This is a genomic window from Clostridia bacterium (assembly GCA_035561135.1).
In the GTDB taxonomy this organism is placed as follows: domain Bacteria; phylum Acidobacteriota; class Terriglobia; order Terriglobales; family Acidobacteriaceae; genus DATMYA01.
Genome location: DATMYA010000008.1, coordinates 230,686 through 346,028 on the forward strand (window position 1 = coordinate 230,686; position 115,343 = coordinate 346,028).

Consider the following 115,343-nt stretch of genomic DNA (forward strand, 5'->3'; position numbering starts at 1 on the left):
GACGTTATTTCCCGAGCGAACCACAGCGAAACATCATGAACCGCTCAGGCTTGCCTTCCCGGGCGAAGTCGAGGGATTTCTTTACAGCACCACCTGAATGCGCTCCGTTTTACTTCAGCTTCGACCCCACGGGCACATCCTCCAGGAAGCTTGCCAGCACCGGCTGGCCTTCTTCTCCGAAGCTTGCGGCGACGATCATGCCCTGCGATTCCAGTCCTCGCAGCTTGCGTGGCTGAAGGTTTGCAACGATGACAACCTTCCGCCCGATCAGCTTCTCAGGGTCGTAGGCTTTCGCGATGCCTGCGACGACCTGCCGCGTTTCGTAGCCGAGATCCACTTCAATCCGCAGTAACTTGTCCGCACCCTTTACCTTCTCCGCAAACTTCACCTGGCCGACGCGCAGATCGACTTTCAGGAAGTCATCAATCGTGATCATCGGGCTCTGCGGAGCCGCGGCTGTCGTCGGCTGGGGTGCCGATGTCTCGGCGGCAACACCGGCCGGATTCGCCGCTGCTGCCTGCGTCGCCGATTGTCCTGCCTGCGCGCCTGTTCCCGCCGGCTGCTGTGCCGATTCCGTCTTCGCTTCCGGGTTCGTCCCGTTCGCCGCTGCTGCTGCCGCGGCGGTCCTGTCCTGCTCCATCTGCTGCATCCTTTCGATACTGGCCTTATCAGCTCGGGGAAAAACTGCTTCCACCTTGCCCAGCTTCGTTCCCACCGAAAGCTGTCCCCATTTGAGTTCGTTCAGTTTGAACTTCGTGATGTCGCCTAGTCCCATCTGCGCCCAGATCTTCGCCGTGGAATCCGGCAGCACCGCATGGCTCAACGCGGTCACAATTCGAAGCGCTTCGGCCGACGTGTACAGGATCGTTGCCAGCCGCGAACGGCTGTCCTCATCCTGCTTCTCCGCAACAGCCCATGGCTGGTTCTCGACGATGTACTTATCCACTGCACCCACCAGTGCCCACGCCGTTTCCAACGCGCGAGAGAACTGGAACTCGTTCCACTGCACATTGAATTGCGCGATCGTTTCGGTCGCGAGCTTCGCGATCGCCTCGTCCGACGCAGCGCGAGCTGCCGTCGCCGACGGATACGGAACCTCGCCCTTGAAGTATCGGGTGATCATCGACAGCGTACGGCTCGCAAGATTCCCGAGGCCATTCGCCAGGTCGCTGTTGAAGCGCTGCACCAGCGCATCGAACGAGAACGATCCGTCCTGCCCGAAGACGATCTCTCTCATCAGGAAATAGCGCAGCGCGTCGGCCCCGAGCACTTCAAGAATCGTCTCGCTCCGCACGATGTTCCCGCGCGACTTCGACATCTTGTTCTCTTCAAAAAGCAGCCAGCCGTGTGCAACGATCTGCTTCGGAAGCGGCAACTCCGCCGCGAGCAGGAAAGCCGGCCAGTACACGCAATGAAAGCGCACGATCTCCTTGCCGATCATGTGCACATCTGCCGGCCAGTAGCGCTCGAATTGTGCCTGGCCGTTTTTGTCCGGCGACCCGAAACCGAGTGCCGTGGTGTAATTACAAAGCGCATCCAGCCAGACGTAAATCACGTGCTCCGGATCATCCGGCACCGGGATTCCCCATTTGAATGTCGTGCGCGAGATCGACAGATCGCGCAATCCGCCGCGCACGAATGCGATCACTTCATTGCGCCGCGTCTCTGGCAGGATGAACTGAGGGTTTTCCGTGTACAGCTTTAGCAGGCGGTCTTCCATGGCCGACAGCTTGAAGAAATAGTTCTCCTCCGTCACCGTTTCGGTCGGACGCCCGCAGTCCGGGCACGGCGCACCCGGCGTATTCACGTCCACATAAAGCTCGTCGTAAACGCAGTACTGTCCGCTGTAGCTCGCCTTGTAGATGTAGCCTTTGTCGCGCAGCAGGCGGAACATCTCCTGTACGCCGCGCTTGTGCTCGGGGCTCGTCGTACGAATGAACTTGTCGTACTTGATGCCCATGCGGTCCCACAGTGCCTTGAATTCTGCCGAGACCTCATCCGTGAACTGCTGCGGCGACTTGCCAGCCGCATTTGCCGAGCGCTCGATCTTCTGGCCGTGCTCGTCCGTTCCCGTCAGAAAGAACGTGTCTGCGCCAAGCATCCTTTGCCGTCGTGCGATCGCATCGCACACGATGGTCGTGTACGTATGCCCGATGTGCGGGCGCGCATTCACGTAGTAGATGGGCGTCGTGATGTAAAACTTGTTGTGACTTTTATCATCCATAAGTTTTCCAAGCTTGGTGCGCACGGCATCAGTCTGCAATTCGGCGTTCAGCCATGCGAAATGAGACATTAGTCCCCCGAGGCTAACTTCTCGGTATAAAGCCTCATCGCTTCCTGCATCACCGTTTTCAGTGGTATGCCATGCTCCACCGCAATCTTTTTACAATCCTCGAACTCCGGTGCCACGTTGCTCACAGCGCCATTCCGTTCTGCAACCTTCACGCGAATTTCGCCCCACGGCGTCTGTACCGAAACATGGCGACGATCCAGCGTCTGGCGGATTTCGCGACGCATCCTGATGCCGATGGTCGTAGTCTCGGCGAAGATCAGGGCGGCAATTCGCTGCGCATCTTCAACCCGCGTCAGTGCCGTCAAGACAAATCCCGGACGGCTCTTCTTCATCTGCACCGGCGTCCCAAACGCATCCAGCGCTCCTGCGTCCAGCAATCGCTCGATCACGTATCCAAACACCTGCGGGGTCATGTCATCCAGGTTCGCCTCGATGACCATCACGGCATCTGCTTCCGGCGATGCCCCATCTTGCCCCGCCTGCGAGGCTGAGCGAACCTCGGCTAGGTCTCGAGTTGGCGCGTCGGGAATCACGGCTTCGCCAACTGTCAGGCGAACCACATTCGCCGCGCCTTTAAAGTTCCTCGCGCCGGCGCCATACCCCATTGCCGAGACGCGCACTGCGGGAAAGCCTGCGAACTCCTTAACCAGCGTACGCACGATTGCCGCGCCTGTCGGCGTCACTAGTTCCTTCTTGATCTCCGAGGAATACACTGGCGCATTTTTCAGAAGTTCCAGTGTCGCCGGAGCGGGAACGGGAAGCGTACCGTGCGCGCACTGCACCACTCCGCCACCCACGTTCAGCGCCGAGCAGTGCCAATCATCCACACCCAACGCCTCGGCGCCTACGGCGGCGCAGACGATGTCGACGATCGCATCCACCGACCCAACTTCGTGAAAGTGGATTGTCTCGACATCCTTATTGTGAATCTTAGCCTCAGCCTCGCCAAGGTTCTGGAAGATGCGCAGCGCCGTCTGCATGGCCGTGCCGGAGATCGCCGCCTTGCCAATAATCTCCCGAATCTCTTTTAACCCGCGATGCTCATGCGGGCCTTCGTGCCGATGCTTATGTTCCTTGTCATCATGACTATGGGAGTGCTGGGGTGCATGGTCGTGGGGATGCGAGTGCGTCGAGCCCTCTCCGTGCGAATGCTCGTGCTGATGTTCATGCGAATGTCCCGCTACGCCTTCCCGCCGCGCTTCCCAGTATTCCTCGCGTGGCATGTCCTTTACGCCACCGACGACCACGTCCACCTTAGTTGCCGTGATGCCGTTCCGGTCTACACGAGACACTTCCAGTTCAGCGCCAACGTTCAGCGAGCGAACGGTCTCCAGCAACAGTTCCGCCGGGACGCCAGCATCGACCAGCGCGCCCAGGAACATGTCACCACTGATTCCGGAAAAACAATCCAGGTATGCGATCCGCATTTGACCTTTATCGAATAGGAATTCGTACAGCAGGAACTCGTACGCTCAACCACGAGAGACGACACTAAGGTTATCAGGTTTGCCTCACAACCTAGCAGCTGCTGAAAAACTCAGTCCTTGAAAAGGACACACTTCCGGGTGTGCCGAAAGTGCCAACGAGTGAACGTTGGCCTTAACCAAAGATTTTTCCGCAGCCTGTTTAGCCGCAGAGGGTCAATGTCGTAAACCGAGTTCGCGATGACTCGCGCGACTTATTGTTATAATCGCCTGTCTCTTCAGTAACTTAAACTTTTAGACACGTCGAGTGGCGCGCGGAAGTTGCGCAACCGCGTGGGTTCCGAACCTTCCCCGATCACTTCTGGGTCCAGCAGTTCGGGCCATCAGCCGAAGGAACAAACGTGTATCGACAGCTCCAGCGCCGTCTTGTGCAACACGTCCGCGACTTTCTGCGCGACAAATACCAAGTCGAACTCTCCAATATTGTCGTCGAGCAGCCTCCGAAGATTGAGATGGGCGAGTACGCTCTCCCGCTATCGTTCGAGTTGGCCAAACGCCTGCGCAAAGCTCCGCGCAAGATCGCCGAAGAGTTCATCGCGACCATACCGCCCATCGATGGGTTCCTGCCTTTCGAGGTCGCGGGCGCTGGATACATTAACGCTCGCGTCGACCGTGCCGCGCTTGCCTCGCAGGTGGTTCGCGACGCCGAGCAGCAGCTCACCGCCCAGGAAGCCGCCGTCGTCCGCGACGAGAAGATCCTGGTCGAGCACACGTCCATCAATCCCAACAAGGCCGCGCACATCGGACACCTGCGCAACTCGATTCTTGGCGATACGTTCGTGCGCCTGCTCCGCGCTGCCGGCAGGCAAGTCGATGTACAGAACTACATCGACAACACAGGCGTTCAGGTAGCCGACGTCGTCGTCGGCTTTGTGTACATCGACCACAAGTCCAAGGCGGAGATCGAGCAGCTCATCGAGTCCACTCCCAAGTTTGACTACTACTGCTGGGATCTCTACGCCAAGGTGTCGCAGTGGTACGCGGAAGACAAAGCAAACCTTCAAGTAAGACTTGATACATTGCACGCTATCGAGCAGGGCGGAAACGAACTTTCGGAGATAGCGGAGCTCATCTCCACGGCCGTGCTGCATCGCCATCTGGAGACGATGGAGCGTCTCCAGATCGAGTACGACTTCCTGCCGCGCGAGAGCGAAATCCTCCGCCTGCACTTCTGGAACACCGCGTTCGAGCAACTCAAAGCCAAGGGTGTTCTTCGCCGTGTGACTACAGGCAAGAACAAGGGCTGTTGGGTCATGACCCGCCCGGGTGCGGTCGGTTGGTCCGCCGGGATAATTGAAACAGAGATGCCCAAAGCTGCGGACAGCGGCGAAGGCACTGATGACCTTCAAAATCCGGATGATGATGCAAAGGTCATAGTTCGCTCGAACGGTACTGTCGGGTACGTCGGAAAAGACATCGCGTATCATCTCTGGAAATTTGGGTTACTCGGTGTTGATGTTTCAGGTCCGCATCGAATCCAAGCTCGCGGTATTGTTGATTTCGGCTATAAAAAGTTTTTCCAGTACACAGATGGGCACTGGGCATGGATCTCTACCGATCCCACCGGCGGCGAGCCTGACCATCCGCACTTCGGAGGCGTGTCGGAAATTTATAACGTAATCGACGCCCGCCAGAGCGAACCTCAGGAGACGGTCAAGGAGGCCATCCGCCTGCTCGGCTACGGCGACAAGGCCGATCACTACACGCACTTCAGCTACGAGATGGTCGCATTGACGCCTCGCTGCGCCATGGAGCTCGGCTACACGGTCAGCGAAGAGGATCAGCAGCGTTCGTATATCGAAGTCAGCGGACGCAAAGGCTTCGGCGTAAAGGCCGACGACCTGCTCGACAAGCTCATTGTGGCCGCAAAGGCCGAGGTCGATTCACGGCATCCTGACCTGACCGACGACGAGCGCCTCGACATCGCCACGCAGATCGCAATAGGTGCGTTGCGCTACTTCATGCTCAAGTTCACGAAGCAATCGGTCATTGCCTTCGACTTCCGCGAGGCGCTGTCCTTCGAGGGCGAGACCGGTCCTTACGCGCAATACGCCATCGTGCGCGCCGCCAACATCTTCCGCAAAGGCGGTACAACTGCCGAAGAAGTTCTGGCCAAGGCGGGTGGAGCACCGATAGCGGGTGGAGTACAGGCGGGTGGAGCAGGGCTTCAGCCCTGCATTCAGGCAGACACCACTCAAGGGGCTTCAACCCCTGGGGTATCCTTTGCACCGTATTTTGAGGGTGAGACGGGAACGGAAATCTGGCAGCTCTGGGTGCTGGCCTCGCAAACTTCCCACATCATCGAACAGGCGATTGCCGCGACCGAACCTGCTTACCTGGCAAAACACGCTTTCCAGTTGGCGCAGCAGTTCAGCAACTTCTACCATCGCCACCACATCCTCACCGAGTCTGACGAGGGTCGAAAGCAATTTCTGATGACGACGGCGGCCGTGGTCCAGCGGGAACTAATTCGAGTGCTGGCCATTATGGGCGTCAGCGCGCCAACGGTGATGTAGATTTGTCGCGTGGCTGGCCTGGAGAAAGTATCAGCAGGAGAGCGAAGAATGAAAGACAACGACTAAGGTGCCAACAGGCAGCTTCACCCGCAGGCAGCCCGAGAGCGTCACTACCTGTGTGTGCGTTGTCTCCTAACTCGCGACTTCCTGTGAGCCGGCGGCAACAACCTGGCGAAAGTAGTCGAGCGAGAGTCGCAAGCCTGAGTCCAAATTGATTCTTGGTTCCCAGCCCAATCGAACTTTCGCTTTTGCTATGTCTGGACAGCGTTGCCTGGGGTCGTCTTCGGGCAGCGATTCGAATGTGATCTTGCTTGAGGAGTCCGTTACTTTTAGGACGAGCCTGGCGCACTCAAGTATGGTGAACTCATCAGGATTGCCGATGTTGGTGGGAAGGTGTTCGTCCGACAGGGCGAGACGGAGGATACCTTCGATCTCGTCGGAGACGTAACAGAAACTGCGCGTCTGCAGGCCATCGCCATATACCGTGAGGTCTTCGCCGCGAAGAGCCTGCTTCATGAAGTTCGCGATGACGCGTCCATCATTGAGTTGAAGCCGCGGGCCGTAGGTATTGAAGATGCGCGCAATGCGCGTGTCCAGGCCGAAGTATCGGTGATACGCCATCGTTGTGGCTTCGGAGAAACGCTTGGCTTCGTCGTACACGGAACGGGGGCCAATCGGGTTCACATGACCCCAATATGTCTCCGGTTGAGGATGCACGTGCGGATCGCCGTAGCACTCGGAGGTGGAGGCGAGAAGAAACTTCGCACCGTACGTGCGCGCCAAATCGAGCGCGTTGAAGGTGCCCAGCGAACCGGCGGTAAGCGTAGAAATACCATGAATCATGTAGTCCACGGGGCTGGCTGGGCTGGCGAAGTGGAACACGTAATCGATGGGGCCAACGTCGAATTGCTCGCAGACATCGTGCTGCACAAATTCGAAGCGGGGCTCATTCGCCAACTGGCGGAGATTGTCCAAGCGCCCCGTCAGCAGATTGTCGACGGCGACGACATAATGTCCTTCCGCGATAAGAGCGTCGCAAAGATGCGATCCGAGAAATCCACCGCCTCCCGTGACGATCGTCCTCACCGGCATACCTCCAAACGAACCTTGTCAGCGCACCAGAGATGAGATGCAGAATGTAGCGGAAGCGTTGAGAGTATCCGTTTCGTACAGAAAATCGCACCAGCGTGCGAACGAAGCGCAGTTCCGTTTGCGACCGAGTTTTTTGCGCTACGCTAGTGGGCGCAGTCAGGAATGTTCATCGAAGTGGGGCGAGCTTTCGCGAGGGAGAAGCGCTCCTGCATCATGTCAACGATAGCGCGACCGATGACGAGCGAAGCCGTTGCCGCAGGCGAGGGCACGTTGCAGACATGCACCATGCCCTCGGTGTGGATGAATCGGAAGTCGTCAACAAGCTTGCCCTTCCGGTCGATTGCCTGGGCGCGTACACCTGCCCCGCCGCGCCGGATGTCTGCGGCGGTAAGCTCGGGGAGCAGTTTTTGCAACGCACGGACGAAGGCGTGTTTCGAAAGCGAACGGTAGTACTCGCCAAAGCCGCTCTTCCAATGCCTGGCTGCCATGAGCCAGAATCCTGGAAACAATGCTGTATCGAGCATTTCGGAAAGCTTGAAGGATGACTTCTCGTATCCTTCGCGGGCAAAGGCGAGAACGGCGTTGGGACCGGCCTCAACGCCTCCGTGAACGCGACGCGTGAAGTGGACACCGAGAAACGGGAGCCTGGGATCGGTTACAGGATAAATGAGACCATGAACGAGATCGTGCTTACCGGGGACGATCTCGTAGTATTCACCGCGAAATGGCACGATGCATAGATCGAGTTCGGCACCGGCCATGCGGCTGATGTAATCACTTTGCAGGCCCGCACAGTTAACCACATAGCGACCGGTGAGCTCGCCAATCGGCGTATGCACGACGGTTTCGTTTGCACTTCGAACCAGGCCGGTGACCTGCGCGCCGGTTTTGACTTCGCTGCCGCGGCTCGAGATGAGTTCGGCGTATTTGGCGGCGACCATGCTGTAGTCCGTTATGCCTGTCCCGGGGACGAAGATGCCGCGAACGCCGGCTGCGTGCGGCTCGACTTCTCGAATCTGTTCGGCCGAGAGGATACGCAGGCCTGCAACGCCGTTGGCAAGACCGCGTCGGTAGAGTTCGTCGAGGGCGGGTAATTCGGCGCGGCTCGTGGCGACGATGAGTTTGCCGCAGATGTCGTGTGGGATGCCATGCTCGCGACAGAAGGCGATCATCTCGGCAGCGCCGTGGACGCACATCTTTGCCTTTAGCGAACCTGGTTTGTAGTAGAGGCCGGAATGAATAACGCCGCTGTTGCGCCCCGTCTGGTGCGCGGCCAAACGATCTTCTTTTTCCAGAACTATAAGACGAATGCCGGGAAAGCGCTGCGTTAACTCGAGCGCCGTGCCAAGGCCGACGATACCTGCACCGATGATAATCACATCATAGGGGCGAGACATGCATTGCCGTGAGGAACGCCGAGGGATTCGGCTGATGATCACGCCTCCGTACTCATAATCGTACTCGCCGGGAAGCTAAATGCCATGGGTTCTTCAGTCCGTTTTCACTTTTTGAAGATGCTGGCGAGACAACCTGGAGGTGTACGCGGGAAGCAGGTCCAACAGGCAACGTCACTTCGCCATTGCTATCGACCACGATGTCGAAGATTCAATCAGCGCGCTGGGGGCCGGTCGCCCTCAGTGAGAGGCTGGCCGGAATAGGCGAAATGCTCTTGCTCTGAGGCCTGCAGATGACCATCCTGAGGGTCACCCGCTTGCAGCGGATAAAGCTGATAGCGTCGGCGAGCGTAAGGGGCCCAGAGCGCAAGGAAGCGGTAATCACAGCTCTCGCACACAAAGGGTACGCGCGCGAGGAAAAGCATGAGAAATCGCGTTAAGGCGGTTGCCGGACGCGAACTCCTTGAGCGGCGCACATCGGTGCTCCCACAGCACGGGCACGCTCGTTCGAAAACACTGACTCGGATCCGCAGTTTGAGCATGTACCTTCTTCGCCGTAGTGCTAAGTTTACGGCAGAACTCCGACGGCTGCGCAGTCGAAAGTTCTTTGCATCGCAGCCGCCTAAACCCGGCGCGACTTACGGTACGCCACCAAGCGCGTCCAAGAGTGCCACAACGCAACCGGGAACCATAATGCTATCGTTGTAGGCTTCGTTGACATTTACAGGGATCATCCATGCATGACTCAGCATTAAGGGTATCTTCGTTCGCTCGCATTATTTGCAACGTGTTGTTGGTTTTTGTTGTATTTGCGTGCCCGTTGCTTACGACAGCACAGGCCGATGAAACGGCGGGGAGCCCGCCTGCTGTGTCTGCGCCAACCATGCCTTCGCTCTCGACCTCCGGCGCTATCCCGGGACTCGCGAGCAGCAGGCTCTCGGCTGGCGATGGCGTCGATATCGTGGTTTATGGAGTGCCGGAGTTGTCGCAGAAAGCGCGACTGAACAGCTCAGGCAATGTGTATCTGCCGTTATTGAACGACGTTGCCCTGGCAGGATTAAGTTTGGAAGAGGCGCAAGCGAAAGTTGAGAAGTTGCTGATGGACGGTGGCTTCCTGAAGAATCCTCATGTCTCAATCAGCGTTGTGGAATATGCTCATGGCATCAGCCTGCTTGGCGAAGTGAATCGTCCGGGCGTATACCCGGTGAGTGGCGAGCGTCGTTTGTTCGACATCTTCGCAGCGGCAGGCGGCCTGTTGCCAACGGCAGGATCTATCGTCACGATCACGCACCGCAGCAAGCCCGAAACACCAGAGACGGTTGTAATCTCTCGTGACCCGGCGCGGTCGATGGACGGCAACATCCTGGTTTCTCCCGGAGACACGGTGGTCGTGGGCAAGGCCGGAATGGTTTACGTTGTCGGCGAAGTGACGGCCCCGAGCGGCGTGATGATGGACAACATGAAAGGCTTCACGGTACTGAAGGCGATTGCCATGGCGCATGGCACAACACGCGGTGCAGCACTGGATGGTACCAGGGTGATTCGCAAGACGGAAACAGGACTCGTCGAAATCCCTGTGCCGCTCTCGAAGATCATGAAGGCCAAGGCGCAGGACATTGAACTCCAACAGGACGACATTGTCTTTGTGCCAAACAGCGCGGCCAAGGGTGTGATGCGTAGATCGTTGGAGACTGCGTTGGGAATGGTCAGCGCTGTGACCGTAATAAGGACATCGCGCTAACGGCGGGCAACGAGGTCAGCCTGTTAGAAGAAAATCGGTGTCGCGGCTTGCGGAATTCATTCCGGACGAAAAAACTTCCCCGCCCTAGCAAAGCTAGGACCGGGCACCCTCCTAACGCTAGGGTGGCCCACCCGCCCATGCATTGGTTTTGAGCTTTCGCTGCACTCCCGAAGAACGATAACGAGAAACTCAGAATTACGAGTATTGCTCTCATTTGTTTTCTCCGTTTGCGGTATTTACCGCGTGCTTTAAATGTGCACAGTTGGCGCTTGCGTAGCTCCGGAGCACTCGTAGGCTGCTGTCGAACCGGTCGCGCAGGTCGACGGAAAGAGGGTTGCGCCCTTTAGCTGCCGGCAGAAGACGATCTTCCGCAATGGAGAACACTCCGACCGTACCGAGTGTCAGTTTGCCGAAAGCACGGTCTGCAAATGATCGAGGGCCAAGGAAAGAAAGAAAGAGCAGATACTGCTTGCCATCTTCGAAGAAGGGCAGACCGGTGACTAGTTCCTCGACTCTGACTCCATCCACGTCCAGCACACCGCCAGGCAAGATGGCGAGCACTTCGCCAGGACGAACAGGTAAAAGGGAGGACGGAACGTCCTCTGGAACTACTCCACCAGGAACCGGCCTGCACAAAGACTCCAAGACGGTGAACTTGTACCAGGAATAAATCGACTCGCCCAATCGGTCCACCTTTGCGACGTGTCCAATCGGAGTCACAATCACCGCCACATGCTCTTGGAGCGCTTGATCGATTCCGAGAACCATGGCCGCTCCTTGACCTGATGCCGCTAACACCACCTTGTTGTGTTTCTTTTCCTTCGCCTCACGCACGCTCTTCTGGATGCGCGGGTCATCCCTTTCTTTCTCTCTCTTTATGTTGTGTGGTTGCGAGTACGCAACAAGGGCGGTGGCGAGAATACCGATGGCGACTAGTAGTACTTTTGTCTTCATAAAAGCTTCTCTGGTGTGCTGTTAGCAAGGGCTTGATCGAAGCTGGTGATTACGTCGTATTCTCCCATAGACAATGGGAGGCCACTCGTGTGCTTGCCTTCTGCCTTGGCTTTGCGAACGGCTTTACGGATTTCGCTATCCGGCTTATCGTTCGTATTGGACGGGGTTTCCTGAGCCACCGATATCCACGGCGTAACCAGCACAAGCAGCAGGATGCCGGTCACAAGTTGTGCTCTGTTCCTTATGTGCATGAATCTTCTCGTTGGTGGTTTTGACACCAGAAGACAGGGCCATGACTTCATAATTTTTTCGATCTGCTTGCAACAGTTGCGCTAAACACATCGAGTGCGAATGCGCGAATGACGGAAGGTATGCGCTCCGGAGCTTACGGAGCTACTGATGGACCTCGCTCAGCCTGCCCGTCTTCACATCGAATACGAAGCCGCGGATGATCAACCTCTCGCGAATCCAACTGTGCGCTTCGAGCTTCGACATCTGCTCTCGAACGTTGTTCTCAACATCGCTGAAAGCATAGAAACACACGGGGCTGTTTGGCGGCAGTCCGGCCTCACGCTCTACGGCTTCGTGCATGTCCTCCTCGCTGGCCTTCATAAGTCCGCAATCGGTGTGGTTGATGACCATTACTTCCTTTGTCCCCAGGAAGTAATGCGAGACCAGCAGAGAGCGCAGGGCATCGTCGGTGACAATGCCTCCTGCGTTCCGTATGAAGTGCGCGTCCTGCGGCTTCAGCCTTAGCGCCGCGAGCGTGATGCGCGTGTCCATACACGCGAGCACCGCCAGCTTCAGGCGCGGCTGCGGCGAGATTGATTCCGGATCATAGTTCAGCGCGAATTCGGCATTGCGCTGCAAGACTTTATCGATTGCGCTCACAATGATGTACCGCCGATCCTGAACGTGGGTTCTGATTCTCTTACCCGAGAGGGTTTTTGTCTAACTATTCAGTGCGTACGTTTTCGATCTAGCCCGGGAATGGAGCAGCAAGCACCGAGCCGACTTGCTCATCCGGTGATGATGCCGGCAATGCGTTCCGAGGCTTGTCCATCCCATAGCGGCGGTACCTGGTGCGGCTTGCGGTGACCATCGAGGATGCGCTCAAGCTCTCCGCGCAAAAGGGCGAAGTCGCGGCCTACGAGCGTGTTGGTACCCATCGTGATGGTAATGGGACGCTCAGTATTCTCGCGCACGGTGAGGCAGGGGACGCCGAGATATGTCGTCTCTTCCTGAATGCCGCCGGAGTCCGTGATGACGGCAGTGGCGCGACGCTGCAGGTTGAGGAAGTCGAGATACGGCTTGGGTTCAAAGAGCAGAATTCCGCGGTGCTCGCCGGCTTTGAACCCCAGGTCGTCAATGCGCTGACGCGTTCGCGGATGCACCGGGAAGATGATCGGGACCCGATTGCCGATGGCAACCAGTGCCTCCAACAGTTCACGCAAAGTCGAAGCGTCGTCCACGTTGGACGGGCGATGCAAGGTGAGCAGAATGTAATGCCGAGGCACGCCGTTCGCGGGCAGGCGCTCGGCTTGCGGCAGCAGGTTGATCAGGGTGTCGATCATCACGTTGCCGACGAAGTGGATCTTCCCGGATGCGATGCCCTCGCGTTCCAGGTTGGCGTTTGCGTCAGCCGATGGCGTGAATAGTAAGTCGGAAAGCTGGTCGGTGACGACGCGATTGATCTCCTCAGGCATCGTTCGGTCAAACGCGCGAAGGCCGGCCTCGACGTGTGCCACGCGTATCTGGAGCTTGGAACAGACGAGCGCGGCGGCAACGGTCGAGTTGACGTCGCCGTAGACGAGCACGAGATCGGGGCGGCACCCGACGACAACTTTCTCGAAGCTGGCCATGATCTCCGCCGTCTGCTGCGCATGAGAGCCAGAGCCAACGCCGAGATTCACGTCGGGCGCAGGAATCGAAAGCTGCTGAAAGAAGACGCCGGACATGTTGACGTCGTAGTGCTGGCCGGTGTGTACGAGCACCTGCTCGACGCCGTTGCGCGTCGAGAGCGCACGCCACACGGGCGAAACTTTCATGAAGTTCGGACGTGCTCCAACCACATGGAGAAGTCGCATATATTTTCCTGTTAAGACGACTGCGCGAATCAGCCTAACAGACGATCCGAACAGGCTCAGTGCTTGATGTCTTGCTTGCGCAAGACCTTGAAAAAGGTCATCGCCAGAATTTTGATATCGAACCAGAACGAGCAGTGCTCGAGATAATAACGGTCCAGCGTTACCTTGTCCGGAATGGAGATGGTGTCACGCCCGTTGATTTGCGCCCATCCGGTGAGTCCGGGAATAACTTCATGGACGCCGCACTCTGTTCGGAGCGACACAAGGTCATCCTGATTGAACAGAGCGGGACGCGGCCCTACGAAGCTGAGGTCTCCCCGAAGAATGGAAACAAGTTGAGGCAGTTCGTCGAGGCTGGAACGACGCAGCACTCCGCCGATTGGGGTGAGGTACGCATCGGGGTCCGTCAACAGGTGAGTCGCTAGTTGCGGAGCATCGACACGCATAGACCGGAACTTGGGCATTCGGAAGATAAGGTTACGGACGCCGACACGATCTGACCAATAGAGCGCCGGTCCGCTGCTTGTCAGGCGAATAGCAACTGCAATCAACAGCAGCGGGACGCCGAGTAGAATCAACAGAACAAGCGCGCACGCGACGTCAAAGACACGCTTCGCGATCCGGTATCCGCGACCCGGGCGGCGTGCGACGGTGGTGCGGGTGCTCGTAACTGCTGTTGCCATCTCTCCGGAGAACATAAGTCTAGGACTTCCCTGCCAAGTAGGCCTCTACCATCTGCTGGCGCGCGCGCTCGCCGGAATCCGGCCAGCGGAAACCGGTGGCCGCCAGCTTGCCTGTGCTGAGCGAGAAAGGCGCGGTGAGCTTCTTCAATGAATCGAAACTGATGGGACCTTCGCGTCCGACGAGTTTGAGAATGCTGAAGGCGGCTGCACCCGACCATACGAGCGGATACGGAACGTGCACGGGTAGGCGGCGATTCATGCGCATGGCGAGGTCGTTGACGAAATTTCCCAGCAACATGGGATCGCGATCGGCGATGTTGTAAGCCTCGCCGGAAACGCCCTTTTCAGCCAGGTGCAGGAAGGCGCTGGCAGCATTGTGAACGGAGCAGAAGCTGCGAATGACTTCGCGTAAGCCGACATGAAAGTAGAAACCATGGTCGATGGCGCGCATAAGCTTGTGCAGGTTAAAGCGGACGTTCGCCCCGTAGGTGAGCGAGGGGCGTCCGATCACAATCTCAAGTCCTGTCGATTTAGCAGCGCCGATCACAGCCGCGACCGCTCGGGCGCGCGGGACAGAGTTTGCGAGCCGTTCAAGTTCGATCTTGGTTTCAGCATAGAGATTCTCGGCGGCCAGAGTTGCGTTCTCGTTTATGCCGACGCCGCACTGACCCTTGTAAACGTTGGCGCTGGAAGCGAGTACGACACGACGCACGCCAAGCCGCGCGGCGGCATTGAGCAGGTTGCGTGAGCCGCCGACATTGACGGCGCGTGCGCTGTCGCGATCTTCCTCAGTTACGAGACGCGTATGTGCAACTCCAGCCAGGTGAATGACGACGTCCGCGCCAGAGACGAATCGCTCGACAGAGATGATATCCGTGACGTCGCCCTGAACGAATTCAACGCCTTCGACGTTGGACAACGCAGCCGCACGCTCGTCAGGAGCGTTCCTATGCATAAGGGCTTTGACGCGATATCCGCGTTCGAGAGCAAGCGTGAGAAGGTCGCGTCCGATGAAGCCGCTAGCTCCGGTGATGGCCAGTGTGGTCATGGCTCCACCCCGCTAACGGTCGCAGTGCGGAGGCGAATCCGTCCGTCACTCTTGACCTTTCGAAGGACTTCAGCAAAAGTACGCGCCGTGGACTCACGCGACATATTGTCAAGAATGTAGCGGCGGCCACTCTCGCCGCAGCGGGCCCGCTGTTCGGGATTCGCGTACATGGTCTTGATAGCGTTGGCTATGGCGACGGGGTTCTCAGGCTCGACGGCGATGCCGCCCCCAGTCGCCTCGAGAATCTGGCGCGCTTGTCCTTCGACGGCGAGAACAACCGGACGCGCACAGGACAAGAATTCGAGCATCTTTGTGGGGATAACGGTTTTGAATACTTCGGAGTTCTTGAGCAGCACGAGACAAACGTCGGATGTGCGAATGATCGAAGAAATCCTTTCGCGACGCTGCTGGCCGACGAAGCGCAGGTTTGTGAGATTGAGTTCGCGCGCTTTCTCGATCAGGTTCTGGCGATACGTACCTTCGCCGACCAGGAGAAGAACAACGTCGGGCACGGTCTTCTGCAAAAGCCGTGCAGCATCGAGAACGGTCTCGAGGCCGTGGGCCATGCCCATCGTGCCGATGTAAGAGGCGACAAACTTCCCTTCCAACTGGAACTCCCGGCGAATTTCGTCCGATGGATCGCCGGGGCTGAAGACGTCGGTCTCAACGCCGTTAACGACGATCGACATCTTTTCGCGAGGCACGCCCCAACGCTCGGCGAGGTATTCCTTGAACGCGGGCGTGACGACGACGATGTGGTCGCTGTGCTTGTAGAGGAAGCGCACAATGGAAGCGACGGAGCGGTAAACGACAGAGCGCTCCGCCCCAAGGCCCACCCCCTCCAGCGATTCCGGCCAGAGGTCGCGTACTTCGAAGATAAACGGAACGCGCTGCACGCGCGCAATGGCGTATCCGGCCATGGCGATCGGGAGCGGCGGCGAGGTGCCGATCACGACGTCAGGACGTTCGAGAAAGCTGCCACGCACGGCAGCCGAAGCGCAGAACGAACCGTAGTTGAGCACCCGCTCCATGGGTTTGCGATTCGGGAATGGCAGCAACCAGGTTCGTACCACGTCTACGCCGTGGACCTGTTCGCGATAGAAGAGGCGTCGGAACTTATCGCGATATTCCGGCTCGATCACGCCCGTAGGGTGATTGGGGAAACCAGTCAACACAGACGCCTGGTGACCGGACGCTGCCCAGTGCTGGCTTAGTTCGGCTGCACGGCCGGCAAGCGCACCCATCTCGGGAGGGTAATGTTGCGATACATACAGAATCTTCATTCAGTAATAAGAGAGCTTAAAAATTGTCTTGTGAATTAGAGCGTGTCCGCGACGGAAGCGGCTGCGCTGGTACTGTCGCCAGCGATCGGCATAGGTGGCGAAGAACACGTCTCCGGTAAGCCGGTGCATCACGTCTAACTGAACGATGTGCAACTGGTGATAGAACGGGCTGGCGATCATTCTGAGCGGCGTGCCGGACTGCTCGTAAAGCGACCAGTAGCCGTTGTCATAGTCGTGCAGGTTAGCCTTGATGGTCGCGAGCGAATCGGCCCAGACCTTGCGCGCATCTTTGTCGCCGGTGAGCAACATGAAATCGTACACACCCCACAGCGCCCACATGAAACCGTTGAGGATGTGCGTCGGCGGATCGACGATGTACTCCTCTATCCAGCGATTGCCTTCTGCATCCTGGTGAATCACGCCGCCGTTTTCGGCTAGCGCGAGCAGACACTGGAAGGCGCGGCGAGCAGCATCTAAATAGCGGTCATCGTGAGTCTCGCTGTAGGCGCGAACGAGCACCGAGATTCCCTGCCCCTGGGCCAGTCCGGAATACCACGGAGCGCGCAGCGGCGTGCGGTACTCGAAATCGAAGTGATGGTTCCAAACCCAGAAGCCGCCTTCGTTCTGTTCGAGGTGATCAACGAGCCAATCAGCAGTGCTTAGAAACTTGGTTCGGCGAGATCCATCGCCCGTTGCGACGAACACGTTGTAATTCCCAAGAGCGTACTGCGCGATGGCGATGGGATTGTGCTGCCGGCCGATTACGCCGAGGTAGTCGAGGAGGGGAACGCCGGACCTGTCGAATGGGCCAGCGTAGTCTGCCTTCGACGTGAACGTCATGTAGTACGAGCCGAGTTCGCCGGGAGTGAAGCGGTTCATCTCCGGCTGCTCATGCCAGAAAGTTAACTGGCTGTTGCGCGACGTGAGGTACGCGCCGAAGATGCGGCGATAGTAGTTGAGCCGCGTTCGCAGTGACTTAAGCATTGCTTGTTCTGTGGCAAGCGCTCTCGCCGTCTGCCTGCCTCGCGGGGAAAGATGTAATCAGCTCGTTGTAGAGATGATGCATTGTCTCTGCATTGTTACGCCAAGTCAATCGGCGGTGTGCGTATTCGCGTCCGCGAAAAGCCGCGTCGCGTGCGGCTTCTGGATTGCTGATCGCCCACGCAAGGGCGTCGGCGACTGACTCGGGACTTTGCGGTTCGAGCAGGTAACCGGTATCGCGGTGCGTGATGAAATCCGAAGGCCCCTGGCCCCGGCATCCGATGACGAGTTTGCCCAGAGCCATGGCTTCGGCATACATGATGCCGAAGGCCTCGCGCCAACTCGGGAGACAGAAGATGTCGCCAGCCATGACTTCGGACTCGGCTTCGGGATGTGCCAGGGCTCCGGTGAAATGTACTCGGTCGGCCAGGTTAAGTTCGCGAGCAAGGAGTTCGAGCATCGGGCGCTCAGGTCCCTCGCCGACGAGAACGGCCTCGACGGAAGGATAGCCGCGAGCGCGGAGCAGCGCGAGGCCGCGGATGAGAACGTCGAAACCCTTTTCCGGAAAAAGATGGCTGACGGCAACAACGCGCGTCTGTTCAACCCGCGGAATGAGCGCGGACGGCTGAAGGCCGGGATAGATGCGGAAACCGTTTCCGACAACGATGAAGTTCTTCGTATTGGAAACAAACTGGCTGTAGTACTCCGTTAGCGGCGAACCCACGAGGACGACGCGTCCGACGGCGGCGAGCATGCTTCCGATTTGGCGACGCTTGGCTGCCGTGCTGGTGATGCGCGGAGTGGTGTCGATACCGTGCATGGTGACAATGCTGGGGATGCCGAGCTCGGAGGAGGCCTCGATGGCGACATGGCCGAGCGTGATGCCATGCGCGTGAATGAGTTGCGTGCGCTGGGCGCTGCAGATGGAGCGAACGGAGGGCATGACGCCCGAGCAGGTGAAGCGCGCTGCCTTGGTGCCGAGCGCGTATCGCGGCAAACTGAAGTAGTTTGCGGTTTTGACCTGGAATTTACTCCCGGCATAAACAGCGGGATCGACGTCGCGCTTCAGCGGATTGGCGAGCAGGCCAAGCGCTCTGGGCAGGCGAGGCTTGCAGACAAGCACTGTGACGCGCGCGTCCATCGCGGCGAGCTCGCACACCTGGTCGTGGATAAAGTTTCCGTCCTTGTCGCCAGGGCGATGCGGAAACATTGTTGTCAGGACGAGAATATTGAGAGCGTCGCTCATAAGCAGTTGGCGCCGCCCTTCACAGACTTGCAGCCAAAAAGCTGTCCACGTTGACCGCTACGGGAGCGTTCTCGCGCAGACTGTCGTTGATCGCAAATGTGGCGAGCGTGCCCGCCACGATGTCGCGGAATGCGATCGGCGACACGCCACCTTTGCAGGCGGAAGCGAAAGCCTGCCATTCTCCCTGATGTCCTTTGTCTTGCCGGAGTCGTGATTTGATCGACTTGCTGCGCCCGTCGCGAACGAGTTCGAGTTGGCGGAAGTCGTCGAGCACGGCGACGCGGTTACGACCCATGACTTCGACGCGCTCCTTGCTGAACACCCTGTCACCTGTGGAAACGTAGTTCACGGTGCCGAGCGAGCCGTTGGCAAACCGGATGGTAACCGCAACATTGTCAGGCGGTGTTCCGGTTGTCGGCAATGCACTGGCGAAGACCGAGACTGGCTCCGAACCGGTGACGAACATCAGGAAGTCTACAAAATGGCAGACCTCGCCGATGATGCGCCCGCCTCCGTGCACGGGATCGTGAACCCAATGCGTTGCCGGAATGGCTCCGGCGTTTACGCGATAGTGTGCAACGATGGGCTCGCGACCGTCGGAGAAGAAGCGCTTCAGTTCAACAGCCATAGGGGCGAAACGCCTGTTGTATCCGACCATGAGCAGCGAACCGTTCGCCTCCGCAGCGGTGTGCGCGATGGACACAAGCTGGTCTCGATCGAGACAGAGCGGTTTTTCGCAGAATACGTGTTTGCCGGCGCGCAGCGCTGCTTGAACCTGCTGCGCGTGCAGACCGTGCCGTGTGGCAATGACCATGAGATCGACCTTGGGATCGGCAAGAAGTTCCGCCTCGTCGGTGGCGCAGTAGCGGAAGCCGAAACGCGAGGCGACGTGATGGCCAGTGCCCCCAGTTGCCGTGCAGACACCTGCGAACTCTACGCCAGCCACCTTCTTCATGGCCGGAAGGAGAATCTGTGTGGCGAAAAGGCCAGCGCCGAGCATCCCTACGCGCACAGCCCCGGACTTCCCTGCCATCGCGGCGACAGCGATTGGCAAGTCCTGGCGGCGCGAGATCGCAACATTGCCGGGGTAGCTGATGAGCACACCCATGAAGCGCTCTGGAAGTTTGCCGGTGATGAGGTCGTAGGCTGTGGTGGCCTGGTCGATGCCGTAGCGGTGAGTGATGAGCGAATCCACTCTGACTCTGCCAGCCGCGACAAGCGCGAGGAAGGCCTGCATGTTACGCGACTCGGTCCAGCGCACGTAAGAGATTGGGTAGTCGTGCCCCTTCTCTTCGTACTCGGCATCGTAGCGGCCCGGCCCGTATGAGCGCGAAATGCGGAAATCGAGTTCCTTCTCGTAGTAAGTCTTGCGGGGCAGGTGCGTGCCGATGGCGCCGACGGCAACCACGATTGCACGTGAGCGCGCGATGTCACCCGCTAGTTCGACAGGTCCGTTGCTGGAACTCGCTGCGGTGATAATTACTGAGTCCGCGCCTACTCCACGGGTGCGCTCCGAGACGAGCGCCTCAAACTGCGATGCGCTTGTGGCGGTTGCATCCGCGCCGCACTGTTTGGCAAGGTCGCAGCGTTCAGCATCGAGGTCAATGCCGACAACATCGCATCCGGCGGCCTTCAACATCTGGACGGTAAGGAGTCCGATGAGTCCCAGGCCGATGACAGCTACGGTTTCGCCGAGGTTGACTTCCGCCAAACGGATGCCGTGCATCGCGATCGCGCCGATAGTGGTGAAGGCTGCCGCTTCGAAGCTGACGTTTCCATCGGGTATGGGAGTGACGAGCAGGCGCGGCACGGAGAGAATTTCCGCGTGACTGGCGTGGTCCATGCCTGAGCAGGCGACGCGATCTCCCACTCTGATGTCGCTGAGGCCTTCGCCGACGGCGATCACGGTTCCGGCGCTGCTGTATCCAAGGCTGATCGGTTTGTCGAGGCGGCTGCGCACGGCATCCAGCGTGGTAAGCAGACCGTCGCGCCGAGCTTTGTCGAGCACCTGTCGAACGAGGTCGGGGCGAGCCTTTGCTTTCTGGAGCAGATTCATTTCGGCGAACTCGATAACAATGCGCTCTGTTCCCGCCGAGACTAGCGAAGCCGCATTGGCGACGAGGACGTGTCCGGGAACGAGAGCGGGGGCCGGGACTTCAACGATGGTGCTCTGCCCTGTCCGGGCCGATTGGAACATCTGCTTCATAACGAGTCACGCCTTGCAGCAAGTAAGTTGCTGCACCATCTTAAGGTTCGAGCCTCGTCAATGAAAGCCTGCATTCGTAATTCGCACACGATGGAATCGAACGAGCGTGTCAATGGGAGCGCACGGAACCGGCGTTCGCAGTTGCCGGCGCAGATTCTCTAATCGCTTCGTGCTGCACCGGGCGAAGTTTATCCAGATGCTGCGCTTCCCAGCACTTGATGACTTTGAAGTATTCGAAGATGCCGTGCATGGCGCAGAAGACAAAGCCCATCCTTCCATCAAGAAAGCCGAGGCAGAAGAAGTACATGTACACAAAATAGAGGAGGCCGCGGCCGGGCAGATGACGCCACACGTTCTCCTTGAGATAGCGGCGGCGTTCGGGCTGGCTGCCGAACAACCGTGGCCGTATGCGCGACTCGCTACTTTCTCCGCGCTCGATCTGCTCATACGCGATTGCATTGAGCGAAGCGTAATGATTGTGCTTCGCGATCCACCACGTCATGTCATGCAGGTCACGGTGGATCATCTCCGCTTGGCAGAAGCCGGTTCGACCGTTCAGAAGGATATGTTCATCCACCGGGCGGCTTTCGTAACGCCCCAGAGCGTGCCGGAATAGGCGCAGGTTCCAACTCGGATACCACCCACAGTGTTTGATCCACTTGTCATAGAAGATGAAGCGCCGGTTGATGTAGAAGCCATCGCACCCGTTGCCGTCCTGTGCGATGAGTGAGGCGATCTCGTCGCGAAGCTCGGGCGTGACGTACTCATCAGCGTCGAGGATGAGCAGCCATTCGTTCCTGAACGGCAGAGTGTCCATGGCCCAGTTCTTCTGATCGGCGTAGCCGTCGAACTTGTGCTCGACGACGGTCGCGCCCATCGCGCGGGCGATCTCAACAGTGCGATCAGTGCTGAATGAATCAACGACGAAAACCTGGTCGGCCCAGCCCATGATGCTGCCGAGGCACTGTGACAAGTTGACCTCTTCATTAAAGGTCGGCACCAGTACGGTTAGGCGGGCAGTCATCGGCCCACCTTTGCGGCGTGTGCTGCATTCGACGGTGTCGACGGCGAGGTCCGGACCAAAGCACGTTCGAACAAACCGATGTTCGCCTGCAGGGTGGCGCTGCTGGTCATGACCGTGCGTCCGAACTCGGCTGCACGCGCAGACAGTCGCTGATAGTCGCCAACGTCCATGTCGATACAGTATTGCAAAACTGTTCTCCACTGATCAGGGTCATCGAGCGGAATATCCCATCCGAAGCCTTGCTGCGCGAGGTGTCGCCATTGAGTGCGGTCACTGATGATGACCGGGCATCCGGCGGAAGCGCCGTCGATGATGACATGTCCGTAGTTCTCGCCCAATGTCGGCAAGATGAAGAACTCACGCGCGGCAAGTTCGGCGAGAACCTGTTGAGGCTCCATGCTGCCGTGGTATCGGACGACGATGTTGGGTGGCAACTCGCGGATTTTCTGCTCACACTCCGCCCAGAGAACCTTGTCTTCAAGCGGGCCGAAGATGTCGAAGGTGACCTGGCCGCGAAGATCCTTCAATCGGTCAAGCGTGAATGGCAGATTTTTCATTCGCGCGATGCGCGATACCGTAACGAATGACGCATGGCCACTGCGCTTGCGGCGCTCACCGGCAATAGCCTGGTATCCGCACGCAAGATCGGGCGCTACGTGAATTGCCGAGTCCGCGACGCCGTTCTGTGAAATCAGGCGCTGCGTGTCAGCCTCTTCGCGGGACGACGATGCCTGCCACAGCAGACGATTGTAGAGACCGAGTTTGCTGGCAACTGCGATGTAAGTACGCTTCTTCAAACTCTTCAGTCCGAGTGCACCGGGCGCGAGATCGCCTCGGGTGGCGAGCACAACCGGTACACGACCGAGCAAACCGAAGCGGCGCAGCAGCAGGGCTTTCATGGAGGACGCAGAAAAGTATCCGTTCAGATAGACGACGTCAGGCTTGACGTTGGCAACGGCCTGGCGCAGCGCGCTTAAGCTGATGGTCGAAACATAGAATACCTTCGCTTTTCCAACCTGGTTCCACTGATCTGTGATGACTGTGGAGTAGGGCTTTAAATTGCCGGAGTCGCTGTTCAGTGTGACGATAAAGAAATCGTAATGCGGTGCGAGCAATTCGACCATCGACGAAATGGTTCGAACGGGCCCGCCGGATTTAAAGCCTGGCAGATAGCGTCCGAGAAACACGAGTAGCCGGGGCTTCATCGCTGATGTCTCGGGTTGATGTTCCCGGTCGAGGGCTGAAACGTTTCGCCCGCTCATAGCAGCCGAAACCCCATCGGCGGACGCTCGATGAGAGTGCCGCCGAGCTTCTTCTTGAATTTGTAAACGCCGGGATTGTTCTTCTGGTCAGCGCCTTCCAGATCGTAGAAGCGCACGCCGGAGGCGCGCATTCGCTTCATGATCTCCCATTGCATCGCTTCGCCAGCCCCAAGGTTCCGCAACTCATAATCGAATGCGGCCCACATGTAATGCGCCGTACAACCAACGCGCAACACCAATGAGCTTCCCGCAACTTTGCCGTGCACATCGGCCTGGAAACAGTGAGCGGCGACATCCGCTTGCTCCGGCGTGCGAAACGTCTTCCACACAGATCGAATGAGTGCAGCTCCGCCATACGGCCGAAACTGTTTACGCTGCGCGAGCGCTGCGTACAAATCGATCAGCGGCTCCACAGCATCGTCACTGGAGTCCTCTACGATGACACCTGCTTCCCGATTGAACCTGTTCATTCCCTTGTTGCGCAGCAATCGCTCGGTCGCATCAAGCGATGCATCGAGATCGACGACAAACGTGAAGTCCCGCTGAGCAGGAATACGGCGCAGCAGACTGGGCCTGTTTGCCAACTCAAGCGAATAGGGTTGCACCACGATCGCACGGCAGGCTCGAAGCCTGAATTCCCTACCAAGTATTTTGATGGCCTTAGCTGCCAAATACTTGTCTTCATAGATAGGTCCGCGGGGCACCCACGCGATATTGATTGGCAGCCATGCTCTCGACTTCAAGAATGTCTGGGCCAAAAGGATGGGAGCGTCGCAGGCCATGACGCACCAGCGCTCCACGCGTTCACCAACAATTTGTTTTGCCTCTCCCCACTGCCACGTTTGCATGGGATGAGGAGTGCTGAATGCACGGAGGAGTTCATTCCAATGTGCTTCGTCGAGCACCTGAATCGCCCGAAGTGACTGTGTCTGGGCGATGGCCCTGGCTGAAGACATTTGACGTGAGTATGTAAAAAGCATTTCAGTGTGCCATGCAATTGCTGCATGGCGCTAGCTTTTCCTCCAGCGGCGGATGCGTTGAATGTATCCAAGGTAATCGAAATCGCCGGTCACGACGGAGATGAAATCCTGCAACTCGTATTCGGGCGAAACGCCTGCGCGAGGTATCTCCAGCGGGTTGCTGTTGGTGCCGGCCAGAATTCGATCGTGGATGGCGATGACGGCGCTGCGGTATCCGGCTCGGCGCACGGCGCTCGTGGCAGCTTGATTGTATCTACCCCAAGGGTAGGCGAAGCTGGTGCATTCGGTCCCCAACCGCTGCTCGATTTCGAGCTTCGACTTTCGTAGCTCATCGTCGGCCTCGGTGCGAGATAGAGACGTGAGATCTCTGTGTGCGGTGAGGTGAGAACCAACGGCAATGCCATTGGCGATCATCTCTTTAACTTGATCCCAGGTGAGCATGCTGTCGTCAGGATAAAGACCGGCGAAAGAGTCGAGCGACAGCGACGAAGTTGCTCCAATTGCGGCGGTAGTGAGATACACCGTGGCGGAGAAACGATGCTCGCGAAGTACCGGGTACGCGCCCTTGTAGACTCCGGCGTAGCCATCGTCAAAGGTGATGGCGCAGGAGATGCCCGAGGGAGATGCAGGCCAGTCGCCGGCGATCAGGCGCTCAAGATCAATGACGGCAACATTCGCATGCAGCCATGCCATCTGTTCCCGGAACTTTGCCGCGGGAAGAGCGCGCGGAGTGGTTCCGACCGTGTGATAGAGCAGGACGATGCCATAACGGGCACTACCTTGAAACGAGCGCAGCGCGTGCACCAAGCGCCCCAGTTGACGCTTGCGCGGAAGCGAATTCGACATTTCTTCTCTCGACGTATTGATTCAGAGCGCCGCAACTCATTCCCACAACGGCCCAGAAAACGACTGTGTCCGGACCGGAAGACAAAATCCACGCCTCGAACATGGAGTTGAACAGAGCCCCAGCGAAGAATCCGAGTGATAACAGGTAGACGAACAAGTGTTCTCCCTGGGCATTTCTACCGTATGTTCGGATATATCCGAAGGCAGTGCCGAGAAGAAGAATGTAGAGAACGCCGCCGATGAGTCCGGTCTCTTCCACCACCGCCAGCACAGAGTTGCCCTTCTCGCGTGAGTAGTTCGAGAAGTTTTCAAGGTGCCAGTACTGGGAAGCTCCTATGCTGACTCCGAAGCCTGCTCCAAGTACGCCACCCTCCTTTGCTTTCTCGTACGAAGTCTTCATCTGTCCGGCGCGTGAGTTCATTGCGCTTTCAGATCGCTTCAACACGATGTCGCCATAAAACGTTTGTAGTAGAACACCCGGCTTAACGACATAGACGCCGAGTAGCAGGGCAAGGAAAACATAGATCGCCACGGCTTTGCGGCCCAGGTTAAGCGCTTGCAAGCTTGAGCAGCTTATGATGACGAGGGCTGCAAGCGACGCCCTGCTGCGGCTTTCGACGATGATGACCATCGCTGCCAATGACATCATCAGAAACGCCGTACGCCGCGCAAGAATCCGCCAGCAGGACCTCAGCTCGAATACGAGCCAAGGAAATGTGAACGCGATCACGGCCCCCAAGGTGTTGGAGTTCCCGGAGTAGCCACGGAAGAAGCCGCCGGAGTATCCATCTCCACGACCCAGCGAGACCACGGACGACAACACCACCGGAACCAGAATGAAGCCGAGCAGGTGAAACGGATTTCTGTCGATGCGGCCGACGAGGAAGCCGCCGACAAACACTGCCATCCAGAGCGTCATGACGACAGCCCACTTCAGGACGGTGAGCTCCGTATTCTCCGACCAGAACGAAGTCACGAACGCCCATGTAGCAAAAATGTACATGGCCGCCAGAACGCTTCGTGGTACGGAAGTTCGCAGCCTGACCGTCATCACAATCGTGGCCGGGACGAGTATCGCCTGCGCCGCGAACCTGCAATACGTCGCCGCCCTGCCCAATATGGGGAAGTTGGCCAGAGAAAATGCAATCAACGCCGCGAGGAAGACCCAGCGATAAGTTCTCATTGCGCACCCGACATCTGTACCAACGCCGAGCGAATCGCTTCTGCCTCTCGCTCCATTGTCCAGGGTTCTATGATTCTGGCCGACTCGGCACCCATGCGGCGTCGAAGTTCGCCATCTTCGGCCAAGCTTGTCAGCGCGAACGCCAGGCGGGCGGAGTCGCCCGCGGGAAAGATGAAACCGTTTTTTCCATGGTGCACCAGGTCGTCAACGCAACCAACGCGGTCCGATGCGACGATCGGCAGGCCGCAGAGCATGGCTTCATTCACGACCAGGCCCCATTGTTCAGAAAGTGAAGGCAGCACGAGAATGTCACTTGCGCGCATCCACTGTATGACTTCCGAGGTACTCAGTCTGCCAAGGTATCGCGCCTGCTCCGGCAAACGCGCGCAGAGCGCCTGTACTTCCTGCTGCAATTCTCCGGCACCGGCAAACACCAGATTGGCGTGGCGGCACGCTCTGGTCAACACATCCGAAACATCCGCTAGCAGCCGAATTCCTTTCTGCGGAACAAATCGTCCGACGTACAGGAATACCACCGCTTCCGGTGACAGCCCTTGCTCAGCTCTGAACACATCTCGTTGTTTGCCAGGGATGGACCGAAGTTTCTGCGTGTCGACCGTCATATGAGCTACATGAATTCGGTTTTCGGGCACACCGTAATGCCGGAAAAACTTTGCCTGCCGTGAGCCGCCCGGAAGGACAGCAGAGGGCCAGTTCAGCAGGATGGGATACAGAATCTCCTTCACTCGTTCCTTGTAGCCGGATCGAGTGGGCTGTAGTTGCGTATCCGACTCAACGGCGAACAGCACTCCGCGCAACTTCAGCGCAAGGATGGCACAGAGCGTGACCCAATGCCCCCAACCGGCCACATGCGCTACGGTGTAGCGTCCGGCGAGGATGTGCCTCAGAAGTCGCAACACGCGTGCGAACTGGCGCAACCGAAATACCGAGGAGTCGAGCAGCACGGTTATGTCCTGGACATCGGCGTCCTGTCCCCAAGGTTGTGATCCGTTGCGAAATGTGAAAACGACTTCCGCGTTGAGATCTGCGGCGCGTTGAAGATAGATCGCACGCGGCAGGACGTACGGAGTCGGTTCCAGCAGTAACACCAATGTCAGCGTGCCCGGCTGTGCCGTGGGCCGCTCTTCCGGTTGTGTCTGAGCCGCAGCGATCATCGACGCTATGCCGCCTCGGCTGCGGGAGCAGGCTGCAACTTTTTCCAAAGCGAACGCGCGGCAGCAAAGCCACCGCCGTAAACGAGACCACCGAGAGCGACCAGGAACAGCACGTTTAATTGCACATTGTGCCGTATCAGTTGAATTGTGAATCCCATGGCAGTAGCCGCTGCAAGCGAGATGCAGATGGGCTGCAGCAGCCTGGGTCGTTCGAGATCGCGGGTAAAGTAGAACGCCATTGCGGCAACTGCGAACTGGCTGACGATGGTCGTCCACACGGCGGCCAACGCTCCGAAGCGCGGCAGCAAGATGAGGTTGAGCAGAACGTTCGTGACTCCACCGGCGGCGACGGCGGCGAGATACTTTCGCTCGCGGTTGTGCGGGACCAGCCGCGAGCCGAACAGAACAGCCAAAGATGCCGAGATAAGGTTCAACATGAGCCAGCGCAAAAGGCGTTCGGAGCCGGCAAACTTAGCGCCGAGAATAAATGCTGCGATGGGCTCTGCCAGCAGGCATCCGCCGATGGCCATGGGAATTGCGAGAGAAACGGTGGCGTTCGCCATCCATTGCACGTAACGGCGCTCGCGCTCCGCGTCGCGTCCGGCGGCGCCGGAGAGCAACGGATAAAACACCTGCGCTACCACTGGCAGAAACGACATGGAAATGCTCATGACGCGATAGCTCGCGGCATAAAGGCCAACCTCAGCCTCGGTTCGCATGTAGCGCAGCATCACCGTATCGATCTGGTCGTAGAGCATGGACATCATGCTGGCCAGGCCGAGTGTAAAGCAGACGGGCAGAAATCTTCCCCACAATTCGGGAACGAAGCGCGGCAGGCCGACATGGAACTCGCGGCGAGCGCGTTGGAGCAGCAGCAGTGCGACGACGATTCCGGAAGAGATGCTGCCGAGCGGAAGCAACCAGGCATCCGATGGCTTACGCACGAAACCGAGCACAACGGCGGTGTATAGGCATTGCCCGGTAATACCCGCGACGGAGGTTCGCCACATACGCGAGTTCCCCAGAAAGAGCCACTGCAGGTCAACGGTGGCGATAAGGAAGTTAACTCCCGTGAGCAACAGCAGAGTGCGGGTGAGGCGATCTGGCGGCGCGAGTGTAAACGTAAACACGACGAGCAGCAGGTACGAACAGCACGTCAGCATCATGCGCGCGCCCATCAACTTCTGCGCTACGGCGCGCGCGGGATCTTCCGAGCGAGCGATCTCGCGCTGTCCGAAGGCGTTGAAGCCCGGCGCTGCGAGAAGGCCGAAAAAACCGGTGACAGCCAGAGCAAAACCAACCTTGCCGTAGCTCTCGGGGCCGAGCGCGCGCACTACCCATGGAAATGTCACGAGTGGCAACAGCTTGCTCACAAGATCCATTACAAGCAGGGCTACGGAGTTGTTGATGATGCGCTTTGAATCCATATAGAGGAAGTGAGGTTCGTGAGTGTCAGCTCTTGGCTCGCGCGGCGGTGGATCGACTTATGCGAGCCGGGACACCCATGGCAACCACAGCGTCAGGAATATCTTCCGTGACCGTAGCGCCGGCACCGATAATGCAGCGCAAGCCGATTTTAGTGGACGGCTTGACGCTCGCCCCAGTGCCCAGCAGCGAAAGCGCACCGAGAGCTGCGCCGCCGGCCAGGGTTGAATGGGGCGCGACATGAGCGAAGTCGCCGACAACGGCATCATGCTCAACGACAGCGCCGGTGTTGATGATGGCTCCTCTGCCAATGCTTGCGCCAGGGTTGACGATGGCGCCGGCCAGGATAGACGCTCCCTCACCAACGGTCGCCCAGCGCGAAACGACGGCGTTCGGGTGTATGACGGTTCTCAGCTGAAATCCGGCTGATGTGTAGGCCGACGCCAAACGCTGGCGCACCTCGTTGTCGCCGATGCCAAGCGCAATGGCGAAACTGGTTCGACTCTGCGAGGCTAGCCAGCCGTCGTCCCCGAGGATTGGGAAGTCGAGGACGCGAAGGCCCGCAAGGCTGGGTCCCGCCTCGATGAACCCGAGCATCTCGGCTCCCGCGCAAAACAACGCATCAGCGATGACTTTGCCGTGACCACCGGCACCGGAAATAACGACACGAAGGCCCATCATCTATGAAATCTGTTCCAAAGAATCAAACTATTTGAAATTCAGAGCGCAACGATAACACACTGGTGATGAGTGCTCTGGCTTCTCCGACGATGACATTGAAGTTGCGTACGAGGGTTGACGGCGGCGCACGAAGCACGCCTTCCCTTCGCTATTCGAGATCGGACAAACTGATTAGCGCGTCGGCGTCAATGCTCCGTGCAGCTTTACGGCCAACTACGGACTCTAGCTCTTTCGGCGCCAGACCGGTCCCCGGCCGCTTGATCTCCAGCATGGAGCGCTCCAGCCGGGTACCGGCGGCGATAGCCTGGCGCGCAACGATGCTCCGGCGCGCGACGTCGCGTACGCCGCACTCAGAGGGCGTCGGACGCTTGATGCCGTCACCCAGCGACGCTTCGACCGTACGGATGGCCTGGACCATTTGCGCAAGTTCCTGCGGATCGAGCGACATGCGATGGTCCGGGCCGGGTAGTTCCCTGTTGATCGTGAAATGCTTCTCGATGATCGCCGCGCTGCGCGCGACGGCGGCAACAGCCAACTCGATTCCGCGCGTGTGATCAGAAAAACCCACAGGTACGCCGAAGGCGGAGCGCAAGGTATCGAGCGCGCGCAGGTTGACCGCCGCGGGATCGGCGGGATAACCGGAGACACAGTGCAGCAGCGCAAGCTCCGGGCAGCCGCCGTCGTTCAGCGTTCGCACGGCGACTTCGACTTCGCTGAGATAGGCCATCCCCGTCGAGAGAATGACGGGACGGTGCGTCGCACCTATACATTCAAGCAGAGGCAAGTTGGTCAGTTCGCCGGACCCGACTTTAAATGCCGGCACACCTAGTTGATGGAGCAGCGCAACGCTCTCCTCGTCAAATGGAGTGGAAAGGAAAAGTATTCGGGCTGAGTCGGCGTAGTCGCGCAACTCGCCGGTCTGCTCAGGCGAGAGTGCGAGCCGCCGCAACATCTCGAGCTGCGACTCTGCCTGGCCCGTGGTCTCCCGCTGATAATCCGCCTTCGGCGCTTGCGACGAAACGAGGCGCTCCGGAGTGAAGGTCTGAAACTTCACGCAATCCGCGCCTGCGAGTCGAGCGGCGTCGATGAGTTTGCGCGCAAGGCCAAGGTCAGCGTTGTGATTAACGCCTGCCTCGGCGATTACAAAGGTGGGCTGCCCCTCCCCGATGATACGTCCAACGATCGATACATTCTTCATGTTTATGAGTGCGAGCTCTATGCAAGCGTGTGCAGCCTCAGTTGCAATTGGACTCTCGCTATCGTACTCGCGCGACACGGCGTTTTGCACCACGCGGTTTCTGTCGCGGCGATTCTTGCGGCAGTGTTACGACAGCAATGAGATGACCTGCTCTTCCCAGCGCGGCGCAACCTGGTCCCAGTCCCATTCCCGAGCCATGCTGGCTCCGTGGCTACCGAGTTCTCTGCTCCGCTCGGGATTCGAGATGACTTCACCGACCCGCGCGCACATCTGCTCGTCATCCCACACCACGTAGCCGTTGACACCATCGACAACGGATGGCGCTTCGTAGAATCCGAAGGCGACGATCGGAAGTCCACAGGCCGCCGCTTCCTGCATCACCTTGGGGACACCTTCCGCGAATGAGGTCATGGCGAAAAGATCCGCGCGACGGAACTCGTCGGCAAGTTGCGCAGGGGTTCGCAGCCCAGCGAAAGTCACATTCACGATGCCGCGTTCGGCGGCGTGCGCTCGACATAGCTCAACGTCAGGGCCGCTGCCGAACCAGACAAAATCAGCTTGCGGAAACTGCGCGGCAAGTTCAATAAACGCGAGTGGCCGTTTTCTCGACTTGATCGTACCCGCAGAGACGATTCGACGCCGCTCACCCGACTTACGCCCACGCGAATGAAAGATGGTGCCGTCGATGCCCAGAGGAACAGTTACGAACTTGTCGCCATATAACAAGGTCCCCATCTTCTGCAGGAACGGGCTTATGGCAACGATGAGGTCGGCGCGCGCAAGGATACGCTGGATTCGCTCGACCACGGGACGCGGGTGTCTCTCACAAATGACTACGTGACCAACAGCCTTGGTCAATTCGCGCTCACGCTGCTCATCGCCCACCAGACCTTCCAGTGTCGCGATGACAGGGACGCGACGCGAACAGAAGGAACGAAGTGCCAGTCCGGCGGCGTCGAACCATTCAGGGCCCGGATAGAAAATCGCATCTGCATCGCGCTTGTAGAAGCGGGCGAGGTCGAACCGCCATAAGCGCCGGTGCCAGAGTTTGTGCAGAGAGACGTTCGGTGACCGCTCGACCGCCGAATCGGGTGCGCCATAGTGAACGGCAGACCATCGCAGGCCGGGGCAGGAGAAACGTGAAAGCATCGCCTTGGCATTCAGGTTCTGCGCATTGACGTTCGCGGAATCCATGAAGCGCGGCACCAGAACCGTTCGCTCGCGATTCACTTGGCCTCCGTGACCGGAGACCGTTGCAACAGGCTGCGAACCTTGGCGGCGATTTCATCGCCTGACGTATTCCACAAGAAAAGCTCCAAGTCCTCCGCTTTGTAGGGCAACTGGCCTGCCGCGCCCTGCTCAACGAGTTCGGACAGGTGCGCGAGATCGTCAGCGAAATTGAAGATGCGTTCCTCTTTGTAGTGCGCCTTATATGGGAACTCGTGCCAATCGAAGCTGACGATGGGGACGCCAAGACGCAGGCAGTCGAGAAAGACGGTCGAGAAGAATAGTACGGCGACGGCGGAGGACTTGAGCGCGTCGTCCAGGCCAGGGCCCTGCGAATAGATCACTTCCGGCGCAACCCCAAGTTCCGAGCACAGCTCTCCAACGAGCTTGCGATACGAGCCGACGCTCTCCATCGGGTGCACGCGGACGACGAAGCATCTATGCAGGCGCGCAGAGATGGCGAGCAACGTGCCAATGATCTCGCGAAGTTCGCCTTCGTGGTAAAGCGGCAGTACGTGGAGCGGAGCAGAAATAAAGATGATGTCGCGACCGGTGCTTCTGGGAGGCGGCACCGAGACAGAAGCAGGGATGTTGAGCACGACAGAACGTTCTTTCAAAGATGGGTTCAGCAGTTGCTGGAAGAACTGCCCACGAACGAACGAAGTATCAACCGGTTGGTCGGCAAAGCGTAGATCGAACGCCATGACGCCATGCTGCAATAACACGGTGGGTATACGGCGCTCGCGCGCTTGCAGCAGCAGCGGTCGTTGCCATGCGGGGTTGCCGACAAAAAGAATTTCAGGACGGGTGGCCTCGAGCATCCGACGCGCAGCACGAGTGTCCATCATGTACAACGGAAGTAGTCGCCGGAGGAAATAGGCGTACGCAGGCGAACGCAGAAGGATGTCTCGCGCCTGCAATTCCATGCCACTCAGCGGCAGCGTGCCCAACGCTCGCGTGATCTCCGCAGCATGAGTCTTCACCTGCGATGCATTGGGCAGATCCCAAAAACGCAGAAATGAGTGAATGCTAATGCCGGGCTTGCCTGCTTCTCTGAGCTTGCGGCCAGCGGTAGTCGGATCATTGAAAACGTATTGTAGCGGCATGCCGAGGTGGCCATCGTAGGCGATGCCGATACCTGTGTCGTTGTATGACGTGTTATAGAACCAGGCCCCTCCCGGACGGAAAGAGTTGAGCAACTTCCCGGGCAAGGCTTCCACGAATCGGGAGGAACACGGCATCATGCGGCGCGCGGCAAGACGCATGAGGCGAGGAATGGCGCGAAAGCCATCGCTCGAAAACTGTTTCTGCACTTTGGCATGCAGACTGGAGTGCGAGATATGCTCGCGCTCAATACTGTATGTACTACCGGTGACAGCCTGAGTGGCGGCAAGCCGTTCGTGCGAGCCGCCCATTAAACGGCATACCTGATAGCCGCCATTGGTGATCCAGGCATCAAGGCGCACGTTCTGGAAGATGGCGATGAGTTGCAGCAGTAGCCCTTCTTCCCAGATGTTTAGTTGTGGAACACCCTCGAACGCGGGTGCCACAGACAAGAGCCTGCGGGACAGGCCAAAGGCGAAGTTTTCCGCATCTGTCTGCGAGCCGAGGACTTCACCCACTGAGAACACTTGCGAGAAGGGGCGGCAGAGCCAACTGTCGGGCGCATTCAAACAGCAGCGCAACGTCGCCGTCCGCCGGACGGAGTTCGCTTTCTCGCGAGTAGATTGAAACGGTGGCTGACGACATCTAGCGATCCGATTTCTTCTGACAAACTGAGATCGCCACCGGATCCCCGATTAAACTCCGCACGATGTACACGGTCATCGGGGTTCATCCCGCTGCAACCATGGAAGGCGGAGCTTGCCTTGCGCAATGAGAAACTCGCCCCACAGTAGGTCGTGCGGAGTGTCGATATCGACGGCGCATTCCGGCGGGACACTGAGCATCTTATGAGGGGCTGCGTCCCAGTTCGAGTTCACGCTGAAAACGAAATCGCGCCGCCACAAATACAGCACGCCGTTGATGCGGAAAACTTTGGGCGCATCCTGGCGTCGGGCATACGTTTGTCCGTCGGGGAATGCCTTGTGCATGTAGCCGGCACGCTCCTCCACACACACTGAACGTGGATTGAACGGCGGTTCAGAAACGGCAATAACGCCCATTGCGTTCCGGTTCGCGGCAAGGATTTCGAGCGCTTTCGCAACGTCGGAGATTTCTCTAGCAGGGTTCGTCGGCTGGAGCAGAAGTACGGAACCGTAGGTTACTCCGCTCCGTTGCTCCATTTCGCGAAGCGCGTGCTGGAGCACAGGCCATATCGGCGTCTCATCCCGTGCCAGGTCGGCAGGGCGCATGAACGGAACTTTGCCGCCGGCCCGGCGAGCTACCTCCGCAATCTCTTCGCTATCGGTTGTGACGATGCACTCGTCAACTTCGGGTGTCATCTGCGCCATTCGGATGCTGTGAGCAATGAGCGGCAGACCCGCGAACGGGTGTGTGTTCTTTCCCGGAAATCCTGTTGATCCTCCGCGCGCCGGAATTATAGCCAGCAGAGGTCTCAGACAAACGGTGTTCTCCAATCCTGAATCTCCCGGGAGAAGTAGGTACAGCATCCGCAGCATGGCGACAGTCGCGTTTGTGTTGCCGTGCTGTTGGCGAACATTGTATCGGACGAGCAGATGTCCGATGCCGACGTTAGTGAGAGCAGATCGGCGGGAAAGCACTCAGTGTAGAATTTCGCAGACACTGAATCATTACAACCCTTCGCCAGATGACGCGCGTGCTCGCGTTGCAAAGCGTGCTGTGTCAGACAGGCGGGGAGCCTTAGGGCAGAGATGCGAAAGATCGCGGTCGTCACTGTCGGGCGTTCGGATTACGGGATTTACAGGCCCGTGCTACGGCGCATGGCTGCCATGACGGGCCTCGATCTGCGGATACTGGTATCCGGGGCGCACCTGCTGCCGGAATACGGTGACACCTGGCGCGACATCGAGCGCGACGGCTTCACCATCGGCCGCAAGATTCCCATGCTTGAGAGCGGTAAGGACGACCCGAAGAGCGTCGCGAAGGCAATGTCGGCGGGGCTGGCTGGTTTTGCCGAGGCCTACGAGAGCGAGCGACCCGATCTCGTTTTGCTGTTGGGCGATCGTTACGAGATGTTTTCCGCCGCAGCCGCGGCGCTTCCCTTCAAGCTCCCACTGGCGCATATACATGGTGGCGAGGTGACGGAGGGGGCAATCGACGAGGCGATGCGCCACTCGATCAGCAAGATGAGCCATCTGCACTTCGTGGCCGCCGAGGTCTTTTGCGAGCGACTGATGCGCATGGGCGAAGAACCGTGGCGGATTACGGTTAGCGGCGCGCCGGGACTGGACAATCTGCATGAGCTGCGCCTGTTGTCATCCGAGGAGTTGAAGAGCAGGTTCGGAGTCAATGCCGACGCCCCTTTCCTTCTCATCACCTTCCATCCGGTCACGTTGGAGCACGAACACGCAGGTACGCAGTTCGCGGAATTGCTGGCGGCGCTCGAAGAGCAAACGTGCAACCTGGTGTTCACGTACCCGAATGCGGACACAGATAATCGCGCCATCATTGCCGCCATTCAACAGTTCATCGCGACTCACAGGAACGGCAAGGCGGTTCAGAACCTTGGCACGGCGGGTTACTTCAGCATGATGTCCCGCGCGCTCGCTATGGTGGGCAACTCGTCCAGCGGAATTCTGGAAGCTACGTCATTCAAGTTGCCGGTTGTGAACGTTGGCAACCGTCAGCGAGAAAGGCTACAGGCGCGCAATGTCGTGAACTGCGGCACCGTTCGCGGCGAGATCGCACAGGCCATACGGATGGCGACGTCGGAGGAGTTCAGGAGAGGACTCGCGGGGCTTGTGAATCCGTATGGCACCGGCAATGCGACAGAAAAGATTGTCGGTGTACTGAGCGAAGTGCCGCTCGACCAGAGGCTGATATTGAAAAGGTTCATTGACACCGGCGCCGAGTGCAGCCATGGATGACGTCTCGAGATGTTGCGTTTCGCAGTCGGCCACGTTGCGACAGGTACTGGAGTGCATCGACCGCAATACCAAGGGCATAGCCCTCGTCGTGGATGACGCGAGACGCCTCTTGGCAACTGTCACCGACGGCGACATGAGACGCGCCGTGCTCGGCGGACGCAACCTGGACAGCGTCGTAGGCGACCTGGTGGCGGAACTTGCGCAGCAGGGCAAGGTGCATCCGGTGGTTGCCAAGACCGGCATCGAGCTTACCGAACTGATTCGCCTCATGCGTTCGCACCGCATACGGCAAGTTCCGCTGCTCGATGACGCGGGACACGTGGTCAGCCTCGCGGTGCTGGATTCCCTGCTGCACGAAGCAGAACTGCCGCCGCAGGCCGTGGTGATGGCAGGTGGTTATGGAAACCGGTTGATGCCGCTGACGAGCGAACTCCCGAAACCGCTATTGCCGGTGGGGGACAAGCCCCTGCTCGAGCGCGTGATTGAGCAGCTTCGGCAGGCGGGGATTCGCAAGGTGAACGTCAGCACGCATTATCAGTCGGAGAAAATCGCCGAGCACTTCGGCAACGGCGAGGCGTTCGGAGTTGACTTACAGTACGTGACCGAAGATCGTCCGCTGGGTACGGCCGGTGGACTGTCGCTGCTGCAAGGCGACGATCCACTTCTCGTTGTGAATGGCGACATTTTGACGAAACTCGATTTCCGGTCGCTGGTCAGCTTTCACCATGAGCAGCACGCCGATATGACGGTGGCTGTCCGCGAGTTTTCATTTGACGTGCCCTATGGGGTGGTTGAGTGCGACAGCGCACGCATCACCCGCGTATCGGAAAAGCCGAAGGTGAAGCTCTTTATTAACGCCGGTATCTATTTACTTTCGCCGCAAGTGCGCAAGTACATCCCCAACGGCGAGCGCTTCGACATGACGCAACTCATCCAGAAACTGCTCGATGCCGGAAGGTCGGTTGTGAGCTTCCCCGTGTGGGAGTATTGGCTGGACATCGGCCGCCACGAAGATTACGAGCAGGCACAGCAGGACGCAAAAGCAATGGGAGCCGCAAGGTGAACTGGAACAACAAGAGCGTGCTGATAACAGGCGCCGGTGGATTCATCGGCAGTCATCTGACCGAGAAGTTGGTGGAAGCCGGAGCACGCACGCGTGCACTGGTGCACTACAACAGCACGGACAGATGGGGCTGGCTGGACGAGTCAGCCTGCACGAACGACGTTGAGGTGGTTGCGGGTGACATCCGCGAGTTCGATAGCGTATCGAAGGCCATGCGCGGTGTGGAAGTCGTATTCCACCTGGCGGCGCTGATCGCTATCCCGTACTCCTATGAATCGCCCTCGTCCTACGTTCATGCAAACATTGAAGGCACGCTGAATGTGCTGCAAGCCGCTCTTCAAGGAAACGTCGAGCGCATGGTGCACACCTCCACCAGTGAAGTGTATGGCACTGCGCGCGAAGTGCCGATTCCGGAAACTCACGCGCTGCAAGCCCAGTCTCCCTACTCGGCTACTAAGATCGGCGCTGACAAACTGGTCGAGTCCTTCAATCTCTCGTTTGGATTGCCCCTGAGCACGGTGCGTCCATTCAATACCTATGGTCCTCGCCAGTCGGCGCGCGCGGTGATTCCAACCATCATGACGCAAGCGCTGGCGGGCCAACCGATTCGCATCGGCAACATAAGTCCAACGCGCGACTTCAACTACGTCGCCGACACCGTGAACGGTTTTCTCGCCAATGCCGCATCGCCCTCGACGGTTGGCAGGGTCGTCAATCTCGGCACGGGGAAGGAGATTTCAATTGGCGACCTGGCAAAGTTGATCTGCTCAGTTGTGGGCAGCGAGTCTGAGATCGTCGAGGACAAAACTCGCGTGCGACCCGGCAACAGCGAGGTGGAGCGCCTCTGCGCAGACAATCGCCTTGCTCGCGAACTGATGGGATGGGAGCCACAAGTCCCCTTGCGCGAAGGACTGACACGCACACTGGAGTGGCTGCGCGGAAACATGGATTGCTACCGGATTGGCAGTTATGCAGTGTAGTCCCCGGAGCCATGCGGCAAAGATGAGCACAATGAATAATAAGAGCGAATCCGGGTACATCCCTCTCAGCGTTCCCGAGATCGGCGGCAACGAGTGGAAGTACATCAAGGATTGCCTCGACACCGGCTGGGTTTCGTCGGTTGGTTCCTATGTGATCCGCTTTGAGAGCGAATTGGCTACCTATGTCGGCGCGCCCCACGCGGTGGCCACCTGCAATGGAACCTCTGCCTTGCACATTGCGTTGCTGGTGGCGGGCGTTCAACCGGATGACGAAGTTGTGATGCCGTCGCTGACCTTCATCGCTCCGGCAAATGCGGTGCGGTACGCAGGGGCATGGCCCGCGTTCGTGGATTCAGAGCGCAGTTATTGGCAGATGGATGCCGAGGGATTCGCAGACTTTCTAGCCAATGCGTGCGAAGTCACGGACGGCGTGCTGCGCAACCGCCACACTGGACGACGCGTGAGCGCCGTGATGCCGGTGCACATCCTGGGGCATCCCGCTGATCTTGATGCCATCATGGAGTTGGCGCAGCGGTACGGCCTCAAGGTGATTGAAGACGCTACGGAATGCCTGGGCGCAAATTACCGCGGACGTCCAGTAGGTACGCATGGTGACGTCGGGTGCTACAGCTTCAACGGCAACAAAATCGTCACTACCGGTGGCGGTGGAATGCTGGTGACCGCCAACGCGGAGTGGGCCGCGCGCGCCAGGTATCTGACGACACAAGCTAAAGATGACGCGGTTGAATTCGTACACAATGCGGTCGGATACAACTACCGCCTCACCAACGTGCAAGCCGCGATGGGCTGCGCGCAACTCGAACTGTTACAAGCTTACATTGAGAAGAAGCGCACAATCGCGCGTCGCTACCACGATGAGTTGGGACGCGTGCCGGGCGTTACGCTCATGCCGCGAGCGAGTTGGGCGGAGCCGAACTGGTGGCTCTACACTGTGCTGATCGATCCAGTCGAGTACGGGATGAGCAGTCGCGAACTGATGCGTCTGCTGCAAGCCGAAGAGATCGAAAGCCGTCCGCTATGGCAGCCCATGCACCTGAGCCCCGCACATTCACAGTCGTACGCACATGGATGCGGGACCGCCGAGTGGTTGAATGAACGCGCCCTGAGCCTGCCCTGCTCCGTCGGACTGACCGACGAGGCGCAAGAACGAGTGATCCGCACCATCAGCGCAGCACGAAGATAATCAACACCGGCTTTGCTCAGCAAAACAGAGCACAAAGCAGATCGTTCGCGTTGCTCGGGACGAGACCTCGCTGCTGGAAAAAAGGCGACGAGCGCGAGGGGGTGGCTGCTATTTCCCTACCTTTGCTTCCCTCTTCGCCTTGTGCTCGCAGGCGGCGCTGTTGATGCATTCATCGCTCAACATGAGTCGTGCGACCGGGCAGCCGCCGACGATGTGCGACTCGACAATCTCGTTCACGTCCTCGGTCGTGACTTTGCCGTACCAGACGGCTTCCGGATACACGACGACCGTCGGCCCATGTTCGCACTGATCCAGGCAGCCGGATTTGTTCGCACGCACCGTCGCCTTCAGCCCGCGCTGCGCGACCGCCGCTTTGAATTTCCGGTGCAGATCGCCCGTGTTCCCTGGATCGCAGCTACCACGCGGATGATCGGCTGAGCGCTGGTTGGTACACACGAAGATGTGCTTCTCGAATTTCGGCATGATCTCGGTTTCCAATAAAGTCTCGTTTTGATGATAGCTGCCGAAGTTGTTCCCGGATGAATGCCGGGGCAACAGCTCGGAGCACGGTCGAGCCTACATGTAGCTGAGCCACCAGTCGCGCCGTCGTTGCTTGACGTCCGCGAACCACTTGCAGGGGAAGTACAGCGCGAAGACGATCAATATCCATGCGGCGTAGATGAAGGGCAGGCTGTGTCCATAGCCGCTGGGCATTGGGTTTAGAAGGAACCCGCCCCATAGAAGCCACTTTACGGGCTGATGATAAGCAAGCGCTGCCACGATGGCGAAGAGGTGAATCGCGAAGAGGTGCAGTACATAAAAGAAGAACGGCACACGGCCGAAGACAAGGAGTTTCTCTCCGAACCTCCCGGCCAGCGACTTGAAGTTGAAACGATCGAACCACGCAAGCGCCATGATCGCGGGACCGAGCGTCATCAGCAGAAACTGAAGCGAGGGCGGGTACTTGGTAACGTTGAAAAACGAAATCAATGTTGCTTCCAAGGTGGCCTGAGGATGGAACGGTCCGGCTGCCCATGGAATAAATGTAGTCTCCGCCGGTGGGTTGCCGTACCAGTTCGCCAGACGCAACACAACGAACAGCATAGTCATGGTGCCGCCCATCAGCAGCAGCAACCGGCGGCGCTGCTCGGTTGGCTTTCTCAACACGGCGCCAAATGCGTAGCCGGCAGCCATGACGCCTACCCACGGCACGAGCACATACATGGAGAAGAAGCCGACGGGCTGACCTTTATACTCGGCGACCTGAATCATGCCTGGCTGATGAACAAGGTGCCAGATCCAACCCAGCTTCCCAAACGCCGCCGGAGTCAGCGTGTCCAGCGTATTATGCAGCGCGACTGTGGCTATGCCGAAGATGGCGATCCATGGTAGCGGCAGACGGACGATGGCGGCCATGCATACCATGCAAAGTCCAAGCTGCCAAATCACCAGTCCGAGCGGCAGCACGGGGACAAAGGACCATGCAAATGCAATCAGCGTAACTTCCAGCAGCATGAACCAGAGGCCGCGTTTCCAAAGAAATGTCGATAACCCGGAGATTGGTTTGCCGCGCGAGGCCGAAAGAAACGCGCCCGTCCCCGCAAGAAAAAAGAACGTTGGCGCGCAGAAGTGAGTAATCCAGCGCGTAAAGAACAGCACTCCATATGTCTGGGAAGTGTCTTCAGGAGGAAATCGAAGATAGGTGAGGAAGTCGCGCGTGTGATCGAGAGCCATGATTACCATCACGATTCCACGCAGAAGATCGACGGAGTCTATGCGCTTCGTGACGCGAAATGACCCACCCTGGACTTCGGCAAGATCTAACTCTCCTGCGGTTCCGCTGGCAGGGTTGTGAACGGTAAGCATGGAAGCGCTCCTGTGGCTGTGGCACACGACTTCGAGGGGCCTGTGAGCCACGACCCACGCGTGGCCTCCAATGGACGATACCTTAGCACAAGTCTGGTTGCACTACATCGATACAAGCGCCAATCTGCACGACAACCTTCGCCGCGTCAGCATCCCCGGGCGACGTAGATGCTGAACGTATCCGTCGTGATAGCGCGCCGGAGTGAGCGGGCAGTGTTGAGGACGAAGCCACATTCTGGAGTGTTGTAGATGACAAACACTGGACGCGGATGCTGCCGTATGGAGCGGTCGATAATTTCCGTTACGGTGCGAATAACGTATTCAGGGAATGGGTTGAAGAGGTATATGACCAGCGGCTCGTCCGGCAAGGTGAAATCGCGCGCATCGGCCGCATAGGACTGAATGTCGTGACACTGCTGCGTCGGAGAGTGGTAGGCGCGAATATTCTGCTCGGCTATGTCGTGCAGCTCAGGTTGGAGTTCTACGCCGATGATGCGGCGAAACGGATACTCGGATGCCAACAGCAGCGCGCGTCCTTTGCCCGAGCCCAGGTCGATGAAGGTGAAGTCGCGGAAATCGATCTCCATGCGTTCCATCATCAATTGGAATTCGTAAGGGACCGTGGGCTGGTACTGGCGCTCGCTGAGAATCTCGCGCAGACGGACTTTGAACGGCAGACGCGCCCAGGTAGTGTCCACGCGGAAGTCGCAGTCGAAATCGATGTCGCCGAAACGCATACGCCGCCGCTCGGGGAGACTATCAACAACCATCTCTCGAAGCTGCGACACTAGGTAAGCGGTCGTCTTACGAAGACCGCGATAGTGCACGGACTCGCGCATCCATTGCAGGAATGCTGCCCCCAGACTTGCTTGCGACGACGTTGGCATGTGTTTCCAGTCTAACCTCTCGAAGAAGAAAGACGGGCCGTCTTCATGCGGAGGACGGCCCAAGGGGCAGGAATGCACGTTCTAGTGTGACGCGCTGGAGAGAGGTTGCGTGAGGTGCTGAACGAGCCCGCTTGCTGGAACTTGTCCCACCATTCCATTCAGGAGAGGACCACACCGTTCGACAAAAGCTGCCGCGAAGTACTTTGGAATCAGAGTTCCTAAATCTGCGTTGTGTTCACTCCTCAGTGCACGTCAGGCCGCGTTCTGGGCGTACTGTTCTGGACTCGTTTCGAAAACCTCCTTGCACTCCTCCGAGCAGAAGTGGAATGTCCTGTTGTTGTAATCAGACGTTATGGTCGAATTTTCTTCCTCGACTCTCATGCCACAAACCGGATCAATCGCCATCTCCAATCCTCCCGTCGATTGGGCGGTTCCCGTTTCCGGGATTTATGATGCGGGCAGATGGCCTCGGCGCTGCAATTGTGACTGCACATTCGCGTTAGCCGCGGATCAGAGTTCTATGGCAGATTAGATCGCTACAATGCCGACTAGTACTGTTGTTGCTTCAGGATCGCGGGCAGTCTTCGCGCATCGCGACTTCCGGCTTTTTCAGATGGCGCGTCTGCTGACGATCGTCGGCATGGAGATGCAGTCCGTCGCGTCGCCGTTGTGCCGGCAAGTCTATGAAATCATCAAACGACAAGCGTGAGTCCAGTCGGAATCTAGTTCGATTGTCTTGCTCTGAATGCAGCTCTCGAATTTCTTTGCAAAGCAAAATCTCACGCACGATACTGAAATCAATGCAAAGGACCATCATCACCATAACCGGCAGCATCATCGCGTTGACGCTGTTAGTACTGCTGGTTCACCCGGCAACTCTGGTGCCTAATGCTCCCGTTGCCGAAAGAGCTCTGCACCTGGTCCTGCATTCCCTCGTTCTATTCGTCAGTGCGCCACTGCCGCTCCTGGCAAGCCTCGCCACAGCCCACGTCCTCGCACAGACGGAAAACTCGGCGACAGAACCTGGCGACCGCCTCGCTCTGATTTGCGCAAGACTCTGCTGATCACATCCTCCTGCAACCGATGTCGTGCCGCACTAGCCGCGACACGCGTATTGATCACCTGCAACCTGACAGGAGGAACCACATGTCCACTACGGCGGCCCGGCGCACAGCGCTGGCGCCCATGATCCGATACGACGATTTCCACACGCATGAATGGATGCGAACCAAAGCTCCTTGCCGATGGCACGGAAAAGTTGAGCTGCGCTTCGAACCCGTCCCATTCTCATCACTCGAACACGCCGGCAGCTACGTCCGTCCCGACGTATACGAGCGCTGGGTTGCGCGATTGCGCATGGGCCGAAAAATTCCGCCACCAATCGCGTGCGAAACGGAGCGTGGCTCGCTGTACCTGCACGACGGCAATCACCGCCACCGCGCGCTCCAGGAGTTCCTTGGTGAGCGGACGAGTACGTTGGTACGCACGGCACTGCTCGTTCCGCGTGAGGGATACCAGTTCCGCTATCGATGGTTTGGCTGGTATGGAACGTACGTGCTTGAGCGCAGATCTCAGTGCGAAGTGATCCTGCCGAGCCGAACTCTACCGCTTACGGTCGCGGTTCGCGGGCCGAACTCGTTCGGCGAACTTGCGCGGCCCATGAATACCTGGCGGATTCCAATCGGAACTTAAGACAGCGGATGCGGCTAGGGCACGTTGAAGGCACGCCCTTCAATTTTCATCAGCAGCAGCCTGGGCATGGCGCTGGACGCATTCTCCTGCAATGACCGACGCTCAACCTCTATAGACCAGCTTTAGCACTGAGCAATCATCGTTAAGCGGCGTACATCCTCGAAACCGATCTACGGCGCCAAAGACGGCTTCCAGCGAACATCCCTGAGCTACCGCCTGCTCCAGGCGCTCGTCTCCGAAGAATTCCCCGGCGGCGTCTTCGGCCTCGATGATGCCATCGCTGATGACAAGAAGTTCATCGCCTTTGTGCAGCTTCACTACTTCGCCCTCGAATGTTGCCGGCAGTACCAGACCTACTGGTAGATTCGAATTCGACGGCCGGGTGACGGTATCGCCGGAGACCAGCACGGGCCTGATGTGTCCGCAATTGATGTACTCCAGCGTACCGAAGGGATCGAGTTTCGCAAGTACCAGGGTGGCGTATTTCTGCCCGAAGACCTTTTCGTAGATGAACCGGTTTGCGATCTCGGCGATCTTGACGAGCGGAATTCCCTGCACAAGTTGTGGATACACCATGCCCTGAATGATGGACGCCAGCAGCGCGGCCGACATGCCTTTTCCTGAGACGTCGGCGAGCACCAGCGCCAGCGAATCGGCGAGCCGGATAACGTCGAAGAAATCTCCTCCGACCTCCTTGCAGGAGATATTGCGTGCTTCGATGGATGCGAACGGAACGTGCGGCAGGTTCACGACCATGAGCCGCTGTTGGATTGTGGACGCAATCGCCAACTCCCGTTCGTATGCCAGCGCGTCCTGCTCGGCCTTCACCAGTTGCGCGTTCTCCACCAGCGAGGCGGCCTCCGTCGCCAGCATCCGTAACAGGTCGTGGCTGACGGACGACAGCTTGCCTGCGATCAAATGGCTGTCCAGGTAGAGCACGCCATTTATGCTTCCATGAGTTTCGAGATGCTGGTTTTCACCTTTGCGAAATTGCGATCTGCGCAGCGGGATGCAGACTATGGTGCGGAGATCGTGCGCCACAATGCTCTGCCTTCCAGCGAGCTTTGCTTCATCTTCCGTGCCGGTTACGAGGAACTCCGATGCTGTGCTTGTCGCTTCCCGTAACACCGAGCGCGAAATGCCCTTCGCTTCTGTTAACACCAGTCCGCGATTGTCGCGCCCTTGCGCCAGTTCCAGTTCGCCGCGCCGGTCGCATAGAAACACGAAGCCGCGTTCGGCGCGGGTAAGGCGCAGAGCACTGTCTATCAAGGTCACGAGCACGTCCGTCAGCACGCCCGAGGTATTCAGCGCATGCGCCGCCTCAAGAAACATGCGCAGCGTCTCAAGTTCGCTGGCGCCCGCGGTCGGCCTCGCGGCAACCTGGGTAAGGAACTGTCGTGCCCTGCTCTTTTCTTCGGCCGGCTGCTCACAGTGGAAAAGCACACAGCACTCGCCGGGAGCACCGAACTCTATGCGGTCGCCGGGCTTGAGCAACCTGCGCTCAACGCGCTCACCGTTGACGAACGTGCCATGCGTACTCTGCTGATCGACAACGTAGTATCCGCCGCCTCCGAACTCAATCCTGGCGTGCTCACGCGAGACATGCGCGTCAGGAAAAACGATGTCTCGCCCGGCGCGGCGGCCTATGGTCAGCGTGGCGCCTTTCAGTTCGATTCTTTGCTGGCCCGATCCGCGAACAACGAGAAGGTACCGCGACTCCTGCTCTGGTGTGACCTTCGGAAGCGGCGTTCCAGACGCCATCATTCTTGCCTTTCTTGCGGAATCCCCCACGAACGTCCGCGATGGTTCGATGAGTGTAGCCGAGGTGCAGATGCATCACAACCAGTTGTGAGATACGCTGGCCGGATTTGCATTCTCGTACTAGCGCCGTAAGCCTTCGGCACTCACGACGTGCTCGTAGTTCAGTGACGTAAGATAAAGAGCGACGATGAAACGCTCCGGAATTGCGGACCTGCCATTGCATGGCGGTCGTGTGCCTGCATGGCTGGCCGAGCGCATGACTACGCTCGGGACTGCGATCGTGGAGAGCGTCGTCCACCACTACGGGACTTCCGCGCTGCTCTCACGGCTCAGCGATCCGCTCTGGTTCCAGGCGCTTGGCTCCGTGATGGGGATGGACTGGCACTCGTCGGGAATCACGACGTCAGTTTTGGGCGCGCTCAAGCGCGGAGTCAATCCTCGTTCACAGGAACTGGGAATCTACATTTGTGGCGGACGCGGCAATCAGTCGCGTAAAACTCCCGAGGAGCTGCGCGACGTTGCCGAGCGAACAAGTCTGGACGCTGACGCGCTTGTCAGAACCAGCCGGCTCACTGCGAAGATCGACAACAACGCGATCGCCGACGGCTTCCAGCTCTATCTTCATAGCTTCATTCTCACAAATTCGGGTGAGTGGACGATCGTTCAGCAAGGGATGGACGATGGCAGCGGGTTGGCACGTCGCTACCATTGGCACTCGGCGTCAGTACGGGATTTCACGTCCGAGCCACACTCCGGCATCGTCGGAGAACATCAGGGTACGATCATGAACCTGGTGGACAGCCACGCGAAACCGGCTCAGCAAGCGATGCTGGCAGTTGTGCGTGAGCATCCGGAAGCTACGCTTCGCGGCATTCGCACGCTCGTCATGCCCAGGCATCACGATGTTCGCGCCGAGAACATCGACGTGAAGCGTCTCGGCGCCGTTCTGGCTGTTGCTTATGAACGTGAGTTTCGCGACTTCGCGTCCTTAGTGCTGCTGGAGAACCTTGGCCCGCGAACGCTACAGTCGCTCGCGCTGATTGCTGAGGTCGTACACGGAGCACCGAGCCGTTTCTCTGACCCTGCGCGATTTTCATTCGCGCTCGGCGGCAAGGACCGCCATCCCTTCCCCGTGCCGCTGAAGACCTACGACAAATCGCTTTCCGTGCTCCGCAGTGCGCTCGACGGCGCAAAGTTGGGTGACACGGACAAGATAGATGGCTTCAGCCGTCTTGATCGTTTTGTGCGCGCAATTGAGCGGAGCGGCGCGCCAGAGGCAGACTTTGCTGCCACAGTGGCGCATGAGCGCCGCATCTCGCCATCACTCGATGGACGTAGCGTCTTCGACAAGCCTGCCGGGAAACATCCCGCGAACAAGACAATCTCGACTGCGGCGAAGCGCGAGTCGAAGGCCGGCGCGAAGCAGTTGCCGCTATTTAGGCCTGGGGCCGAATAGAAAACTGGCATCGCCAGTATTGAAGTCGTACTGACTACTTTGAACAACTACAGGAGTCATCCTGAGCGAAGCGAAGGATCTGCTTTGTGCCGCTGCTGGAACAAAACAGTTCCTTCGGCCGCGCCAAAACGGGCGCAGCCTCAGGATGAGACACGCCTCTAGAAAAGAAAAAGCCTCGCGATGTCGCCATCGCGAGGCTTGTAACTTTTCCGCGTGATCTCTTACGCGGGATGTCTCTGAAGCACTTCGCCGGGTAAGCGAATTCCTCTCGATCGCGAACTGGATGCAGACCTGGAACCGCTTGCGGGCCTCGCGTTCCGCGAAGGCGCTGGACGAGGGCCCCTGCTGTATTCACTGTTGTCACGCGAACTCGCTCGCTCTGTTTCGATGCGACCGCCAACGAGAACCTTGCGTTCCATGCGCATTCCCAACGTGCGTTCCAACCGGCGCAATTCCTGCGCATCTTCTCTGGAGTACAACGTGGATGCCAAACCGGAGCCGCCGGCGCGCGCCGTTCTGCCGACCCGATGCACGAAGTCTTCCGCAACTTGCGGAAGGTCATAGTTGATGACGTGTGCGATGTCCTGCACGTGAATGCCGCGGGAAGCAACGTCGGTGGCGACCAGTACCTGATAGCGTCCTTGCTGGAAGCCGGCGAGCGCCGCAGTCCGTTGCATCTGCGAGCGGTCTCCGTGGATCATTGCGGCCGCGAAGCCGTCGTTGATCAGGCCTTTCGCGAGTCGCTCCGTCCCGCGCTTGGTGCGCGCGAAGACAAGACAGCGGCCGGATTCGGCAGCGAGGATCTGGTGCAAAGCTTCTTTCTTCTTATCGGCGTGCACTTCGAAGGCCTGCACGCGAACATTTTCCGCCGGCTTCAACGTAGAACCCAGCGCGACGCGAACAGGATTGCGCATGCAACCGTTGATCAGGTTCACCACGGACGCCTCAAGCGTCGCGGAGAAGCACATCGTCTGGCGCTCTTTTGGCAGGACAGCAACAATGCGGCGAATCGCCTGCACGAATCCCATGTCGAGCATGCGATCCGCTTCATCGAGGATGAGGATGCGAAGCATGGCGAGATTGATCAGGCGGCGGCCGATAAAGTCTTCCAATCGTCCGGGAGTGGCAACGACCAGCCTTGCGGTGCGGAGGCTTTTAAGCTGCGGCCGTTCATTCAGGCCGCCAACAACGACTACCGCGGGCGGCAGCTTGGGTCCGCGCAAAGCGTTATACGCGTCTACAACCTGCATAGCCAATTCGCGCGTGGGGACAAGCACCAGCCCTGCGATTCCCTTGCTGCCTTGGTTCAGCGCCTGCTCCATCATGGGCAGCAGGTAGGCAAGTGTTTTGCCTGTACCTGTTGCGGCGGTAGCCAGAACATCTTTGCCGTTGAGAGCTTCGGGAATGGAGGCGGCTTGAACCGGAGTCGCGGTAACAAATTGAGCGGCCGCTAACCGTCCCTGTAAATAGGACGAGATGGGCAGCTCTGTAAACTTAATCATGATGCTACTTTCTGCCTGGCGGACAAACGCCTCGCAGATACACAGGAATTTCCCTGAGCACCATGACGTGCATCGCCAGTTCACTTGAATCTGGATGTACGCTCGAAAGACAACGGGTACTAAAGGCGGGATATTCTCAGATCAGTACTGCACCGTAAGAACCGCACCACACACAACCGTGGTATTAAGCGTGGAGCTAGTGTAGCACACCCGATGTCACGGGACGGCTCGCACAGTCCTTGGAATCAGCAGGATAGTGCAAACAGTATGCTGCGCCACATGATCCTCAAGCCGATCGCAAGGAAACAGCGGTTGCAATCAGAGCTTTTTCGTCACCGCCGCCGAGATCTTCATAACCAAATTTCGGGGCGCTAAACGTTCGGATTGAATCATCAGCTTGTTCTGCCAGCCTGGAATGATCAGCCGCTTACCCCGCATCAGCCCCTCAAAGCCAGCGCGAGCTACAGTCGGCGCGTCCATAGTGAACGGCCCCTTGAACAACGCCGATTCAGACATCTGCGCACGGCGCTGGAACTCCGTCAGTGTCGGGCCCGGACATAGGGTCGAGACCCTCACACCAGCACCACGCATCTCTTCCGCAATCGCCTCGGAGAAAGACAGTACGAAAGCCTTGCTTGCGTAATAAACCGCCATGTTCGGCCCCGGTTGAAACGCAGCCGTCGAGGCCACGTTCAGCACGCGTCCCTTGCGCGCGACGATCTGCTGCAAGAACAGCTTCGTTAGGTGCACGAGCGACGTCACGTTCAACTGAATGAGCGCGAGCTGCTCTTTCATCTCGAGCGAAGCGAATGGACCACTTGTTCCGAAACCTGCGTTGTTGACCAGGCAATCGAGTTTGAGTCCGAGTTGGCGCACCTGGTTCCAGGCCTCATGCGGCCCGTGAGCCTCTGATAAGTCAATTGAGAGCGCATGAGTTCTAACGCCAAACTCGCTCGCGAGGCGATCCGCCACGTCCTTCATCCTGGGAGCGCGACGCGCAAGGAGTACGAGTTCCCAATCCTGCCGCTTGTCGGCAGCGAATAGCCGAGCCAGTTCATACCCGATTCCGGTGGAGGCTCCGGTGATCAGGACCGTGCGTGCGGAAGATGCGTTCGTCATGGCACACAGTTATAGCGCGAAGGTGCTGCCAAGCACGAACGCAAATGGAAGGCGCGCAAACTTCGTTGCGCAACCTTTTTCTAAACCTTGGGTTTTGAGGTGCAGGAATCAGAAAACAAGGTTCGAAGGTTCGGCGGAGGAAATCGATGAAACGGATTTGGATCACGCTCGGCTTTCTGTTAGCGACAGCACTTAGTATCGCGTCGGTCGCTATGGCACAAACGACAGTATCCGCCCCAACCGGCAGCGATCTTCAGGACCTGCGGCAGGACAGACGCGAACTTCGAGGCGACCGGCGTGACGTTCGTTCCGACAGGCGCGAGTTGCGAGGCGACCGCCGCGAACTTCGTCGGGACCAGCGCGAACTCCGCCATGAAATCCGGAGCGGCGATGCGTTCGGCGCAGCGCGCGAGAGACGCGAAATCGCAGGCGACCGTCGCGAAATCCGCTCCGACAGGAGAGACTTTCGGAAAGACGTGCGTGACGTTCGCGCCGACCGTCGTGACATGAGACACGACCGCAGAGACCTCCGCGGCAACCGCCGTGAAGTTCGCCACGATCTCCGCGAACTTCACCGTGATCGCCAGCGCATCCGCAGCGCACAGTAAGGTGCAACACAGTTGTTGCATGTGGGACCAGGAGCGCGGCACGGTTGCTGCGCTCCTGCTGCGTTTGGCCCGAACTGGCACTTCTTCGACCGGGTAAAGAGGTGGCCGCAGCTTCTCGGCCGTTTGCACTTGCGTCGTTTACACTTGGATTGATGGAGATTCAAGAGCAGGTCGCACTCGGACCACTGACGACGCTCGGCGTTGGCGGACCAGCCCGCTACTTTGCCGCTGCCCGCACAGAAAGCGACATTCACTCGGCTCTGGAGTTCGCGCGCGAAGAAGGCCCGCCCCTGTTCGTGCTCGGAGGCGGCAGCAACCTGGTGGTCGGCGATGAAGGCTGGCCCGGGCTCGTACTCAAGATTGAGATCGCCGGTATCAATGTCCGAACGGAAGACGGTCGAACACTGTTTGAGGCCGGAGCCGGCGAAGACTGGGACACTCTCGTCGCCCTCGCCGTCGCTGAGAATTGCGCAGGAATTGAATGTCTGAGCGGAATCCCTGGAACGGTTGGCGGCACTCCGGTGCAGAACGTCGGTGCCTATGGGCAGGACGTTTCCGAGACGATCATCCGAGTACGCGCCATTGAAGCGCGCGATGGCAGCGTACACGAGTTCACCAACTCGGAGTGTGGCTTCGCTTATCGCACGAGCCGATTCAATACCGTCGACCGGGGACGCTTCATTATCACGCGGGTGACATTCTCGCTCGCCGAGAACGGCCGCCCGAAGGTCGAGTATGCCGATCTCAAGAAACATTTTGCGGGACAAGAGCGACCAACGCTTGCTGAAACACGCGAAGCGGTCCGCGCCATCCGGTATCAGAAGGCGATGCTGGTCGTCGAAGGCGACGATGACGCGCGCAGCGCTGGCTCATTCTTCAAAAATCCTGTTATTGACGTGTCGCACTACGAGCGAATCGCGGCAGAAGCGAAGCGCCGCGGATTGACCGTTCCGAAGTATTCTGCGGGCGATATGCATGTGAAAGTTCCAGCCGCATGGCTGGTCGAGCAGTCAGGAATACAAAAAGGATTTACTCTCGGACGCGTCGGCATCTCGCGCAGGCACACGTTGGCGATCGTGAACCGTGGCGGAGCGAATGCCGCCGACGTGCTCGCCCTCAAGGAACTGGTGCAGCAGAGGGTGCGCGAGAAATTCGGCATCGAACTGCAACCGGAGCCAGTTTTCGTGGGAGTGCAACCAGAACGGCAGCCCCTGACCTTGGCCACGAGTGACTGAGTATCGCTCTAGAAGCGTGCTCCCGAATACCCCTAATTGCTTTGCTGCTGACCGATCTGCTTTGCTTCGGCAGCGACCAAAGCAGATCCTTCGCTTCGCTCAAGGATGACGGGTTCGTAGTGGTCGCCTGGCGGCGCTCGGCTGCTGACCTGCTCAGCCGCTCAGCGACTTAGCAGCTCAGCAGCCTCCTTGTGGCTTCTTTAGCAACGTCGCCCTATAGAATTGTTGCCCTCCTGCCCGCTACTTGCGTCCGCCGAAAATTGCTAGTGGATGCTCGAAGCTCAGGTACAAAATGATTCCGGTATCGCCCGCGCTTGGGCCGGCACCGATGGGAACGGCGAGGCCCGGAACGATCTGAAGGCCACTTCTGAAGTTATGTGCCCAACGCACGCCGGGACTGATGAGCAGGTCGTGTGCGCGCTGCGTCTTGTCGCTTGCAACCACAGACTCGCTCCCTGTCCACACAGTCTCGAGCATGACATTGAAGTTCTGGCGTGCCAGCCAGATGAACGACTGGCCAAGGTTGTAGCCGTTGACAGAGGCAGTCTCGCGCAGTTCGTTGCGCGCACGCGGCACCCAGGTTGCGCCAGCATTGAGGTGCGTCACAAGCTTGCGGTTCAACGCAATGCTGACCGGAAGGTTGACCTGCACTCCGGCTCCGCCGTAGCCGCGGCCAAGGCGCACGTCGCCACTCGGCAGCAGTGCGCTGACACGCGGAGAAATGGCGACGCGCGTGTCTCCGCTCCCTAGGAGTTGATAGCGATAGTTAATGGCCGTGTCGCCGATTCCGGCGCCCGCACCGGCAAAGCCAGTGCGTGTGGCGGAAAGAGTAAAACTGAACTGGTGCTTCTGCCCGGTAACGGGCCACTCTTCCGTGAAATTGTAGACCCACTCCTTGGTATCAAAGCTGCGGGTAAAGAAGCTGATGTGCTGTATGACACCGGGCTCCTGGTTGTAAGCCTCCTCAATCAGGAAGCTGTTGTCCTGAATGGGAGCGGGGTCGGCCGGTTCGGATTGCTGGCCGGCTAATTGCCCTACTGCCAGGGATAGCGCGAACGCGGCGAAAAGGAATCGGGCGACGGATCTCATGAATGGCCTCGTGCCGGGGGTTTTATGAACATGAAAATCATTTTCAGGACGGCTCAATCCTAGGCGGACTCGCAAACCCGAGTCCGTGACACTGGTCACATGATGCGCGTTCACAACAACTTCGGATCCGCGCCTTTGCGGCGAGTTGTTCACGTCTGCACGTATCGGCAACAGAGGGCGATACACATCAATCGATGCGGGCTCGGTTGGGAGATTTGCTCGCCATACTGGGAGCACGGCGTGTGCTCCGGTTATTGCGCTTTCACTTGCGTAGCAGGTGGCAGGAATGCGTTTTTATTACAAGCCACACGGGAGTACCCGGCTCGAGGTGAAGTGAGTTGACGGCAGCGGGCGTGAGATGCACGTCGAAGACGACGGCGGGATCGGCGGCGCAGGCGATGGTGGCCGTTATGACGAAGTCTCGGCGAGTCAGAGTACGGACATCTCCAGCCAGGAGGTTGCGAGCGCTGATGGATTCAGGCTTGCGAGTAGCGAGCAGGATGTCTCCGGCGCGTACGCCGACGCGAAGGCGTTGGCCGGCTTCTGAGCGCACGAGTGGGACCTCCAGAAGCACAGGAGCAGAGGTGCCCTCGGGTGCAAAGACCGTTGCCAGCGCCGATGCCGCATCGCCGAGGTGCGGCAGCAGCCTGCACGTCATGCTTCCCTGTTCGTCGTTGAGCCCCTGCACGATGCAATCGAAGACGTTTTCGAAGCCGACGAGTTGCGCGATAGTTTCGTGAACCGGCGCTTCGAGAACTTCGTGCGCAACTCCCTCGGAGAGAACGCGGCCCTGGTCGAGCACGATCACGCGCTCGGCGAGGGAATAGACCTCCTGCCGATCGTGCGTTACATACAGGATTGGAATGCGGTGGTCGCGGTTCCATCGGCGCAGGTCGTCGATGATGGAGTTCTTGGTCGGGGCATCGAGCCCGCTAAGCGGTTCGTCCAACAGCAAGTAGCGAGGGTCCGTTACCAGCGCTCGCGCGAGTGCGACGCGCTGGCGCTCGCCGCCGGAAATCTGCGCCGGACGACGCGAGGCGCAATGCCCTATCCTGAAGGATTGCAGGATTCCGCTGGTTCGGTGTTGACGCTCGTCTCGCGGGAGGCCGGCGAGTCCGTACGCGATGTTCTCGGCGGCAGTCAAATGCGGAAACAACGCTAGGGACTGGAACAGGTAACCGACAAGGCGATGCTCTGGACGCACGTCGACGTGCGCGCGGGTACGGGTTTCGCGATCAAACAGCACGCGATCGTTGACGGTGATGCGCCCCGCGTCGGGAGTGCAGAGTCCGGCGAGGCTGTCGAGAATTGTCGTCTTACCAGAGCCGGACGCACCAAACAGAACCGTGATGCCGGGGCGCAGGATGAACTCGGCACCGACTGAGAATCCGCTGTCGAACCGTTTGTCGATGCAGGCGTAGAGCGTGTTCGCCGGTGACGGCTCCGCAGCGCCTGGGGCGAGCATGGTTCGACGGTCAAGTTGGTTGCGCGCGATCATCGTCTGGCGAAAGGCCATGCCGCCCAGGCACGCCGGTTGAATCCGTACACAAAGCAAAGAAGCACGAATGAGATAGCGAGCAGCAGCAGCGCCATCTGATTTGCGCCCACGTAGTCGAGCGCCTGCACTCGATCGTAAATGGCGATGGAAACGGTCTGCGTGGCTCCAGGTATGTTACCGCCAATCATGAGCACGACGCCGAACTCGCCAAGAGTATGCGCAAAGCTGAGTGCAAAGCCTGTGAGCAGTCCCGGCAGCGACAACGGAAGCACAATGCGCCAGAAGGTACGCAGGCGCGACGCTCCGAGCGTAGCCGAGGCGGCGAGCAGCTTGCGATCGACACCGGCAAATGAAGCCGCAATCGGTTGAACCGCGAATGGCAAGCTGTAGCAGATGGAACCTATGACGAGTCCCCGGAAAGTGAAAACCAGGGTGTGACCTGTCCAGTCTTGATAAAGGCGACCTAAGGGGCTGTTCGGGCCGAGTGCAACCAGGAGGTAGAACCCGAGCACAGTTGGCGGAAGCACGATTGGCAACGCGACAACGGCTTCGATCAGAAACTTCCACCGTCGCCGGGTGAACGCGATCCAATATGCGATGGGCACTCCGAGCGCAAGCAGCACCGCAGAGACAATGGTCGCCAGTCGCAACGTGAGCCACAATGGCTGGAAGTCCATGGCAAGAGAGTAGCGCAAGATTGGGGCTTCGGCATATGCAGTTGTCGAGGGATGGGAGTTGTTGGTGGGAAACGCTGGTGCTGCACGGCCACGCAGCAGCATTGGCCCAGTGCTCAGTGACCTAGTGGCTGAGCAGCTCAGAAGCTCGGCGAATAAACCCGTGGCGGGCGAAAATGGCGCGAGCTTCCTCTGTGCTCAGGAACTGAAGAAAGGCGCGAGCGACTTGCTGGTGCGGTGCGTTCTTGAGAACGACACCGACTTGATCAAACTGCGGGTAGGAGTTGGCCGGAAGTGGCGACCAGTGTCCGTCGGCCTTTCGAGAACTGAAAAGCAACGACGCCGCAATAAGACCAGCCTGAGCGCTGCCGGAATCCACGAATTGTGCCGCTTGCGACACGTTTTCTCCGTACACGAGCTTGGGCGCGACTTGGTCATAAATGCCGAGCTTCCGGAGAGCCGCGACGGCTGCACGCCCATAAGGCGCGTGCTGCGGGTTGGCAACCGCGATTTTACGTATGCTGGGAGAGAGCAGCAGTCGAGCGTCCAGCGGGCTCCGCTTGGAAGGAATCCAGAGTACGAGGACGCCGCGAGCATAAGTAATCTTTGTTGGAGCGTCGGCCAGCCCGCTAGAGATAAGCCGGCTCGGGAAATCGGCGTCGGCTGACAGGAACACGTCGTAGGGAGCGCCATTCGATATCTGTGCAAAAAGACTGCCGGAAGACCCAAGTGAAGGCTTAACGGTATGTCCGGTTTTCGCCTGGAAAACGGCCGAGAGATCCTTTAGCGCGTAAGTAAGGTCGCTGGCCGCGGCCACAGTGAGTTGATCGGCAACTGCGGCGGGGCTGTGGCACAACAGAGCGGCTGCGAGCACGACGGCAGCAACAGTCCTGGAGAATCGACATTCTCGCAGAAGTCTTGCCGGACGCGGAATTCGCGCCAGAAGGGACGCACAGCCCCAGCCGGAACACGTTGCGCGAAAAACTGTAAGTCTTTGCTTACCTTGGCTTGAGACGTGAGTCCAATCAGTTGGTCGAAAATCCATTTCACGGCCGTCGCACGTCATGAATTCATTGTATTTCGGAACAAGCTCTAATTGTTCGTGTTTAAGCAGTTAGTAGCTATGCAAGAATACATACTGGGGTGGGTTGCGAAAATTGTTCAACTCCGTGCAAAGGCGGAAAACCTGCGTGGGGCGCCGAACCGGAAAAGATTCCTGGATCTGAAAGTTTGCAAGGCGAAGGGGCAGCGGATTGAAAGTTCTTACACACAAGTGGTTTATCCTGATTGTTTTGGTACTGGTCGTGGCCGGAGTAGCGGCTTTCACGCTGCGCGGCAAAGAGAAAACGCAATACTTCACGGGCAAAGCCGAGCGCGGCGACTTGCGCGCAGTAGTAGAAGCTACGGGTACGATCAATGCCGTGACGACCGTACAGGTCGGCTCACAGGTTTCGGGCAATGTTTCGAAGCTATTTGCCGATTTTAATTCGCGCGTGAAAAAAGGGCAGGTCATTGCCCGCATCGATCCCTCTATCTTTGAAGGCAATCTGAACCAGGCCCAGGCCGACATGGAAAACGCAAAGGCTAATCTGGCCGTTGCGCGTGCCAACCTGGAAAAATCGAAAGCCACGGCGCTCCAGGCGAAACAGGACTTGGAACGCACGGAGCGGCTGACCAAAGAAGGCGTCATGAGCCAACAGCAGCTCGACCTGGCGCAGTCGAACTACGATGCCGCGGCAGCGCAGGTGAATGCCTCGCAGGCCCAGGTAACACAGGCCTCGGCCCAAATCAAGCAGCGCGGGGCGGCAGTGCAGGTGGCCCAAACCAACGTGAACAACACGATCATCACCGCTCCCATTGACGGCACGGTGGTGAACCGCAATGTGGACGTTGGCCAGACGGTTGCCGCCTCCATGCAGGCACCCACTCTTTTCACGATCGCGCAGGACCTTACGAAGATGCAGGTCTATGCCAAAACGGACGAGAGTGACGTTGGCATGATCCGCCCGGGGCAGAAGGTAACTTTTAAGGTCGATGCTTTCCCTAAAGACGTTTTCACGGGTGAAGTGGTGCAGGTACGCATGAACGCGACAACCGTGCAGAACGTCGTGACCTATGACACGGTTGTGGAATTTGCCAATCCCGAGATGAAGCTGTTTCCGGGTATGACAGCCTATGTGACCATCCCGGTATCAGAAGCGGAGGACGCGCTGAAGATTCCGAATGGCGCTTTGCGCTATCGTCCCGACATGAGTCCAGATGAACTCAAGGCTGTGATGGCGAAGTACGGCATGGACCAGGGCGGACGTGGGCAGCGCAACGGAGCTACGAGTGCATCGGCCGGCAACGGTACGCGCCCGGGCGGTACTGCAACGGGAGAGAATGGCGCCACGGCGCAGTTTGGCGCGAGGAAACGCGCGGCAGCCGAGAACGCCGACCAGGCAGACGCCACAACTCCTGAAGTACAAGGGCCGCGACAGGTAAAGCCGGAAATGGCGCTGGTTTGGAAACTGCGGCAGGATAAATCGCTTGAACCGGTTCAGGTGCGGGTCGGCATTACGGACCACACCATGACGGAAGTGGCCGAGGTACTGAAGGGCGACCTGAAAGAAGGCGACGAACTGGTGATTGGCGCAGCTTCGGCAAACCGTGCGGTCGGCGGCGGCGCAACTCCGCGGCCTGGCATGGGTGGCGGCGCAGGCGGGCCGCGCATGAGGTAAGCGAGGCGGAAGCCGGTTGCATCGAGCGTCCGAGCCCTCCCCGGGAATCAGGGAGACAGGGTTCGGACGCAGCAACATTTCATCACAGCATTAGCAATTACAGCACCAGCCGGGACTTCAATGGATCTGCTCACAAGAGAACGACAGGAAGACTCACTTAGCACGGCGTCGAAGCCGGTACTACAGGTTCTGGACGTGCACAAGTACTACGAACTAGGGGAAACGCGTGTTCATGCGCTTCGCGGAGTGACGGTCGATATCAACCGAGGCGAGTTCGTCGCAATCATGGGCGCGAGCGGCAGCGGAAAATCGACTTTCATGAATATTCTTGGCTGCCTGGACAAGCCAACCAGCGGACAATATTTCCTCGAAGACACGGATGTCTCAGGACTGACGAAGAAAGACCTCGCACTGATACGGAACCGCAAAATTGGGTTCGTGTTCCAAGGCTTCAACCTCCTTTCGCGCACGACCGCGCTGGAAAACGTCGAACTGCCGACGCTGTACGCGCGCATCGACAAGGCTGAACGCGACAAGCGTGGAAAACAAGCGCTTGAACTGGTAGGCCTGGGAGAGCGAGTGGATCACTTCCCTTCCCAACTTTCCGGCGGACAGCAACAGCGAGTGGCCATCGCGCGGGCGCTGGTGAACAGACCCGCCATACTGCTGGCCGATGAGCCGACTGGGAACCTGGACAGCCGAACGTCTGTGGAGATTATGGATATCTTCCAGACGCTCAACGCCGAGGGATTGACGATCGTACTGGTGACGCACGAGCATGACATCGCACAGTTTGCGAAGCGGAACATTTTCTTCCGAGACGGCAAGATCAAGCGCGACGAGTTTGTGAAGGATCGTCCACTGGCCAGCGAAGTATTGCGAACGATGCCCACTGTTGACGAAGACTGAAGAGAATCATTCCTACACGCGCATGGCCCATATTCGCGACACGCGATCGGCACAGGGAACTGACAACTTACTATGGACTTAATTTCGATTTTACGGATTGCGCTACGGGCGCTGGCTCGCAATAAGATGCGCTCCAGCCTGACGATGCTGGGCATCATCATTGGCGTCGGCGCGGTGATTGCCATGGTTGGCGTGGGCCAGGGGGCGCGCCAACAAGTACAGGACCAGATTGCGGCCATGGGCTCGAACATTTTGTTCGTCGGCTCCGGTTCGGTGAACCGCAGCGGACAAAGAACCGGATTTGGCGGCACCAAGACTCTGGTACAGGGCGACCTGGACGCGATTATGCGCGAAGTCCCCACGATCAAGGCTGCGGCTCCGAGCAGCGGTACAAGCGTGCAGATCGTGTTCGAAAACCAGAACTGGTCGACGCGTGTCACAGGAACCACGCCTGCCTATTTCGAAGTGCGCTCGTGGCCTATACAAAAAGGCTCCGTTTTCACCACAGGCGATGTGGAAACCGCGGCGAACGTCATCATCATCGGCGATACGGTACGCAAGAATTTGTTTGGCGACACGGACCCGATCGGCAAGACGATCCGGGTGCGCAGCTTGCCATTCAAGGTGGTGGGCGTGCTGAGCGTGAGGGGCTACTCGGCAGGCGGCATGGGTGGCGATCAGGACGATACGGCAATTCTCCCGATCACGACCCTGCAAAAGAAACTAACGGGTGACACCTGGCTACAGGGCATCATGCTCTCGGCAATATCTCGTGAGGCAAGCTATGCGGCGCAGTCGCAGGTTGAGGCGCTGCTGAGGGATCGCCATCGTATTCGTCCCGCTCAGGACGACGATTTTTTTGTTCGCAATATGGCTGACTTTGCTGAGTTGCAGGACCAATCGAGCGCCGTGTTCACCTACCTGCTGGGTTCGATCGCAAGCGTGTCGCTGCTCGTGGGCGGGATCGGCATCATGAATATCATGCTGGTGAGCGTGACGGAGCGTACGCGCGAAATCGGTATTCGGATGGCGATTGGCGCGACCGAGGCGGACGTGCAGCGGCAGTTCCTGATTGAGGCCGTGGTGCTGAGTTTGATGGGAGGCGCGATCGGTATCTTGCTTGGAGTCGGAACCTCGTTTGCCATTACGAACCTGCTCGGTTGGGCAGTGCAGGTTTCGCCAATCGCGATCGGCACGGCGGTCGTGTTCTCAATGGCCGTAGGCGTTTTCTTCGGCTTCTATCCCGCCAGGAAAGCTGCGCGCCTGGACCCGATCGAGGCGCTTCGCTACGAGTAACAGTTGCAAATTCCCAAGAGCGGCGGCGATGATGCCGCCGTTTTTTCTTGCCAGATAATTGCTGTGACGCTCAGGGCTTGCACTTCGCGGCCATTCCAGCTACCTTATGCCACTTGGAAATGTTTGCACTGTTTCCGATGCTCATCCCAGGAGGTGAGCCATGAAAATATCGAAGGTCACTACGTTCCTGCTTGCTCTCTCCCTCTTCGCCGTTCTGATTGCATCCGCCTCCATTACCCCAGCGCAAGCCGAATCGAAACAGGGCAAGGAGCCTATGGGATTCAGCCAGGAGAAGGCGACGCATCACTTCTACCTGCTTAAGAATGGCGGGGCCGTGGAAATCTCCGCCAAGGACCCGAATGACGCTGCGACCGTGAAAGCGATCCAGCAACATCTCGAGATGCAAGCGAAGGCATTCGAGAAAGGCAACTTCGATACGCCCATCCAGGTTCACGGAAAAGTTCCAGATGGCGTGCCGATACTGAAGAAGCTGAGAAAAGAAATCACGTTTGAATCTCGCCAGACCGACACAGGCGCCGTGTTGCGCATGTTTTCCATCAACGCCCAGGCGAAGCAGGCCATTCACGACTTCATGAAGTTTCAGATCACCGAGCACAATACGGGCGATTCGATGGTCGTGGAATAGGTCTCAAACACGATAGAAGGCTGGCCGCCAGGCCAGCCAGTAGGCTCATTCGTGAACGAGCGCGCTATCCCCGCCCTACTTGTCGCAGAACGCACGATTTTTTCACTCCGCGATTCTTTCACTGACAGTAGTTATCGATTGTCTAGTTCACGCGCTTCTTCACGCACATGTGCGAAGCGGCGTCCGAGGTAGAGCAGATATGCGATGTGAATGACCCAGGTCACGACGTAAGCGGAATAGAGAAAATTCATTTCGTATGTGCCTCCGGGTCAAGCAATGCACGCTCTGCGTGCGCTTCTTCCACCTGCTGTTCCATTATCTGAAGGCGATATCGAACCCAAATCAGCATGATCGCAAGCGCCGAGAATGCGGCGAAGTTCCATAGCAATGCACTGAGCATGGCTGGGTGAATGCCGGAACCCTCTCCACCGCCGATCACAGGCTGCGGATGCTGCGTGCGGAAGTAGCGAATGGAGAGATACACGATCGGCACGTCAACAAAACCAAAGATCGCGAGCGCCGCTGCGAGTACCTGCGTCTGGGCTCCGGCGGCAAAACGGCGAAGCACGAGATAGCTGACGTAGATAAGCCAGAGCACGAGCGTGCTTGTAAGGCGCGCGTCCCACGTCCACCAGATGCCCCACACAGGCTTCGCCCACAGGGGACCTGTGATGAGGACCACCGTGCAGAAAACGACACCAACTTCCGCTGTCGAGAGAGCAACAGCGTCTGCGCGTTGACTGCGCTGAACCAGATACCAAATAGACGCGAGGAAGTTCGCGAAAAAGCAAAGGAACGCCACCCACGCCGATGGCACGTGATAGTAGAAGATCCTCTGCACATTGCCCATGGTCTGCTCCGTCGGCGCGCCGACCATTCCGGCGTAGAGACCGTACGAGAGCAAGCCAAACGTCACGAGAGCGAAGATCAGAAATCCAGGTTTCATGAGTTTCTCAAGTCCAGCGTGAAGGTTGCACGTAGGTGCAGCATCACTCGGCGTTCAGTACGGTTTCAAAGAGAAAAATACATACCGTCGTAAAAACCACATCGTAAACAGCTAGCAACTGTATCCAGAACTGCGGTGACGCTTCGCCCGTAAGGATCATGCGCGTGCCATCGACCATGGCGATGAGCGCGGGAATCGAAACAGGAAACAAGATCAGCGGAAGCATGATCTCGCGGCTGCGAGTCCGAATCGAAATCGCGGCGAAAAACGTTCCATTGACCACGAGCGCCCACGTGCCGAGGAGACCGATGACGGCCAACTGGTAGATAGGCCCGATGGCGCGAAGGTCGTAGAAGACGACGAAGAGCGGCGTCATCACCGCCTCGAGCACGCAGACGAAGATGAAATTCGCAATTGCCTTGGAAAGGAATAGTGAAACCGGCGGAGCGGGCGAGACGCGGTAGGCGTCCAGCACCTGGTTGCGTAGCTCACGTGCCCACGTCTGGTTAAGCGCGACGACCGCGGCGAAGAGGAACGATACCCAGATGAGCCCGCCAGCGACGCGACGCGATTCCTCCGCCGTGGGTTCGAAGGCAAAGCTGAAAATAACGACGACAAGCAACGCGAAAAACAGCATTGAGTTGATGGCGTCTTTCGAGCGCCACTCAAGGCGAAGGTCTTTGACGAGCGAGTTGCGCAGAACGCGGAATAGTCCGGGGCTGGCGATCGTGGGCCCGGCAATGGCGGCGGTGCGGCTCATCGTTGCACCTGGTTTTGCATCTGCCCGTACGGAGTAAGCAGGTGTGCCGGGATTCCGTGAAGGCGCTCGACAATGCGACCGCCGGCCATGAGCACAGCTTCGTCGGCGACGGGCTCCATTAGCGCCGCCTGATGCGTGACGACGAGGATAGTCTTTCCGCAATCGCGCATGGAGCCGAGCAAGGCAGCCATGGCGCGCGCGGAATTCACATCCACGTTGGAGAAAGGCTCGTCGAGCAGAAGCAATTCCGGATCGTGGATAACAGCGCGAGCGAGCGAGACACGCTGGCGCATGCCTTGGGAATACTGTCCGACGCGGCGCTTCAGCGTAGGATCGAGTCCGACGCGACTGATTGCCTCGGCACAACGCGCGTCATCGTCAAGGCCATACAGTCCGGCAAAGTAGCGCAAATTCTCGAGGGCGTCCAGTTCGTCATAGACGAGCGGAGCGTGGCCCATATAGCCGAATCGTGGAGCGATGGATTGCAGGTCGGTAGTGCCGAGCACGCGAACCGTGCCACGCGTGGGCTTGAGTAAACCTGTCAGGGTGCGCAGGAGCGTACTCTTGCCAGCCCCGTTATCTCCCAGGATTACGTAGAGGCGGCCGGGGGCGAAGTCTGCGGTGATGCCGCGCAACGCTGCGAACCGTCCGAAGTGCCGCACGAGATCTGAAATAGAGACAGCCGGTTGAGTACCGGCGGTTACGGATTCCGGGATTTGCGTTGATATCACTTTCCGAGTGCAGCTGCCGGTGCGGCCTGCGCCTTTTCGCTGGCAGGCGCGCCGGGTTGCGACTGCTGTTGCGGAGCATACTTCGAGGCGCACTTGGCCTGAAGCTTCTTGGCATGGAAGACGCCATCACGCCCGTAAGTACCCTCGGCCAACGCCTGCGATTCGTCTTTGAAAGTGTCAGGCGGAGCTTCGGTTCCGTTATAGATGACTGAAAGCAGTCGCCCTTCTTCGTTCAACGAGAACTCAACGCGCGTGCCCTGGCGTTTTATGGAGCCAGGCTGCACATTTCCGGCGACGCGCAAGCGTTTGCTGTACACGCTGCCGTCCATGCCCTGGAGTTCTTTGATCGTGACGTAATAACTTTTGCTCTCCTGCGCGCCGGTGAAAGCGAGATAGCCAAGAGAGAGGACGACGATGCCGATAGCGACGCCGAACTGCACGTACTTTTTCCTCTGCGCAGACATACAAGAAAGAAGATGCTCTCTAATGCGTTCAGGACGCACGATTTTAGATTTGAAACCACCCCGTTGGGCTCAGACTACGCCGACCGCGGGCGAAGGGTCAAGCGCGGAACCCAGAAATGGCGGGTACACCGAGGGGTATAATTGTCGTTTCCAACGTACCCGAGAGGTCGCAAATAGCTATGACTGGAAGTAACGGAACGAACGGGAAGGACAGCGCCGTGCCACAGCCACGGGCAGAGTGGATCGCACGTCGACGTGAGGAAGCCGCGCGCACCGGCGACACCAATATGTCGCAGATGCACTTTGCGCGAAAAGGCCTGGTCACAGAGGAGATGTTGTACATCGCCGAGCGCGAGCAGATCACGCCCGAGCTGGTACGCAGTGAAGTCGCTGCCGGCCGCATGATTATTCCCGCAAACGTGAACCATCCCGAACTGGAGCCGATGTGCATCGGCGTGGCCTCGCTTTGCAAGATCAACGCAAATATCGGCAACTCTGCCGTCAGCTCGAATGTTGACGAAGAACTGAAGAAGCTGCATACGTCCGTCCACTACGGTGCGGACACGGTCATGGACCTCTCGACTGGCGGCGACATTCACTCCATCCGCGAAGAAATCCTGCACCACTCCCCGGTTCCGATTGGCACCGTCCCTATCTACGAAGCGGTTTCGAGAGTGAAGCGCATCGAAGACCTGACGGCCGACATCATGCTCGAAGTCGTGGAGGAGCAGGCGGCACAGGGCGTAGATTACATGACCATCCACGCGGGGTTGCTGGTCCAGCACCTGCCGTTGGTGGCGCGGCGCATAACAGGCATCGTGAGCCGTGGCGGCGCAATCCTGGCGCAGTGGATGGCACACCATCACAAGCAGAACTTCCTCTACGATCGCTTTGACGACTTCACGAAGATCATGGCGAAGTACGACGTCTCGTACTCGCTCGGCGACGGCTTGCGTCCAGGCTGCATAGCCGACGCTAGTGATGAAGCGCAGTATGCCGAGTTGAAGACGCTGGGCGAGTTGACAAAGAGCGCGTGGAAGCGCGACGTGCAGGTGATGATCGAAGGTCCGGGCCACGTTCCAATCGATAAGATCAAGGAACAAGTGGACAAGGAAGTGGAATGGTGCGATGGCGCGCCGTTCTACACACTTGGACCGCTGGTCACGGATATCGCTCCGGGGTATGACCACATTACATCGGCCATAGGCGCGGCCATGATTGGCTGGTACGGCGCAGCGATGCTCTGCTACGTGACACCGAAGGAGCACCTCGGCCTTCCGAACGACAAGGACGTAAAGGACGGCATCATCGCGTACAAGATTGCCGCACACGCGGCGGACCTGGCGCGGCATCGTCCCGGCGTGCAGGAGCGCGACAACGCCATCAGCCACGCACGTTACGTTTTCGACTGGGAGAAGCAGTTCGAGCTGTCGCTTGATCCCGAAACGGCGCGCTCGATGCACGATGAAACGCTGCCCGATAAGTTTTATAAGGAAGCTGCGTTCTGCTCGATGTGCGGCCCGAAATTCTGCTCGATGAATTACTCCTCCAAGGTCGATGAGTACAACAAGCAGGTACACGGGCTTGAGAAGACGGACTACTCGGGCCTGGTAGAGAAGGTAGAAAAGTTGGTTCACCTCAAGTAAGCCGAACGTTCGTCTTCAAGAACGTTGGCAAAAATCCGCAACGAAAAGAGCCGCGCCTCGTGTGCGGCTGTTTTGTTATCACCAGTTGTATCAATCGAGATCTGAGGCGATCCTGACACCATCGCGTGTCTGCGGTTTGCGAGTTGATTGTGAGCGACGCAACTGGCGGGTCCTAACCTGACCACTCGCCTTCCGCTTGGCGCTCTTTCGCGTGGCCGGTTTGCGAATAGTGCTGCGGGTTGAGTTCGCTTGCGCAGTTCCGGATGGGGACGAAGTCAGATTTGGAGCAGGAATCTTCACTGGCCCGAACGGCTTGTCCTGTTGCATAGAAGAAGTGGCACGGAGTTTCTTCACATCGAGCGGGTTGGCGGGGCGGCGGTTTGCTAACGCAGCGAGCAGGAGTATAAGGGCGATCGTGATCACCGCGGCAGCAACGGCTGCTTGCTTATACGCACGCTGCCTCAGCCCCTGGCGCGATACGGAATGCGTCACGGCGCCGGTCGCCGGAATGTGCGGCGGACGAATTCCTGGCGTAAACCGTGGCGGATTCAAGCCCGCAACTTCGCTCGCCCTCGATACGGCCGGCGGCACGGGAGAGTGTGTCGGCGTCGACTGCGAGGCCTCCTGTTGGGAATCCTTTTTCTGCGATTGCTGCTCCTCGCGGTTGCGGTCGTTGGTCGCGGTTGGCTCAACTGGAGGTTCTACGTAAGACTCACGCTGGCGTTGCTCTTCACGCTGCGGCTGAACATGCGAGGCTTGCTCCGGTGCACTTCGCGCTGTTTCCGCATGGGCGCGCCGCGCAGCTTCTTCCCTGGCGAGAACTTTGTCACGCGCCATTTCCGACTCTCGGCGCTCCTGGCCGACAACTTCGGCGCGCACAGGCGGCGGTTCTTTGATGGACTGACTCGCGATGCGCTCGCGTTGTAAGCGTTCCCGCAGTTCGCGATCTGAACGCTCACGTTCGAGTTGCGCGGTACGCAACTGTGCTGCCACACGTGCGCGTTCCTGCTCCTGTGCTTCAATTTCCGCATCTCGCAAGGCACGACGTTCGGCCTGGCGATGGCTATGGGCGACAAGGGCCGCACGCAGTCGCTCGCTTCCCTGTTGCAGGCACTCAGCGGCTTTTGCTCGGACAACGCTCAGCAGCCCCCCAAACTTGGAGATAAATCCAGGAACGCCCCGCTCAGCATCGCGACGGAGACGCAGGGATTCCGCGTATGGCGAATAGAGGGAAAGGTCGTCCCGGCGGAGAGGTTGCGAATCCGGCTGTGTGGCGAACGCCGTATTGCGACCAAGCACTCCGGGAGCGACGTAGATAGGAAGACCTGCCATGTTGAGTTCGGAGGCGCGCGTCATCGCGTCGTCCGTCGCCAGGCGCTCGACGCGAACTTCCAGGTCTGCTTCGGTCGCACACTTCTGAAGCGGATGCACGTACTCGAGTTCAAAACCGGCGGCACACAGTTCCGCGACGAGCTGCGAAACAGCCTGGGGGTCATCCGTTCGGATGCGTGCCAGTGGCATCAAAACACCTGTTCAATAAAGTTCGATGTAGCGGCATGCAGAAGCAGCAGGTATTTAGACGCAGATTCGGAGCATAAGGTGGCCAGAGGAAAGCAGCAGTTGGTGCGATCCACGCCCTTTAAGGACTACGAGTAACGATCTCAGTGCAAGTTGGCGAAGTCCATGCCCTCGGCGTATTGCAACCCGGCGATCTGCGTTGCCCGGAACTGTACTTCGAGATACGCCTGCATGATCTCTATGTGGAGGAGTTCACGCTCATGCGGAGTGCGGCACTCCGTACGGACACGGTCGAGCGCAAGGTAGCGATCGTGGGCTTCAATGAAGCGATGCATGGCGGGGTACATAGGGCAGGAATACTCCTGCTCGAGTCGAATGAAAATACGAGCAACGCCTTAAGCGCTCTTAAGGAAATAACGCTGGCCGCGCATAAGGGACTGAGCCGATGAAGTCGGTCAGAGATGACGGTACAAATTACGCCACATATTCTGATGGGCGCACCCATCTACTTCGCGCCTTCAAGCGCGGCCGCAGCCCGATTGAGCGCCGCCTTTAGCGTAGCTAACTGCTTGTTCATGCGTTCCGCATCGTTCTTGTCGATTGCTTCGTTCACCCCTGGGATAACAACCGCGGCGTATCCGGTGTATTCGCCAGGAGCGTAGATGGCGTGCCGAAACCACGGCCTGTTGGGAAGCCCTTCGGTAAGCAGTGCGCGCTCGGCGGCGCGCAAAGCAGAGTTCAGGGCCGGCAGATTTGCGGTGCGATTCCGCTGCAAATCCCAAGTCGATTTGCCAGCGGCCTGAAATCTTCGCGCAGCTTCCAAAGGTTCAGCGAAGGCGGTTAATGGAAGACTGCTCTCTTCGGCGCGCTTGCGAGCCGCCTCTATGTAGCTGATGATTTCCTTTCCGTACTGCGCGTAATCGTAGGGCAAGACATCGGCCTCGGCCATGCGAAGCACTTCAAGGCCAAGGATGCGCGCCATCTGCTGTTCGTAGGCAAACGTTGGGTCGCCGAACTTCTTGAACCACGCGAAGTTGTCGAAGACAGAGTGATAGACGCCGTATGGGCCACCGGAGCCCACGTCGGTGGACGGCACGCCGAAGTGTTGCAAAAAGGCGGTGTAGTCGGAGCCACTGCCGAGATCGCCAATATGAACGTCTTCGGTGGTCTCGGCGGCAGGCGCACGGCGCGGCAGCCCGCTTACGTCGGGATTTTGCTGTGAAGGCTTGCGCCCTCGTTCAACCGTGGTTCGCCACACCTCGTACACGTTCGCGCCCCTCGGGCTTGGCACGGCACGCGTGATGTCGCGAATGAACTGCTTCAGGCTGGGAACGGCGGAGGCTCCGAAGTTAGGGCCGGCCACCGCAACGTCGGTATTGAAGTATGCCACCGCATCCCTGAGCTGAGCGGCGTATTGCTCGGCAAATTCAGTGGAGCCCATCAAACCCTGTTCTTCGGCATCCCAGCTTCCAAAAACAATCGTGCGCTTGGGCCGCCAACCAGCCTTGATTAGCGTTCCGAGGCCGTGAACCGCCTCCAGCATTGCAGCTGTTCCGCTGACCGGATCGACTGCGCCGTACACCCATGCGTCGCGATGATTACCGGCGACAACCCACTCATCCGGGTAGGTGCTGCCGCGAAGCGTGCCAACTACGTTCCAGATGGTGCGGTACTTGTAATCCTGCTTGAGGTGCATGCGCACGCGGACGGGACCGGGGCCGACGTGGTAAGTGAACGGAAGCGCGCCCTGCCATTCGCGGGGCGACTCCGGCCCAGCGAGATTCGCCAGGAGTGGCTGCGCGTCGGCATACGAAAGTGGCGTGGTTGGGATCTTTGGCAGGTTCGCCGCCTTCTCGGGCGGAGTGCGGCGCGAGTCAGGCAGCGTTGGAACAGAGGCAATGCCCGGCGTCGTTGGGTCGCCGGGATACTGAAACATGTACTCGATCGATCCGCGCTGCACGCCCGTTTCCGGACGATACGGTCCACGAGGATACATATCGCCACGGAAAAAACCGTCATCAGCGGGATCGGAGTAGATGATGACCCCGGCTGCGCCGGCCTGTTCGGCGACGAACGACTTCACGCCACGGAAATTCTGGCCATAGCGAACAAGGATGATCTTGCCGCGAACATCTATGTTGAAATCCTTCAACTTCTTGAGGTCTTCCGGACGCCCGTAGTTGGCGTATACGACTTCGGCTTCCACATCGCAGGAAGGCGAACCGCCGTTGAAGGCGATCACAATGCGCGGGTCGTTCTGGAACGGGTCATCGGCGACGCGCTCCGGTGTTGGCCCTCGCATCTTCAGCGTGGGCGGAGCCGAAGTCTCCACAGTAACCTCGACGGGATAATTCATCCAAACCTTGTACTCTTCGATGCGCGTCTCCAGGCCTGCTTCACGGAAGCGCTGGGCAACGTACTCCGCCGTCTTGAAATCCTCGATCGTACCGGACATGTGCGGCGCGGCGCTGAGCGTTTGCATGTGCTGCTCCGCCATTTTGGGATCGGGCACGGCCATGAAGCGCTCTTCCAGTTGCCGCTGCACGGCAGCGTTGCGAAATCCAGTGATGGCAGAAGCTGCAAACCTGGTGTCCGACTGCTGCGCGGGAGCGGCGGGTGCGAGAAGTGCAAGGATGAGAACAGCGGCAAATAGGCGCTTCATAGCGCTCCTGGCTAACGGAGACTTTTGGTCACACGCGTGAACGCAAAAAGAACGCTACAGCTTACACTAGGAAAGGCGCGGTACAAACGCGAAGGGACCTCGACTTGGACGAAAGCAGACGCGGCGACACAAAAGAAGAGCAATCCTACTTACCGGGCGAAGACGTAAGCTCCGGCGCTACGGACGACCGCGCCTTGCAATCCATTGCATCGGACGAGACCGTTGCTCCGCAGATTGCGCCAGGCTCAGTGACCATGCCGCACGTCGTAAGGGCGCTGCGGCATCGCGATTTTCGCCTCTTCTGGGGCGGCAATTTCCTATCGAACATTGGGACGTGGATGCAGAGCGTCGCGCAGGGCTGGCTGGTGCTGCAACTCGCACCAAATAACTCGGCCTTCTGGCTCGGGGTGATAGGCTTTGCCGCTTCAGCGCCTATGTTGGTGTTCACCATGATCGGCGGCGTGATTGCCGACCGCCTCGATAAGCGCAAGCTGATGATGTGGACACAGTCCGCGATGATGCTGACGGCTTTTGCGATGTGGGGAATCACATTTACGCACGTCGTGAACATTCCCTTGATCGTACTTCTCGCGTTCATCAACGGACTGGCGATGTCGCTGAATTCTCCGAGCTACCAGGCGCTAGTGCCGGAACTTGTACCGCGTGAAGACCTGGCGAACGCCATCGCGATGAACTCTGCGCAATTCAATATGTCGAGGGTGCTAGGGCCAACGCTGGGAGGATTTGCCATGGCCTGGCTCGGCATTTCCGGAAACTTTTTCCTGAATGCGTTGAGCTTTGTAGCCGTGCTGATCGCACTGGCTCAGATCACTTATCCGCCGGTGTATCCCGCGAACGGCAGTACGACACTCTGGGAAACGCTGGGAGAAGGCTTCCGGTACATCTTCGATCACAAGGAGATGCTGCTACTGCTTGTGCTTGTAATGCTGGCAAGCGTCTTCGGTATCCCATTCGTGATCTTTGTACCTCTGTTTGCGAAAGAACTGCTGCACCTCGGGGAGCGTGGCTTTGGGTTGCTGCTGGCCTCGCAAGGAGTTGGCGCGTTCCTTGGCGCGGCCACCATCGCCTATATCAGAAGCATCCCGTGTCGTGGACGATTCGTAGTTCGCGCGGCAGTCTCGTTCTATGTCTTCATCATCCTGTTCACGTTCTCGCGAAATTTCATACTTTCCTCGATACTGCTGGCGGGGATCGGTTATTGCATGGTGCTGATGGTCGCAACGGTGAATACGCTGCTCCAGCATCTTTCTGCCGACGAAATGCGTGGCCGGGTGATGAGCATGTACGCGACTGCTTTCCTGGGCTTTGCTCCCATAGGCAGTTTGCTTGCCGGTTCTCTGGCGGAAACGCTTACCGCGCCCGTCGCAATCGCAGCACTATCCTCGATCGCACTTGTGGCGACGATTGCGATCTACTACACGCGTACTGAGTTGAGGTGCGTGGACTAGCGCGGCAGCACGCACCGCGCACAGGCATCTGCGGGCTGATTGTTTGCAGCCGCTTTCGGCAACGCACGAGCCGCCAGAGCGCCCGCAACGAACATGCCAGCGGCGCACACGGCCGAAATCCACGTGCCAGTACGCCCGGACTCCAATTCGTGCGTCTGCATGCCGATATTCGTGTAGTGGTACACCAGGTTCCATCCCCAGTGCATCCCCACCGTGAGCCAAACGGAACGCGTAACGTAGAGTGGCCACGCAAATGCGATTCCGAGCACGAAGAGGAACGTCCACAATGCGATTCCACGATCGAGCACGTAGATGTGATTGAGGACGAAGATCAGCGCCGAGACAACGACGAACACGGCGCCGGTACGCCAATTGCCGTTTCGGAGCACATAGGATCGGGTCAGCACATCTTCCGAAGCCGAAGCGAAGAATGAGCCGACGGCAATGCCCAGCATGGGCAGCAACAGCGCCCGCAGCGGGACGAAAGCATCCACGGCATAAAGACCGGCCCTGTTGCCGATAAGCTGGGCGAAGGCGGAGAACGCGATGCCAATCGCCAATCCTACGATCAGGTTGAACCACCAACCACGGTGAAGAAGAAAGTAGTATCCACGCAGGCCATCGGTCCCCATTGCGCAACTGACGAAATAGGCGACCAGAAAGAACACCGCGCTGACGGCCAGCCAGACCAGGCGATTTGGCAGCAAGTAGTCGTAGATGCCCTGCGGGGCCTGGTAACAGATGAATAGAACGGTGAACCCGCCGAGAATCTGCAGTGATCTGGCTTTCTTCATTGATGGAAGAGCGCTCCTGCTTCCGAATATAGAGCGCGATTACTTTCGCTTCACGACTTTTTTTGCGGCTTCGACGATGTAAGGAGCGGCAAGCCCGTATTTCTCCATTAACTGCTCGGGCGTGGCGCTCTCGGAGTAGGTGTTGTTGATGCCGACGAATTCGATGGGCACGGGACGTGACATAGCTGCGGAACGTGCGACCCGCGAACCGAGACCGCCATCGAGCAAGTGCTCTTCTGCGGTAACGATGGCACCGCACTCGCTGGCGGCCAGCGCAATCGCTTCGTGGTCCAGCGGCTTGAGCGTGTGCATATCGAGAACGCGGGCGGCGATTCCCTCTTCCTGCAACTGCGCCTGCGCTTGGAGCGCGTACCCAACTTCGAAACCACACGCAACGATGGCAACGTCGCGTCCAATGCCATGTAACTTGGCTCTGCCGATCTGGAAAGTATCAGCTGCGGAATAGATGATCGGCGCCTTGGCGCGGCCGGTTCTCATGTAGCACGGGCCGACCAGCTCCGCCATCTGTTTGACGAGCGCACGCGTAGAAAACTCGTCAGCTGGACACAGTACGGTAAAACCGGGAAGCGCGCAGGCAAGAGCGAAGTCCTCGACCGACTGCTGGCTCGGACCGTCTTCGCCGATGGAAATGCCGCCATGCGATCCGACGAACTTGGCATTAACGTGTGGATACGCCGCGCACATCCGTAACTGGTCGTAGCCCTTATCACAGAGGAACACAGCGAAAGACGAGGCAAATGGCAGTTTGCCGGCCAGCGCGAGTCCGCCTGCGATTCCGACCATATTGGCTTCTGCAATACCAACGCTGAAGAAGCGGTCGGGAAACTCCTTAGCGAAGGTGGCGCTGAAGGTGGACTTTGCAAGGTCGGCATCGAGTACGATGAGGCTCGGATTCGTGCGGCCAAGCTCGGCCAGCGCTTGTCCATAAGCTTCGCGAGTCGCGACACCCATCTTCATTTCGAATTTGGTGCTAATAGTTGTCATGTTCACGCTTCCGTGTTCACGCTGGCCGTTGATTGTGCGTTTGTGATTTACGCGAACTTCGCTTCGAGTTCTTTCACTGCGGCTTCCACTTCTTCGGGCTTGGGAGCTACGCCGTGCCACTTCACGTTGTTTTCCATGAATGACACGCCCTTGCCTTTGACGGTGCTGGCGATGATTGCCGTTGGCCTCTCGCTCATGTTGGCGCGAGCCTGCTCGAGTGCGGGGATGACCTGCGCGAAGTTATGACCGTCGATGTCGACAGCATTCCAGCCGAAGGCGCGAAACTTTTCCGACAGGGGTTCTACGCGAACAATTTTCTCGGTCCAGTCATCAAGCTGTTGCTTATTGTTGTCCAGAATGACAGTCAGGTTGTTCAGCTTGTGGGCGGACGCAAACATGGCGGCCTCCCAGTTCTGGCCTTCCTGGATTTCTCCGTCACCTACCATGACGAAAGTGTGAAAGTCCTTGTTGTCGAGCTTTGCCGCAAGCGCCATTCCTATGCCGATGGAAATTCCCTGCCCGAGCGAGCCGGTTGAAGCCTCAAGAATGGGCAACATGCGTCGATCCGGATGTCCCTGCAAAGGCGAGTCTAGCTTGCGCAGTGTCGGCAGCAATGCCGCATCGATGTATCCGGCCGCCGCGAGTACGGCATAAAGCGCGGGGACGCCATGGCCCTTAGAAAGGATGAAGCGGTCGCGGTCAGGCCAGTCCGGGCGAGCGGGATCATGATGCAGCACGCGAAAATAGAGAGCGGCGAGCAACTCCACTTCCGACAAGGAACCGCCCGGATGCCCGCTGCCGGCGGCACCAATCATCCTGACGATGTCAATCCGCAACCGGTTCGACAGACGCTTGAGTTCATCGATGGATTCGATCCGTTGAGCTGTCATGAAAGTCGACTCTCCTGGCTTCTGCTGGCGGGCAGATGGAAGGGCGCAATCTATTGATGCGCACTGGCCCACACAGGCGAACAGTCTGATCATGGGTCCGACGGTGTCAACATCACAGGGGTGTTGTGAGTTACGCCGCTGGCGCGGGAACGCTCCCGGCCTTGGTACCGCGTGCGAGTTGCGGAAGCGCCTGCGGCGGCTCTTCCATCCACTTGCGTATTCCGGGCAGCGCCTGTCTCATACATTCCTCACCGACGCTGATCAGCTCGCCAGAGCGGTCAAACGCGTCATAGGAAAATCCGTCTACATTGGGTTCGAGCACGAGGTCGGCATACGCCTTCCAGTACCCTGTCATTCGTGCCTGTGCGATTGAGAAGCACTGGCCGATAACATCGAACAGGTGACGAGGCCCGCGTAGCTGAACCCAATGCGCGCTGAGATAAACGCCAATGACGCGGTCTGCGCCCATGTCGCGCAAAGGTAACGTGGGCACGGCGTGCGCGAGCATGCCGTCCACCAGCATTCGGCCATCGAGTTCCACCGGGAGGAACATCCCGGGATAGGCGCAACTGGCGCGAGCAGGTCCGAGAAGCGGGCCCGAGCGGAAGACAACGCCTTCGCCGGTAATGAAATCGGTGGCGGCGATGGCGAGTGGAGTCTTGAGTTCCTCAAAGGTCTTTGCCCGCACGATGCGGCTGAGGAAGGTTTCCATGCGATCGTTGTTGCAGAAGCCGTAGCGCGAGAGTGTCCAGCGCGCAAAGTCGCGGAAGCGCACCAGCGAAGAAATCTCCTCCAACTGACGGGCAGAAACTCCGCTGCAATAAGCAGCACCGATGATCGCACCAACACTCGTTCCGGCGACGAAATCCACCGGAATGCCTTCTTCTTCCAATACCTTGAGAACGCCAATGTGGGCGATACCGCGCGCGAATCCGCCACCTAACGCCAGTCCGAGCTTGGGACGCTGGTAGGGCGCGGGAAGCGACGGCGCAGGGCGGCGATTAAGTTCTGTGGTGAAAGCGCGGAAGGACCTGGCGAACTTCGAAAACGGATTCACGGTTGGCTGCGGCTCAGTGTGGCCTCGCTACTTAGGATGCAGAGCCCTTGCGCTGCGATGCACTACATGGCCGCACCCTTGATGCTACCTAAGCTGCTGGCTGCCTTCGGCGTATAGCTTGTGGGCAATCCGAAGAGTATTGGCGTGCGCCTCGGCCGTCCGCTCGATCGGGTCGCCATAGCCGCCGCCGAGAGTCACTACAACAGGCACGTGCGCAGCACGGCAGGCCTGCAACACGAGGCGATCACGGTGGCGAAGTCCGTCTGTGGTGACGGCGAGCCTGCCGAGCAGGTCGCAATCGAGCGGATCGACACCGGACTGGTAGAAGATGACCTTCGGCACGAACTCGAATACGCGCGGCAACACGTTCTCCACGGCAGCAAGGTATTCCTCGTCGGCTACGGCATCTTCCAGTTCGACATCGATCTTGCTGCGCTGCTTGCGGAACAGAAAATTCTTGCGTCCGTGAACAGACAACGTAAGCACATTCGGGTCGTGCTCGAAGATGAGCGCGGTGCCATCGCCCTGGTGAACGTCGAGGTCGATAACGGCGGCACGATGCAAGCCGTGCTGCTTTCTCAGCCAGTGAACAGCAACGGCAATGTCATTGAATACGCAAAACCCGGCACCTTGATTGCGGAACGCGTGATGCGTGCCGCCGGCGAGATTGCCTCCGAAGCCAAATGCGATGGCTCGGGCGGCTGCGGCGAGCGTTCCGCCCACGCTGGCCAGTGTGCGACTTACCAGCTGCTCTGACCATGGAAAACCTATTCGCCTCTGCACTTGTGCCGGCAAGGCGCCGGCGAGGAACTGGTCGACGTACTCCGAATCGTGCGCGAGCTTGAGAGTCTCGACTGGAGCAAACGGCGCGGCAACGAACGAAAACTGGCCGTCCCCCATGAGCAGTTCACGGAGCAGACGATACTTGCGGACGGGGAACCTGTGCCCTTCCGGAAGCGGGATTTCGTGATGATCGCAGTAGTAGAGTGTGCTAGTCATTCAACTTCGAGTGGTAGCCGGCCACCGACAAGCCGTCCGTCATTGTAAACATAATGTGGATGCGTGAAAGCCTTGCCACGAGAGCGTCTCGGCTGTTTTGAAGCCGGTCGGGGGCTGCCGCAGAGATGCTTGTCAGGCAGGCGTCGCGTCTGTAACACTAGCCTGCTTCGCATTTCCAAGGAGAGGCCGGTTCTGACGACCGTTCGCGAAATTTCGGCTGGAGGTATCGTGCTGCGCTTCTTAGGAGGCGCTTGGCATGTGGCCGTTATCGAACCAGAAACACGAAACAGCGACGACGCGGCCAAGCCTGGCGCGAAACAGAAGACCATCTTCGCGTTGCCAAAAGGCGCGGTCGATCCAGGCGAGCGTCCCGAGCAGGCCGCGGCTCGCGAGGTCTTCGAAGAAACAGGCGTGCGCGTCCGGCGCATTGCAAAACTTACGGACATCAAGTACTTCTACCAACGCACATGGGGCGGTCGCGAGCGCGTATTCAAAGTCGTAAGCTTTTACCTGTTCATCTATCGCTCGGGAAAACTCGGCGAGATTGCGCCAGAGATGCGCATAGAGGTTCGCCAGGCGGATTGGCTGCCGCTGGAGGATGCTCCTCGCAAGCTTAGCTACAAAGGCGAACGCGAGGTTGCAAAGCTGGCACTGGAATACGTGCGCAACAACCCTGACCTGCACGAGCGTGCGCTGGTTCCACCCGCGCAGGGGCGTAGCGGAGACGTCGCGCATTCGGGGAATCCCGGTCATCGGGGAAAGCCCGGGCGTCCAGCAGGCCAAAAGATTCGACCCAAGAACGATACGAAGCGCGGCTGAGTCCGCGGAGGGAATTCTTGCCACAAACGTTGCACATAGAGAAGCACTTCACGTCGAGCGCTACCGTGCGCGATGTCGTAATCGGAATGGCCGACGGGCTGACCGTACCTTTCGCCCTTGCCGCCGGACTGACCGGCGCGATCGATGTGAGTCGAATCGTGGTAGTGGCCGGCTTGGCGGAAATAGCCGCGGGATCGATTGCAATGGGATTGGGCGGCTACATGGCTGCCCGCAGCGACGCCGAACACTACGTCAGCGAGCGCGAACGCGAGGTGCGCGAGGTCAGCGAGAAACCGCAAGAAGAAGCCGACGAAGTCACGGAGGTGTTCCAGACATATGGACTTTCTCCCGACGAAAGTGGGCCGGCGGTGGCGGCGCTCTGCCGGCGCCCGAAAGATTGGGTGGACTTCATGATGCGCTTCGAACTCGGGTTGGAAGCGCCAGATCCAAAGCGGGCCTACCGGAGCGCGGTAACAATCGCCGGATCGTACATTGCCGGAGGCCTCATTCCACTCTCACCTTACATGCTGACCCACTCTGCGAGTTCGGCGTTGGGGTTTTCTGTTTTTGTCACTTTGGTGGCGCTTGGCGTCTTCGGCTTTATCAAGGGGCGATTTACCGGGATGAACCCTCTCCGCAGTGCGTCACAAACGGTTGTGATCGGTGGCACAGCCGCGGCCGCAGCCTTTCTGATTGCGCGCTGGATCTCGTAAGTCACACATTCTTAGAAATTTGCTTGACTGAATGAGCGCTCATTCAGTATGTTTATATCAACTTAATACGGCGCGCATCGTTGCCATCCTCACCCCACATTTTCGATGCGCGCCCCTCCTATTTTCAGGGCTTTTTTCTTTATAGAACATTTCTTCGGGGCCTTATCGCGCTGGGGATTTCACAATGCTTTGCAACGGCAGAACCTTGCTCGCGAAGAATTGCCATGCCCCACGTGTGCCGCATCCAATCCTAAGTAGTTCGCCAGCGCGCAGGTATGCGCGCCAGTTTCCCTGCCCTAACGGACAATGCCATTCGCGAGCGCTTCTCACGGCCACACTGCCGTCCAGCTCCCTTTGCGAATGCTTCGGAGACGCACGCTGATGCAGAAGAGGATTGAAAGAGTCGTCGTCCTTGGCGCCGGGACCATGGGCTCCCGAATCGCCGCTCACCTCGCCAACGCCGGAATCCCCTGCTATCTGCTCGACATCGTGCCACCTGGCGCTGAGGCGAAGGCGCGCAACAGCTTCGCTGAGATGGGACTGGAGGGCGCCAAAAAATCGAAGCTGGCGGCGTTCTTCGAACCGAACCTTGCGAGGCTGGTAACGGTTGGCAACTTCGATGACAACCTGAAGTGGGTCGCCGAGTGCGACTGGGTCATCGAGGCCGTCGTTGAAAACCTTGAAGCGAAACGCGAGCTGCTAAAGAAAGTGGAAGCGGTACGCAAGCCGGGCACCATGGTTACCACGAACACGAGTGGATTGCCAATTGCGTCAATCGCCGAAGGATTCTCCGAGGACTTCCGCCGCAATTGGTTTGGTACGCATTTTTTCAATCCGCCGCGCTACATGCGCCTGCTGGAGATCATCCCTACGCCCGCCACGGATCGCGCCGCGATGGACGCTGTTGCGCACTTCTGCGACTTGCGCCTGGGCAAGGGCATCGTGTGGGCGAAGGACACGCCAAACTTCATTGCCAACCGTATCGGCACGTTCAGCGTGTTGAACGTGATGCGACTCATGCAGGAGCTGGATTTCTCAATCGAAGATGTCGACGCGCTCACGGGCACGACTGTGGGCTGGCCGAAGTCGGCGACGTTCCGAACAATCGACATGGTGGGGCTCGACATCCTTGGTCACGTGGTGACGAACATGACGGCCAGCGCGGCAGCCGCTACGGACGCGACCGGGTCTGCCACTTCCACGCGCACGCTCGATGAACGCGGCGACCTGAAGCTGCCTGACTTCTACCGGCAGATGATTGAGCGCAAGATGCTCGGCGACAAGACGAAGGGCGGCTTCTACAAGAAGCAGAAAACCGCCCAGGGCGAGGAACGCCTCGGGCTGGACTGGAAGACGCTTGAGTACCGGCCAAAGCTGAAACCCAAGTTTGCCGCTCTCGAGATGGCAAAGAACGTGGAGAGCCTGCCGGAACGCCTGCGGATACTGATTGGCATGGACGGAGCGAAGCTCGACAAAGCCGGCCAATTCCTGTGGACCGCTCTGAGCGAATTGTGGACCTATGCGGCGAATCGCATCCCTGAGATATCCGACACGGTTGTCGAGATCGACCGCGCGATGAAGCTGGGCTTCAACTGGGAGATGGGGCCGTTCGAATTATGGGACGCCGCCGGAGTACCGCGGACCGTCGAGCGCATGAAGAAAGAAGGGCGCGCGATCTCTCCTAACGCTGAGAAGCTGCTCGCGACGGGCAACAAGTTCTGGTACAGCGAAGCGGCGGGCACCGCTTCCGGTCGCTCCTACTTCGACTTCGCGAGCGCCGGGTACAAGGAAGTGAGCGTTCCGGCAGGCGTCTGGTCCGTGGAGGTCGCACGCAAGCAGTCCAAGGGCGTGGTGAAGAAGAACGCGGGCGCATCGCTGATCGATCTTGGCGACGGCGTGGGTTGCATCGAGTTCCATTCAAAGATGAACGCGATTGGCGGCGACATTACCCAACTCATTCAGCAAACACTGAAGCCCGGCGGCGCGGGTGATCAGTTCGACGCATTCGTCATGACCAATGACGCGCAACACTTCTCCGTGGGCGCGAACATCATGCTGTTGCTGATGGCGATCCAGGAAGAAGAGTGGGACGACATCGACGCGATGATCAGCGGCTTCCAGGGGATGACGCAGCTCATCAAGTTTTCGTCGAAGCCCGTCGTAGTCGCGCCGTTCAACATGGCGCTCGGCGGTGGATGCGAAGTCGCGCTACATGCGCCGGTGCGCCAGCCACATGCTGAGTTGTACATGGGACTGGTGGAAGTCGGCGTCGGGCTGCTGCCCGGAGGCGGCGGATGCAAAGAGATGACGCTGCGCGCGGTGGATGCGGCGACGGCCATCCGCCCCGATGGCCGTGGCGAGTCTGTGGAGCTGATGGAGGCGATGAAGAAAGCGTTGGAGACCATCGCGATGGCGAAGGTTTCCACCAGCGCCTACGAAGCGCGCACGATGGGATTTCTCGGCCGTCAGGACGACATCACGATGAACCGCGAGCGCGTGTTGTCTGACGCGAAAGCGCGTGCATTAGAAATGGTGAAGATCGGCTACAAGCCTCCGGTCATGCGCACCGATGTGCCTGCGCCGGGCGAGAACATTCTGGCGACGCTGAAGCTGGGCATCCATCTAATGAGGCAGGGCGAGTACATCACCGATCACGAAGTGAAGATTGCAACCAGGGTGGCGGAGGTACTCTGCGGTGGCGCTGTTTCGCCAGGCACTCCGGTGAGCGAACAATATCTGCTGGACCTGGAACGCGAAGGATTCAAGTCGCTCTGCGGCGAACGCAAGACGCAGGAGCGCATCCAGTACACATTGAAAACGGGAAAGCCTTTGAGGAACTAGCTCTGCGCCGATGAGCTATAGAGCTATGCAGTCGCTGAGCGCGGCAGCTCAGGCTGCAAGAGGACAGGACGAATATGCGTGAAGTCGTGATTGCATCCGCCGTCCGCACGCCGGTCGGCAAAGCTTACAAGGGAACACTAAGGGCGACGCGGCCGGACGACATGGCGGCCATCGCAATTAAGGGCGCGCTCGCGGCTGTCCCGCAGGTGGACGTGCGCGAGATCGACGACGTGATTTTGGGCTGCGCCATGCCGGAAGCAGAACAAGGCATGAACGTTGCCCGCATAGCCTCCCTTCGCGCGGGCCTGCCGGTCGAGGTCTCGGCCATGACGATCAACCGCTTCTGCTCCAGCGGACTTCAGGCGATCGCGATGGCGGCCGAGCGCATCATGGCCGGCGGTGCAGAAATGATCATTGCAGGCGGCACAGAGAGCATGACGATGATTCCGATGGGCGGCCACAAGGTTTCCTGCAATCCGTGGCTGGTGGAGAACTATCCGGACGCGTACCTCTCGATGGGATTGACGGCTGAACGACTCGCGACGCGTTACGGCATTACGCGGGAGCAGGCCGATGAGTTCAGTTACCAGAGCCACCAGAAAGCGCTGAAGGCAATCGCCGACGGCAAGTTCGCGGACGAGATTGTGCCTGTGCCGGTGAGCTTCACGGTGCCGGCGAATGGCGCGTCGGCAACGGGACGCAGCGGCGCGGCGGCGAAGCTGAAACGCCAGGAGCTTGTCTTCACAGTCGATGAAGGGCCACGCGCGGATACGACGCCCGAAGCGCTTGCTGCGCTGAAGGCGGCATTCCATGTCAGAGGCATTACGACGGCCGGCAACTCTTCCCAGATGAGTGACGGCGCGGCGGCTACGGTGGTGATGTCGGCCGAGCGCGCGAAGACACTGAGTATCAAGCCGCTGGCGCGGTACGTGGCATTCGCAACCGCCGGATACAAACCGGAGGAGATGGGCATTGGGCCGGTGTATGCAATTCCGAAGGCGCTGAAAATTGCGGGATTGTCGATGGATGACATCGATGTCATCGAACTGAACGAGGCTTTCGCGGCGCAGTCATTGGCGGTCATCAAGGAAGCGGGACTCGATCTGAAGAAGATCAATCCGAACGGCGGCGCAATCGCGCTTGGGCATCCGCTGGGTTGCACCGGCGCGAAGCTGACGGCGACGATCATCCGCGAGTTGAAGCGGCGCAACGGAAGGTACGGCGTCGTGACCATGTGCGTCGGTGGGGGCATGGGCGCGGCGGGGATATTCGAGAACATCCAATAAGCAATCGATTACAACGGGGTGAGGCTTTTCATCAAGCCGCAAGAGGAGAACGAGGATGGCAACCACGGCTTCGGCAGTTCCGAAAAAGAAGATTTCGGGCGGAAGTTTTCTGCTCGACGACGGCAACATCAGCGAAGTATTCACTCCGGAAGATTTCAATGAACAGCACCTGTTGATCGCACAAACGGCCGAAGAGTTCGCCAACAACGAAATTATTCCCAACGCCGACAAGATCGAATTGAAGGACTGGCAGCTCTCGCGCGATCTGCTGAAGAAGGCGAGCGAGCTTGGATTGACGTCCGTCGATATTCCCGAAGAGTACGGCGGGATGGAGATGGACAAGGTTTCGTCGGCCATCATCGCCGACAGGATCGCGAAGAGCGGTTCGTTCGTGGTCAGCTTCGGCGGACACGTAGGCATCGGCACGCTGCCGATCGTCTACTTCGGCACCGAAGAACAGAAGAAGAAGTATCTTCCAAAGCTCGCGAGCGGCCAGATAGTCGGCGCCTATGCGCTGAGCGAGAGTTCCAGCGGATCGGACGCGCTGAACTGCCGCGCAAAGGCCGTGCTCTCGTCCGACGGGAAGCACTACGTTCTGAACGGCGAAAAGATGTGGATCACGAACGCGCACTTCGCCGACCTGTTCACGGTCTTCGCGAAAGTCGATGGCGAGAAGTTTACGGCGTTCCTGGTCGAGAAAGACTTTCCGGGATTCAGCGTCGGCAATGAAGAGCACAAGATGGGCATTCGCGGCTCGTCAACCGCACCGCTCATCCTGAACGATTGCATGGTGCCGGTCGACAACCTGCTGGGCGAGATCGGAAAGGGACACGTCATCGCATTCAACATCCTGAATGTGGGCCGCTTCAAGCTGGGTGCGGGCTGCGTGGGCGGTGCGCGCACAGCGATTCAGAGCTCCATCAAGTGGGCGAAAGAGCGCAAGGCGTTCGGCAAGACAATCGCCGACTTCGGACTGGTACGCGAGAAGCTGGCGCAAATGGCCATTGGCATCTACGCCGGCGAGGCAATGGTTTATCGCACGGTGGGCATGATGGACGTGGCGCTGGGCGAGATCGAGAAGGGCTCGGCAGACGAGCCGAAGGAGATACGCAAGGCGATCGAGGAGTACGCGGTCGAGTGCTCCATCATCAAGGTCTGGGGCTCGGAGATGCTCGACAACGTGGTTGACGAGCAAGTGCAGATCTACGGGGGGTACGGGTTCGTCGAGGAGTATCCGGCTGAACGCGCTTATCGCGACTCGCGCGTGAACCGAATTTTCGAGGGCACGAACGAGATCAATCGTCTAATCATTACGGGTTGGCTGTTGAAGCGCGCCATGAGCGGACAGCTTCCGCTGCTCCCGGCGATCAAGAAACTGATGGACGAGATCATGTCCGGTCCATCGATGGGCGGGGACGAAGATGATCGTCCCATGGCGGCTGAGCGCGCCATGGTGACGAATGCCAGGAAAATTGCGCTGTTCACGGCCGGAGCAGCTTCGCAGAAATATATGCAGCAAATCGCCGACAGGCAGGAGGTCATGGGTGCGATCGCGGACATCGTCATCGAAACTTACGCAATGGATTCCTGCGTGCTGCGGACGATGAAGATCATCGACGTGCAAGGCGAGGCGGCGGCGAAGTTGCCAATTGCGATGACGCAAGTTTACTTGGCGGGCGCGATGGCAAGACTGGAGGCGGCGGCAAAGAAGCTGATCGCCGACGTGGCGGAGGGCGACATGCTGCGGACGCAGATGGCTATTCTCCGTCGCCTGACAAAGTACGAACCGGCTAACGTCATCGCGCTGCAGGAAGCAGTGGCGACCCGCGTGCTGGAGGCCGGGAAGTACGTTATTGCATAACGTCGTGATCCCGCGTCATCGCATGACGGTTCGCGACTTACCGTTCAGCTTACAAGTCACAGGCTCTGGCGGATGCCAGGGCCTTTTCTTCATCTCCTGGTGCGTGCTCGAAAAGAACCTGTTATGGGCTTACCTCCTCCGGTCTCACACGTCTACACTGTTTCCCTCACGGAGGAAACATCAACATGCATCGACCCACGTTTCGAAAGCTGACAGCTGTGCTGCTTCTGCTCGGATGCTTTGGCTTCGCGGCGGACAAGCCAGCAGACCTTTACTACGGCAAGAATCTGAAGCAGTTCTATTCCGAAGCGGGAGCTGCGTTTCAGCGGCAAGACTTCCCTACGGCGATTTCGAGGCTGAAGAGAGCGCTTGAAATTGCGCCCGGCCACGGCCCGACCATGTGGGAGATGGCGCAGATATATGCGGCGTCCGGCGACAAGGCGAACGCGCTTGCCATGCTGGAAAGAGTTGCAGAGCTTAAGCTCGGCTACGATCCTCGCGGCCACCAGCTATTTACCAAGCTGCGCGACGACGCTGACTTCAAGCACGTCGCGGCTCGTTTCGACGCGAGCACGGGGGCGGTGCATCAAGCCACACCGGCGTTCACTATGCCCGAGCGCGACCTAATCGCCGAAGGCATTGCTTACGATCCGGAAACCAAGGCCCTGTTCGTCAGTAGCATCTTCAAGCACAAGATTGTTGCGGTGGACGCGCAGGGACGCACGCGCGATTTCAAGCAGAGCGGCGAAGACGGTCTGCTGCAAGTGCTCGGAATGAAAGTCGATGCCAGGCGTCGTTTGCTTTGGGCGGCCAGCTACGCCAATGAACACGACAAGGAAAATGCCGGACGCGCAGCGGTTCACAAGTACGACCTGCGTACAGGCAAGCTGATCAAGAAATACGAATTGCAGCCGAAACCGGCTCACCTGCTGAACGATGTTGCATTCACGCGCGCTGGCGATCTCTATGTTACGGACAGCCAGACGGGCGGCGTATACGTGATCCGGCACGACCGCGATGAACTCGAACAATTTCTTCCGGCGGACACGTTCGCGTATCCCAACGGAATTGCGATTTCGGCAGATGAGAGTAAGCTGTACGTCGCAAGCTGGGGGCCTGGTGTTTCGATCGTCAATTTGAAAACGAAGGGCATCTCGCAGCTGGCACAGCCGTCAAATGTGACCGCCTCGGACATTGATGGCCTGTATCTCTACAAAAACAGCTTGATCGGCGTGCAGAACGGTCTTGGCAATGACCGGGCAGCGAGATTCTATTTGAATGCTTCGGGAGACGCGATCGTGAGCGCCGAAGTGCTGGAGTCGCGCAATCCGCTGTTCGACATTCCGACCACGGGTTCAATTGTGGGCGATGACTTCTACCTGCTCGCCAACGCACAGCTCAGCAAGTTGAACAAGGGCGAAATCGCGGCGCCGACAAACGAAACGAAAATCCTGCGTATCCGGCTGAAATGATGCTAACTGCTGGTAATCATCCTGAAACGATAGCGATACAATAGCGGGCATCTTTAGGTTTGGAGGAAACATGCGTAAGAACCTGGTTCTGCTCCTGTGTGTATTGATTCTGGTGAGTGTGGCTGCGGCTCAACAGGCGGGCGGCGAGAAGAAGCCGCCATTGAGTCCGCGTCGCCAGGCGGAAACGTCCTTCGCCGACGGCAAGAAGGTTATGGTCGATTACGGCGCACCTTCCATGCGCGGCCGCAAAATCATGGGCGAACTGGTTCCCTACGGCAAGGTCTGGCGCACCGGAGCCAATGCGGCTACCACTTTCACTACCGATGCCGACCTGATGATCAACGGCACGCGCGTGCCCGCAGGCAAGTACTCGCTGTACACGATGCCTGACGCGGACAACTGGAAGCTGATTATCAATGAAAATACGGGCCAATGGGGTACGCAGTACGACGAGAAACAGGACCTGGCACGCGTGGACATGACGAAAACCGCGACGGCGCAACCTGTCGAGCAGATGACGTTCTCGTTCGACAAGGCGGGCGCGGATGGCGCAACGATGAAGCTGCAATGGGAAAACACGCAGCTCAGCGTGCCGCTCAAGGAAGCAAAGTAGGGACACCAACGAGTGACGTCGGCGCATCTAAGGGCGCGGCTTGCGGCCGCGCCCTTTTGTATTTGCGAGTTGAATTACTCCGCGGCCGTTTGTGCCTGCGGCTTCCAGCGAAGGATCGGCTTGCGGGCGGCCGAGACTTCGTCGAGGCGCGAGATGCGCGTCGTGTGCGGAGCCGTGAGGATGACGTCCGGGTTCTCCTCGGCTTCGCGCGCAATCTGCTTCATGGCGTCGATGAACTGGTTCATCTCCTCCAGCGATTCGCTTTCGGTGGGCTCAATCATGAGCGCGCCGTGAACGATAAGAGGGAATGAAACCGTGTAGGGATGGAATCCGTAGTCGATCAGGCGCTTAGCGATATCGCCGGTCTTGATGCCCTTGCCGGTCTGCAAACGATCGCTGAATACGACCTCGTGCATCGATGGCGTCGAGTACGGCAGATCGAATACACCTTCCAGCTTTTTACGGATGTAGTTGGCGTTAAGCACGGCATCTTCGGTGGTCTGGCGAAGGCCATCCGCGCCGTTCGCCATGATGTAGGCCAGCGCGCGAACATGCATTCCAAAGTTGCCGTAGAACATGCGCACGCGGCCGATCGACTCGGGGCGATTGTATTCAAGACCGAGCGTTCCGTCCGGGCGTTCGATAATGACGGGCACCGGAAGAAACGGCTCGAGAATCCTTTTGCAGACGACGGGACCGGAACCGGGACCGCCGCCGCCGTGGGGCGTCGAGAAAGTCTTGTGCAGATTTAAGTGCATGACGTCCACGCCGAAGTCGCCTGGGCGCGTTTTGCCGACCAGAGCGTTCATGTTGGCGCCATCCATGTAGAGCAGGCCACCCTTGGCGTGCAGGATTTTGGCAATGCGCGCGATCTGCTGATCGAACACACCAAGCGTGTTCGGATTCGTGAGCATGAGGCCGGCGACATCCTCATTCATCTGCGCCTCAAGCGCGGCAAGATCCACCATGCCGCGAGAGTCCGACTTGAGGTTCTCGACCGTGTAGCCGCACATGGCGGCAGTCGCGGGATTGGTGCCATGCGCGGAGTCGGGGATGAGAATCTTCTTGCGCGGGTTCCCCTTCGATTCCATGTATGCGCGAATGAGTAGGATTCCAGTCAGCTCGCCGTGCGCTCCCGCAGCAGGCTGCAGTGTGATGGCATCCATGCCGCAAATCTCGACCAGGTAGTCGGAGAGCGTCTTCAGCACCTTCAACGCGCCCTGCGAAATCTTTTCTGACTGGTAAGGATGTGCAGCGGCAAGGCCATCCAGTCGCGCCACGACCTCGTTGATGCGCGGATTGTACTTCATCGTGCACGAGCCGAGCGGATACATGCCGTGATCGACGGCGTAGTTCCAGGTCGAGATGCGCGTGAAGTGGCGCACGATCTCGATCTCGCTCACCTCGGGCATGTTGCCCAAATCCTCGCGAGCGCTCTTGCCCAGCAGTTTCTTCTCGTCCACTTCAGGAACATCGAGCGGCGGCAGGCGGTATCCCTTCTTGCCACGCGACGACAGCTCAAAGATGAGTCCCTCGTTCTGGCTGATGTGGGTTGTCGCCTTTGCGCCCGGAGCAGCCACGGTCGGTGTGCATTTCGTGTCGGCCATCTATTTCACCTCTCCGGCTGCGATATCGATCTGTTCGCGCGTATTAAGTTCCGTGCAGCACCAGACAGAAGCGTTTCCGAGCTCCGGATAAAACTTGATGAGCGGGAAGCCGCCGATGATCTTCTTGTCGGCAAGACGATGCGAGATGGCGTAGGACTCCTCCGAGGTCTGCACAACGAACTCGTTGAAGCGTGGTGCGCCAGAGAAGAGCACCTTGGCCTTCTTCCCAAACTGCTCAACCGCATAGGCGGTCTTAGCCAGGTTCTGCTTCGCAAGGTCTTTCAGACCCTCGCGTCCGTACACCGTCATGAAGATGTTTGCCATCAGCGCGATCAGCGCCTGGTTGGTGCAGATGTTCGACGTGGCCTTCTCGCGACGGATGTGCTGCTCGCGAGTGGAGAGCGTTAGCACGAACCCGCGCTTGCCATTGCGGTCACGCGTTTCTCCAACAAGGCGTCCGGGAACCTGGCGCACAAACTTTTCTTTCGTTGCAATCACTCCAGCGTAAGGGCCGCCATAGCTAAGTGGGATGCCGAACGACTGCGCTTCCATGCTGACAATGTCGGCCTCTACGGGCGGACGCACGATGCCGAGCGAAACCGCTTCCGCGATGGAAACGACCAGGAGCGCGCCGCGTTTGTGGACCAGGTCGGCGAGCGCGGCCACGTCTTCGATGGTGCCAAAGAAGTTAGGCGACTGGATCAGCACGCAGGCCGTGTCATCGGTAATCGCGCGGTCGAGCGCGGCGAGATCAACGCGTCCGTTGCCGGCGAAGGCCGCTTCCGAAATCGGCATGCCCTGATGCTTGGCGTAGGTGCGAATGACCTCGCGATATTCGGGATGCACGCTACGCGCGACGATCGCCGAATTGCGGCCCGTCAGGCGCACGGCCATCATCACGGCCTCCGCGGCTCCGGTAGAGCCGTCGTACATGGAGGCGTTAGCAACTTCCATGCCGGTCAGCTCGCAGATCATCGTCTGGAATTCGAAGATGGATTGCAGAGTGCCCTGCGCAATCTCGGGCTGGTAGGGCGTGTAGGCAGTAAAGAACTCTCCGCGCGAGATGAGAGAGTCGATGACAACCGGGCGGTAATGATTGTAAGCGCCGGCGCCGAGGAACATCGAGTACTCGGTGCCGTTCTCGGCCGAGCGCGCTCGGAACCAGTCGTAAACCTCAGCTTCCGACCATTGCAAGGGAATGTTGAGGTTTCGGTTGAGGCAATATTCGGGAGGGATTGGCGCGAAGAGGTCGTCAACAGATTTGACGCCGATCTCGCGCAGCATAAGCTCGCGGTCCGCTTGGGAGTTTGGAAGGTAGCGCATTGAGATCATTTTCTCACTCGGTGGCGTCACCGCTTGGAACGGTGACGCCATCGTGAATCGTTTGACCGGCGGTCAAAGTGTCGCCACGAGAGAGCGAAGAAGGTGGCAAAGCCTACTGCTCTTCAGCAATAAACTTTTCGTAATCGGCGGCCGAAAGCAGGCCGTTGACTTCCGAGGCATCCTTCAGCGTGATCTTGATCAACCAGGCCGAGTGCGGATCGGTGTTCACCTTTTCAGGCGCAGTGCCGAGCGCCTCATTCACTTCGGCAACCGTGCCGCTAACGGGCGCGTAGAGTTCGCTGACGGCCTTGACTGACTCGACAGTACCGAAGCTCTTGCCGGAAGCGAGTTCCGCGCCGACCTTTGGAAGTTCGACGAAGACGATGTCGCCGAGGGAATTCTGCGCATGATCGGTAATTCCAATCGTGCCGGTATTTCCCTCAATCTTGAGCCACTCGTGCTCTTTGGTGTACTTGAAATCTGCCGGATAGGCCATGCTTTGCTCTCCTGCCGTCGCGCGGCGTTTGATGGCGTTGCTTGCGCTTGCGCGCATGGAAATGTGTAGCAATAAATGTGAAGCAATAAAACTCGACTGTGCTTACAGCGTTAAGCTTTCTTCGGACGCTTATAGAAGGGTACCGGGATGATCTTGCACTTTACGCGGTTAGCGCGAATCTCAACGGCAACTTCGTTGCCGATCTGCGACTGTTCGATGGGAACGTACGCGAGTGCGATGTTCTTTCTGAGGAACGGCCCGTAAGAGCCGCTGGCAACAAAACCTATTTCGTTTCCGTCGAGGTTGAACACCTTGTAGCCGTCGCGTGGAATGCCGCGCTCAATTGGTTCCAGACCCACGAGCGTTCGCTTGATACCTTCCGCTTTCTGCTTTTCGAGTGCGGCACGTCCGGTGAAGTCGCCCTTGTCCATCTTGATGAAGCGGTCGAGTCCGGCTTCCCAGGCAGTGATGCTGTCGGAAATCTCGTGGCCGTATAGCGGCAGCTTGCCCTCCAGCCGCAGAGTGTTGCGCGACCCGAGCCCGCAGGCGACGATGCCGAATTCTTTCCCGGCATCCATCAAAGCTTTCCACACGCGCGCGCTCGTAGCCTCGTCGGCCGGGACGTAGATTTCAAAACCATCTTCGGCCGTGTAGCCAGTACGGGCGATCAGGGTGTTCGGAAGTCCGCAAACCGTGCCGTGCGTGAACCAGTAGAATTTCACCTGCGTCAGATCAACGTCCGTGAGTTTCTGCAGTGTCTTCCATCCGTTCGGACCCTGGACGGCGATCTGGGTGTAGTTGTCGCTGAGATCCTCAACCTCGCAGTCGAAGCCTTCTGCGCTACCGCGAACCCAGTTGAAATCCTTCTCACGAGTGCCGGCGTTGATTACAAGAAGGTAATCATTCTCGCCTAGCCGATGGACGATGACGTCGTCTACAAAGGTCCCTTGCGGATAGAGCAGCGCCGAGTATTGCGCCTGCCCAATGGAGAGCTTCGCGGCGTCGTTCATCGTCATGTGCTGCACGGCTGCGAGCGCCTGCGGGCCATGTAAGCGGATGTCACCCATATGGCTGACATCGAAGAGGCCCACGGAGTTGCGCACAGCTAGATGTTCGGCGATGAGTCCGCCCGAGCCAGGATACTCGACAGGCATGTCCCAGCCGTTGAAATCGACCATCTTGGCGCCCATCTCGCGATGGACCTTGTTCAATGCGGTTTTGCGTACCTCTGAAGCCTCAACACTAGCGGACAATGGCGTCTTCCTCTGCTCGACAGCCTGCAAGTCGGGACGTAATGAGATGGCAGAACCTTGTACGTTAACACGCTGATTTTGCGTGGGTCAACGCCTGCCTGCCGCAAGCGAAGGCACCGAATTCACGAAATCTCAATCCTGCCCATGAGCATAATCGGCAATGTTGCTGGCGTGGGTAGCGGGTCGGGTCTAGCGGGTTCTTGGTAGAAGTGGTTTTTCTGAATTTGTAAATACGCGGCAGATCGCACAGATGTTTTTCGTGTGCAGCTTTTCTTTCTTCTTTTCACCACCGCCGGAACGCGTTAAATTGCGCGCATGGCTGAAGCGTTCCGCTGCATGGTTTGCGATCTGGAAGAAGAGAAATGTGACTGCGATAAATACTGCTGCTTGTGCCAGGGCTTCCACCAAGTTCGCCTGGTACAGGATGGTCAATACTACTGCCTCGAATGTCGCGAATCGTGCGACTTCCAGGCCCAGACTTAAGTACAACCGTTGCCTATCACTGTTAAGACTCCTGTGTTATGGAAGTTGTGTCATGGATGGACCTGGTCGCGCTGGCGACCAAATGCAAAAGCCCCGGTTTCGGGGCTTTCGTGTTCTTAGCAGATGCAAACCACAAATTAGAAGATGAACGCCAATCCGCCGCGAATGGAGCGCGCCGACTGGACCAAATACACGGTGCTTCCGTCACTGCCGACAACGGGCATATAGCCCTGCGCCAGCAGGTTGCGTACATCGATCAGCGCTTCCATGCCGGCAGGGATAAATCTCCGCGAAGGTAGCGGCTGGCGAACGAAGATGTTCAGGAACGGATCGCTCTGCCCCGCCGAAACGTTGAACATGTCCACCGGAGTGAGTGCGTCGTCGCCGCTCATCCAGCGATAGGACGCAATCCAGCGCGTCTTCGAGCCCGGCAAGGTACCCGCAACCTTCGTCGCCACAGCGTGACGCCGCACGTTGCGCAATGAACTTCGAACAGCGTCCCAGTCTCCAGGGGTCGCGGTCAGAACGCCACCAAAGGCGTAATCAACAGTCGCGTATAAATCGCCGGTCAGGCGGCGTTGGTACACGAGACGAAGGCCCTGGGTTTCGAGGTCGCCACCATTGTACGTGAAAGTGCCGGAGTAGACATCCGGCAGGATGTCGCCACTTTCGACCCCGTCCTCTCCCACGCCGACGAGCGCAGCGTTGCGCAGGCGATCGCGGAAGTACGCGGCCTGGAAGTTGTTGTTGCCACGACGCTGCGAAACCGAAATCTCGTGATGACGCGCGCGCTCAATTTTCGGCGAGAAGGCTACCATCGAGACACGAGGTCCGGACTCGGTGAGATCGGCCGGCGCCGTATCGAAGCCTTTGGCATGACGCGTATTCGGAATCGAACTTGAGTAGCGATACTCGAGAACCGTGTTGCGTCCGAGATGCAGGTCGGCCGAACCGAATGGCCGGAACGCCGTAGCCCTTCCCCTGAATTGGACGGTTTGCATCTCACCGCCATAGTTCAGCTCCAGGGATTCGCCGATGGTGGTTGTGTCGGACATCGAAAGCGCAAGCGCCTGAAGCGCTGCATGGTGCGCGGCCAGTTCCGGAGTGGCGAATCGGCGCGCCGTCAACGACATCTCAGGCTTGGAACCGTCAGGCATCGTGTGCGAATACGTTGCGCGCACGGCTGTCGCGGGCGAAGTTGAGCCATAGCCGACATTTCCGTTCAGCGAAAGGGTTCCCGCACTGAACAGCGACTGTTCCACATTGAATGAGGTGCTTACGTCGGAGCCACCACCGAAGCCTTCGCCATCGGAGCCGGCCATGAAGGCGACTTGTGCTTTAAGAACTCCGTCTTTCGCATCGTTAGAGTGAGATACAACCACGAGCGGACCATCGCCATTCAGTCGAAGAATGGGCCGATTCGACATTGAACGTAGCGTCCATTTCCAGTCCTCCTCGTCCCGTCCGGAGTCTGCGCGGCGCGGCACAAGGTTAATGGCTTCGAAAAGCGTATTCAGTGTGACGTTGACCAGTACGCTGGCGCCAGGCTGCACGGAGATATGCTCCCGCAACGATGGCAGAAATGACGGAGCGGTTACCTTGACGCTATAGCTGCCTGGCAGCAATCCGGCCGCGGTGAAGAAACCGCGCGCGTCGGTGTACACGGTTTGTGGCTGAGATGCGACTGCCGTCAGAAACTGTACGGCGGCACCCATTTGCGGCACACCCCTGGAGTTCCTGACATGTCCCGAAATCGTGCCCGGGTCCACGCCAGCAGACGCAGAGAGAGTCAGCGTCAACACAACTGCGAGCATACCGAGCTTACGGGTCATCACAACCCCCTTTGTCAAACACCCGTCCAAACCATTGCGGTTCGACGGGTCGCATGATCCAACCGCAGACGCGGTTGAGAACAGATTCCCTCTCCGTCCGAATACTCTATCGCGAATTCCGTCCGCCTACTCTACCGTGAAGCGAGCGGACGGCGAAATCGTCTGCTTCGAAACGTGATCGTCCACTTTAACGGTCAAGCGGTAAAGTCCTGGATCGAGATTCAGCGCCATACTCTTTTCGATGGTCAGCTGCTCGCCAGGGTTTGCGAGCTGGTCCGAATTTTCCACGGACTTCATCACCGACTTATTTGTTTGTGCGTTGACGATATCGTATTCGATGGTGGCAGATGGCTTTTTGGTCTTCTCGTCCATCGTTAAGTTGTAAACCTGCATCCAGAAATTCAGTCGCTGGCCGTTCTTAAAGCTTGCTGGCTTTCCATCAGCAGACTCTACACGGGGCCGGACCTTCGTGGTTCCGATCACGAAATTGCCCGCGCCTACGTTCTTGGCCGGGACCTTTTCCATGAGGTCGGCAAGAATAAGGGTAGAGCTGGCCAGCTTGTCTTCCGAGTACTCGGGAACCAGGATTCCCTTGCTCCAGGTACCTACACGATCCCCGTTAACGTCTTTCAGAACGATATCGAGGCGATAACGCCCGGGCCGAAGCGGCAGCGCTTTCCAGTAGATAGACATGTTGTTGACGGCCTTCGTGAACAGATCCTCCGCGAAGTCCGCTTTCACCGTGTCTTCAAAGGTCTGTGCGACTCGGCCCGTCAGGGTCGTCACGCGGCCAAACACGTTGACGACGCCACGCTGCACGCCTTCCTTGTTTACGAAAGTGATGTCTTTGTTCTTCACCTGGATGGTGACCGGGACGAGCACGGAGTCGCCCGTGACACGCACAAAGTCGGCGCGGACGTCGAACGGCAGAAGGTTCATGCGAATCTTGTGATCCACGACCTCCTGAAGATCCTTGAATTTAATAGGCGGAGCTGTGTTGATCTTCGCCATCAGTTCAAGGTTGCTGAGCGCTTTGCTGGCGTTGTTGTCGCCAAATGGACTGTACCCGTATCGTCCGCCCAACATACGGTCTGCCTTCGTGGAAAGACCCATTTCTTCGGCTTGCGTGAGGCCAGCGCCAGGCGTGGTCAGCAGCGCATCCTTCTCCGAAGGATCCATCGTCAGGCGATATTCGTTGCACATGCACTGATCAACGAACTCAAGAATGATCTCGTTGCCAATGCCCTCGATGTACCGGTAGCGCCAGCGCTCGAAGGGAAAAGTAGAAGTCGTGCCGCCGCCCTCGTCTATATTGCGGTGATACATACCGCCGCTCGGATGTGACTCGATTTCATCAGCAGCGCCATAGACAACGTAAATGCGACCACGATCGGTTCGCCATCCCTGGATTCCGGCGGCGAAGCGTTCGTTGGCGTAAGCGATGCGGCGATAGTGTTCTTCCTTGTACTCGTTCTCCACGGTGTCAGGCGTGGGATCGCGGCGAAGCCAGAACTGCTCGATGAACTGGTCGCGCTCTTCGTCGTTCGAAAGCTGCTTAAATGCCTGTAGCTCTTCGCCGGTGATAATCCAGCGGACATCCTCGTTCACCCACTTCGTGTAAACCTTGCCGATTTCTTTCCTCAGTGCCTTCTCGTTCTCTTTACGCTGCCGGTCCGTCAACGGACGCTTCAGCGGATCGGCTTGCGACTGGTCCTGCGAGGACTGTGCCGGTGCGGAGTCCTTCGTTGACGAGGCCTTGGAGTCTTGCGCCATAACAGCGGCAGGGGCGACGAGACTGCCAGCTAATACGGCGGCGATCAATAAACGAGAATAAGGAAACTGCATGAAGAATGTGCTCCTCGGATACACTTGGGCCTTGTGTGATTGTAAGTTTTTGACCGGCGCAAAGCAAGACGCAGCAATCAATGAATGAGAACTTTACCTTTAGAATCAGAGTGTTGATTGAAGACGCTTTCTCTCTGGCTGCAACCCTGCCCGGAGGGCAAAGTTGCGCGACGGCACACGTATCAGAATACCCGAAACGGTATAATTGAGACTACCCGGGGGAACCAGGAAACAGTGTTAGGCGCTTTCACCGCAGCCACAAGCGCGACTGGTAATTAGAAAGATCCTTAACCCTGCTTTCCAATGAAACTTTCCGCCGTCTGATTCCGTATTACGGGTGAGATGACGGGCGGTGTAGCGCAATCCATTCGTCTTCATTCCCCCGATTGAGGATCGATGAAAACCTGGAAGAAAGTAACAATTTCTATTGGCGTTGTCCTCGTAGTGCTGGCGATTGTCGGTTTCACCGTGCAACAGAGCCGCAAAGGCGTAGTGCAGGTGCAAACCGGCAAAGTCGTGAAGGCGGATATCAACGCGCAGGTTACCGCGTCGGGCGAGATCAAGCCGAAAACTTACGCCAATGTCGGCGCGAATGCGTTTGGCAGAATTACCAAACTGCACGTAAAAGAGGGCGACAAGGTCAAACGCGGCGATCTGCTGGCACAACTTGAGAACGTGCAACCCGCCGCCGACGTACAGGCGACAGCCGCCTCTCTGGAGGCGAGCCGTACGGATTTCGTCGCAGCGCAAGCCGGTCTAAAGACATCCCAGGCCGATCTGAATCGTGCCAGGGCCGACGAAGAACAGAAGCGGCTGGACTTCCAGCGCGCAACCGAACTCTACAAATCGCAACTGATTCCGAAATCGGAATACGACACGCGCAAGGCCGCCTTCGATTCCGCGACCGCGGGTTTGGAACAGGCACAGGCGCGCATCGCCCAGAACAAGGCGCAGGCGGACTCCGCAGAGGGCCGCATCCGGCAGACGCAGGCAACGCTGCGCCGCGCCAGCGACGTGCTGAGCAAGACGGAATATCGCGCGCCGTTCGACGGCGTGGTGACGAACCTGCCCGTTCGCCAGGGGGAAACCGTTGTCGTCGGAATCCAGAACTCGCCGGGTTCCACGCTCATGACCATCGCCGATATGTCGGTGATCACGGCTGAAGTAAAGGTAGACGAGACGGACATCGTCAACGTAAAGCTGGGCCAGTTGGCGGAAGTTTCCATCGACGCGATCCCAAAGAAGAAGTTCAAGGGCGTTGTGACGGAGATCGGTAACAACGCAGTGCTCCGCTCTACGGGCCTCTCCACCGCCCAGACAACCGGCGGCAGCCAGGAAGCCAAGGATTTCAAGGTCGTCATCACGTTGCAGGATCCGCCGGAGAATCTTCGCCCAGGTCTCTCGGCAACGGCGAAGGTGATAACCGCGACTCGACAGAACACGCTCGCCATTCCAATCCAGGCATTGACGATACGCCAGAAGGGTGATCTGGAACCGAAGGACAGCAAGGCGAAGGGCACGGTGCAAGCCGCCGCTCCCGAGCAGGTGAAGGCCGCGAAGGAAGAGATCCAGGGCGTCTTCGTTATTCGTGACAAGAAGGCGGAATTCGTTCCTGTTGAAACCGGCGTGACCGGCACGACCGACATCGAAGTCACGAAGGGGCTTAACGAAGGGGACGAGGTCGTAACCGGCAGCTACAAGGTCCTGCGTACCCTGCGCAACAAGGCAAGCGTAAAGATCGACAACGCGGCTCCGAAGAAGGCCGAAGAAGAACAGTCGTAGCAGGATATAGGCAGGTCGCGGGGCTCCCGCGATTCGGCTGCAAGGCCCGAAAAAAGAGTTCGACGGGCCAGTTAGTAGTGCTGAATTGACGTGCAAGGCGATGAACGAGGAGAACAAGAGGATGGCGACCGAAGTAGCCAGCGTTTCCCAGGAATACTCGACTCCACCGGCTTCGTGCATGATCTGCACGCAGGACCTTTGGAAGACGTACGACATGGGTTCCGAGCAACAGGTACACGCCCTTCGCGGTGTGAACCTGGCGATCAATCGCAATGAATACGTCGCCATCATGGGCCCGTCGGGTTCGGGCAAATCCACGCTGATGAACTTGATCGGATGCCTCGATACGCCTTCGCGCGGACGCTACTGGCTGAACAATCAGCTTGTCAGCGAACTCGACGACGACGAGTTGGCGCGCATCCGCAACAAGGAGATCGGCTTCGTCTTCCAAACGTTCAACCTGCTCGCTCGCGCTTCAGCACTGCACAACGTGGAGCTTCCTCTCATTTACGCGGGCATGCCTGCCGAGGAACGTATTGAGCGCGCACGCCAGTCGCTGATCGCCGTCGGCATGGAATCGCGTATGAATCACAAGCCGAATGAGCTCTCCGGCGGTCAACGGCAGCGCGTCGCGATCGCGCGAGCGCTGGTGAACAGACCCGCCATCATCCTCGCCGATGAGCCGACCGGAAACCTCGACTCGCAGACCGGCAACGAAATAATGGCTCTGATGGACAACCTGCACGCACAGGGCAATACCATCGTGCTCGTCACCCATGAACACGATATTGCGGAATACGCGCATCGCGTCATCCACATCAAAGACGGCACCATTGCGGGTGATGAAAAGACTGCGCGCGGATAGCAGCTGAACGAAGGGTCATGTACAAAAAACAGCGCCTGGCCGACGAGTCAGGCGCTTTTTGTTTTTCGCGGAACCGTGTACGCTGAACAGAGTTGCTCGCGCGCGAAGCCACATTCAAAGTCGCCGCAGACGGGCCACTGGGAGTGCGTTCATGCGTCGCGGGTTCTTGCTTTGCTTCATTATTTTTTTATTATCTTCCCTGCTGTTTGCTCAAGCTGCTTATCGCCTTAAGACTCGTACGGCGTCCGAACTGGCCGCAGGACAGCGCCAGGTCGTCGGAGCGTATTGTCGCTCGGATTTCGAAGGCTTGCGCCTGTCGGAAAATGGCTGGGCCAAAATGCGACCGCTGACCCGAGATATGCGGAATCCTGAATTCAGCGCGGTGATGATCGTGTCGCGCTACACGTTTGCACCGCCAGCAGCGGTCTCCAAGGACGTTGCAGTCACTTACAGCGTGATCGGCCGTTACGAGGTGGGATTCGGATTTACTCCGCTGAGAGCAACACCGAGCGCAATCTTTCACGTAGAGGACGTAGATGGTGACCTGGTCATCACCGAAATGCCATCGACGCCTTACGTCTCCAAAGGAGCGGCCTTGTCCTGGCTTAAGGCCGAACTGGTGAAGGCCCAGCCGTCGACTTTGCACAAGGCCCAACTCGAGCGGGCTATCGCCGCCATGGATCAGACAGCACCGGCACACGGCCCGGGCGCAGCAACCGCACCCGCAACAGCCGCACCCAAGTAGTCTTCTACGAGTGGACAGTCCAGTTTTGCGATATCATCGCACTCGTAAGGTCCCCACTCACGACGCGATGCAGGACTTGTGCGCGCTCAGATTCGCGAATTGCGCAATGACACGTTTACTCTACGCGCGGCGACGGGCACTGCGGCGGCGTAATATAAGCAGCACCAGGATCACGGCGATTACCAGCATGATCCATGTGGCGCTCCTGTTAACGAACATGGCCGCGAGTGGAAGCAGCGTAGCTAGCAAGAACATCATTCTCTCTCCTTGCGGCGGAACGATCCATCTCTGATTGATTCACCCACTCTGGCGCTTGTTGCCCATTACGAAGAAAAAGGGCCTCCCTGTGTGACGGGAGGCCATTTCTTTTCGTAGTCTGTTATTTACTGGCGTGCGCCGACGGCGCTCGAACCTGCGGTGTCGCGTACCGGCGTAACCGGAGACTTGCCTGCGAAGAAGCTGTGATCGTACAAGGTGCGGTACATGCGACCGGCGACCTCAGCGGCTTTGGGCCCGAACGTCGGACGGCCTCCACGCAGGAACACGACGGTCACGACGCGGCCATACTGCGTGTTGGCGTAAGACGCGAACCAACCGAAGCGCGTGCCATCCTTGGAACATGTTCCGGTCTTGCCAAGCACTTCTTCTTCGCTGAAGTTACCGCGCAGGCTGCGAGCTGTACCGTAGTTTACGGCGCCAGCCATGCCCGGCATGACTTCGGGAATCAGCGGAGCGATGTCGAGATAACGCTTTACCTTCGGCTGGAAGTTAGCAATCTCGTCCGGCGATGTCGGATGCTGCATGTAATAGAGCGTGCCGCCGTTCGCGATCGATGCGACCAGCGCGCCAAGCTGCAAAGGCGTCATGGAAACGCTCTCGCCGAAAGAACACATCTTGCCAACGCCGCCGAGCTTCGCGGCCAAAACTTCGTTCGGATAAGTTCCGAGGTGCTCGCCCTCGATGTTCCATCCGGCCATCTCGCCCAGGCCGTATTGATTCGCGTAATGGCGAACCTTCTCAAATCCCATGCGACGTCCCAACGCCTCGAAATAAGCGTTGTTGGAATGCGCGAGAGCCTGCGTCAGATTCATCTTCCAAGTGCGGCCGAGCGATACCTTCGTGTCGCTCTTGACGATGCCTTCACTCAGTGCTGCAAGTGCGACGGCGACCTTGATGGTCGAGCACGGCTGCGCGCCTTCGGAGAGCGCCAGCTTCTGGTTCACCATCGTAAGCACGCGGCCGCTGTCGGGGTCGATAGCAACGATGGTGCCGTTCATGTTTCCAAGCGCATCGATTGCGGCTTGGCGCACGACCGGATCTTCACCGGCAGTAATGTCGCCCGAGGTCTGATCGTCATTAACGAAGGAACTTGCGGAGAAGCGCTCGTAATAACGCCGCTTGCTTGCTCTCTTTCGGACTGAAGACTTTCGCGCGGATGCTTTTTTCGATGATTTCTTGCTGCGGGCAACCGTCTTGCTGGCAACTGGGCGGCTGTGCTTCAAGCGGCTGATACGCTTCTGTGCCTTAGGGTTTTCAGAAACCTTTTTGTTGCTGCTGCTGTAGCGCCGCGGTGAAACCGTTGCCGCGAACGAGCTTGCTGTCAAAATCAAGACCAGGAATACGGCAAGCGCGGATTTGGACACTATTGTGAGTTTCGGCAGCGAAGCGAGAAAGTCACTCACAACGGAGCCCCTTGCGACTTTTCGGAAGGCGGAGCCTTTGAACGACATTGATACCTTAGCCTTCTAAACCATATGTTTGCCTGCGGATACGACCTGTTCGAGGTTGCACATCAGGAGTTTTCCGTCCGGTAACTATTCGCGATAGTACGAGAGTTCCGCTTTCTATTACAACTCTAAATTTCACCGGTGAACCCATTTGTGAAACGCTTGCATCCTGTACTGATGCAGAGACTTACGGCAGAGTTGCGGTACGAAAGGATTAGTTCGAAAGTCAGTGAGTTTAACCAATGAACTAGGTGCCTTACCCGATGGCGCGCACGGATGTTTCGATCCGTTGGCAGCGATTCGGGCAGAGTAACTAAGTCGATTCCAATGGCGTTCTGGTTGTGGAAATCGAGTTTTCAAGCGGAAAACGAAGCCAAAACGAGGTTTCCGGGGCTGAACTGATACTTCTTGTTCTCTTCCGGCTCGCCCCTGCTCTGCGCGATCTGGCTCGTCGATTCAAAGCGAGCCCCCAAAAAAAAGGTGCCGCAGCCCCTCCAGAGACTACCTCGTGGGCGCGGGAAACAGAGGAGTGATCCTGAACGGGAAAAAAGGAGTGATCCCGAGGGAGTTATCGTGACCGAGGCGAAGGTATCTGCTTTATACCGCTGCTGGAACAAAGCAGATCCTTTGGCCGCACCAAAAGCGGGCACGACCTCCGGATGACCTAGAGTTTTAAGACAAGTTTGTCAGCGTCTTCCTATGTCATTACTCAGCAACGGAAAGGGAGCGCAAAGGCTCCCTTCATTGTGAGTTTCCCGGTTTAAGACTCGCAGGTTAACGATTCTCGTTGCGCTGTTTGCGGATGAATGCCGGGACATCGAGGTCGTCATCCTCGTAACTTCCCTTCACTTTGTCCTTCACTGCGTCGAGCGCGATGTTCTCGCGTTGCGGCGCTGCCTGGGGCGTTGATTGGAATGCGAGTGCCGGTGCGGGCTCGACAAACTCTGCCTCCTCGACCACCTCTACCTGCTCGCGCGTGCCAATTTCAGCAGCCACTTCCGCGCGAGGAGAGATGCGTGGCGCGGGTCTGTACGCAGCTGCCGTGCGCTGATTCTGGATGGCAGCCGCTGCCGATGAAACAGCGTGCTCGCGGCGCTGCGGCTGGTCAGTCCTGAAGCCCGTTGCAATGACGGTGATCTTGACTTCGTCCTTCATCTTCTCGTCTAACACTGCGCCGAAGATGATGTTCGCGTCTTCATGCGCAGCCGACTGGATGATGGTCGAAGCCTCATTCACCTCCGCCAGCTTCAGCGAACTTGATCCGGTGATGTTGATGAGGATGCCGCGCGCTCCGTCAATCGCTCCGGCTTCGAGCAGCGGCGATGCAATCGCGCGCTGCGCGGCGTCCATGGTGCGACGCTCGCCTTTCGCCGTAGCCGTACCCATGACGGCGTAGCCCATGCCGGCCATGATGGCCTTCACGTCGGCGAAGTCGCGGTTGATGATGCCGGGGATGGTGATGATATCCGAAATGCCCTGTACGCCCTGTCGCAGAATGTCGTCGGCGATGCGGAAGGATTCGAAGAACCCGGTGTCCTGCGCGACCGCGAGCAGCTTCTCGTTCGGGATCACAATGACTGTATCGACGGAGTCGATCAGCTCGGCAAGTCCGCGTTCTGCCTGACTCATGCGGCGCTTGCCTTCGAATGCGAACGGCTTGGTCACGACGGCGACGGTGAGAGCGCCCATCTCGCTCGCGAGAGATGCGATGATCGGAGCCGCGCCGGTGCCGGTCCCTCCGCCGAGACCTGTCGTTACGAAGACCATGTCCGCGCCTTCGAGCGCTTCGATGATCTTGTCCGCATCTTCCAGCGCGCCCTTGCGGCCAATCTCAGGATTGGCGCCCGCTCCTAGGCCGTTCGTGAGCTTAACGCCTAACTGGATCTTCACTGGCGCCCGCGAGAGTTGCAACGCCTGCAAGTCGGTGTTGGCAACGACGAACTCTACGCCCTCGACTCGGGCGTCGATCATGCGGTTGATGGCGTTTCCGCCGCCACCGCCGACGCCTATAACTTTAATCTTTGCCTGGTTGTGCGGGTCTTCGTTGAACTGGATTCGGATGTCTTTCGTCGCGTCGGTCATTGATACCCCAGATTTGTCGCTGTTCTTTGTTTCGTTAAATTTAGAGTGCAACGTCCCCGCAATCTCACGCGCGCGAATGAACTCGTTACAGCCCGAAGGTTGAGCGCGCGAACAGCGATTTCAGCTTCGCGCCAATGCCCTGGTCCTGGTTGCTTTTGGTGGTACGCGCGCGATGCGCGTAGAACATCAGTCCGATGAGAACCGAGAATTCCGGCTCAGCGAGAAACGACGGCAGCTTCGCGATTGCCTGAGGCGACCCGAGGCGCGACGGGCGGCGGAAGACGTCTTCCGCAATATCGAGCATTCCGTGAAGGCGCGCGCCGCCACCGGTGAGAACGGTTCCCGCCCCGAGCAGATCCATGACGCCGGTCTGCCGCAGATTGTCGCGCACCATCTCGAACAACTCGCGCGCGCGTGGTTCCAGTATTTCTCCGAGCAGGCGTTGTTGCATGAGGCGCGACGGCCGATCGCCCACGGACGGCACCTCTATCTCATTCGCTTCGGGAATGCTGGTGACGACGGCGTAGCCGAATTGCCGCTTGATCTTCTCCGCGTCGGCCAACGGCGTCCGCAGGCCGACAGCTACATCGTTGGTGAAGTGGTCGCCGCCGATGGGCACTACGGCGGTGTGCGCCACTACGCCCTCGATGAAAACGATAATGTCGGTTGATCCCGCGCCGATGTCGATGAGACATACGCCGAGGTCGCGCTCATCGCTGCGGAGGATAGCGTCGGCACAGGCCAGAGCCTCGAACACCGTATCGTTCACATGCATGCCGGCGCGGTTCAGTGCGGTTACTACATTCTGCGTGGCGCTGGCCGAGGCCGTCACTACGTGTACGCGGACTTCGAGTTGCTTACCCATCATGCCCGCGGGATCGCGTATGCCGGATTGCTCGTCGAGAATGAATTCCTGGGGAAGCAGGTGCAGCACTTCCCTGTCCGCCGGCAGAGCGATGTTGCGCGCCTTCTCCACGGCAAGCCGAATGTCCTCGCGCGAAATCTCGCGCGGGCGCGAGCCGAGCGTGATGCCGCCCTGACTGTTCACGCCACGCACGTGACTGCCGGAGACACCTACGACAGCCGACTCCAGCGGAGCCTCGGCCGTGGTCTCGGCATCTTCCATGGCCTTCTGGATGGAGAGTACCGCTTTCTCCAGATCGACGATCACGCCTTTGCGCGAACCGCGCGACTCGCACACGCCGTGGCCGCGGTAGCGTAGTCCCGTGTCCGTTACTTCGGCGGCAAGCGCGCAAGTCTTCGCGCTGCCGACATCGATCACCGTCAACATATTTTCTTGCTGGTTTCCCATGGACTAATGCTTTTTCACCCTCTTGCGATGCGGTTGTTTCGCCACTGCATTCGCGCTGCCCTGTGGCTTTGCGGGTTTCATAGATTTCACAGCCGCGCTCTCTCGCTTGACGGTCGCCGGCGGCGTGCCAGGCTGCGCCTCACGCGAGGGCACTGGATCTGGATTCAGAATGACCTGGCGCTCGTAACGCAGGTCCACGGAATCGAGTCTTTGATATTGCTGCCGCCACTCCTGCACGTGCGCAACGTAAACCTTGTAACGATCTAGAAAGTTCGACGACCCCAGGTGCACCAACACGGTACCAACCGGATCCGATACCGTGACCTTCACGTCTTCCGGATCGCTCATATCGACTTCGCTCAAATCCTGCGAATAGCGCGCTCCGCCGGAATCCAGTTCGTGAACCAATTGGCCATAAATCTTCATTCGGGCCGCGCGAGTCGAGAGCGGCTCAGCCTCGTTCATGCCGACAACAACCGGAAACGAATATGTACCGTCAGTCTCCATGTCCATGACAACGCCATAAGCATCGATCAGATCGATTCGTGAACCAATCTGCGCGAAAGCTACCGGCGTGCGCTCCTTTACCGACACGCGCAAGCGGTTTGGCAGAAACCGCATCACGGACGCCGACTCGACCCAGGGGATTTCTTCCAACTGCTTCTTGCGCTCCGAAAGGGGCACGAAGTAAACATTGCGGCCAATATCGCCGCCCATCACCTGCATAATTTGTGAGCGCGATACGTGGTGGTTGCCGTCCGTCTCTATCAGGTCGCTGGAATCAATGCGAAAGCGCCAGGAGCGCGTCCCGTAGCGATAGACGACTGCGCAGCTCGCACCCAGCACTCCAAGGCTCACCAGCGCAACGATGACGACGCGAAGACGATTCGCAGTCTTTTTGGGCAATGGCCCACGACGCACCGGCACGCGCTTCTGGCCCCGCAGAAACGGTGATTGCTGCTCCGGTTCCAGATCCATCACGTCGATCGGCAGGTCGTCATCCTCGCTCACACGCGCACGCGAACGCGAACCAGCTTCGGGGCGCAGGAATCCGCCGCCGCCTGAAGTGGTTGGCGTGTCGTCGTCAGATGTGAATGGACCTTGATTACGAGCCATGAAAAAGAGTGAGCCGCCAGAGGTGCCCGCGCAAAAACGGGCTTATTGCCTTGAATTTCCGGGACCGTGCTGTATGGGCACGGTCCGAAGTCCCCGGCTCACTATAACGTCTTTTCGCGCTATTGCGCAGAGGGTTTTTGCGCGAACCGCATTGTTTACGCTAGAAATCACGCAAAGCGGATTCCCAAGCGATAAGAGCGCCGAGTTGCGGGTCCAACGCGGATCAAAATATATGGGTGGAAACGCCGACTTAAGGCGCGATGCTCGTGCACGCCGAAGCTGTCCCTATCACGACAAACGAGTCGCTGTTGTATCCGGCGGTCCAGTGACATTGACCCCCTCACCTGGTGCGCGACATAATCATCAATGCCCTGGCAAGACAACCTGCGGACGCGCCCCCGCGCGTGCGCAAGGAATCCGCAACTTTTGAGTGGTGAATCGTGAGCGAAGAAACCAACAGCAGCCGCGTACGCTTCGAGAACGCTGGCCGCAAACTGGACGAGGCAGCCGAGCGCGTGGAGCGCGAGGCAGAACAGTTCATAAAATACCTCAACGACGAGGTAGTGCCGGCGGTGCGTACACATTCGAGCCGGGCGTTGCGTACGGCAGCCGAAAAGATGCAGCAGTTCGCCGACTACATGGAACAGAACTCCCCGAAATCCGAGTGAGCGAACTCCGACGCGGCAATTTCTTCCCGAATTCCTGTGGCCTGCGAGTCTGGACCGTTCCAGTCCTTCTTCTGCTGGCGGCGATGCTGTTGACCGGCTGCGGCGGCAAGAAGCGCTCGAAAACCAGGATTCCTCCGCCACCTGACGTTTCCAGTGGTCAAGGCACATCGGCCCGCGACCGCGCTCCCGTGCCACGCGATTCTGAAGGTAATGAGGTTGCGATCGAGCCGGGGGCCAAGGTCATCTGGACCGAAACCGGGCTGGCCAGTTGGTATGGCCCTCCGTACCACAACCGTCGCGGCGCAAATGGCGAAATCTTCAACACGAACGCCATGACGGCTGCCCACAAAACCTTGCCGCTCAATTCCATCGTTCGCGTCACAAATCTCGCGACCGAACATTCGACCGTCGTGCGCATCACGGATCGCGGACCGTTTATAGGCGAGCGCATTGTTGATCTCTCGCTGGCTGCGGCCAAGGCGGTGGACGTATGGCGTCCGGGCGTGGCGAAGGTACGCCTCGACGTGCTCGAAGCGCCCTCTGCGATTGAACGCGGCGGACGCTGGTGCGTACAGGTTGGCGCCTTCGCGAAACAGCGGGACGCGCTGGATTTGAAAGACAAGCTCATGCGCCGCTACAAGACGGCCAAGGTGCTGCAGTTTGCCGGCCCAACGGGCTTCTGGGTTCGTGTGCGCGTTTTTGAAGACGATAAGAAGCGCGCACAGGAAGTGTCGCAAATCATCAACGTGGATGAAGGCGGCGTGTTTCTCGTCAGGCTCGATTAACGATTGCGGGCGCTCTGGCAACATACACGTGCCGATAAATTCGAGCGCTTTGTTGTATGCTTTGCGGCTGAAAGAACAGGAACGATCATATGTCCGACTGCCTTTTCTGCAACATCATTGCCGGCAAGATTCCTTCGAAGAAGGTTTACGAGGACGAGCGCGTCTTTGCCTTCGAAGACATCCATCCGCAAGCTCCCACTCACGTGCTCATCATTCCGAAGCAGCACATTGAGGGACTGAACAAGGCCAAGCCGGAGGATGCCGAAATCATCGGATACTGTCACCTGATGGCCGCGAAACTCGGACGCGAGCGCGGAATCGAGGATGGCTACCGCACGGTTCTTAACGTCGGGCCAAAGGCTGGACAGTCCGTATTCCACCTCCATCTGCACCTCATCGGCGGGCGCGATATGAAGTGGCCTCCGGGATAGCACGATCCCCGGGTAGAAGTGCGCGCTTGAAGAAGGCCTGTCAGGTGCTTAGAACCATGTAGGTGGAGCAGCCTTCAGGCCGGTTGAGATTGCTAACAAAGTAGAGCGTCATGTCGACCGGAGCGCGAAGGGGAGACAGCTTGTGTTTCGTTTGCGGCGGAAACACAAAATGTTTCGACTACGCGCCGCGACAAGACGGGCGCTCCGCTCAACATGACGACCTGATTTGAAGTTTACGCCGCGCGATAGCGTCCGCTGTAGATCGCAAAGGAACGTTGCCAGACTCCGATGAGCATTGCGAACTGTGGCAGCAGCCGCGCGAAGCCGTCCACCAATTCCTCTATCTCTCTCCACTGCTCGGGCGAAACGTTGCGCACCAGGTTGCGGTGATCCCTTACGGGCATGCCGGTAATCAATCCCATCGAGCGTCGCATCACTTCATCGCGCGCGCGCAGGAAGCTCGGCTCGGCGAAGACCTTTTTGGTGTCCATCCAGACCTGCGCCAGGTATCCGGGAAAAGGAATCAGCGCGCGGAAGGCGCTTGGAATATGCTTCGTACCCGTAGCGCGCCGGACGTCGGAGAAGAGCAGCCAGACGCGCATCCCCGCTTCGCTTTCATTTGGGATGTGCAGCGTCACTAATCGGGAGAGTGCCGGAGACTGCTTTGCCGTGCTGACGCGCCCTCTTTGCCCGCCAGAGTAGCCGCGCTGCATGAGTCGCGAGAACAGCACCATGCGCGGCATGGCGCGCGCGAAGACTCCCACCACTGCGGCCAGCACGCCAATATCCCCGGTCGGAATCTTCTGACCCGCCAGCGTGCGCTCCTGGTCTCCGAAGCGCCACCCGCCGGTGATCACTTGCGACCGGATGAACTCATCCAGCGCTGCGGACGCTGACTGGAATTCGCGCGAACCGGCAACGTGTTCCAGGTCGCGCCACATCGCCTTCATGTATTCAGGGTTTCCGGCTGAGAGCTTGAAGATGGTTGGAACGTAGGGCAGGTCAAAGGCAGCTCGCACATCGGAGTAGATGTGCCGCAAGTCCGGGCTGACTTCGTGTTCTTCGTAAGCGCGGGTGAGAGGCATAGGTCGCCTGAGTCCTCCAGGAATGGCTCGTACTCTGGGGGGCTCACCCGTTGGACGGCATTGGGCGGCCTGGCAGTTGCCGCCCTCGCCAGAAAACCTCTCGAGAAACTACTCTGCCTGATCGACTTCTTCCGGCGCACCGTAGCGACGGAGCAGTTGTCCGAGGTTCTGCGAGAAAGCCGAGCGCGGCAAAACCATATCGCAACCCGCCTCTTGCGCCTTCATTTTCAGCTCGCCCTGAACGTGCGAAACGAAGCCGATGATGTTCGTGGCCTTCTTCAATTTCGTTCGAAGTTTCGGGATCGTTACGAGCGGCTTGGCTCCGGCATTGTTCAGGTCGAAGATGATGAGCGCAGGCTTCTCTTCCGACTTCTCCAGCCGCTCCAAAACCTCCTTGTCGGCTTTCACAAACTCAACTTTCACGTTCAGCTTGCGCGCCGTCTCCTGAATTTTCGCAAGGAAAAAAAGATCATCGACAAAGGCAAATATCCGTGGAGCAAGATCGTTGCGCATCGGCAACGGCTCAGGATCGGCAGGGACGAACTGCTTCGGCCCGAACCCAGCGCGCTGCCTTCCGGAGCGTTGGTTGGTCGCACTCCCGTTGTTGCCGTTCTGAAGCGACCTGTAGCTGTGGTCCATGGGAGCCGTGTAGATATCGGAATCGGGCGTCTTGTGCTTGCCGGGACGCGGCGCGCGCGGAGGACGCGGCGGCTGCGCACCAGTCTTTCGCGGATGCGGCCCCCCAGGGCGGCCCGACTGCGGGCGTCCACCGTGCTGCTGGCCAGGGTGACGTGGGCCGCGCGATTGCGATTGCCCGCGCGATTGCGATTGGCCGCTGGACTGGCTGGGCTGCGATTGGCTGCCAGGTTGCGATTGGCTGCCGCGTGGCGGGCTGCCCGATTGCGGGCGTGCGCCCGGCTGCTGACCTGCTTGCGTGCCCTGTCCGCGGCGTCCACGACGGCGCCTGCGGCCTCTCCCGCCGGAGCCTCCGGAGGGATGGTTCGGTCCATTATTCATAGATTCTGTGTCTTCTCTTTTTCGTTTACTTGCGAGTTCCCGGTTGTTGAATCCCGCTCCGGCCGGTGCTATGCCTTGGGAGAAACGGCTGCCGGTGCGATGCACGTCGCGGAGAGAACATCAGTCCGCGTTTTCGTGATTCGGTTCTTAATTCTTCGTATCCTTCCGGGGGCCTTTGCAAGCGTCAGTGGGGTGTTCGCTTACGGCCCGCACCGGAAGGCGCGGTCATGAGGACAGACGATAGTAACTGTCACTCGGCTTCTTGCGCAAGTAAGCACTCCTCTCTCGAGTGCGCCCACGCAGACTGCAAACTACGGAACCGGATCCCAAACGAAACACACTGCTTTGCTGAAACTAAAAATAACGAACAATCACGATGTGCAGTTGAGTGTTTGCTGACCTGGCGGAGGAACATGCGCACAGCACGTTCTGACGGAACCGCGTTTGCGTTCCCCCACTTGAAGCATTATGACCCAGGAGCCAGTGCAGCTACAACCATGTAACGCATGAAATATAAAGCGCATCGAAAATATCGCGAGCACTTCGTGAGACTTCTTGCGGCTTTTTTGCCATCGGCTTACAGCAAATCACCGCGACTTCCACGGGTGCAGCAAGCCCTTGAACTGATAAACGAGTTCACTGCGCACAAAGTGCCCGGATGTCTGTCCGCTGTAAAAGTTGCCCGGCAGCAGCGATTCATATTGCAGATGGCCGCGCACGGCATCGTTGAGTTTGAAATCTACACGCGCCTGCAATAAGTCTCCGCGATGTTTGCCCTTTGAAAAAACCGAAGCCTCTCCCGGAAATGGATGGAACGCGCGCATATGGTAATAGGTCGCACGCAGTGCAACTTTCTTGTGCGGGGTAAAGCCAGCCTCGGCCTGCATCAGGGCGGTATTAGTCCAGTAGCTCACGCCCTTCTCGCGAACCTGGCTATAGATGTAGAGGTCGCTCCACCTCGGCCAGCGTGAGAACAAAGGATCCCAGCCCTCGACTGCATCAGTTCGTGGATCGTCGCCGGACATTGCCCAGTTACCGGCGAGCACATACGGGGTCCCGCGCGCGACAAAGCTCTTTTTGACGTACCCGTAGGCTGACCAGCCTCGCACATCTACGCCTGGATGCTGACGCCCAAGCTGCAATGCGGCCTCGCCAGTCGCCGTGAATCCCTTGCCGAATGTCTGCACCAGGCGTCCGCCCGTGGTGTGCAGGTATCGATCAGACTGGAACTGCGGGTTCGTTTTCGCGCGATAGTCATGCAATTCTTTTTTGTAGAAATAGTACGATTCCCACTCGCTGCGAGAATGGTTCTTGTCGCTGTAGTAAAGGCCGATTGCCTGCTCGTCCCACTCGTTGAGGTATTTGTCTTTGTTGTTGACGCGCGGCAGGAAGCGGTCACGACGCGGGTTGTAGATTCCGATCAGCTCCAGATTCGACTTCCGCCACGAGTACGAAAGATTGATGGCGTTGTAGTAAAAACCGCGGGAGCCCTCCAGCGGACTACCGTCCATCAGCACCATGCCTTCGCCGCGAAAAAAGTTTTGCCTGCCAACGCGCAGATTCAGGCCTCGCGTGAACAGGTCCTTTACATTCACGTAGAACGAGTCAACAAAAACCTCATCCGGATCGAACTTCAGCTCCGGCGTAGCCTGCTTTTTGAACTCATTGCCTAGCTGCATGAAAACGTCGACATGCTGTCCGAGTGGCACATTCGTCCAGAACTTGGTGCGGAAACGAAACTGATTGCGGCTGTCAGGCAACGTTGAGTTGAAATCAACGTTGTTCCAGGCTTCGCTGCGAAAACGCCCCTCGAAGCCATACTCGATGAGCTTTTTGCTTTGAGCTGCCGAGCCTTGCGTCACTGCACGCTCTTCTCCGGCCAATGCAGTGAGCGAGCAAAAAAGGGTTAAGGTCGCAACGAACGCGAATCTAATTTTCATTGATGATGTCTTTCGATGGAGTCAGCCTGGGCAGTAAATCGACGAGAGTACATCCTGAGCGGCAACACGTAACAGTGTCTCGGCGGATGAAGAGAGCTTAAGCGTGATCTGAAAAACGCTGGTGGCCGATTTGGGAAAGAGAGATGGTGGCCCCCACAAGACTCGAACTTGTGACCTCTCCCGTGTGAAGGGAGCGCTCTAACCAACTGAGCTAGGGGGCCATAATAAACGCCCATTCCGCAAGCCTTGAAGCGAACTTCTGGCCCGGAGGGCGCACCGGCAGGCTCGACCAGCGGTCGTTCTGCGCGAGACAATTGTACCAGAACTCCACGGACGCTAAATGACCAGACACACTCGCTGGCGGCAGCGGCCACTATGATGCAATAATCTCCCTTTCTAAGCGACAAGCCTCCAGTGAAGCCCGAGTCGGACGCCAACAACACGAAACAGTACGGTGCAAACCCGGAGAACGAATCCGGCAGGGATAGATTTGCGCAACTTTCCGAAACGCAAAGGGTTACATCTGTCATGGGCAGCGTTGCCATCGACGGCATGCTCCCGCAGGGCAGCCGCGGCGCAAGTGTACCGCGCACCTCAGCGGGCGAAGGCGTACGCGTGAGACGTACCGATCCCGCCGCGCTTGACGGCCTCACGGATGCCGAGATTATGTTGCGCGTGAAGGCGGGCGATGACGCCGCCTTCAATTTTCTGATCGAGAAGTTTCGCCGTCCCCTGATCAGCTTTATGTATCGCATGACGCACAACAGCGCCACGGCGGAAGAGCTTGCACAAGAGGTTTTCCTGCGCATCTATCGTTCTCGGGTAAGCTATGCCGCCGATGCGAAGTTCACGACGTGGATGTATCGCATCGCAACCAACCTCGCTGTGAACCATGCCCGCGATACTCGGAATCAAAGGCCCGAGGTCACGGTCAGTATTGACGAGTCAGACGAAGCTTCAGGGCCTGCGATCGATGTAGCAGATGCGACGCCAAACATTGAGCAGCGGTTGTTACGGCGTGAACGATTGGAAGCCATCCGAAACCATGTAAACGCGCTCCCTGAACGACAGCGCGCTGCCGTGCTCATGCACAAGTACCAGGAAATGGATTATCGCCAGATCGCACAAGCGCTTCATCTGAGTGAGTCGGCGACAAAGTCGCTGCTGTTCCGCGCATATGAAACTCTGCGCGACAAGCTGAAGGAATTTGTTTAAGAGGTAGGTATGAACTGCAATCGTATTCGCGAAGAACTCGTCGATGTGGCAAGTGGCACTCCAGCCTCGCCGGAAGTTGAAACGCACGTGCGCTCATGCGCTGAGTGCGCCGAGGTGTTGGCCGGGTTGCGACAGACGATGGCATTGATGGACGAGTGGCAGACGCCTGAGCCGTCGCCGTATTTCGACGTACGCTTGCGGGCTCGCCTGAGAGAGGAACAAGCGCGACCGCATAGCTGGCTCGAATGGTTGCGCAAACCAGCGCTGGGCGTAGCCGCCACAGTTCTGGTTGCTGTCGGTATCGGGCTGTTCCAGGGCGGGCACAACCTAAATGATGGCGCGGCAATGCAGAGCTTACAAGGCCCGGTGGAGCACACGACTGTGGCGCAGAAAGGCACAGCCGTCGGAGACCTGCAATTTTTGGAGAAAAACTCGGAGTTACTATCCGACTTCGACGCACTTGACGTTCTGGATACTCAAGACGTGAACTCAACGCAGTTGAATTAACATACCTTGTTGATGGACGGGCTAAGCGGAAGCAAGTTTAACTATTGGGCGTGAAGTGAACACTTCTAAACACATTATTGTGGTCGTCATGATTGCCGTGCTGGCGGGTCCCGCCTTGGCACAGCACGGACGGCCTTGTTGCGACGCGCCACCGCCAGGCGGAAGGCCTCGCCCCAGCTTTGGAGACAATGCGGGGCAGGACAGCACGCAAAACCGACTGCCCGACCGGCGCCGGCCTGATCGTGACGACCGAAATCCCCGCGCCGAAGCGCCCAGTCGCGACGGCCGCAAGCCCGACCGCGATGCATCCGGCTTCGACCAGCGCAAATCTGGACGCTTTCGCGGTCACGGCCCACATGTCGGCGACTGGCTGCGGAGATACATGGCAATCCCTCCGGCTGAGCAGCAGAAGCAACTTGAGCAGGATCCTGCGTTCAAGCAACTGCCCGCCAATCGTCAGCAGCGCCTTCGCCAGAAACTGAACGACTTCAACCAGCTCCCGCCAGATCAAAGGAAGCGCGTGCTGAACCGCATGGAAACGTTCGAGCAGTTATCCCCCGACCAACAGCGGCGCGCTCGTGAACTGTTCTCAAAATTCCGGCGTATCGATCCCGAGCGTCGTGGGACGGTCCTGCGCGAACTGAGGCGTTTGCGTGATATGAATCCCGACGAGCGGCAGAAGGCACTGGACTCGAACCGGGGTAGCTTCTCCGATCAGGAACGCGAGTTGCTGAAAGGTCTAACCGAACTGGAGCCGGGTGGGTCCAGCGAAGACCTGGAGCCCGGCCCAGGACTGTAGCGCCGCGACATACTTTAGGACGCGCACCAGCCGGAACATCTCGTTGGGTACTTGCTCGACGGCCAAACACGATCAAACAGAGCTGCTTCCTAGTTGAAGCTGGCCATCGTGCGCCGAATGGAAAGTGCCAACTGTCTGACATCGTCTACGTCGGAAGCATCTGGCGACATTTTCAGATAATCTTCGAAGTCATTCGCTGATCCCTTCAATTGCCCGAGGTTATAACGCAACAGGGCGCGCTGCTTCACGTCCTCCGGCGATCGCGGATAGATTGCGAGGATGAGGTCCACTACGGTAAGTGCCTTGCGAAAATTTCGCGAGGTCAGGTAAATGTTCTTGAGGTTGTTCAGCATGCGCGTGAGTATCTGGCGCTTGCCCACGCTGTGTAAATACTCAGGCTCCAGCGGCGCCTGCCCTGCGTAGATTTCGTCTAGCCGAGCCTGGCAGTCGCCCTCATGAATGACCTGCCCGCCTTCAAAGGCGTCGATCAACAGGTGATGCCCATCCACGTCATAGAACTTGAGCAGGAAATGCCCGGGCATACCAACGCCGAACAGCGGCAAGCCAACCCGTCGCGCAACTTCCATGTAAAGGACCGACAACGTGATCGGGATTCCAAGCTTTCGGTCGATGACTTCGTTCAGATATGAGTTTCGCGGGTCGTAGTAGTCGGTTCGATTGCCACGAAATCCCTCTTCCTGGAACAACACACGATTGACCGCGTCGATGATGCGCGCCGACTCGGTCGAGTCCTGCATGATCCCGCGCGCCCGCACAGCCAGTGACTCGACGCACCCAGCGTACTTAGCAATATCGATCGCCGGGTACACCGTTCGCGCGATCACAAGAGCAGCGCTTAACAGGTCTATGCTCTCGTCTTCAACGCCGGGCGCAAGCATAGTTGTAAACAACTCTACTGCCTCACGCACGACCGGTTCTGAACGGTTCCGCACCTCCAAATGCTACCAGAACTTTCAAACGGCAGACGGCAGGCGCGAGACGTCAAACCACCACCAAACTCCTCAACCAGCGATTCCTTCCACGTTAACTTCGCGAACGTGAGGCACCGTCGGCGTCGAATGCGGGCCGCCTGCCTCACTACGAATGTAGTAAGACACACAGATGAGTTTCTGCTCAATCTGCCGGTACTCCAAGCGGGCTTCTCACCAGACCACTCGGTTCCGCTTGCGGGATCCGCAGGTCCGGCATTGGCTTGCCCGCAAATAGCCGCTGGCAAGGTTTCGAAAGCCATCGTGCCCAGCGGGCCGAGGACTTCACCCGGGCGCTATCAGACGCGATGCCACTGTCGGCGTACATCTGGCGATAGATCTTGGAAATTAGCATGAAGGCAAGGCGCGCACGGATCGACTTGATAAACGTAGAACGCTGCCAGATGGCGCCCGTGCTGTAGAACGTGTCCCACACGCGCTGCGTCCGCGACGCAATCTCCTGGTGTGACATCACGGGATGCGGCCATGAAAGCTTGGGCCGGAGTTCTTGCGGGATTAACCAGCGCCGCGAGAGCGGAATGCCCGCAATCTTTGTCTCTGTCGCCTGTTCCGTTTTTTCCCAATGCATGAAGTCAATCGTTCCCGGGAAGGGCGTGAGCATCACGAACTGAGCGAAGGCAAGGTCCGCGCGGTTCGCAATCGCCGCTGTTGCGTCAAACGTGGACGGCCGGTCACTCGGCAAGCCGAAAATAAACGAGCCCAGGATGTACACGCCGTGCTCGCGGAACTTCTTCAATTGCGTCACCAGTTCTTCACCCACGGCGTTGAAACCTTTGTACACGTCCTTCAATCCTTCCGGCGTGACGGCTTCCACTCCTACAAGCGCCCCACGAATGTGAGCAGCTTTCATCGCTTCGAGGAACTCCGTATCTTCGGCAGCCTCCATCGTGATCTGCGTGAAGAAGACGGAATCGGACGGAAGCTTAGCCAACCTGGCCATCAACTCGAAACGTTCGGCGCGGATGCTCCGCAACTCATGCAGATGCGCCATGTTCTTTTGGTTCTCGGCGAGCCTCAGATCGGTCAGCGTCACGGGATAGAAATTATCATCGGCAAGCGCGATGAACCGAAAGCCCATGCGCCGCAACTCTACAATCTCCTGAACCACGGCGTCCGTCCCGCGCTGGCGCGGGTTCTGCCCGTCTGTCCGCCACACGGAACAGAAGGAGCAATGTTTCGGACACCCGCGTACCGTCTGCACAGAGGCCCACATGTATCGTTTGCGATTGATCAACTCCCATCTTGCAGGCGCGAAATCGCCGGCGTCGATTCGCCCGCCTTCGTACACATTCTGCAAAAGACTATTCTGGCAATCGGCGAGTACGCGCGACCACACCACGTCTCCATCGCCTTTCACCACCGCGTGCGCTCCACCCAGCGAACAAGCTTCTTCCGGATACAGGGTTGCGTGAATGCCCCCGTACACAACCTTCGCGCCGCGTTCACGCGCGATCTTTCCAATCTCGTATCCCCTGAGCGCGTTTCCCGTATGGATCCCAATACCAACGATGTCGCCTGGCGCGATGGTGGAGGCGTCTAACGGCTCCAGAGTTTCATCGACCAGCACAGGATCACCAAAACTCTTCGGAGTGGCACCCGCCAAAACGTAGAGCCATCGCGGGGTGATTACAGCCGTCCCAAACGAAACGTGACTAGGATTGACCAGGTGAATCTTCAAACAGAGCACCTCCGTGCGGCGCGCGAGTTACGTGCTGCCTCGTGTGAACCAGTAACGGGATGACCACATTCGGCATTGCCCCGACAATATCGAAGCCCTTCAGATTGTGCCGGATGTTTGCAATAGCTTCGATGCCTAGGATTTAGTCACCATCATAGTCTTTTCGCGAGGTTTGCTGCGCGACGGCAGCAATCGTCGAGGGTACCGCTGGGAGGCTCATTCCGCGGCGCGGACGATCATCACCGGGCAAGGGGCCCTGCGAATAATCGCTTTGAGGGTGGTTGCATGCTCCCGTTCCCACTCACCCCTCCAAGCCAGGACAATCAGGTCACTTGCATTCTCGTCCGCGAAGCGCAGCACCTCTTCATCCGGCGATCCACGGGCGAAGGCCATATGCACGTTCAGGGATTCGAGCGGGCACACGCAATGAAGTCGATCGACGAACTCCCCGGCCCAAGCGGGCCATTCGTACTGCGGCTGGTCCATGTAACGAAACGCCAGTGAACCGCGTTCATCAGGCGGACGCGCAGCAGGGGCGGCGATGTGCAATAGATTCAGCTCCGCATTGGCATAGCGAGCCAAGTTAGCAGCCGGACGGATCGCGACGCTCGTCCTCGACGTGCCATCGTGCGGAACGAGGATTCGGCGGAGCGACCAAGGTTCTGCACCGCGCTCGGGATTCACCAGCACGACCGGACACGTGGTGGCCTTCAGGATGCCGAGCGCAGTGCCGCCCAGTATCCTGCCGGACACTGCTAAGGCTGTATGAGTGCACATGACGATGAATGCGTATTGCGACTCGCGTGCCGCCTGAATGGTTCCAGCCGCAGGCTCGCCTGTGTTCGTGTTAAGGACCGACCCACGGAGCTCTTCTGTGTTCAGACCCAAGGGCTCGAGCACCTCGGCTGGACACGCAACCTCGCGGGCAATGTGCACGAGGTGAACTATCGCGCTCTCCAATTCCGCTAGA

The 115,343-nt window shown here is 58.5% G+C and carries 101 protein-coding genes and 1 tRNA gene (1 of these 102 running past the window's edge); 32 read left to right on the forward strand and 70 right to left on the reverse strand.

Annotation, left to right across the window (positions count from 1 at the left end; genetic code table 11):
• Positions 1–109 precede the first annotated feature (109 nt).
• Both metG and larC read right to left on the reverse strand, forming a co-directional pair.
• Positions 110–2,224 (reverse strand): methionine--tRNA ligase, encoded by a 2,115-nt coding sequence (metG, locus tag VN622_01205; protein HWR34469.1) that lies wholly within the window; start codon positions 2,222–2,224, stop codon positions 110–112.
• Between the two features lie 68 nt (positions 2,225–2,292).
• Positions 2,293–3,720 (reverse strand): nickel pincer cofactor biosynthesis protein LarC, encoded by a 1,428-nt coding sequence (larC, locus tag VN622_01210; GenBank protein HWR34470.1) that lies wholly within the window; start codon positions 3,718–3,720, stop codon positions 2,293–2,295.
• A 398-nt stretch (positions 3,721–4,118) separates the two neighbouring features.
• Between larC and argS the strand changes: the two genes are divergently transcribed.
• Positions 4,119–6,293: an arginine--tRNA ligase gene (gene argS, locus VN622_01215; GenBank protein ID HWR34471.1), complete on the forward strand. Its 2,175-nt coding sequence runs from the start codon at positions 4,119–4,121 to the stop codon at positions 6,291–6,293.
• A 132-nt stretch (positions 6,294–6,425) separates the two neighbouring features.
• Here the strand turns inward: argS and VN622_01220 are convergent, their stop codons facing one another.
• On the reverse strand, positions 6,426–7,385 hold the full coding sequence (locus tag VN622_01220) for a UDP-glucuronic acid decarboxylase family protein (GenBank protein HWR34472.1): 960 nt from the start codon (positions 7,383–7,385) through the stop codon (positions 6,426–6,428).
• Positions 7,386–7,528: 143 nt separating this feature from the next.
• Positions 7,529–8,782 (reverse strand): L-2-hydroxyglutarate oxidase, encoded by a 1,254-nt coding sequence (lhgO, locus tag VN622_01225; protein ID HWR34473.1) that lies wholly within the window; start codon positions 8,780–8,782, stop codon positions 7,529–7,531.
• An 865-nt stretch (positions 8,783–9,647) separates the two neighbouring features.
• Between lhgO and VN622_01230 the strand changes: the two genes are divergently transcribed.
• A complete protein-coding gene (locus tag VN622_01230) occupies positions 9,648–10,520 on the forward strand; it encodes a polysaccharide biosynthesis/export family protein (protein ID HWR34474.1) in 873 nt (290 codons plus the stop codon).
• Between the two features lie 210 nt (positions 10,521–10,730).
• Here VN622_01230 and VN622_01235 read toward each other — a convergent pair whose 3' ends face one another.
• From VN622_01235 to VN622_01340, 22 genes are all read right to left on the reverse strand, one after another.
• A complete protein-coding gene (locus VN622_01235; GenBank protein ID HWR34475.1) occupies positions 10,731–11,474 on the reverse strand; it encodes a hypothetical protein in 744 nt (247 codons plus the stop codon).
• Positions 11,471–11,725: a hypothetical protein gene (locus VN622_01240; protein HWR34476.1), complete on the reverse strand. Its 255-nt coding sequence runs from the start codon at positions 11,723–11,725 to the stop codon at positions 11,471–11,473. The genes VN622_01235 and VN622_01240 overlap by 4 nt, the downstream gene beginning before the upstream one ends.
• 142 nt (positions 11,726–11,867) lie before the next feature.
• Complete coding sequence (locus VN622_01245) at positions 11,868–12,365, reverse strand: carbonic anhydrase (GenBank protein HWR34477.1); 498 nt, start codon at positions 12,363–12,365, stop codon at positions 11,868–11,870.
• Positions 12,366–12,493: 128 nt separating this feature from the next.
• Entirely contained in the window at positions 12,494–13,561 is a 1,068-nt protein-coding gene (wecB, locus tag VN622_01250) for a UDP-N-acetylglucosamine 2-epimerase (non-hydrolyzing) (protein HWR34478.1), read from the reverse strand.
• 56 nt (positions 13,562–13,617) lie between these two features.
• Positions 13,618–14,244: a sugar transferase gene (locus tag VN622_01255; GenBank protein ID HWR34479.1), complete on the reverse strand. Its 627-nt coding sequence runs from the start codon at positions 14,242–14,244 to the stop codon at positions 13,618–13,620.
• Positions 14,245–14,263: 19 nt separating this feature from the next.
• Positions 14,264–15,292, reverse strand: coding sequence for an NAD-dependent epimerase/dehydratase family protein (locus tag VN622_01260; GenBank protein ID HWR34480.1), 1,029 nt, complete (start codon positions 15,290–15,292; stop codon positions 14,264–14,266).
• Positions 15,289–16,575 (reverse strand): glycosyltransferase family 4 protein, encoded by a 1,287-nt coding sequence (locus VN622_01265; protein ID HWR34481.1) that lies wholly within the window; start codon positions 16,573–16,575, stop codon positions 15,289–15,291. The genes VN622_01260 and VN622_01265 overlap by 4 nt, the downstream gene beginning before the upstream one ends.
• A complete protein-coding gene (locus VN622_01270) occupies positions 16,576–17,559 on the reverse strand; it encodes a D-glucuronyl C5-epimerase family protein (GenBank protein HWR34482.1) in 984 nt (327 codons plus the stop codon).
• Positions 17,552–18,802, reverse strand: a complete 1,251-nt coding sequence (locus VN622_01275; protein HWR34483.1) for a glycosyltransferase — start codon at positions 18,800–18,802, stop codon at positions 17,552–17,554. The genes VN622_01270 and VN622_01275 overlap by 8 nt, the downstream gene beginning before the upstream one ends.
• 19 nt (positions 18,803–18,821) lie before the next feature.
• Positions 18,822–21,008, reverse strand: a complete 2,187-nt coding sequence (locus tag VN622_01280) for a bi-domain-containing oxidoreductase (protein HWR34484.1) — start codon at positions 21,006–21,008, stop codon at positions 18,822–18,824.
• A 109-nt stretch (positions 21,009–21,117) separates the two neighbouring features.
• On the reverse strand, positions 21,118–22,032 hold the full coding sequence (locus tag VN622_01285; protein HWR34485.1) for a glycosyltransferase family 2 protein: 915 nt from the start codon (positions 22,030–22,032) through the stop codon (positions 21,118–21,120).
• On the reverse strand, positions 22,029–23,237 hold the full coding sequence (locus tag VN622_01290) for a glycosyltransferase family 4 protein (GenBank protein ID HWR34486.1): 1,209 nt from the start codon (positions 23,235–23,237) through the stop codon (positions 22,029–22,031). The genes VN622_01285 and VN622_01290 overlap by 4 nt, the downstream gene beginning before the upstream one ends.
• 53 nt (positions 23,238–23,290) lie before the next feature.
• Positions 23,291–24,250, reverse strand: a complete 960-nt coding sequence (locus VN622_01295; protein HWR34487.1) for a GNAT family N-acetyltransferase — start codon at positions 24,248–24,250, stop codon at positions 23,291–23,293.
• Between the two features lie 54 nt (positions 24,251–24,304).
• On the reverse strand, positions 24,305–25,120 hold the full coding sequence (locus tag VN622_01300; GenBank protein HWR34488.1) for a polysaccharide deacetylase family protein: 816 nt from the start codon (positions 25,118–25,120) through the stop codon (positions 24,305–24,307).
• On the reverse strand, positions 25,050–26,303 hold the full coding sequence (locus VN622_01305) for a hypothetical protein (GenBank protein HWR34489.1): 1,254 nt from the start codon (positions 26,301–26,303) through the stop codon (positions 25,050–25,052). Before VN622_01305 ends, VN622_01300 begins: the two co-directional genes overlap by 71 nt.
• Positions 26,300–27,478, reverse strand: a complete 1,179-nt coding sequence (locus VN622_01310; GenBank protein HWR34490.1) for a glycosyltransferase family 4 protein — start codon at positions 27,476–27,478, stop codon at positions 26,300–26,302. The genes VN622_01305 and VN622_01310 overlap by 4 nt, the downstream gene beginning before the upstream one ends.
• A gap of 5 nt (positions 27,479–27,483) precedes the next feature.
• Positions 27,484–28,905 (reverse strand): flippase, encoded by a 1,422-nt coding sequence (locus VN622_01315; protein ID HWR34491.1) that lies wholly within the window; start codon positions 28,903–28,905, stop codon positions 27,484–27,486.
• 25 nt (positions 28,906–28,930) lie between these two features.
• Positions 28,931–29,584 carry an acetyltransferase gene (locus tag VN622_01320; GenBank protein HWR34492.1) on the reverse strand — a complete coding sequence of 218 codons (654 nt, stop codon included), beginning with the start codon at positions 29,582–29,584 and terminating at the stop codon, positions 28,931–28,933.
• Between the two features lie 148 nt (positions 29,585–29,732).
• On the reverse strand, positions 29,733–30,782 hold the full coding sequence (neuB, locus tag VN622_01325; GenBank protein HWR34493.1) for an N-acetylneuraminate synthase: 1,050 nt from the start codon (positions 30,780–30,782) through the stop codon (positions 29,733–29,735).
• A gap of 126 nt (positions 30,783–30,908) precedes the next feature.
• Complete coding sequence (locus VN622_01330) at positions 30,909–32,012, reverse strand: glycosyltransferase family 4 protein (protein HWR34494.1); 1,104 nt, start codon at positions 32,010–32,012, stop codon at positions 30,909–30,911.
• Positions 32,009–33,631: a hypothetical protein gene (locus VN622_01335; GenBank protein ID HWR34495.1), complete on the reverse strand. Its 1,623-nt coding sequence runs from the start codon at positions 33,629–33,631 to the stop codon at positions 32,009–32,011. The genes VN622_01330 and VN622_01335 overlap by 4 nt, the downstream gene beginning before the upstream one ends.
• A 201-nt stretch (positions 33,632–33,832) precedes the next feature.
• On the reverse strand, positions 33,833–34,621 hold the full coding sequence (locus tag VN622_01340) for an acylneuraminate cytidylyltransferase family protein (GenBank protein HWR34496.1): 789 nt from the start codon (positions 34,619–34,621) through the stop codon (positions 33,833–33,835).
• Positions 34,622–34,843: 222 nt separating this feature from the next.
• Between VN622_01340 and neuC the strand changes: the two genes are divergently transcribed.
• From neuC to VN622_01360, 4 genes are read left to right on the forward strand one after another with little or no spacing between them, the layout of a single operon-like run.
• Positions 34,844–36,019 carry a UDP-N-acetylglucosamine 2-epimerase gene (gene neuC / locus VN622_01345; protein HWR34497.1) on the forward strand — a complete coding sequence of 392 codons (1,176 nt, stop codon included), beginning with the start codon at positions 34,844–34,846 and terminating at the stop codon, positions 36,017–36,019.
• Complete coding sequence (locus VN622_01350; GenBank protein ID HWR34498.1) at positions 36,012–37,082, forward strand: nucleotidyltransferase family protein; 1,071 nt, start codon at positions 36,012–36,014, stop codon at positions 37,080–37,082. Before neuC ends, VN622_01350 begins: the two co-directional genes overlap by 8 nt.
• Positions 37,079–38,062 carry an SDR family NAD(P)-dependent oxidoreductase gene (locus tag VN622_01355; protein HWR34499.1) on the forward strand — a complete coding sequence of 328 codons (984 nt, stop codon included), beginning with the start codon at positions 37,079–37,081 and terminating at the stop codon, positions 38,060–38,062. Before VN622_01350 ends, VN622_01355 begins: the two co-directional genes overlap by 4 nt.
• 31 nt (positions 38,063–38,093) lie before the next feature.
• Positions 38,094–39,266 carry a LegC family aminotransferase gene (locus tag VN622_01360; GenBank protein HWR34500.1) on the forward strand — a complete coding sequence of 391 codons (1,173 nt, stop codon included), beginning with the start codon at positions 38,094–38,096 and terminating at the stop codon, positions 39,264–39,266.
• Between the two features lie 108 nt (positions 39,267–39,374).
• Here the strand turns inward: VN622_01360 and VN622_01365 are convergent, their stop codons facing one another.
• The 4 genes from VN622_01365 to VN622_01380 form a co-directional block, all read right to left on the reverse strand.
• Positions 39,375–39,749: a (2Fe-2S) ferredoxin domain-containing protein gene (locus VN622_01365; GenBank protein ID HWR34501.1), complete on the reverse strand. Its 375-nt coding sequence runs from the start codon at positions 39,747–39,749 to the stop codon at positions 39,375–39,377.
• Positions 39,750–39,842: 93 nt separating this feature from the next.
• A complete protein-coding gene (locus tag VN622_01370; protein HWR34502.1) occupies positions 39,843–41,132 on the reverse strand; it encodes a heparan-alpha-glucosaminide N-acetyltransferase domain-containing protein in 1,290 nt (429 codons plus the stop codon).
• 146 nt (positions 41,133–41,278) lie between these two features.
• Positions 41,279–42,019: a class I SAM-dependent methyltransferase gene (locus VN622_01375; protein HWR34503.1), complete on the reverse strand. Its 741-nt coding sequence runs from the start codon at positions 42,017–42,019 to the stop codon at positions 41,279–41,281.
• Positions 42,020–42,271: 252 nt separating this feature from the next.
• Positions 42,272–42,424, reverse strand: a complete 153-nt coding sequence (locus VN622_01380) for a YHS domain-containing protein (protein ID HWR34504.1) — start codon at positions 42,422–42,424, stop codon at positions 42,272–42,274.
• Positions 42,425–42,560: 136 nt separating this feature from the next.
• Here VN622_01380 and VN622_01385 point away from each other — a divergent pair, with 136 nt between their 5' ends.
• Both VN622_01385 and VN622_01390 read left to right on the forward strand, forming a co-directional pair.
• Positions 42,561–42,728, forward strand: coding sequence for a hypothetical protein (locus tag VN622_01385; GenBank protein ID HWR34505.1), 168 nt, complete (start codon positions 42,561–42,563; stop codon positions 42,726–42,728).
• A gap of 437 nt (positions 42,729–43,165) precedes the next feature.
• Entirely contained in the window at positions 43,166–43,711 is a 546-nt protein-coding gene (locus VN622_01390) for a hypothetical protein (protein HWR34506.1), read from the forward strand.
• 102 nt (positions 43,712–43,813) lie between these two features.
• On the opposite strand, the gene VN622_01395 is transcribed toward VN622_01390, so the two are convergent.
• Entirely contained in the window at positions 43,814–45,475 is a 1,662-nt protein-coding gene (locus VN622_01395; protein HWR34507.1) for a SpoIIE family protein phosphatase, read from the reverse strand.
• 184 nt (positions 45,476–45,659) lie between these two features.
• Between VN622_01395 and VN622_01400 the strand changes: the two genes are divergently transcribed.
• Positions 45,660–46,928, forward strand: coding sequence for a DUF763 domain-containing protein (locus VN622_01400; GenBank protein ID HWR34508.1), 1,269 nt, complete (start codon positions 45,660–45,662; stop codon positions 46,926–46,928).
• A gap of 221 nt (positions 46,929–47,149) precedes the next feature.
• On the opposite strand, the gene VN622_01405 is transcribed toward VN622_01400, so the two are convergent.
• The 3 genes from VN622_01405 to VN622_01415 form a co-directional block, all read right to left on the reverse strand.
• Entirely contained in the window at positions 47,150–48,430 is a 1,281-nt protein-coding gene (locus tag VN622_01405; protein ID HWR34509.1) for a DEAD/DEAH box helicase, read from the reverse strand.
• A 318-nt stretch (positions 48,431–48,748) separates the two neighbouring features.
• Complete coding sequence (locus VN622_01410) at positions 48,749–49,549, reverse strand: SDR family oxidoreductase (GenBank protein ID HWR34510.1); 801 nt, start codon at positions 49,547–49,549, stop codon at positions 48,749–48,751.
• A gap of 179 nt (positions 49,550–49,728) precedes the next feature.
• Positions 49,729–50,178 carry a hypothetical protein gene (locus VN622_01415; GenBank protein HWR34511.1) on the reverse strand — a complete coding sequence of 150 codons (450 nt, stop codon included), beginning with the start codon at positions 50,176–50,178 and terminating at the stop codon, positions 49,729–49,731.
• 131 nt (positions 50,179–50,309) lie between these two features.
• On the opposite strand from VN622_01415, the gene VN622_01420 reads away from it, so the two are divergent.
• The gene (locus VN622_01420) at positions 50,310–51,392 is read left to right on the forward strand and encodes a UDP-N-acetylmuramate dehydrogenase (GenBank protein HWR34512.1); all 1,083 of its coding nucleotides are present in this window, start codon (positions 50,310–50,312) and stop codon (positions 51,390–51,392) included.
• A 240-nt stretch (positions 51,393–51,632) separates the two neighbouring features.
• On the opposite strand, the gene VN622_01425 is transcribed toward VN622_01420, so the two are convergent.
• From VN622_01425 to modA, 4 genes are all read right to left on the reverse strand, one after another.
• Positions 51,633–52,481 (reverse strand): transporter, encoded by an 849-nt coding sequence (locus VN622_01425; protein ID HWR34513.1) that lies wholly within the window; start codon positions 52,479–52,481, stop codon positions 51,633–51,635.
• Between the two features lie 262 nt (positions 52,482–52,743).
• Positions 52,744–53,997: an ATP-binding cassette domain-containing protein gene (locus tag VN622_01430; GenBank protein ID HWR34514.1), complete on the reverse strand. Its 1,254-nt coding sequence runs from the start codon at positions 53,995–53,997 to the stop codon at positions 52,744–52,746.
• Complete coding sequence (gene modB, locus VN622_01435; protein HWR34515.1) at positions 53,976–54,656, reverse strand: molybdate ABC transporter permease subunit; 681 nt, start codon at positions 54,654–54,656, stop codon at positions 53,976–53,978. The genes VN622_01430 and modB overlap by 22 nt, the downstream gene beginning before the upstream one ends.
• Before the next feature lie 121 nt (positions 54,657–54,777).
• On the reverse strand, positions 54,778–55,527 hold the full coding sequence (modA, locus tag VN622_01440) for a molybdate ABC transporter substrate-binding protein (GenBank protein HWR34516.1): 750 nt from the start codon (positions 55,525–55,527) through the stop codon (positions 54,778–54,780).
• 379 nt (positions 55,528–55,906) lie between these two features.
• On the opposite strand from modA, the gene VN622_01445 reads away from it, so the two are divergent.
• The 4 genes from VN622_01445 (at position 55,907) to VN622_01460 (ending at position 60,224) form a co-directional block, all read left to right on the forward strand.
• The gene (locus VN622_01445) at positions 55,907–57,373 is read left to right on the forward strand and encodes an efflux RND transporter periplasmic adaptor subunit (protein ID HWR34517.1); all 1,467 of its coding nucleotides are present in this window, start codon (positions 55,907–55,909) and stop codon (positions 57,371–57,373) included.
• A gap of 120 nt (positions 57,374–57,493) precedes the next feature.
• Positions 57,494–58,282 carry an ABC transporter ATP-binding protein gene (locus tag VN622_01450; GenBank protein ID HWR34518.1) on the forward strand — a complete coding sequence of 263 codons (789 nt, stop codon included), beginning with the start codon at positions 57,494–57,496 and terminating at the stop codon, positions 58,280–58,282.
• A 72-nt stretch (positions 58,283–58,354) separates the two neighbouring features.
• Positions 58,355–59,578: an ABC transporter permease gene (locus tag VN622_01455; GenBank protein HWR34519.1), complete on the forward strand. Its 1,224-nt coding sequence runs from the start codon at positions 58,355–58,357 to the stop codon at positions 59,576–59,578.
• Between the two features lie 160 nt (positions 59,579–59,738).
• Complete coding sequence (locus tag VN622_01460) at positions 59,739–60,224, forward strand: hypothetical protein (GenBank protein HWR34520.1); 486 nt, start codon at positions 59,739–59,741, stop codon at positions 60,222–60,224.
• A gap of 131 nt (positions 60,225–60,355) precedes the next feature.
• Here the strand turns inward: VN622_01460 and VN622_01465 are convergent, their stop codons facing one another.
• From VN622_01465 to VN622_01485, 5 genes are read right to left on the reverse strand one after another with little or no spacing between them, the layout of a single operon-like run.
• A complete protein-coding gene (locus VN622_01465; GenBank protein HWR34521.1) occupies positions 60,356–60,475 on the reverse strand; it encodes a CcmD family protein in 120 nt (39 codons plus the stop codon).
• The gene (ccsA, locus tag VN622_01470) at positions 60,472–61,170 is read right to left on the reverse strand and encodes a cytochrome c biogenesis protein CcsA (protein HWR34522.1); all 699 of its coding nucleotides are present in this window, start codon (positions 61,168–61,170) and stop codon (positions 60,472–60,474) included. The genes VN622_01465 and ccsA overlap by 4 nt, the downstream gene beginning before the upstream one ends.
• 43 nt (positions 61,171–61,213) lie before the next feature.
• Positions 61,214–61,930, reverse strand: a complete 717-nt coding sequence (locus tag VN622_01475) for a heme exporter protein CcmB (protein HWR34523.1) — start codon at positions 61,928–61,930, stop codon at positions 61,214–61,216.
• Positions 61,927–62,661 (reverse strand): ABC transporter ATP-binding protein, encoded by a 735-nt coding sequence (locus VN622_01480; protein HWR34524.1) that lies wholly within the window; start codon positions 62,659–62,661, stop codon positions 61,927–61,929. The genes VN622_01475 and VN622_01480 overlap by 4 nt, the downstream gene beginning before the upstream one ends.
• Positions 62,658–63,125, reverse strand: a complete 468-nt coding sequence (locus VN622_01485; protein ID HWR34525.1) for a cytochrome c maturation protein CcmE — start codon at positions 63,123–63,125, stop codon at positions 62,658–62,660. The genes VN622_01480 and VN622_01485 overlap by 4 nt, the downstream gene beginning before the upstream one ends.
• Positions 63,126–63,304: 179 nt before the next feature.
• Between VN622_01485 and thiC the strand changes: the two genes are divergently transcribed.
• Positions 63,305–64,771 carry a phosphomethylpyrimidine synthase ThiC gene (gene thiC, locus VN622_01490; protein HWR34526.1) on the forward strand — a complete coding sequence of 489 codons (1,467 nt, stop codon included), beginning with the start codon at positions 63,305–63,307 and terminating at the stop codon, positions 64,769–64,771.
• A gap of 90 nt (positions 64,772–64,861) precedes the next feature.
• On the opposite strand, the gene VN622_01495 is transcribed toward thiC, so the two are convergent.
• The 3 genes from VN622_01495 to VN622_01505 all read right to left on the reverse strand — a co-directional run bounded on the left by VN622_01495 (position 64,862) and on the right by VN622_01505 (position 68,951).
• Positions 64,862–66,292, reverse strand: coding sequence for a hypothetical protein (locus VN622_01495; protein HWR34527.1), 1,431 nt, complete (start codon positions 66,290–66,292; stop codon positions 64,862–64,864).
• Between the two features lie 140 nt (positions 66,293–66,432).
• The gene (locus VN622_01500) at positions 66,433–66,636 is read right to left on the reverse strand and encodes a hypothetical protein (GenBank protein ID HWR34528.1); all 204 of its coding nucleotides are present in this window, start codon (positions 66,634–66,636) and stop codon (positions 66,433–66,435) included.
• A 158-nt stretch (positions 66,637–66,794) separates the two neighbouring features.
• Positions 66,795–68,951 carry a M28 family metallopeptidase gene (locus VN622_01505; protein ID HWR34529.1) on the reverse strand — a complete coding sequence of 719 codons (2,157 nt, stop codon included), beginning with the start codon at positions 68,949–68,951 and terminating at the stop codon, positions 66,795–66,797.
• Positions 68,952–69,055: 104 nt separating this feature from the next.
• On the opposite strand from VN622_01505, the gene VN622_01510 reads away from it, so the two are divergent.
• Positions 69,056–70,420, forward strand: coding sequence for an MFS transporter (locus VN622_01510; GenBank protein ID HWR34530.1), 1,365 nt, complete (start codon positions 69,056–69,058; stop codon positions 70,418–70,420).
• Here the strand turns inward: VN622_01510 and VN622_01515 are convergent.
• The 5 genes from VN622_01515 to VN622_01535 form a co-directional block, all read right to left on the reverse strand.
• A complete protein-coding gene (locus tag VN622_01515) occupies positions 70,417–71,214 on the reverse strand; it encodes a type II CAAX endopeptidase family protein (protein HWR34531.1) in 798 nt (265 codons plus the stop codon). The two genes, VN622_01510 and VN622_01515, sit on opposite strands and share 4 nt — an antisense overlap.
• A 39-nt stretch (positions 71,215–71,253) precedes the next feature.
• Positions 71,254–72,219 (reverse strand): transketolase C-terminal domain-containing protein, encoded by a 966-nt coding sequence (locus VN622_01520; protein ID HWR34532.1) that lies wholly within the window; start codon positions 72,217–72,219, stop codon positions 71,254–71,256.
• Between the two features lie 47 nt (positions 72,220–72,266).
• Entirely contained in the window at positions 72,267–73,109 is an 843-nt protein-coding gene (locus VN622_01525; GenBank protein ID HWR34533.1) for a transketolase, read from the reverse strand.
• A gap of 130 nt (positions 73,110–73,239) precedes the next feature.
• Positions 73,240–74,166: a patatin-like phospholipase family protein gene (locus tag VN622_01530; GenBank protein HWR34534.1), complete on the reverse strand. Its 927-nt coding sequence runs from the start codon at positions 74,164–74,166 to the stop codon at positions 73,240–73,242.
• 84 nt (positions 74,167–74,250) lie between these two features.
• Entirely contained in the window at positions 74,251–75,165 is a 915-nt protein-coding gene (locus VN622_01535) for a histone deacetylase (protein HWR34535.1), read from the reverse strand.
• A 228-nt stretch (positions 75,166–75,393) separates the two neighbouring features.
• On the opposite strand from VN622_01535, the gene VN622_01540 reads away from it, so the two are divergent.
• The 7 genes from VN622_01540 (at position 75,394) to VN622_01570 (ending at position 84,770) form a co-directional block, all read left to right on the forward strand.
• Positions 75,394–75,984: an NUDIX domain-containing protein gene (locus tag VN622_01540; protein HWR34536.1), complete on the forward strand. Its 591-nt coding sequence runs from the start codon at positions 75,394–75,396 to the stop codon at positions 75,982–75,984.
• 17 nt (positions 75,985–76,001) lie between these two features.
• The gene (locus VN622_01545) at positions 76,002–76,697 is read left to right on the forward strand and encodes a VIT1/CCC1 transporter family protein (GenBank protein HWR34537.1); all 696 of its coding nucleotides are present in this window, start codon (positions 76,002–76,004) and stop codon (positions 76,695–76,697) included.
• Positions 76,698–77,078: 381 nt separating this feature from the next.
• Positions 77,079–79,538 carry a 3-hydroxyacyl-CoA dehydrogenase NAD-binding domain-containing protein gene (locus tag VN622_01550; GenBank protein ID HWR34538.1) on the forward strand — a complete coding sequence of 820 codons (2,460 nt, stop codon included), beginning with the start codon at positions 77,079–77,081 and terminating at the stop codon, positions 79,536–79,538.
• A gap of 74 nt (positions 79,539–79,612) precedes the next feature.
• Positions 79,613–80,824 carry an acetyl-CoA C-acyltransferase gene (locus tag VN622_01555; GenBank protein ID HWR34539.1) on the forward strand — a complete coding sequence of 404 codons (1,212 nt, stop codon included), beginning with the start codon at positions 79,613–79,615 and terminating at the stop codon, positions 80,822–80,824.
• 55 nt (positions 80,825–80,879) lie between these two features.
• Positions 80,880–82,685, forward strand: a complete 1,806-nt coding sequence (locus VN622_01560; GenBank protein ID HWR34540.1) for an acyl-CoA dehydrogenase family protein — start codon at positions 80,880–80,882, stop codon at positions 82,683–82,685.
• 185 nt (positions 82,686–82,870) lie between these two features.
• A complete protein-coding gene (locus VN622_01565; GenBank protein HWR34541.1) occupies positions 82,871–84,157 on the forward strand; it encodes an SMP-30/gluconolactonase/LRE family protein in 1,287 nt (428 codons plus the stop codon).
• Positions 84,158–84,227: 70 nt separating this feature from the next.
• Positions 84,228–84,770 carry a DUF2911 domain-containing protein gene (locus VN622_01570; GenBank protein ID HWR34542.1) on the forward strand — a complete coding sequence of 181 codons (543 nt, stop codon included), beginning with the start codon at positions 84,228–84,230 and terminating at the stop codon, positions 84,768–84,770.
• Between the two features lie 74 nt (positions 84,771–84,844).
• Here the strand turns inward: VN622_01570 and gcvPB are convergent, their stop codons facing one another.
• The 7 genes from gcvPB to VN622_01605 form a co-directional block, all read right to left on the reverse strand.
• Positions 84,845–86,377 carry an aminomethyl-transferring glycine dehydrogenase subunit GcvPB gene (gcvPB, locus tag VN622_01575; GenBank protein HWR34543.1) on the reverse strand — a complete coding sequence of 511 codons (1,533 nt, stop codon included), beginning with the start codon at positions 86,375–86,377 and terminating at the stop codon, positions 84,845–84,847.
• Complete coding sequence (gcvPA, locus tag VN622_01580) at positions 86,378–87,700, reverse strand: aminomethyl-transferring glycine dehydrogenase subunit GcvPA (protein ID HWR34544.1); 1,323 nt, start codon at positions 87,698–87,700, stop codon at positions 86,378–86,380. It abuts the gene before it with no gap.
• A gap of 112 nt (positions 87,701–87,812) precedes the next feature.
• The gene (gene gcvH, locus VN622_01585; GenBank protein ID HWR34545.1) at positions 87,813–88,196 is read right to left on the reverse strand and encodes a glycine cleavage system protein GcvH; all 384 of its coding nucleotides are present in this window, start codon (positions 88,194–88,196) and stop codon (positions 87,813–87,815) included.
• Between the two features lie 110 nt (positions 88,197–88,306).
• On the reverse strand, positions 88,307–89,449 hold the full coding sequence (gene gcvT, locus VN622_01590; protein HWR34546.1) for a glycine cleavage system aminomethyltransferase GcvT: 1,143 nt from the start codon (positions 89,447–89,449) through the stop codon (positions 88,307–88,309).
• A gap of 189 nt (positions 89,450–89,638) precedes the next feature.
• Positions 89,639–89,881 carry a hypothetical protein gene (locus tag VN622_01595; GenBank protein HWR34547.1) on the reverse strand — a complete coding sequence of 81 codons (243 nt, stop codon included), beginning with the start codon at positions 89,879–89,881 and terminating at the stop codon, positions 89,639–89,641.
• A 188-nt stretch (positions 89,882–90,069) separates the two neighbouring features.
• A complete protein-coding gene (locus tag VN622_01600) occupies positions 90,070–91,764 on the reverse strand; it encodes a carboxypeptidase-like regulatory domain-containing protein (GenBank protein HWR34548.1) in 1,695 nt (564 codons plus the stop codon).
• Positions 91,765–91,890: 126 nt separating this feature from the next.
• Positions 91,891–93,609 carry a GWxTD domain-containing protein gene (locus VN622_01605; GenBank protein HWR34549.1) on the reverse strand — a complete coding sequence of 573 codons (1,719 nt, stop codon included), beginning with the start codon at positions 93,607–93,609 and terminating at the stop codon, positions 91,891–91,893.
• A gap of 396 nt (positions 93,610–94,005) precedes the next feature.
• Here VN622_01605 and VN622_01610 point away from each other — a divergent pair, with 396 nt between their 5' ends.
• From VN622_01610 to VN622_01620, 3 genes are all read left to right on the forward strand, one after another.
• A complete protein-coding gene (locus tag VN622_01610) occupies positions 94,006–95,391 on the forward strand; it encodes an efflux RND transporter periplasmic adaptor subunit (GenBank protein ID HWR34550.1) in 1,386 nt (461 codons plus the stop codon).
• A gap of 121 nt (positions 95,392–95,512) precedes the next feature.
• The gene (locus VN622_01615) at positions 95,513–96,256 is read left to right on the forward strand and encodes an ABC transporter ATP-binding protein (GenBank protein HWR34551.1); all 744 of its coding nucleotides are present in this window, start codon (positions 95,513–95,515) and stop codon (positions 96,254–96,256) included.
• Between the two features lie 151 nt (positions 96,257–96,407).
• Complete coding sequence (locus VN622_01620) at positions 96,408–97,001, forward strand: hypothetical protein (protein ID HWR34552.1); 594 nt, start codon at positions 96,408–96,410, stop codon at positions 96,999–97,001.
• A 120-nt stretch (positions 97,002–97,121) separates the two neighbouring features.
• On the opposite strand, the gene VN622_01625 is transcribed toward VN622_01620, so the two are convergent.
• The 5 genes from VN622_01625 to VN622_01645 all read right to left on the reverse strand — a co-directional run bounded on the left by VN622_01625 (position 97,122) and on the right by VN622_01645 (position 103,238).
• A complete protein-coding gene (locus VN622_01625; GenBank protein ID HWR34553.1) occupies positions 97,122–97,259 on the reverse strand; it encodes a hypothetical protein in 138 nt (45 codons plus the stop codon).
• 125 nt (positions 97,260–97,384) lie between these two features.
• Complete coding sequence (locus tag VN622_01630) at positions 97,385–98,731, reverse strand: penicillin-binding transpeptidase domain-containing protein (protein HWR34554.1); 1,347 nt, start codon at positions 98,729–98,731, stop codon at positions 97,385–97,387.
• Between the two features lie 771 nt (positions 98,732–99,502).
• On the reverse strand, positions 99,503–100,810 hold the full coding sequence (gene ftsZ, locus VN622_01635) for a cell division protein FtsZ (protein ID HWR34555.1): 1,308 nt from the start codon (positions 100,808–100,810) through the stop codon (positions 99,503–99,505).
• Positions 100,811–100,895: 85 nt separating this feature from the next.
• Positions 100,896–102,122, reverse strand: a complete 1,227-nt coding sequence (ftsA, locus tag VN622_01640; protein HWR34556.1) for a cell division protein FtsA — start codon at positions 102,120–102,122, stop codon at positions 100,896–100,898.
• Between the two features lie 3 nt (positions 102,123–102,125).
• The gene (locus VN622_01645) at positions 102,126–103,238 is read right to left on the reverse strand and encodes an FtsQ-type POTRA domain-containing protein (protein HWR34557.1); all 1,113 of its coding nucleotides are present in this window, start codon (positions 103,236–103,238) and stop codon (positions 102,126–102,128) included.
• 440 nt (positions 103,239–103,678) lie between these two features.
• Between VN622_01645 and VN622_01650 the strand changes: the two genes are divergently transcribed.
• From VN622_01650 to VN622_01660, 3 genes are all read left to right on the forward strand, one after another.
• The gene (locus VN622_01650) at positions 103,679–103,906 is read left to right on the forward strand and encodes a hypothetical protein (protein HWR34558.1); all 228 of its coding nucleotides are present in this window, start codon (positions 103,679–103,681) and stop codon (positions 103,904–103,906) included.
• Positions 103,903–104,691 carry a septal ring lytic transglycosylase RlpA family protein gene (locus VN622_01655; protein ID HWR34559.1) on the forward strand — a complete coding sequence of 263 codons (789 nt, stop codon included), beginning with the start codon at positions 103,903–103,905 and terminating at the stop codon, positions 104,689–104,691. Before VN622_01650 ends, VN622_01655 begins: the two co-directional genes overlap by 4 nt.
• A gap of 89 nt (positions 104,692–104,780) precedes the next feature.
• Positions 104,781–105,122, forward strand: a complete 342-nt coding sequence (locus VN622_01660; protein ID HWR34560.1) for a histidine triad nucleotide-binding protein — start codon at positions 104,781–104,783, stop codon at positions 105,120–105,122.
• Positions 105,123–105,355: 233 nt separating this feature from the next.
• Here VN622_01660 and VN622_01665 read toward each other — a convergent pair whose 3' ends face one another.
• From VN622_01665 to VN622_01680, 4 genes are all read right to left on the reverse strand, one after another.
• Positions 105,356–106,207, reverse strand: coding sequence for a halocarboxylic acid dehydrogenase DehI family protein (locus VN622_01665; GenBank protein HWR34561.1), 852 nt, complete (start codon positions 106,205–106,207; stop codon positions 105,356–105,358).
• Positions 106,208–106,315: 108 nt separating this feature from the next.
• Entirely contained in the window at positions 106,316–107,224 is a 909-nt protein-coding gene (locus VN622_01670) for a response regulator (GenBank protein ID HWR34562.1), read from the reverse strand.
• 587 nt (positions 107,225–107,811) lie between these two features.
• Positions 107,812–109,164, reverse strand: a complete 1,353-nt coding sequence (locus tag VN622_01675; protein ID HWR34563.1) for an alginate export family protein — start codon at positions 109,162–109,164, stop codon at positions 107,812–107,814.
• A 144-nt stretch (positions 109,165–109,308) separates the two neighbouring features.
• Positions 109,309–109,385, reverse strand: a tRNA-Val gene (locus VN622_01680).
• Between the two features lie 193 nt (positions 109,386–109,578).
• On the opposite strand from VN622_01680, the gene VN622_01685 reads away from it, so the two are divergent.
• From VN622_01685 to VN622_01695, 3 genes are read left to right on the forward strand one after another with little or no spacing between them, the layout of a single operon-like run.
• Positions 109,579–110,379 (forward strand): RNA polymerase sigma factor, encoded by an 801-nt coding sequence (locus VN622_01685; protein HWR34564.1) that lies wholly within the window; start codon positions 109,579–109,581, stop codon positions 110,377–110,379.
• A gap of 9 nt (positions 110,380–110,388) precedes the next feature.
• Positions 110,389–110,886 (forward strand): hypothetical protein, encoded by a 498-nt coding sequence (locus VN622_01690; GenBank protein HWR34565.1) that lies wholly within the window; start codon positions 110,389–110,391, stop codon positions 110,884–110,886.
• A 55-nt stretch (positions 110,887–110,941) separates the two neighbouring features.
• Positions 110,942–111,685 (forward strand): DUF3106 domain-containing protein, encoded by a 744-nt coding sequence (locus VN622_01695; GenBank protein HWR34566.1) that lies wholly within the window; start codon positions 110,942–110,944, stop codon positions 111,683–111,685.
• A gap of 89 nt (positions 111,686–111,774) precedes the next feature.
• On the opposite strand, the gene VN622_01700 is transcribed toward VN622_01695, so the two are convergent.
• From VN622_01700 to VN622_01710, 3 genes are all read right to left on the reverse strand, one after another.
• Positions 111,775–112,596: a transglutaminase-like domain-containing protein gene (locus VN622_01700; protein ID HWR34567.1), complete on the reverse strand. Its 822-nt coding sequence runs from the start codon at positions 112,594–112,596 to the stop codon at positions 111,775–111,777.
• Between the two features lie 223 nt (positions 112,597–112,819).
• The gene (locus VN622_01705; protein HWR34568.1) at positions 112,820–114,382 is read right to left on the reverse strand and encodes a radical SAM protein; all 1,563 of its coding nucleotides are present in this window, start codon (positions 114,380–114,382) and stop codon (positions 112,820–112,822) included.
• Between the two features lie 207 nt (positions 114,383–114,589).
• Positions 114,590–115,343: the 3' portion of a universal stress protein gene (locus VN622_01710; protein HWR34569.1), read on the reverse strand. The gene runs 74 nt beyond the window's last position; 754 of the gene's 828 nt are visible here — the last part of the coding sequence; its start codon lies off the right edge, out of view; its stop codon occupies positions 114,590–114,592.

Excerpts from the sequence above, each read along its gene's own strand:
- metG (HWR34469.1), bottom strand. The coding sequence starts at position 2,224 with ATGGATGATAAAAGTCACAACAAGTTTTACATCACGACGCCCATCTAC.
- larC (HWR34470.1), bottom strand. The coding sequence starts at position 3,720 with ATGCGGATCGCATACCTGGATTGTTTTTCCGGAATCAGTGGTGACATG.
- VN622_01220 (HWR34472.1), bottom strand. The coding sequence starts at position 7,385 with ATGCCGGTGAGGACGATCGTCACGGGAGGCGGTGGATTTCTCGGATCG.
- lhgO (HWR34473.1), bottom strand. The coding sequence starts at position 8,782 with ATGTCTCGCCCCTATGATGTGATTATCATCGGTGCAGGTATCGTCGGC.
- VN622_01235 (HWR34475.1), bottom strand. The coding sequence starts at position 11,474 with ATGAAGACAAAAGTACTACTAGTCGCCATCGGTATTCTCGCCACCGCC.
- VN622_01240 (HWR34476.1), bottom strand. The coding sequence starts at position 11,725 with ATGCACATAAGGAACAGAGCACAACTTGTGACCGGCATCCTGCTGCTT.
- wecB (HWR34478.1), bottom strand. The coding sequence starts at position 13,561 with ATGCGACTTCTCCATGTGGTTGGAGCACGTCCGAACTTCATGAAAGTT.
- VN622_01255 (HWR34479.1), bottom strand. The coding sequence starts at position 14,244 with ATGGCAACAGCAGTTACGAGCACCCGCACCACCGTCGCACGCCGCCCG.
- VN622_01260 (HWR34480.1), bottom strand. The coding sequence starts at position 15,292 with ATGACCACACTGGCCATCACCGGAGCTAGCGGCTTCATCGGACGCGAC.
- VN622_01265 (HWR34481.1), bottom strand. The coding sequence starts at position 16,575 with ATGAAGATTCTGTATGTATCGCAACATTACCCTCCCGAGATGGGTGCG.
- VN622_01270 (HWR34482.1), bottom strand. The coding sequence starts at position 17,559 with ATGCTTAAGTCACTGCGAACGCGGCTCAACTACTATCGCCGCATCTTC.
- VN622_01275 (HWR34483.1), bottom strand. The coding sequence starts at position 18,802 with ATGAGCGACGCTCTCAATATTCTCGTCCTGACAACAATGTTTCCGCAT.
- VN622_01280 (HWR34484.1), bottom strand. The coding sequence starts at position 21,008 with ATGAAGCAGATGTTCCAATCGGCCCGGACAGGGCAGAGCACCATCGTT.
- VN622_01285 (HWR34485.1), bottom strand. The coding sequence starts at position 22,032 with ATGACTGCCCGCCTAACCGTACTGGTGCCGACCTTTAATGAAGAGGTC.
- VN622_01290 (HWR34486.1), bottom strand. The coding sequence starts at position 23,237 with ATGAAGCCCCGGCTACTCGTGTTTCTCGGACGCTATCTGCCAGGCTTT.
- VN622_01295 (HWR34487.1), bottom strand. The coding sequence starts at position 24,250 with ATGTCTTCAGCCAGGGCCATCGCCCAGACACAGTCACTTCGGGCGATT.
- VN622_01300 (HWR34488.1), bottom strand. The coding sequence starts at position 25,120 with ATGTCGAATTCGCTTCCGCGCAAGCGTCAACTGGGGCGCTTGGTGCAC.
- VN622_01305 (HWR34489.1), bottom strand. The coding sequence starts at position 26,303 with ATGAGAACTTATCGCTGGGTCTTCCTCGCGGCGTTGATTGCATTTTCT.
- VN622_01310 (HWR34490.1), bottom strand. The coding sequence starts at position 27,478 with ATGATCGCTGCGGCTCAGACACAACCGGAAGAGCGGCCCACGGCACAG.
- VN622_01315 (HWR34491.1), bottom strand. The coding sequence starts at position 28,905 with ATGGATTCAAAGCGCATCATCAACAACTCCGTAGCCCTGCTTGTAATG.
- VN622_01320 (HWR34492.1), bottom strand. The coding sequence starts at position 29,584 with ATGATGGGCCTTCGTGTCGTTATTTCCGGTGCCGGTGGTCACGGCAAA.
- neuB (HWR34493.1), bottom strand. The coding sequence starts at position 30,782 with ATGAAGAATGTATCGATCGTTGGACGTATCATCGGGGAGGGGCAGCCC.
- VN622_01340 (HWR34496.1), bottom strand. The coding sequence starts at position 34,621 with ATGCTGTACCTACTTCTCCCGGGAGATTCAGGATTGGAGAACACCGTT.
- neuC (HWR34497.1), top strand. The coding sequence starts at position 34,844 with ATGCGAAAGATCGCGGTCGTCACTGTCGGGCGTTCGGATTACGGGATT.
- VN622_01350 (HWR34498.1), top strand. The coding sequence starts at position 36,012 with ATGGATGACGTCTCGAGATGTTGCGTTTCGCAGTCGGCCACGTTGCGA.
- VN622_01360 (HWR34500.1), top strand. The coding sequence starts at position 38,094 with ATGAATAATAAGAGCGAATCCGGGTACATCCCTCTCAGCGTTCCCGAG.
- VN622_01365 (HWR34501.1), bottom strand. The coding sequence starts at position 39,749 with ATGCCGAAATTCGAGAAGCACATCTTCGTGTGTACCAACCAGCGCTCA.
- VN622_01370 (HWR34502.1), bottom strand. The coding sequence starts at position 41,132 with ATGCTTACCGTTCACAACCCTGCCAGCGGAACCGCAGGAGAGTTAGAT.
- VN622_01375 (HWR34503.1), bottom strand. The coding sequence starts at position 42,019 with ATGCCAACGTCGTCGCAAGCAAGTCTGGGGGCAGCATTCCTGCAATGG.
- VN622_01380 (HWR34504.1), bottom strand. The coding sequence starts at position 42,424 with ATGGCGATTGATCCGGTTTGTGGCATGAGAGTCGAGGAAGAAAATTCG.
- VN622_01385 (HWR34505.1), top strand. The coding sequence starts at position 42,561 with ATGCCGACTAGTACTGTTGTTGCTTCAGGATCGCGGGCAGTCTTCGCG.
- VN622_01390 (HWR34506.1), top strand. The coding sequence starts at position 43,166 with ATGTCCACTACGGCGGCCCGGCGCACAGCGCTGGCGCCCATGATCCGA.
- VN622_01395 (HWR34507.1), bottom strand. The coding sequence starts at position 45,475 with ATGATGGCGTCTGGAACGCCGCTTCCGAAGGTCACACCAGAGCAGGAG.
- VN622_01400 (HWR34508.1), top strand. The coding sequence starts at position 45,660 with ATGAAACGCTCCGGAATTGCGGACCTGCCATTGCATGGCGGTCGTGTG.
- VN622_01405 (HWR34509.1), bottom strand. The coding sequence starts at position 48,430 with ATGATTAAGTTTACAGAGCTGCCCATCTCGTCCTATTTACAGGGACGG.
- VN622_01410 (HWR34510.1), bottom strand. The coding sequence starts at position 49,549 with ATGACGAACGCATCTTCCGCACGCACGGTCCTGATCACCGGAGCCTCC.
- VN622_01415 (HWR34511.1), bottom strand. The coding sequence starts at position 50,178 with ATGCAACAACTGTGTTGCACCTTACTGTGCGCTGCGGATGCGCTGGCG.
- VN622_01420 (HWR34512.1), top strand. The coding sequence starts at position 50,310 with ATGGAGATTCAAGAGCAGGTCGCACTCGGACCACTGACGACGCTCGGC.
- VN622_01425 (HWR34513.1), bottom strand. The coding sequence starts at position 52,481 with ATGAGATCCGTCGCCCGATTCCTTTTCGCCGCGTTCGCGCTATCCCTG.
- VN622_01430 (HWR34514.1), bottom strand. The coding sequence starts at position 53,997 with ATGGCCTTTCGCCAGACGATGATCGCGCGCAACCAACTTGACCGTCGA.
- modB (HWR34515.1), bottom strand. The coding sequence starts at position 54,656 with ATGGACTTCCAGCCATTGTGGCTCACGTTGCGACTGGCGACCATTGTC.
- VN622_01450 (HWR34518.1), top strand. The coding sequence starts at position 57,494 with ATGGATCTGCTCACAAGAGAACGACAGGAAGACTCACTTAGCACGGCG.
- VN622_01455 (HWR34519.1), top strand. The coding sequence starts at position 58,355 with ATGGACTTAATTTCGATTTTACGGATTGCGCTACGGGCGCTGGCTCGC.
- VN622_01460 (HWR34520.1), top strand. The coding sequence starts at position 59,739 with ATGAAAATATCGAAGGTCACTACGTTCCTGCTTGCTCTCTCCCTCTTC.
- VN622_01465 (HWR34521.1), bottom strand. The coding sequence starts at position 60,475 with ATGAATTTTCTCTATTCCGCTTACGTCGTGACCTGGGTCATTCACATC.
- ccsA (HWR34522.1), bottom strand. The coding sequence starts at position 61,170 with ATGAAACCTGGATTTCTGATCTTCGCTCTCGTGACGTTTGGCTTGCTC.
- VN622_01475 (HWR34523.1), bottom strand. The coding sequence starts at position 61,930 with ATGAGCCGCACCGCCGCCATTGCCGGGCCCACGATCGCCAGCCCCGGA.
- VN622_01485 (HWR34525.1), bottom strand. The coding sequence starts at position 63,125 with ATGTCTGCGCAGAGGAAAAAGTACGTGCAGTTCGGCGTCGCTATCGGC.
- thiC (HWR34526.1), top strand. The coding sequence starts at position 63,305 with ATGACTGGAAGTAACGGAACGAACGGGAAGGACAGCGCCGTGCCACAG.
- VN622_01495 (HWR34527.1), bottom strand. The coding sequence starts at position 66,292 with ATGCCACTGGCACGCATCCGAACGGATGACCCCCAGGCTGTTTCGCAG.
- VN622_01500 (HWR34528.1), bottom strand. The coding sequence starts at position 66,636 with ATGTACCCCGCCATGCATCGCTTCATTGAAGCCCACGATCGCTACCTT.
- VN622_01505 (HWR34529.1), bottom strand. The coding sequence starts at position 68,951 with ATGAAGCGCCTATTTGCCGCTGTTCTCATCCTTGCACTTCTCGCACCC.
- VN622_01515 (HWR34531.1), bottom strand. The coding sequence starts at position 71,214 with ATGAAGAAAGCCAGATCACTGCAGATTCTCGGCGGGTTCACCGTTCTA.
- VN622_01520 (HWR34532.1), bottom strand. The coding sequence starts at position 72,219 with ATGACAACTATTAGCACCAAATTCGAAATGAAGATGGGTGTCGCGACT.
- VN622_01525 (HWR34533.1), bottom strand. The coding sequence starts at position 73,109 with ATGACAGCTCAACGGATCGAATCCATCGATGAACTCAAGCGTCTGTCG.
- VN622_01535 (HWR34535.1), bottom strand. The coding sequence starts at position 75,165 with ATGACTAGCACACTCTACTACTGCGATCATCACGAAATCCCGCTTCCG.
- VN622_01550 (HWR34538.1), top strand. The coding sequence starts at position 77,079 with ATGCAGAAGAGGATTGAAAGAGTCGTCGTCCTTGGCGCCGGGACCATG.
- VN622_01555 (HWR34539.1), top strand. The coding sequence starts at position 79,613 with ATGCGTGAAGTCGTGATTGCATCCGCCGTCCGCACGCCGGTCGGCAAA.
- VN622_01560 (HWR34540.1), top strand. The coding sequence starts at position 80,880 with ATGGCAACCACGGCTTCGGCAGTTCCGAAAAAGAAGATTTCGGGCGGA.
- VN622_01565 (HWR34541.1), top strand. The coding sequence starts at position 82,871 with ATGCATCGACCCACGTTTCGAAAGCTGACAGCTGTGCTGCTTCTGCTC.
- VN622_01570 (HWR34542.1), top strand. The coding sequence starts at position 84,228 with ATGCGTAAGAACCTGGTTCTGCTCCTGTGTGTATTGATTCTGGTGAGT.
- gcvPB (HWR34543.1), bottom strand. The coding sequence starts at position 86,377 with ATGGCCGACACGAAATGCACACCGACCGTGGCTGCTCCGGGCGCAAAG.
- gcvPA (HWR34544.1), bottom strand. The coding sequence starts at position 87,700 with ATGCGCTACCTTCCAAACTCCCAAGCGGACCGCGAGCTTATGCTGCGC.
- gcvH (HWR34545.1), bottom strand. The coding sequence starts at position 88,196 with ATGGCCTATCCGGCAGATTTCAAGTACACCAAAGAGCACGAGTGGCTC.
- VN622_01600 (HWR34548.1), bottom strand. The coding sequence starts at position 91,764 with ATGACCCGTAAGCTCGGTATGCTCGCAGTTGTGTTGACGCTGACTCTC.
- VN622_01605 (HWR34549.1), bottom strand. The coding sequence starts at position 93,609 with ATGCAGTTTCCTTATTCTCGTTTATTGATCGCCGCCGTATTAGCTGGC.
- VN622_01610 (HWR34550.1), top strand. The coding sequence starts at position 94,006 with ATGAAAACCTGGAAGAAAGTAACAATTTCTATTGGCGTTGTCCTCGTA.
- VN622_01615 (HWR34551.1), top strand. The coding sequence starts at position 95,513 with ATGGCGACCGAAGTAGCCAGCGTTTCCCAGGAATACTCGACTCCACCG.
- VN622_01620 (HWR34552.1), top strand. The coding sequence starts at position 96,408 with ATGCGTCGCGGGTTCTTGCTTTGCTTCATTATTTTTTTATTATCTTCC.
- VN622_01625 (HWR34553.1), bottom strand. The coding sequence starts at position 97,259 with ATGATGTTCTTGCTAGCTACGCTGCTTCCACTCGCGGCCATGTTCGTT.
- VN622_01630 (HWR34554.1), bottom strand. The coding sequence starts at position 98,731 with ATGTCGTTCAAAGGCTCCGCCTTCCGAAAAGTCGCAAGGGGCTCCGTT.
- ftsZ (HWR34555.1), bottom strand. The coding sequence starts at position 100,810 with ATGACCGACGCGACGAAAGACATCCGAATCCAGTTCAACGAAGACCCG.
- ftsA (HWR34556.1), bottom strand. The coding sequence starts at position 102,122 with ATGGGAAACCAGCAAGAAAATATGTTGACGGTGATCGATGTCGGCAGC.
- VN622_01645 (HWR34557.1), bottom strand. The coding sequence starts at position 103,238 with ATGGCTCGTAATCAAGGTCCATTCACATCTGACGACGACACGCCAACC.
- VN622_01660 (HWR34560.1), top strand. The coding sequence starts at position 104,781 with ATGTCCGACTGCCTTTTCTGCAACATCATTGCCGGCAAGATTCCTTCG.
- VN622_01665 (HWR34561.1), bottom strand. The coding sequence starts at position 106,207 with ATGCCTCTCACCCGCGCTTACGAAGAACACGAAGTCAGCCCGGACTTG.
- VN622_01670 (HWR34562.1), bottom strand. The coding sequence starts at position 107,224 with ATGAATAATGGACCGAACCATCCCTCCGGAGGCTCCGGCGGGAGAGGC.
- VN622_01675 (HWR34563.1), bottom strand. The coding sequence starts at position 109,164 with ATGAAAATTAGATTCGCGTTCGTTGCGACCTTAACCCTTTTTTGCTCG.
- VN622_01690 (HWR34565.1), top strand. The coding sequence starts at position 110,389 with ATGAACTGCAATCGTATTCGCGAAGAACTCGTCGATGTGGCAAGTGGC.